Origin of the sequence: Hallella seregens ATCC 51272 (assembly GCF_000518545.1) — a bacterium.
Classification (GTDB): domain Bacteria; phylum Bacteroidota; class Bacteroidia; order Bacteroidales; family Bacteroidaceae; genus Prevotella; species Prevotella seregens.
Genome location: NZ_JADU01000009.1, coordinates 1 through 115,343 on the forward strand (window position 1 = coordinate 1; position 115,343 = coordinate 115,343).

Consider the following 115,343-nt stretch of genomic DNA (forward strand, 5'->3'; position numbering starts at 1 on the left):
CATACCATAGAATTATATGGCGAAAGCATGCGTAAGTTAAGGGCTAAGAAAAGCCAGAGTATCTAAAAGGGTAAAATAAAATTGACCCCTGCACCAGAACTTTACAAGGGGCAATCATGTTGTGGCCAACAGGAGCAAATTCTACTTGGCCAAAAGGGGCAAAGTAGAGTGGCTTTTCCACAAATCATCTATTTTACGACTACCTTACATCCGTTCACGATGTAGTTGTTCTTGGGCTTGCCGTCATTTGTCGAGACATTTACCCAGGGTTGGGCAAGACTGCCGTCATTTGTCATTTTCACTTTGCTGATAAAGTCTTTTATTTTCGGGAGTGCATCTCCCCGTTGGTGGATGCACTCCCGATAAAAATGAGCGGAACTTGCTTTAATTGTCCCATATCGAAGATGAAGAACTTTCCTCTTCATCGAGGAAATCCTGCTGTTTGGAGCAGGCGGGTCCGGTAGCGGGGTCATCGTCAATCCCCACGCTGGTGGAACCGGCGAGGATATGGTTTTCCAATTCGATAATAGAGACTTTGATGGCTGGTTTTATATACTTTTTCATTATTCTTGTTTTTTATTTCTTATTTATTTCAGAATCACCTTGCGTCCGCCTACGATGTACACGCCTGCGGGCAGTCGGTGGCGTGCGGCGTCGTCGAGGCGGTCGGCCACGCGTCGGCCTTGCAGGTCATACACCGGACCGTCGGCTCTGCCCCTCGCGTCGTTCGTAGCGCCACCGATGCCGGTGGTCTCGCCGTCGATGACGATGGAGAGCTGCTTGGCGCCCGCGCCCTTCGGACAAGTGACATAAGCGCGATAAGCGGGAACCGTAGCGGCGGGGTTGTCGGTCGTTACCTTATGGAACTTGCCGTCATCCTGGAGGATGTAGGCGTTGGCGGCGGTTGCCGTAGCGTTGTCCACGCCGGCTACCGTGCCCACAAAGCTGAAACCTGCGGCGGTCTGCTTCAGGACGTCGGCCTTGTAGGCTTTCACCTGTATGTTCTCGCCGCCGAGCTGTGGCACACCGTCGACAGTAATCAGGTAAGGCTTGTAGGCTTCGAGCTTATCCTTCGCATCCGCGAAATGGACTGCGCTGTTGTCGCCGCCCGAGAGGGTGTAGGCCTTGAAGCCGTTGGCGGGCAGCTCGTAGGGCAGGCAGATGGTGGCCTTTCCGCTTGCGGCGAACGTGCGCTCGTAGGTGGCTCTGGCGGCGATGAAGTCGAGGCCGATGGGCAGCGGCTTGGCGTCGGTGAGGCGGAAGTCTTCACATGCCCAGCGACTGTTCGCCGTGTCGTAGTAAACGTAGTTGGTCTTGCTCTTGTCGGCCTCGCGGTAGAGGCCCGGCGTCTCGCCCAACGGCTGTGCCCAGTGGCATTGGTCGGTGCGGCCGGCTTGCAACATCTTCGCCACCTCGCCGCTCTTGAGTTGCTCGGCGGTTACCCTGTCGCCCTGTACCTTGCCGCAGGGGTTGAGGTAGTAGCAGTTGTTGATGCGCGTAAAGCCGGTGCCCTCGTTCAGCTCACTTTCCGAGCAGAAGGTGAAGCTAGTTTTGTCGTCGCTGAGGGCGTTGTTCGTGCCGAGGTAGAGGCAGTTGTTCAGCGTGCAGGTAGATTCTAGGGTCTTATTAGCTATAAATCCGGATATATATCTTGCTTTGCCGCCATTCAGGTCGGACGTGGCGTGGAAGTTTCCCTTGACTAAGCAGTCGTTAATGGTGATATGGGCAGTGTCATCCGCCCATTGAAGTATGCCCGCCAATGAGCTGCTCCCCTTGAGGTCCACCTCGCTGACACAGCCGGAAATGGTGGTTGTGCCCTCAGCGTTTTGAATCAATCCGGACAACTGGCTATCGTAACCGCTCGACGTAATCTTCCCTTGGGTGCGCAGGTTGCGGATGGTGGCGTCCTTCACATATTTGAAGGGGGCAATCTCTCTTCTGTTGCCGGCATCCCAGGAGAAAGAGAGCGTGTGTCCCTGTCCGTCGAATGTGCCGTAATAACGGTTGGGCCAAGTATCGGCCACCATCACGATTTCCGTGCCGAGATCGACGTCCTGCGTCAGCTTGACGTCGACGGCGGGCTGTCCGTTGTTCACGAGGTCGCGTAACGCCTTCCAGTCTTCCTTCGATGCGATTTCGTAGCAGTCTTTTTCGGTGATGCTGACAGCCACCTGCCTGTCGGCTGTTACGGTGGTGGAGGCGTTGAAGCCGTCGGCAAAGGTCAGTCCGGTGTAGTAATGGTGTGGGTTGTAGCTGTTGCCGAGGGCTTCCTGCAAGGTGGGCAGACTGACGGTGCCGCCCTTGTTGGCGTAGCGCGCGGCTACTTCCTTATCTTTGTAAGTGAAGCCCACTTTATAGACTTTCTTCGCCGCGTCGGCGGTGAACTGCGGCACGTTGTCGGTGCCGAGCGTCTGTCCCCAGAACTGCGTGTCTCTGCCGTTCTGCAACTTATAGGTCACCTCGCCGCTCTTCAGTTGCTCCTCCGTTACCTGCGTGCCCTGTGCTGTGCCGCAGGCGTTGAGGTAGTAGCAGTTGTTCAGGGTGGCGTTATCGGCGAAGGTATTGCTACCGGTGGTGGCGTTGTTCGTGCCGGCGTAGAGGCAGTTGGTCAGCGTGCAGGTGCCGCCCTGATAGTCTACAAATCCGCCGATACTCTTCTTCGCGGAGTTGAGCGCTCCCTTGACGACGCAGTCGGTGATAATAACCTCGGTATTGAGGTTTACCATATGAATCATGCCTGCTAAATAGCTGGAGCCCTTGAGGTCCACATCGATGACGCAGCCCGAGACGGAGATCTTGCCAGAGGCAGACAGAATCAATCCGGACAAAAGGCTGTTGCCTGTTGCTTCAATCTGCCCTTTTACATGCAGGTTCTTGATGGTGGCGCCTTCCACAGTCTTGAAGGGGGCTATATTGACGAAGCTTGTGTGATTCCAGTTGACGGTGAGCGCATGTCCCTGCCCATCGAACGTGCCGGAATAGTTTCTGGTCACGCCCACCATCACGATGTCCGAGCCGAGGTCGACGTCCGCTGTCATCTTGGCGTCGAGGCCGGCCTGTCCGTCGTTCACGAGGTCGCAGAACGTCTTCCAGTTGTCCTTCGAGGCTATCTCGTAGGCTTCCTTATGGTTGAAGAGCACTGCCACGGTCTGGTCGGAGCTGACGGTGGTGGAGCCGTTGAAGTCGCCGGCAAAGGCGAGGGTGTAATAATGGTGCTCGTTGTATTCGCTGCCCATGAGGCCCTGCGCGGTAAAGGTGGGCATGTCGCCGTAGATGGCGTTGTTGCGGGTGGCGTAGCGCGTGGCCTTCACCTCGTTGTTGTAGGCGAAGTCCACCTTATATATATGTTTCGCCTCGTCGGTGGTGGGCATCGGCTCGTTGTCGGTGCCGAGCTTCTGTCCCCAGAACTGCGTGTCCCTGCCGTTCTGCAGCAGATGCGCCACCTCGCCGTTTTTCAGTTGCTCTTCGGTAATCTGCGTGCCTTGCGCCGTGCCGCAAGGGTTCAGATAGTAGCAGTTATTGAGGTTGGCGTTATTGCAAAAGGTACGCGCCCATTGACTGTCGGCGTTGTTGGTGCCGATGTAGAGGCAGTTGTTGAGCGTGCATTTGTCATACTGTCTTTTTACAAACCCAACGATGTCTTTATTTCCTTCCCTATTCATGCTTTTCATGTCGCCCTTTACGATACAGTCGTTAATGGTAACGTTGGCAGGATCGAAGACTACGGAAATCAAGCCTGACATTCTGCCGTCTTTATATTTGTTCGTGATTTGCAGATTACTGACGCATCCCGAAATGGTGGAATTGCCCTTCGCCGAATAAATCAATCCGCCCACCTCGTCAGCATTCGCCGTAATCTTTCCCTCGAGGCGCAGATTTTTTATGGTGCAGTCTTTCACGTAATTAAAAACACCTACCTTTTGATCATTGCCGCTGTCCCAGTTCATCGTGAGCGTGTGCCCTTGCCCGTCGAACGTGCCGAAGTAAGGGTGGTAGTAATCGCCCACCATTTTGAAGTAGACGCCGAGGTCGATGTCGGCGGTCAGTTTGGCGTCAAGTCCGTTCTCGCCCTTGATCACGAGGTTGCTGAATGTATTCCATTCGTCTGCCGACCCGATTTCGTAAGCATCCTTTTCGGTGATGCTGACAGTCACCTGCTTGTCGCCCGTGACGGTGGTGTTTTCGTTGAAGTTGTCGGTAAAGGCGATGGTGTAATAATGGTGCTCGTTGTAGCTGCTGCCCACGATGTCTCTCGTGGTGGGCAGGCTGACGGTCTTGCCGCTGTTGGCATAGCGGGTGGCTTTCACCTGGTCCTTGTAGGTGAAGTTCACCTGATATACTTTCTTTGCCGAGTTGTCGAAGGCGATGAGCTGCGGCTCGTTGTTCGTGCCGATGGTTTGTCCCCACACCTGCTCGTTTCTGCTCTTTTGCAACTGATAAGCCACCTCGCCGTTCTTGAGCTGGTCTGTGGTTACCTTCGTGCCCTGTGCCTTGCCGCAGGGGTTGAGGTAGTGGCAGTTGTCCGTCGTGGCGTTATAAGCAAAGGTATTGGTTCTTTCTCCGTTGTTTTCCACATTGTTCGTGCCGGCGTAGAGGCAGTTGGTCAGCGTGCAGGTGCCGTTCTGGCTATATACGAATCCGCCCATGCCTCTTCTGCCTGCACCGCTGGCATTGATACTGCCCTTGACAAGGCAGTCGGTGATGGCAACGCGGGTGCTGCCATATATATAGGAAATCAAGCCTCCCGCTCCGCACCCCTCGCCGGTATAGGAACTTGTGATGTCCACATTGCTGACGCAGCCCGAGATGGTGTTGTTATCGCCGGATACCTCGTCAATCAACCCTGCCAGAAAGTAACTGCTCGATTTGATAGTCCCTGCGGTGCGCAGGTTCTTGATGGTTGCGCCGCCCACCCTGCGGAAGGGGGCGATGTCGTTTTTGTCGGTGTTCCAGTTGAGCGTGAGCGTATGGTTCTGTCCGTCGAACGTGCCGGTATAAGGGTGGTCGGTAGTCCCCACCATCGCGATGTCGCTCCCGAGGTTGACATCGGTTTCCAGCCGGGCGTTGAGTCCGGCCATGCCCTCGTCGTTGACGAGTTTGCAGAACAGCTTCCATTCGTTGAGGTCTTTGATGAGCATGGTCTTAGCCCCCTTGTCCGTGCGTATTACTGTGAATGTTTGCCTAAGAGAAGACTCCGCGTAAAGGTTGTTCTCATGCTGAGTCATGGTGACGGTTACAGTGCCTGCGGTACGTTCAAAGAAGCATCTTCCTATCGTTTTCTCAATCGACAGCACGTCGTCATTAGTGCATTCGACGTTAAACCCGTCATTACCCCTGTTGTAAGGTATACCACTTTCCGTCGTAAAGTCCGAATAATCATATAAGTTATAGATTGCGTTGGCGTATCCATCACCCTGGTAATACAACACCTTAGGCCGCGGTACCTGGTAGTTGAAGGTTACTCGGTCGCGCTTCACGTTGATCGTCGTGCCGCACTGCGCTTTGGCAAACTTTTCATTGCTGGGGAAAATGGCGGTGAGGCCTACCGTTCCGGGGCGCTTTAACTTTAGACTTCCGTTATTGTTGACATCCGCAATTTCATTGTTGTCCACATAGTACTCTATATTGCCGTCGTACTCACCCTTGTCGAGGTTGGCCATAAACGAATTCGATACGGTGTATACGTCATAGCTGTCTTTTTCGAATCTCACCTTGGGTACCTTGACGTAACCCACAATGATGTCGCGCACCTTGAACTGTCCCCAACGGGAATTGTTGTGGGTGTAGATGTTGACACTTCTTGCCGAGGCATCATAATTGTAGACGACGATATTGTTGTCGTCGTCGTTGAGATTATTCTGATTGGCTCCGCTTATCCCCGAGTTCGAGATGGCATTCCTCTCGAAGTAATAGTCGTAGCCCGATGTAACGCTGCTGATGCGCTTGATGCCATTGGGTTCGTCATAGTCTTCTCCACCCTCCGTATCGCGCAGGATGATCCAGCGGATGGCATAGCCGTCGTCAACCTCTACGTTGATGCGGGAACCCTTTGCCAGTTCATAGATGGCACGGTTGCCCGTTCCGCCGGTGGTATTGCAACGGCTGAACGTGATTTCCACGTTCCCTTTTCGGAGTGTTCTTACAGTCTGATGCGTGCCTAAGTCGCGTGATCGGAATGTCTCATAGCCCTCACGCCCGTAGCTGTCGCCCACGCCGGTGCTGCCAGCACGAGGACGAACAGGAAGAGGCAGAGCCTCTGAATGATGTTTGTTGTCTTTGTTTTCATTTTCATTTTACTGAATATCTAAAATTGAAATTAAAATATTTTTATCTTCTTGTTTTCTCACGTCACATTCCTGCCGACTGAATTTCGCATGCCGGATGGTTCTTTTCCGAGCAATTCCGCAAGAAACATTTGTGCGAAAACAGCAAAAGGCCATGCAAAAATAAGAAAAAGAGAATTGTGATTTTTAAAATTTATAAGAAAAAGACCATTTTAATTGTATCATTATACCTTAAAACCCTTAATATCCCCTTAAAAACACTTAATGAAAGCTTGGAAAAGAGAAAGTAAAAACGTATCTTTGCATCCGTCATAAAAAGTAAAAACGACAAACATGAGCACTCGTTATCTCACTGAAAAGGTTTCGGCATTTCTGCAGTCGCGCGCCGGAAACACCGTCGAGCAGCACCGCATCACCGTGTATTTGCTGCACTCGGTTCTCGTTGTGACCATCATATTGCTGCAGTTCATGGGCTTGGGCGGTTCGCACGACCGGCTTCCGCTTTCCATGAGCGCCATACACCTTGCGGTGTGCCTCCTTTCGCTGTCGCTCTATCTCACGCGGCGGCTGACGCTTTCCCAGGCTTTTTCACTCACGGCACTCGTGGCACAGTGTGCCATCGCCGTGCGCTTCTTTTATTTCTCCAGCGTCCGTCCCGACCATTTTCTGCAACTCATCCTCGTCAATCAGATAGCGTCATTGCTGGCTATCTTCTTCCTTGTGATGGGCTTTGTCCGGCTTACCCCCTTTATCGTCTCCACCATCAGTATGATCAGCTACGGTTGTGTGGCCATCTTTCTTCAAGAGCCTTCGCTTTGGCGGCTGTTCAGCTTCTTCCTCTTCGTGCAGTATTTCCTCTGTGTGCTGGGCGAACTGTTGCGGCGCAACGTGATGAGCGTGTCGAAAGAGAATGCCAGCCTGCAATACGGCAGGACAGCACTGTTGAGGGCCGTGAGGCTCAACGCGCAGGAGATAGAGGGTTATCTGCGGATGAGCAGCCACCGCAATCCGTCGGCTGACGACGTGGACCGTCTCTTCGCCATGCTCACGCCCGTTTCGCAGCGCAACCTCGTCAACGCCGTGCGCCTGCACCTGAAGAACCACTTGGCGGACGACTGCGACCTCGCCCAGCTCTTCCCTTGTCTCACTAAATCAGAAACGGACGTGTGCCGTCTTATCCTTGAGGGCAAGAAAGGCCGGGAAATCTGCCTGCTGCTCAACAAAACGGAAAACAACATCAACGTGACGCGCAACCATATCCGCAAGAAGCTCAATGTGCCCACTGACCAGGACTTGCGAAAGTTTCTCGTAAATTTATTGATCGAAAAAGGATATTTGAACAAGGGGGAAAGGAAAAGATAAGTTCCTCCGCCGGAAACGTTCATATATATGCCATTATCCGCTTTCCATAACAAATCGGGTAATAGATTGTGAAGGGCAAGAAGATTGCCAATGCCGAAATGACCGGTGCATGGGAACTTGCCCTTGCTACCATCAAGGCAGGGCAGATGTCTGCGGATAAGTTTTCACAGAGCATCAACTCATACGTGGCAACATTTGTGATCTTTCAACTGAAGAAAGTCCAGGTAAGTTCTTATATTCTTATAGTCATCCATTTTCATCTTTTTTCATATTTACTAAATGGACAATTAAAATACGAATTTGTAGACACAGAGATTGGGAGAAATCTTGTTTATAACACATCTTAACACTTTATCCTCTTGGTAAGAATGCTTCCATAGAACCTTCAGAGGTAGAAAAGAAAGAGGTGCCTATATTGCTCACCCAGCCAGAATTAGAATTGGAAAGATCATTTGATATAAACAGGGAAGAACCGATGTAATAGATAACTCCCAGGTAAGTCCAAAATTTTAGAAGCATTCATATTATAACAATTTTCATTGGAAAGTTCACCAAAAGCTCACCGATAGAAATAAAAAAGGAGTTGCATTGCTGCAACTCCTTAACTCTCAATGTAGCGGGGGTGGGACCCGAACCCACGACCTCCGGATTATGAATCCGACGCTCTAACCAGCTGAGCTATCCCGCCATATCGTAAACTTGCCTATTGGAAAGTGGTTGCAAAGGTAAGCATATTATTTGGAACCACCAAACTTTTAGGCTTTTTTGTTTTGCCAAGAATGGAAGGCGGACTCCACAAGCAAGTGCAAGGCTGTGCTGTCCTGCCCCACATCATGGCAGCAGACTTTGCCAATCCATTCCTTTCCCACGTTCCGTCGCTCTCCTTGTCACCCAAATTTTGCATGGAACCAAGGGAGCGCACTGCCTTTCTCGCGCGCGAACAATAATACATTAACTGGGAACACAAGAAGTAAATAGTTGGAAGTTGCACGAAAGGCTCCGTTCACTCTTTTTAACCTTGCCCGCTGTTACAAACCCGACGGCCGGGTTCGTTTGTTGAGACGAAATGCGTAACTTTGTGCAGATTCAGACCTATCGTCCATCCCGCATCCAGCCATGACAGACTTTGCAGCCATAGATTTTGAGACGGCCAACTTCGAGCGCAGCAGCGTGTGCTCGGTGGGCGTCGTGATTGTGCGCCACGGCGAAGTGGCCGACTCGTTCTACTCGCTCATCCAGCCCGAGCCCAACTATTACACCTGGCGATGCACACAGGTGCACGGCCTGACGCAACGCGACACCGACGACGCTCCCGTGTTCAGCGAAGTGTGGGCCCAAATCCGGCCGCTCATCGCCAATCTGCCCCTCGTGGCCCACAACAGTCCCTTCGACGAGGGCTGCCTGCGGGCTGTTTTCCGCACCTACCAGATGGACTATCCCGACTATTCTTTCCACGACACGCTGCGGGCCGCCCGCCGTGCCCTGCCCCATTTGCCCAACCACCAGCTCCATACCGTGGCGGCGGCCTGTGGCTACCGGCTGGATCGCCACCACCACGCTCTGGCCGACGCTGAAGCCTGCGCCGCCATTGCCCTAAGACTGCTCTGAGACGGCGGGGGCTCCGGCCCTGCGGGTGTTTCTTTTCAGCAAGCTTATTTCGGGCGGCGACTGTTCCCTTATTTCCTCAACACGGGCACGCCGTCCTCAAACGTGACGGGTATCCACAGATGGCGGCTCTCGGAGAGGTGCTCCGGATTCCATATATCGGCCATGAAAACATGGCCGGCGCCCTTGAAGAGCTTGCGCTCCCTGCCTGTCGTCAGCTCGAAGATATAGGTTCCCTGCGCCCCGAAAGTCTTGTCGGCCCCCTCGCCACGGCATGGGTTGGGCAACTGTTTCCACGGGCCGAAGATGTTTTTTGCACAGAACATCCGCGCCGCGTTCGGCGCCCACCCGGTGCATCCGCTTGTTATCATCCAGTAGACGCCGTCTTTCTTGAAGACGGTCGGGGCCTCGTTCTGCCCCCCGGCAGCCACGCGCACGAAAGATCCGTTGTGCGACATGTAGTCGTCGGCCAGCTGGGCTATCTGCAAGGTGAGGTTGTCCTCGGAGGAATAGACATGGTAAGCCTTGCCGTCGTCGTCGACAAAGATGGTCATGTCGCGTGCCATCTGGCCGCCTTCGAGGTCGCGCACGAAGAACATGCCACGCTCTATCTGCGTGCGCCACTCGGGCGTCCACCACGCTTTCAGCTCGGGAAAGAGAAGCTGGTGGCGCAGGTCGGTGGTGTCGGGCAGGGAGAAGCCGATGGGCCAGCCGCCGGGATTGACTCTGCCCGAGCGCACAAACCGGAACGGCCCCGCCGGCGTGTCGCTTGTGGCGATGCCATAGCGCGCCGCGTCGTAGCCCTGCCCCTTGAGTTCCAGATGGAACCACATGACGTATTTGCGGGTTCGGGCATTGTAGACCACTTTCGGACGCTCCATGATGCACCCGCCCTCGATGTCGCTTCCGGCCTCCCGGCTCACCGGCAGCACAAGGCCGCGGCTGGTCCAGTGCAGCAAATCCTTTGACGTATAGAGGCCCACGCCCAAGGAAGAATAGGGCTTGCCGTCGTGCGAGCGGGCCTCGCCATACCAGTAGTAGGTGCCGCCCAGGGCGAGGATGTTGCCGCCATGGACGTTGACATGCTTGCCGTCGCTGGCTTTCCACTCCCCGCCCTGCATGGGCGGTTGGGCAAACGACGGCATCACTGCCAGAAGCAGCAAAAGGAAAAGAGCGTGCGTTTTGTTCATGCTGATGGTTTTAAACATGCCCAAAATTACGGCTTTAATTTTGTTCCGGCAAGCAAAGCCGCTGAAATTCTTCTGCCCTCCGGCCGCCTCCCGCCGAAAGACTCGCCGCCACGCCCAAAGGCTTCCGCCTCCGGGGCTGCCAAGATGCGAACTGTCTCTAAAAAGGCGGGAAAAGTTTGGTGGTGTCGCGGAAATGTGATACCTTTGCACCTGCAATTCGCGGGCGGGCTCGCCACCGCATGGCCGACCGCTGCGAATTGCCCCGCGGGGTGTAGCGCAGTCCGGTAGCGCTCCTGGTTTGGGACCAGGTGGTCGCAGGTTCGAATCCTGTCGCCCCGACCAATGGCAAAGGCAAGTGTCTGAAAACAAGACGCTTGCCTTTGCCGTTTATCCTCGTCCACCCACTGCCGGCCTCGCTGCAACGCCGCAAACGCACCGCCGCTGCGGTGCAATCGCCGTGCGTCCACGCCGTAAACGCAACGCGAAAAACCCGTCACCGCAACGCGAAAAACCCGTCATCAAAACACAACAAAGCCGCCGTCGCCACGCCTCCACCGCCCGGCTGCAGGGCCGCCGGCAGGTCACGCGCCCACCCCACCGCCGTCACGGATACAGCACGACGGTTCTTAACAAACCTTTTATTACGAACAATAAACGTTAAATAGCGTTCCATATCGAAAGGATTAGAAATAGAACGCTTGCAGCAAACGGGCCGGCGGCCTATCTTTGCCCGTGTAAACCCATACACCGGAGCCATGAAACAGAAAGAGAAGACCCTGACCAAAGCCGAGTTCGACCTGATGTCCATCCTGTGGGACATCAATCATTCGGCATGCGTGCACGACATTCTTCAGCGGTGCCCGGAGCCCCGTCCGGCCTACACCACGCTGGCCACCTACATGAAAATACTGGTAGAGAAAGGCTTTGTGGACTATTATAAGGTGAAAGGACAGGGCAAGACACAGCTGTACGTCCCCTTGGTGACGCGCGCCGAATACACCCGCCGCGCAATGAACGGCATCAAGAAAGACCTCTTCGGCAACAGCTTGAAGTCGATGTTCAGCTTCTTTGTCAGGGAGGAGAACCTCTCGCCCGACGAGCTCCGGGAACTCATGGCAACCCTTTACAGCGAAACCCCGGCTTATGAATGACCTGCTCTCCTACTCGCTCCGCTCGGCCGCCGTGCTGGCCCTGCTGCTCATTCCCTACCTGTTGCTGCTCAGGCACGAGCGGCTCTTCAGGCTCAATCGTGCGGTGCTGCTGGGCATTCTGCTGCTGTCACTGTCGGTTCCGCTGTGCCATGTGCCCATGCCCGCCATGAAATGGCACACCACCCACCTGGACATACAGCCGCCCGCGGCCCCCGCTCCCGCCCCGACCGAGGGGTCGGAACCCACGGTGCAGCCGGCATCTCAGCCCGATCCCGACATGGCCGCCCCCGCAGCTGCAGGGCTGCCGTGGACCGTCGTCCTGGGTTGGGCCTGTCTGGCCGGCATGGCGGCCACGGGCGCCGTGCGCCTGATGCAGGTGGCCCGCATGCGGGGAGCCATCCGCTGCGGATGCCTGTGGACCCTGCGGGAGAACGGCTGCACCGTCTACTGCCATGCCGAAGACGTGGCACCATTCAGCTGGATGCGGAGCATCGTCATCGGCGAGGCCGACTACCGCATGCACGGCCGCCCCATCATCCTGCACGAACAGGGGCACATTCTGCACTGCCACTCGCTCGACGTGCTGCTGCTGGCCGCCGTGGAGACCCTGCAATGGTGGAACCCGCTGGTCTATGTGCTGGGCAACTGTCTGCGCGACGTGCACGAATACCAGGCCGACGACCATGCCCTGCGCCGGGGCGTCGGCCTCCGAGAATATCAAATGCTGCTGGTCCGCAAGGTCGCGGGGTCCGGAACCTGCGCCCTTGCCAACAGTTTCAATCACAGTTTAACCCAAAAAAGAATTTCCATGATGATGAAATCCAATCCCCGCAAGCGGGCCCGCGCCAAGGCGCTGTACCTCGTCCCGCTCGTTGCGCTGGCGCTCAGCGCTTTCGCAACACCCGAAACCGCAGGGCAAACTTCCGGAAGCGCGGCCCTCGCCACCGCTCCGGCCGACTCCGTGCCCATGGTCACCTTCAAGCCCCGGGAGCGGATGGGCCGCAAGGTGGCAGACGCCTACGTGGTGCATTTCCCGCTCAACACCTGGATAGAAAACGTGGGGCAAGGCTCGTATCTGTCAGACTGCGCCACACACATGGCCTTCGAGGCCACACAAACCAGTCTGCAACTCGACGGCGCAACGTTCGGCAGATCGAGCCTGCCCCGCCTCCCGGCGGCGGCCGTAAGGAAAGTCGAGATTCGCCGCAACGCCCGCAAGAACCACATGTGGGTGAACATCATCACCCGGGAAGTCAAGGTTCCCGCCAGTGTGCAACCCACCACACTGCCCGTCGTCACCGTGATGCTGCCCGGCCGGAACGAGATTGGCTTCGCCCAAGGAACGGCAGCAGCCCAGAAAAGCAACTGGATGAACGTCAGCGCGACGGCGTGGGACACCGACCGTTTCGGCAACAAAGGCATACGCAAAGAACTGGAAACGCGCCGCGGCCACCCCGACTTCAAGGTCTATATCTACGCCAGCACCGAGGCCACGCAGCAGGAAATCGGCCGCATGGAGGGCATACTGAAAGCGCAGGGAATCAGCAATTACACCGTCGTCAGAGACCTCACGATTGTTCATCCCTCGGCCGACGAGTTCCGCCAATGGGCCCTGGCCGAGAAGCAGAAAGGCACCCGCTACGACCAACTGTACAACCTGATGGCCCAGAAACACGCCGGCTGCGACGACATCCGCAAGCACTGGCACGTGGTCAAGGCCGTCTACGGCAGGAAATAAGCGCCGCCCGGGAGGCTCCGTCCCGGCCTCCCGGCACGCTCCCGCCAAGCAGCCAGCCCCGCGGCCGCACTGTCCTGGCGGCGGTGCCGGCACCATTTTTCCGGGGCCCGATAGTGCGGTTTCCGCAAAATCATGCTATCTTTGCGGCAGCAATCCAACCTACCGTCATATTCAGAAACCTGCTCTTCCTTTTCATCGCACTGGCCGCCGCCGGCCGAACCGCCGCCCAGGAGTTTACGAATTGCCCCGCCTCTACCCGCCAACTGTTCGACATGGGGTGGCGGTTTGTCGAGGCCGACGTGCCCGAGGCCGTCTCGCCCGCCTACGACGACCGCCGCTGGCAGCCCGTGGACCTGCCCCACGACTGGGACATCGGCCACGCCCCGCGGGCCGACGCCGCCACAACCAACGGCGGAGGCTACTATCCCGGCGGCAAGGGCACCTACCGCAAGCGGTTCGCCATGCCCCGGGGCAAGCGTGTGCGCCTCTGCTTCGACGGCGTCTACCAGCGTTGCCGCGTCTACGTGAACGGCCACGAGGCGGGCACCCATGCCTATGGCTACACGCCGTTCAGCCTGGACGTCACCTGCCACCTCCGCCCCAAGGGCGACAATGTGGTGACCACCGCCCGCAATATGAGGCGCGAGGTGCTGCGGCACGACGACACACGCCCGGTGACCGAGGCCTTGTGCACCTGGAACAACGACTGGGAAATCTACGACCTGCACGCCGAAGCGCTCGACGTCGTGGGCTACAACTATATGATGCACAGGCATGCCGCCGACCATGTGCGGGCTCCGCAGCGCATCCTCTGGCAGACGGAGAGCTACCCGCGCGACGCGTTCCGCAACTGGCAGCGCACCCGCGACTTCGCCTATATCATCGGCGACATCGTGTGGACAGGCCTCGACTATCTGGGCGAATCGGGCATCGGGCGGTGGCATTACGGCCGGCGAGAGCTCGGGCGAACACTATCAACGCGACCAGTTCCCCTACCACGGGGCCTACTGCGGCGATGTGGACCTCACGGGATGGCGCAAGCCCGTCTCGCACTATCGCGACATGTTGTGGAACCGCGACGCCGCGCCCACGCTCTACATGGCCGTGAAAGAGCCCAACGGCTACGGCGGAAAGGGCGACATCAAGGAGACGCAGTGGTCCGTATGGCCCACTTGGGAGAGCTGGAACTGGCCAGGCTGGGAGGGCCGCACCATCGACATGGAGGTCTGCAGCAAGGCTCCGGCCGTGCGGCTCTACCTCAATGGGCGGCTCGTGGGCGAGAAGCCCACCACGCTTGCCACGGAGTTCAAGGCCGTGTTCCCCGTGGCCTATGCCGCCGGGCAGCTGCGCGCCGTGGCCGTGGATGCCGCCGGACGCGAGACCGACAGCGTGCTGCTCGCCACCGCCGGAGCCCCGGCCGCCGTGCGGCTCACGGCCGACCGCACGGCGATGCCGGCCGATGGGCAGTCGCTGGCCTATGTCACCGCGGAGGTAATCGATGCCGAAGGCCGCGTGGTGCCCAATGCCTCGCTTCCCCTCACGGTGCGCGTCGACGGCCCCGCACGCCTCCTGGCTGCCGGCAGCGCCGACCTCGAAGACCTCGAACCCCTCACTTCCAACCGCGCAACCACCTGGAAAGGGCTCGCCTCCATCGTCGTGCGCAGCCGCCAGAGACGGGGCTCCGCCACCATTTTCGTGGCTTCTTCCCTCGGCACCCACGCCATCACCCTCCCCGTGCGGTAGGTGCACGCGGGGGCGGGCTCAGGGCGAGACGGGGCATAACGTGCTCCATCCAACACGAAGTTCTGCCCATCAGAGTGTTAAACTCCCCGACAACCTCGCTTTTCTACCTAAGAATCGCTAAATTTGCAACGAGATTTGAACATTTCGTAAACCGAACTTGAACATTCTGCAAACGAAATTTGAACATTCCGTAAACTGAATTTGAACATTCCGCGAAAACTTGACGAGGAGTTGAAGACATGTACAGAAGAGCGCAATTTGATACTTTACTGAGTCGGATGGATGAGCCGAGGCAGTTCATCCAGGTGGTTGTGGGCCCAAGACAAGTAGGAAAATCCACGATGGTGACGCAGGTGCTGGAAGCCGTCAGCACGCCTCATTTGTCGTTCAATGCCGACCACATCGACGAGAACGATACCGACTGGGTGAGACGTTGCTGGGAAGGAGCACGCGCCCTTATGCAGTTGCAGGGATACGACCAGCTGATTCTCGTCATAGATGAAATCCAGAAAATCAGCAACTGGAGCGAAGCCGTCAAGCGCGAGTGGGACAGCGACACCATGGCTGGAGTGGGCATTAAGCTGATTTTGCTGGGCTCCTCGCGCCTTATGATTCGCAAGGGACTGACCGAATCGCTGGCCGGACGCTTCGAATTGATCCGCATGGGGCACTGGGGACTCAAAGAGATGGGCGATGCTTTCGGGCTGAGCATGAACCAGTGGATCTACTTCGGCGGCTACCCAGGCACGGCTTCTATGATGGGAACAGAGCATAGATGGAGGCGGTATGTCAAGGATGCGCTGGTTGCGCCAGCCATAGAAAAAGACGTGATGATGACCTCGCGCATCTACAAACCGGCCCTCATGGTTCAGCTATTCGAGATGGGTTGCTCCTACTCTGCCGAGTTGTTGTCGCTCACCAAGATGCTGGGACAGCTGCAAGATGCAGGCAATGTCACCACCCTCCAGTCCTATCTCAACGTGCTTCGAGAGTGCCATCTCATCACCGGTCTGCAAAAATATGCCCACGACAAGTCCCGCTGGTACCAGTCTGTTCCTAAATTCCAAGTCTACAACAACGCCCTGCTCACGGCTTTTCACCGCACGTCATACGGCAAAGTACGCACGGATCCCATGATGTGGGGGCGGTGGGTCGAGTCGGCCGTAGGCGTGCACCTCATGTCCAAAGCCGAAGAAGAGGGCTACGGCGTGTACTATTGGCGCGAGCGAAACGACGAAGTGGACTACATTGTCGACCTCGATGGAGAGCTGACGGCCATAGAAGTAAAGAGCGGGAAGCGAGGAACCAACAAGGGGCTGCCGCTTTTTGCCGGCAAGTTTCATCCCTGCAGGGCCTTGGTGGTAGGCACCGACGGGCTGCCATTGGAAGAGTTTTTTCGCGCCGACATGATGGACATTCTGTCCCTGCCCGCCTCCACGCCCAAATAATAATAAGGTGTAGAAGGTCCGGGGGCCTCAACTTTGCAACTCGGTTGCAAAACATTTGCCGTAACTTTGCCCACAGAAAACGATAACAAGGCAAAGTTATGAACCGCAAATTACTGAGAATTATTGCTACCGCCGTGCTGCTGCTGGCCGCATGGCTCGTTACTCACGACAGCGGCTTGCCCGTGTGGCAGCAGCTCGTTGTCTACCTGGTGCCCTACCTGCTCATCGGTTACGACGTGCTGGGCGAGGCGGCAGAGGGAGTCATGGAGGGCGACCCCTTCGACGAAGACTTCCTTATGGCCATCGCCACCATCGGGGCGTTGTTCATCGGTTTCCTGCCGGGGGCCGAGCCGCAATTCCCCGAAGCCGTGTTCGTGATGCTGTTTTTCCAGGTGGGCGAGCTGTTCGAGGACTATGCCGAAGACCGCAGCCGCGAGTCCATTGCCAAGCTGATGGACATCCGTCCCGACACGGCCCACGTGGAACGGGGTGGCCAACTGGAGACGGTGGCCCCGGAGACGGTACAGCCGGGCGACGTCATCGTGGTGAAGCCGGGCGAGAAAGTACCCCTCGACGGCACCGTCGTCGAGGGCTCCACAAGCCTCGACACTGTGGCTCTGACGGGCGAGAGCCTGCCCCGCGACGCGGCCAAGGGCACCGAGGTGGCCTCGGGTTGCGTGAGCCTCACGGGGGTCATCAAGCTGCGGGTGACCCACTCTTTCGGCGAGTCCACGGCCTCGCGCATTCTCCAGTTGGTGGAGGATGCCGGCGAAAACAAGTCGCACAGCGAGACCTTCATCCGTCGCTTTGCCCGCGTCTACACGCCCGTGGTGGTGTTCCTGGCCTTGGCCATCGCCCTCATCCCACCTTTCTTCTACACCGGCTACGCCGCCGCCCTGCCCTCTTGGCTCTACCGGGCACTGACCTTTCTGGTGGTGAGCTGTCCGTGTGCACTGGTCATCAGCGTGCCGCTCACGTTCTTTGCCGGCATCGGTGCCGCCTCAACCAAGGGTATTCTTATCAAGGGCGGCAACTTCATGGAGGCCCTGTCGCGCATGGGCATCGTGGTGTTCGACAAGACCGGAACGCTCACCCGCGGCGTGTTTGCCGTGGAGGCCGTGCACCCCGACATGCCCGACGAGCGCGAACTGCTGCATCTGGCGGCCCATGTGGAGCACCTCTCCAACCACCCCATCGCCGCCGCCCTGCGCGCTGCCTACCCTCTCGAACATGACAACTGCCGCACGGAGCAGGTGGAAGAACTGCCCGGCCTGGGTATTCGAGCCGTGATAGACGGGCGGACGGTGTGTGTGGGCAACGAGAAAATGATGGCTGCCGTGGGAGCCGCCGTGGTGCCTTGCGACAAGTGCAAGGCTCATACGGGCACCGTGGTTCATGTGGCGGTGGAGGGTGTCTATGCCGGACACGTGGTCATTGCCGACCAGCTGAAGTCCGACGCCGCCGATGCCGTCGCCACGCTGAAGCGTCTGGGCGTGAGCAAGACGGTGATGCTCACCGGCGACCGCGAGGAAGTGGGGCGCACGGTGGCCAGCCAACTGGGCCTCGATGCCTACTACGCCGGACTGCTGCCGGCCGACAAGGTGACCCATGTGGAGCGGTTGCTCAAGGAGAATGCCGCCGGACGGAGCCTGGCTTTCGTGGGCGACGGCATCAACGACGCCCCTGTGCTGGCCCGCGCCGACGTGGGCGTGGCCATGGGTGCGCTGGGCAGCGACGCGGCCATCGAGGCTGCCGACGTGGTGCTCATGGACGACAAGCCCTCCAAACTGGGCCTCGCCATCCGCATTTCGCGCCGCACCATCCGCATCGCCCGGCAGAATGCTGTCTTCGCCATCGCCGTCAAGGTGGGCATCCTGCTCGCCGTTGCCTCTGGTTTCATGGGTTCGTGGGCCATGCCTGTGGCCGTGTTCGGCGACGTGGGAGTGATGGTTCTCGCCGTGCTCAACGCCATGCGCGCCATGCGCATCGGCGGGAAATAAAAATGCTCCCATGCAGATTTGCCATTGTTTCCACGTTGGCAGCTCTGCATGGGAGCTCTTCTTACAGCCTGTCGAGAGCCTGGCGGATGTCGTCGAGCAGGTCGTCGGCATCTTCAATGCCCACCGAAAGGCGGATGAGGTCGGGGGCGATGCCGGCCGCGCGCAGCTGCTCGTCGGAGAGCTGGCGGTGGGTGTGGCTGGCCGGATGGAGCACGCAAGAGCGGCTGTCGGCCACATGCGTGGCGATGTTGATGAGCTCGAGCGAGTCCATCCACCGGATGGCCGTCTCGCGGGTGCCTTTCAGTCCGAAAGCGATGACGCCGCACGAGCCACCGGGCAAATACTTCCGGGCCAGGTCATGACACGGGTCGTCGTCGAGTCCGCAGTAGCGCACCCAGGCCACGCGAGGGTCTCCGTGCAGGAACTCGGCTATGCGCTGGGCGTTGGCGCAGTGCTGGCGCATGCGCAGGTGCAGGGTCTCCAGCCCCAGGTTGAGCAGGAAAGCGTTTTGCGGCGACGGGATGCTGCCCAAGTCGCGCATGAGTTGAGCCACGAGTTTGGTGGTGTAGCCCAGCTTGCCGAAGGCCGTGGTGTAGACGAGACCATGGTAGGAATCGTCGGGCGTGGTGAGGCCCGGGAAGCGGTCGGCATGGGCTGCCCAGTCGAAGTTGCCGCTGTCCACGACCACACCGCCCACCTGCGTGGCATGGCCGTCCATGTACTTTGTGGTGGAGTGGGTCACGATGTCGCAGCCCCATTCAAACGGACGGCAGTTGACGGGCGTGGCAAAAGTGTTGTCGACGATGAGGGGCACGCCATGGCGATGGGCGATGCGCGCAAACTTTTCAATGTCGAGCACGCGGCAGCCGGGGTTGGAAATGGTCTCGCCGAAGAGGGCCTTGGTGTTGGGACGAAAGGCTTTTCCGATCTCCTCCTCGGGCAGTTCGGGGTTCACAAACGTACAGTCGATGCCCATTTTCTTCATCGTCACGCCGAAGAGATTGAACGTGCCACCGTAGATTTCGTTGGAGGCCACGATGTGGTCACCGGCCGAATAGATGTTGAGCACGGCGTAGAAGTTGGCCGCCTGCCCCGACGAAGTGAGCATGGCACCCACGCCGCCCTCGAGCGCGGCTATCTTGGCGGCCACAGCATCGAGCGTCGGATTTTGCAGCCGGGTATAGAAATATCCCTCCTTTTTCAGGTCGAAGAGCATGGCCATCTCCTCGGAATTGTCATACTTGAACGTGGTGCTCTGCACGATGGGCGGCTCCACGGGCTCGCCGTTCTTGGGTTTCCACCCGCCCCGCACGCAGAGCGTGGAGGGTTTCAGCTTCTTTGTCATGGTTGTTTTTGTCGTTTATGTTGGATGTTGTCTCCTGTTCTATGGGGCAAAGGTAACGTTTCTTTTCCGATTCATCAAGGTTTTACGCGTGATTTTACTTACCTTTGCACACATCAATTGATGCCCAACGCACGGCAAAACATACACACAACGCTTAACACAAAAGCAGCAATGAGAGCAAATATACACAAGGGCGGGCACCGCCGCGTGGTCATTGTGGGCGGCGGCATCGCCGGCCTGCAGCTGGCCCGGAGCCTGTGCCGCACCCCTTTCCAGGTGGTGCTGGTCGACAAGAACAACTACAACCAGTTTCCGCCACTCATCTATCAGGTGGCCTCGGCCGGCTTGGAGCCGAGCAGCATCTCGTTTCCTTTCCGCCGTCTGTTCCAAGGCCGCACCAACTTCTACTTCCGCATGGGCGAGGTGCAGGCCGTGAACCCGGAGGAGCAGTCGCTGCAAACCTCCTTCGGCACGCTGTACTACGACTTCCTGGTGCTGGCCGCCGGAGCCACGACCAACTTCTTCGGCAATGCCGACATCGAGCGCAACGCCCTGCCCATGAAGACCGTTGCCGAGGCCATGCGCCTGCGCAACACCATCCTGCAGAACCTGGAGCGCGCCGAGACCGAGGACAATGAGGAGGCCCGGCAGCGGCTGATGAACGTGGTCATCGTGGGCGGCGGGCCCTCGGGCGTGGAGATTGCCGGCGCGCTGGCCGAGATGAAGCGCACCATCGTGCCGCGCGACTACCCCGACCTGGACGCCAGCCGCATGCACATCTGCCTGCTCGACTCGGGCGACCGTCTGCTCAAGGGCATGGATGCCGGCCTCTCGGCCCGCGCCGAACGCGACCTGACGGAACTGGGCATCAAGGTGATGAAGGGCTGCCGCGTGGTCGACTGCAACGACCGCGGCGTGGTGTTGCAGGGCGGCGACACGCTGGAGGCCGGACTGACGGTGTGGGTGAGCGGCGTCAGGGCCAGTGCCATCGGCGGCCTGCCCACCGCAAGTATCGGCCATGCCGGGCGCATCCTCACCGACCGCTACTGCCGCGTGAAGGGCGTGCCCAACGTCTACGCCGTCGGCGACCAGAGTCTTGTCGAGGGCGACGAGGCCTACCCGCTGGGCCATCCGCAGCTGGCCCAGGTGGCCATGCAGCAAGCAGCCACCGTGGCCCACAACCTCTCGCGCCGCCTCGAGGGCAGAGCCGAGCAGCCATTCAGCTACCGCAATCTGGGCGCCATGGCCACCATCGGCCGCAAGAAGGCCGTGGCCGAGATTGGGCGTTTCCGTTTCGGCGGGTTCCCGGCCTGGCTGTTGTGGCTGGTAGTGCACCTGCGTTCCATCCTTGGCGTGCGCAACAAGACGGTGGTGTTCCTCAACTGGGTGTGGAACTACCTGAACTACAAGCAGAGTCTGCGCCTCATCCTGCGTGCCCAGCCCTCGTCCCATCCACAGGCCGACCCCTCCGCCGACGCATGCCGGCGCGTCCATGGCCCCGCCGCCGCGGTGCAAGGGCGCGGCATGGCCGGGAGGACACATGGAAAAACAGGGATGGTTTGCCACGAATGCCACAGATGAAATGCAGATGGTTTTACCATCAACATCTGCACAACAACAGATAAACACATTGCCGGCACCGCCTGTTTCTCTCACAGATTCCACCGATTTCACAGATGCTGCGCGGGGATGGGCATCTGTGCACAGCCCATAATCTCCCATCATGTCCTGTACCATCGTATAAAATTCACCCTAACCATCCAAACGTTCCACGGGCCATGGCCGCACGATGACGGTGCAATCGCATGGCGATTACGCCGCAACGGCCATGCGTTTACGCCGTCATCACGCGGCCGTTGCGCCGTAAACCTTTGGCCGCCACACCGCACCGGCGCCGGCACGCGGGAGGGTTCGTGCAGTCTGGATACGATTTTTGGCACGCAAACGTGCAAGTTTTCCTTGCAAATGGCATTATAAAGACAGGAAAAGGGACGGTTCTAGGCTGCAAACACCCCCTAAAAACCCTAAAAAAACGACGTATGAAGAAGCTCTTGTTCCTCCTCACAAGTATCCTTCTGGCCGCATCCTGCACGACAGACGGCAACTGCGGCTATCCCTCCAAGCTCTCTTTCCCGAAAGAGGGAGGCACCGTCATGGTGTCGGGTTCATACGCTCCATACAATATTGAGGTATTAAATTACAACGGGGACGGAAAAAGCGAAAGGACAGTTTTGGAAGACCCCGACACCATCTCCGTGCAATACAGCTGGCTCACGGTAAGGAGGAAGCGGGGAACACCCACCTTGGTGATTACCGCCGAGCCCAACACGACAGGCAGGAAACGCAAGCTCTACATCAATGTTTCCGTTGATGACAGGAACGCAGAGATAAAAGTCACGCAATAAGACGGCCCAATGCTTGCGGCTCCTCTCTGAAAACAAAGCGAGACACTCCTGAAAACCGGAAGAGGCTCTTCCGAAAACAAAAGGAGACCATTCTATATACTAATGAAAAGCACTTCTAACAACAGAGGGAAACGCCTCTGAAAACCGGGAGAGGCACCGCCAAGACAGTAGCGGAACGCCCTCAACCCACAAGGGGAACGCAGCCACGACGGGCCGCGTTCCCCTTGCCTTTGTGGGGCCATGCGGGCAGCTACTCCCACTCAATGGTCGAAGGCGGTTTGGAGGAGATGTCGTAGCACACGCGGTTCACACCCTTCACCTTGCGGATGATTTCGTTGGACACGTCGGCCATAAAGTCGTAGGGCAGGTGGGCCCAGTCGGCCGTCATGGCATCTGTCGAGGTCACGGCGCGCAGGGCCACCGGGTGCTCGTAGGTGCGCTCGTCGCCCATCACGCCCACAGAACGGATGGTGGAGAGCAGCACCGTGCCGGCCTGCCACACGTGATCGTAGAGACTTGTGCCGTCGGGCATGGTGTACTGGTGCATCTTACCGATATAGATGTCGTCGGCATCCTGCAGGATACGCACCTTCTCGCGCGTGATGTCGCCCAGGATGCGCACGGCCAAGCCGGGCCCGGGGAACGGGTGGCGCTTGATGAGCCGCTCGGGCATGTGCAGCTCGAAGCCCACGCGGCGCACCTCATCCTTGAACAGCCACTTCAGCGGCTCGCAGAGTTGCAGGTGCATTTCCTTGGGCAGGCCGCCCACGTTGTGGTGGCTTTTGATGACCATACCCGTGATGCTGAGGCTCTCGATACGGTCGGGATAGATGGTGCCTTGGGCCAGCCACTTGGCGTCGGTGATTTTCCGAGCCTCCGCATTGAACACTTCCACGAAGTCGCGGCCTATAATTTTGCGCTTCTGCTCGGGGTCGGTCACGCCCTCCAAGTCCTTGAAGAACTTCTCTGAAGCGTCCACGCCCACCACGTTGAGCCCCAGGCCCTGGTAGGCCTCCATCACTTTCTGGAACTCGTTCTTGCGCAGCATGCCGTGGTCCACGAAGATGCACGTGAGGTTGCGGCCGATGGCGCGGTTGAGAAGCGTGGCGCAAACCGACGAGTCCACGCCGCCCGAGAGGCCCAGAATGACGCGGTCGCCGCCCAGCTGCTGCCGCAGTTCGGCCACCGTCGACTCCACAAACGAGGCGGCGCTCCACTCCTGACGGCTGCCGCAGATGTCGACCACGAAGTTGCGCAACAGCTGCATGCCCTGCGTGGTATGGTACACTTCGGGGTGAAACTGCACGCACCACACGGGCTGCGAGCCGCTGGCAAAGGCCGCATATTCCACGTCAGGCGTGGAGCCGATGACCCGATAGCCGGCGGGGATGGCCGTGATGGTGTCGCCATGGCTCATCCACACCTGCGAGTTGGGGTCGAAGCCCTTGAACAAGGGATTGGTGGAGTCAAGCCATTGCAGGTTGGCCCGGCCGTACTCGCGCGTGCCGGTCTGCTCCACCCGGCCGCCTCCGGCATGGCTGATAAACTGGGCGCCGTAGCAGATGCCCAGCACAGGATAGCGGCCGATGAGCCGGCTCAGGTCCACGCGAAAGGCTTCCTTGTCGTGCACGGAGTAGGGGCTGCCGCTCAAAATCACGCCAATGACGGAGGGATCGTCGTGCGGAAACTTGTTGTAGGGCAGGATCTCGCAGAAGGTGTCCAGCTCGCGCACGCGGCGGCCAATGAGCTGCGTGGTCTGCGAACCGAAATCGAGGATGATGATCTTCTGTTGCATAGTCGAAAAGCCCCGCCCCTCTCCCGTTGCGGGGAGACGGCCGAGGCATGCGTTTAAGTGTTATGATGAATTTGATGTTGATGGTCGAGCTGCTGCGCAAAGGCCTCGGCGGCGTCCAGTGTGCCGAGCTTGCCCACGTCCATGAGCTGCAGGTCGGGCTCGACATGGCCCTTAACGGGCACCTCGCGGCAGTGGCGCAGGTAGAAGTCCATGATGGCAAACCGCTCGGGCCACGCCACCATGTAGGGGAAAAAGAGCGGCGAAAAGCTGTGTATGCCGCTGAAAGCATACATGCGGTAAAGCCCTGCCAGCCGCATGGGCGCGTCGCCGACGGCCAGCGGCCAACGCACCGAGGCGGCCGCACGGGCCACTTCGGGATAGGGCGATTTCACCTCGCCCGTCTCCACATTGACCCACCCCACGAGCAGCATCCGGTCGTCGAAGAGCAGGTAGCGGCGCGTCCTGCGCCAGCTCACGAGCAGTTGCGCGCCGGCCATGCGGTGGGGCACGCCGCAGTCGGGGCACGCCACGCGGGGGTCGAGGGCGTAGAACCGGGCCAAGTCCACGTTGCTTAGGATGTCCACGTTGTGGATGAGGATGGGGCGGTGCGCGTCGAACAGCGGCGCGGCCTTGCGCAGACCGCCGCCCGTGTCAAGCAAGGCGGCAGTCTCGTCGCTCACCCGAATGTCGAGGCCAAAGCTGTCGTTGGCCTGCAGATAGTCCTTGATTTGCTGGGAAAAGTGATGCACGTTGACCACCAAACGGGTGAATCCGGCATCGCGCAACCTGAAAACCACGTGCTGCAACAGCGGCTGTCCGCCCACGCTTACCAGTGCCTTGGGCATCGTGTCGGTAAGCGGTTTCAGGCGTGTGCCCAAGCCTGCAGCGAAAATCATGGCTTGCTTCATGGCGCAAAATTAGTATTTATTTCCCGAACGGCAAAGGAAAGGCCTCCTTTTTTCGCGCCCGCCGCCGTGCGTTTGCGCCGTGTTCTACGTTAAATTTTGCTTATAAACCACCCGCTTCCCGCGCGTGTCCAACTCTTTTTGTTACCTTTGCACATCCATAGAGAAAGAGAAAGCGACAAGCCATGAGCCAAACCGAAAAACGTGTCAACCCTTTCATGGAGCCCTACGGGACGCCACACGACACCATCCCCTTCCACAAAATCAAGTTCGAGGACTACGAGGAGGCCTTCATGGAAGGCATCCGACGCGACGACGAGGAGATTGCCAAGATTGTCGGCAACCCCGAGGAACCCACGTTCGACAATACCATTGCCGCCGAGGATCTGTCGCACGGGCGGCACTATTACGACCTGCTCGACCGCGTGTCGACCATCTTCTCCTGCCTGATGAGTGCGGAGACCACGCCCCAGATGGAGGCCCTGGCCCAGAAGCTGAGCCCCATTCTCACCAAGCACAGCAACGACGTCATCCTCAATCCACGGCTCTTTGAGCGCGTGAAATACGTATATGAGCACCACCGCGAGCTCACGCCCGAGGAGCAAACACTGCTCGACAAGGAGTACGATGCCTTTGTACGCAGCGGCGCCCTGCTCGACGAGGAGGGCAAGCAACGGCTGCGCCGGCTCACCGAGGAGGCCGACATGCTCACCCTGCAGTTCTCACAGAACCTGCTCAAGGAGAACAAAGCCTACACCCTGCACCTCTCCGACCGCGCCCAACTCGACGGACTGCCCGACACAGCAGTGGATGCCGCCGCACAGACGGCCCGCGAACGGGGCCTCGAGGGATGGGTCTTCACACTCGACTATCCCAGCTATTCGCCCTTCCTCACCTACTCCACACAGCGCGAGCTGCGCCGCCAAATGTACATGGCGCGCAACACCGAGTGCACCCACGACAACGCAGAGAACAACCTCCGGATATGCCAACGCCTCGTCAACCTGAGGCGCGAGCTGGCCCAGCTGCTGGGCTACGACTGCTTTGCAGACTATATACTCAAGCACCGCATGGCCGGCGACACGGCCCATGTGTACAAGTTGCTCAACGATTTGCTGGCCGCCTACAAGCCCACCGCCGTGCAGGAGGTGGAGGAAATCACGGCCATGGCCCGCAAGATGGAGGGCGACGACTTTGAGTTGCAGCCCTGGGACTTCTCGTTCTACGCCCACAAGCTGCAAATGGAGAAGTACGATCTCGACGCCGAAATGCTGCGCCCCTACTTCCAACTCGACAAGGTGACGGAGGGAGTGTTCGGTCTGGCCGGCCGTCTCTACGGCCTGACGTTCCGCGAAAACCCCGACATACCGGTGTATCACCCCGATGTCAAGGCCTACGAAGTGTTCGACAACGACGGCTCATTCCTCGCTGTTTTCTATGCCGACTTCCATCCGCGGGCCGGCAAGCAGGGCGGCGCCTGGATGACAGAGTTCCAGGGACAGCACATCACCAACCAGGGAGAGAACGTGCGTCCCCACGTGAGCGTGGTGATGAATCTCACCAAACCCACCGACACCAAGCCGGCATTGCTCACGCTGAGCGAGGTGGAGACCTTCCTGCACGAGTTCGGACACTCGCTCCACGGCATGTTGGCCAACACCCGTTTCGGCTCGCTCTCGGGCACAAACGTGTGGTGGGACTTCGTGGAGATGCCCTCGCAGTTCATGGAGAACTATGCCGTCGAGAAAGAATTCCTGCGCACTTTCGCCTTCCACTACGAGTCGGGCGAGCCCATTCCCGACGAGCTCGTCGACCGTATCGTGCGCAGCCGCAACTTCAACGTGGCCTACAGCTGTCTGCGTCAGGTGGGCTTCGGCCTACTCGACATGGCCTATTACACCCAGCGCGAGCCGTTCACCGAGGACATCATGACCTTTGAAAAGCAAGCGTGGGCCCCGGCCATCATCACCCCACAGCTGCCCGACACGTGCATGACGGTGCAGTTTTCCCACATCATGGCCGGTGGCTATGCAGCCGGCTACTACAGCTACAAGTGGGCCGAAGTGCTCGATGCCGACGCGTTCAGCGTGTTCAAGCAGCACGGCATCTTCGACCGCGCCACGGCCCAACGGCTGCGCGACTGCGTGCTCTCGCGCGGCGGCACCGAGAATCCCATGACGCTCTACAAGCGGTTCCGCGGCCAGGAGCCCACCATCGACGCCCTGCTCCGGCGCAACGGCATTGACCCGGCCCACCCTTGACCGCCCCAACGACATAACAACCCACACTCATGGAAGACGAGAGAAAGCAGGAAGACAAGCGCCGCCGCCTTGACGGGCGCTATCTGCGCATGGCCCACATCTGGGCCGAAAACTCCTATTGCCGACGCCGCAAGGTGGGCGCGCTGGTGGTGAAGGACAAGATGATTATCAGCGACGGCTACAACGGCACGCCGAGCGGCTTCGAGAACCGGTGCGAGGACACGTCCAACGTCACCTTTTCCTACGTGCTCCACGCCGAGGCCAACGCCATCACGAAGCTGGCCCGCTCGCACAACAACAGCGAGGGAGCCACGCTCTACGTCACGGCGTCGCCCTGCATCGAGTGTGCCAAACTCATCATCCAGGCCGGCATACGCCGCGTGGTCTACGGCGAAACCTACCGACTCGACGACGGCATCCAGCTGCTCCAGCGCGCAGGAGTGGAAGTTGTGTTCATGGACATGCAACAAATCAAAGACAAGCAAGATGAAGAACGAGAACAAGAATAGGTTTATGCCGCTGCTCATGGCCCTTTGCGTGGTCATCGGCATCATCATCGGCTCTTTCTATGCCAACCATTTCTCGGGCAATCGGCTCACTGTCATCAACAGCGGGAGCAACCGATTGAACAACCTGCTACGCATCATCGACGACCAATATGTGGACAAGGTGGACATCGACTCCCTTGTGGAGAAGGCCATTCCGCAGATTCTCGCCGAGCTTGACCCCCATTCTGTCTACATCAGCGCAAGCGACGTGCAGGCCGCCAACGACGATCTGAAGGGCTCGTTCTCGGGTGTGGGCATCGAGTTTACCATCCGCGAGGACACCATCCACGTGCAAAACGTCATCCGAAACGGGCCCGCCGAGAAGGCCGGCCTCATTGCGGGCGACAAGATTGTGACCGTGGACGGCAAGCCGTTCGTGGGCAAGAGCGTCACCAACGAGGAGGCACAGCGTCGCCTCAAGGGCCCGCAGGGCTCCAAAGTAAAGATAGGAGTGCTGCGCTACGGCCATGCCAAGCCCATCGTCTACGAGGTGACACGCGGCGAAATTCCCACCAAAACCGTCACCGCCGCCTTCATGCTCGACGACAGTACAGGCTATATCAAGGTGAAAAACTTCGGAGAAAAGACCTATCCCGAACTGCTCATCGCACTGGCCAATTTGCAGCAACAGGGCTTCAGCAACCTCGTAATCGACCTGCGAGACAATACCGGAGGCTACCTGCAAAGCGCGGTGCAGATGGCCAATGAGTTCCTCCCCGCCAAGAAGCTCATCGTCTATACCCAGGGCCGCAAGTCGCCGCGCGAGGAGTATCGCTCCGACGGACACGGCGCCTATCAGACCATGCCGCTCGTGGTGCTCATCAACGAGGGGTCGGCATCGGCCGCCGAAATCTTTGCCGGGGCCATGCAGGACAACGACCGCGCCACCATCATCGGCCGCCGTTCGTTCGGCAAGGGACTCGTGCAGCAGCAGATTCCGTTCCCCGACGGCAGCATGATACGCCTCACCATCGCCCGCTACTACACCCCCTCGGGCCGCTGCATCCAGAAACCCTACACCGACGGCGGCGACCCAAGCTACGCCTCCGACCTCATCACGCGCTACCAGCACGGCGAGTTTTTCTCGCAGGACAGCATCAAACACACCGGCCCTGCCTACCACACGGCCAACGGACGGACGGTGTATGGCGGCGGCGGCGTCACACCCGACATCTTTGTTCCCGAAGACACGACGGGCGTCACCTCTTATTATAAACAGGCAGCCATGAGCGGACTCATCCTGCAATTTGCTTTCACCTACACCGACAACAACCGCCAAAAGATGAAGCAATTCCAGGAAATGCTCAAGCTCGCGGCCTACTTGAAGAAGCAGAACACGGTGGACCAGTTCGTCAACTATGCCGACAAGAGGGGCTTGCAGCGCCGCAATCTGCTCATCCGACAGAGCCATTCGCTGCTCGAACGCTACATCAACGGCCGCATCATCTACAACATGCTTGACGAGCAGGCGCTCAACCAATACCTCAATCAGGACGACCCGGTCGTTGCCACGGCCCTGCGCGTGTTCCGAAACAACGCCTCTTTTCCCAAAGCCCCGGAGAAGGCAAAAGGGAAAAAGGTGAAAAAGTAAAAGGGTAAAAGAGTAAAAAGAGCAAGGGCAGAAGCGATGAAGAACGAGACCCAGGCCGCCAAGCAGGCGTTGCGCGAACTCATCCGCCGGCGCAAGCGGGAGCACACGGCCGAGGAGCTGGCCGCGCTGTCGGCCGAGGTCATCGGCCGGCTGACGGCCCACCCGCGCATGCAGGCGGCCCGCACCATCCTACTCTACTGCTCGCTACCCGACGAAGTGGACACCCACGGCTGCATCGCCCGGCTGCACGCCGAGGGCAAGACCGTGCTGCTGCCCAAGGTCGCAGACGGCGAACGGCTGGAGCTGCGCCGCTACACCGGGCACGAGAGCATGCAGCCCGGTGCTTTCGGCATCATGGAACCCACGGGGCCGGCCTATCCGCGGCCCCTCGACATCGACGTGGCCGTGGTGCCGGGCATGAGTTTCGACGCCCACGGCAACAGGCTGGGGCGCGGCAAGGGCTACTACGACCGCTTGCTGGCACGGCTCGCCCACACATACAAGATAGGCATTTGCTTCGACTTTCAGAAGACGGACTGCGTGCCCTGCGAAGCTACGGACCAGCCCATGGACGAGGTGCTCTGACACCCCGCTCGCCCGGCGGTGCCATGCCGACGGCGCCTAATACACCCTTACATCCACGATTACCGAGCTGCCCACGGCGGCATTGAGCCGCCGCACCAGCTGCGACCGCATCATGCTCAAGTCCTGACGCAACGCGGGATTCTGAATCTTGACGAAAAGCACTTGGTTTTTCACAAACTTTTCTGCCGTGTAGCGGGCCACCATGGGGCCGGCCACGCGATCCCAGGCCTCGACCACACGCAGCTGCAACAGCGGTGTCTCGAGCCCGCCGTCGCGCAGAAACTTGCGCAGCACCTCGCCCAGCGGCTTCACCTCGCGCTTAAACATGGCCGCGTTCCCTTTCCTCGATTTCGCCCCCCTGCACGTCGAACAGCTTGTAGTCCTGCCGGCTGTGCCGCAGAATCTTGTCCAGATGGTCGCGGTTGGTGTCGGTAATGAAGATCTGTCCGTACTTGTCGCCCGACACCAAGTCCACGATCTGCTCCACGCGCTGGGCGTCGAGCTTGTCGAAAATATCGTCAAGCAACAACAGCGGCGCAGTGTTCGATGCCGTGCGCCGCAGGAAATCGAACTGCGCCAGCTTCAGTGCCAGCACGTAAGTCTTGGTCTGTCCCTGGCTGCCCTCGCGCTTCATGGGATAGTCACCGATGAGCATTTCCAGGTCGTCGCGGTGTATGCCGTGCAGACTGTAGCCCACGGCGCGGTCGCGATGGGCGTCGCGCCGTATCACGTCGAGCAGGGGCCCGCGCTGCGCATGCGACACATAGCGCAGCGACACCGTCTCCCGCTCGCCCGAGACGTGCCGGTAAATCTCCTGGAACACCGGCACCAGCTCGCGCACGAAAGCGTCACGCCGGGCATACACCGCCTCGCCCTGCGCAGCCATCTCCTCCTCCCACAGCTGCATGAGCATGGCGTCGGGCTCCTGCTCCTGCCTGAGCAAGGCGTTGCGTTGCTGCAGGGCTTTGTTGTAGCGGTTCAGGGCATCGATGTACCGATGGTCGTACTGCGCAATCACCACATCCATGAGCCGCCGCCGCTCCTCGCCGCCGCCGTCCACGAGAATGGTGTCAGAGGGCGACACGAAGATGAGCGGCACGCGCCCGATGTGCTCCGAAAACTTCTTGTAATCTTTCTTGTTGCGGCGGAAGTGCTTGTGCCGTCCGCGCTTCATGCCGGCGTAGATGTTCTCCTCGGAGCCGTCGTCGGTCTCGTAATCACCCTCAAGCACGAAGAAGTCCTCCCCGTGGGTCATCACCTGGCTGTCCATATTGGTGAAGCTGCTGTGGCAGAACGACAGGTAGTAGACCGCGTCGAGCAGGTTGGTCTTGCCCTCGCCGTTGCTGCCGATGAAGCAGTTTACCTTGGGCGAGAACGCCAGATTGGCCGCACGAATATTCTTGTAATTGATGATGGAAATCTTGTTTAATCTCATTTTACGCTGCGTGTGCTGGCGTGCAAAGTTAGCTGTTTTAGGCTGTAAAAACGAAAAAAGGGCATGATAAATTTCACTATCTGAGAGAAAAACCGTAATTTTGTCGCAATGAATGAAATCATAAAAATAAGCAAAAAATAATGGCAAACAAAAACGAACAGGCTACCTATGAGGTTGCCAGCAAAGAGCAAGCATTCTTCCAGAAGAACGTCAAGGCAATTCTCATCGCCGCAGCTGCCGTCATCATCATCGTGGCCGGCTATTTCTGCTACACCACCTTTATTGGCCATCCGCGCCAGGAAAAGGCCAGCACGGCCATCGCACGCGGCCAGGAATACTTCAACGCCGAGCAGTTCGACAAGGCTCTCAACGGCGACGGCGCCGGCTACGAGGGCTTCGTCAAGATAGCCAGCGACTACAGCAGCACCGACGCCGGCAACCTGGCCAACCTCTATGCGGGCCTGTGTTACGCCAATCTCGGCAAGTGGCAGGAGGCTGTAAAGTACCTCGAAAGCTACTCGCCCGCGGGCGATGCCATGGTTGGTCCCGCCGCCATCGAGGCCTTGGGCAACGCCTACGCCCACGTGGGACAACTCGACAAAGCCGTGAGCAAGCTCAAGGAAGCCGCCGACAAGGCCGACCGTGAAGCCAAGAACGGCGTCAACAACAGCCTCTCGCCCGCTTTCCTGCTCCAGGCCGGACAGCTGCTCGAGTCGCAGAATAAGCAGGACGAGGCCTTGAAGATTTATCAGCAAATCCAAGCCAAATACTTGAACTCCCCACTCGTACAGAGCCACGAGATCGACAAGTACATCGAACGCGCTACGAAGTAACCCATGGCCACCGCACTCCACAACCTCTCCGATTACGACTTCGCCCAGGTGCCCGATGCCAGCAACATGTGCTTCGGCATCGTGGTGGCCGAGTGGAATCCGGAGATTACCGGCGCCCTGCTCGAGGGTGCCGTGAAGACCCTCGAGAAGCACGGCACGCTGCCTGAGAACATCCATGTGAAGACCGTGCCGGGCAGCTTCGAGCTGGTCTACGGCGCACAGCAGCTGAGCAAGAACGACGGTTTCGACGCCATCATCATCCTGGGCAGCGTCATTCGCGGCGAGACACCCCACTTCGACTATATCTGCCAGGGCGTGACCTACGGCATCGCACACCTCAATGCCTCGCAAAACATACCCGTCATCTACGGTCTGCTCACCACCAACGACCTGCAGCAGGCCCGCGACCGCAGCGGCGGACGGCTGGGCAACAAGGGCGACGAGTGTGCCATAGACGCCATCAAGATGGCCAAATTCTAAGTTTATGATTGTTTACGAACTCCTCCAAGCCTACGATTTCGACGAGATCATGTCGACCATTGCCGACATGTTCCCCGGCACGGCCAAGTATCGCGAGCCCCTCCACGAGGCCTACAACATCCTGCTCGGCCTGAAGCCCGTGCCGTCGAAAAAGGACATCCGCTACAAGATTATGCCGGCCCCGCGCGGCGAAGAAAAGTACATGGGGGCCGAAGACCGCGACTTCGACACCACCTGGGAGGTGTGTCTGGGCAAGAACCTAAGCCGCGAGAAGGGCGTAGACCTCTCTGATGTCGAGATGTTGGCCAACGCTTTTGTCAACATCTGCTTCCTGGCCCGCCACCCCAAGGCTTTCGATGCCGCCTACGCCGAGCTGACCCGGCCCTCGCGCTGACCGCCGCCGCTGTTGCCCCGCCCCCGTCTTCCGTGGGCCGGCAACCGGCCCGCGCACAGCCCGCAACCGCTGCACATCCCTATGATATGGTTTGCCCCACCCATGCTTGCGGCTTATCAAATCCTATCATACGCCTATCTTCTCCTATAAGCGCCCCTATCCCCTCCTACAAACACACCTATCCCCTCATACAATTGCGGCTTATCAAATCCTATCATACGCCTATCTTCTCCTATAAGCGCGCCTATCCCCTCCTACAAACACGCCGTTCTCACCCCATGAAAACACCGCAAACGCGGGGCGACTACGGCGCAAACGCAACGCAAATACGGCGTTATCACTTCGTGATAACGCCGTATTCATTTTGACAGTGGGCCGTGCCGGCCAACACTTCCGCCCCAACTTGCAGGGCCTCGCCCCACACATACCCGTCACTTTCGGCCACCCTTGCAGGGCCCCACACCGTGCGTGCCACTCGCTACAGCCAGCCCCACAGCCACGCGCAGGGCGCATTCGCACCGGCCGGCGGACCTAATACTCGCCCCAAGCCTTGATGTCGATGTCAGCAGGGCCAAGCGTACAGAACGCCGTGATGAAAGCACTGGCCAGCCGCGTGTTGGTGATGAGCGGCACGTTGAGGTCTATGGCTGCGCGCCGAATCTTGTAGCCGTTGGTGAGTTCGTGAGTGGTGAGGTCCTTGGGAATGTTCACCACCATATCGATCTTCTTCTCGTGCAGCAGCGTGAGGGCCTGCGGCTCCTTGCCCTGGTCGGAGGGCCAGTACACCAGCGTGTTGTCAATGCCGTTGTCTTTCAAGTATTTCGACGTGCCGCCCGTGGCATAAAGCTCGTAGCCGTGGTCGATAAGCATCTTCGCTGCGTCGAGCATCTCGGCCTTTTGCTTGGCTCCACCCGTGGAGAGCAGCACCGAGTGGCGCGGAATGCGGTGGCCCACGGAGAGCATGCTCTTGAGCAGAGCCTGGTTGGTGTCGTCGCCCAGGCAGCCCACCTCGCCCGTGGAACTCATGTCGACACCCAGCACGGGGTCGGCCTTCTGCAGACGGTTGAAGGAGAACTGGCTGGCCTTGATACCCACATACTCCAGGTCGAAGAGGTTCTTCGAGGGCCTCTCCACGGGCACGCCGAGCATCACTTTGGTGGCCAAGTCGATGAGATTGAGCTTGAGCACCTTGCTCACGAAGGGGAACGAACGGCTGGCACGCAGGTTGCACTCGATGACGAGGATGTCGTTCTCGCGGGCCATGTACTGTATGTTGAACGGGCCGGAGATGTGGAGTTCGCGGGCAATCTGGCGGCTCACGCGCTTGATGCGGCGCACGGTCTCCACGTAGAGCTTCTGCGGCGGGAACTCAATGGTGGCGTCGCCGGAGTGCACACCGGCAAACTCGATGTGCTCGGAGATGGCGTAGGCCAGTATCTCGCCGTCGCGTGCCACGGCATCCATCTCGATTTCCTTGGCGTGCTCGATGAACTTCGACACCACCACGGGGTGGTCTTCACTCACGTTGGCGGCCAGTCGCAGGAAGCGTTCGAGCTCCTCGCGGTTGGAACACACGTTCATGGCCGCGCCCGAAAGCACGTAGCTGGGGCGCACGAGCACGGGGAAGCCCACGCGCTCGACGAAGCGGTCGATGTCATCCATCGAGGTAAGCGCGCTCCATTCTGGCTGGTTGATGTTGTTGCGGGTGAGCATCGACGAGAACTTGGCGCGGTCTTCGGCGTTGTCGATGTCGCGGGCCGACGTGCCGAGGATGGGCACGTGCTGCTCGTCGAGGTGCATGGCAAGGTTGTTGGGTATCTGGCCGCCGGTGGAAACAATGACGCCGTGCGGGTTCTCAAGCTCGATAATGTCCATCACGCGCTCAAAGGTGAGCTCGTCGAAGTAGAGCCGGTCGCACATGTCGTAGTCGGTCGACACGGTTTCAGGGTTGTAGTTAATCATGATGCTGCGGTAGCCCTGCCGGCGAATCGTCTGCAGAGCCTGCACGCCACACCAGTCGAATTCCACGGAGCTGCCGATGCGGTAAGCCCCCGAACCGAGCACCACCACCGAGTGGCGGTCGGACGGGAAAGCCACGTCGCTGGCCACTCCGGCGTAGGTCACGTAGAGGTAATTGGTCTGGGCGGGGTACTCGGCGGCCAGCGTGTCGATCTGTTTCACCACGGGAACGATGCCGTAGCCCTTGCGCAGACGGCGGATGAGGAGCATGGCCTTGTGCATGTTGCCCAGCTCGCGCTCCAGCCCCACGGCGCGGGCCACCTGGAAATCGGTGAAGCCGTAGACTTTGGCCTCGCGCAGCAGCGTGCGGTCGAGGGTGTTCACGTTGCAGCGTTTCAGCCGCTCATCGATGTCGATGATGTGTTTCAGCTTGTGGAGGAACCAGCGGTCTATCTTCGTCAGTTCGTGTATCTGGTCGATGGTATAGCCGCGGTGCATGGCCTTGGAAATGACAAACACGCGCTTGTCGGTGGGTTCTTGCAGGGCCTCGTCCAGGTTGGGAATCTCCAATTCCTTGTTCTCCACGAAGCCGTGCATGCCCTGCCCTATCATGCGCAGGCCTTTCTGGATGGCCTCTTCAAAGTTGCGGCCGATGGCCATTACCTCGCCCACGCTCTTCATGCTCGACCCCAACTCGCGGTCTACGCCGTGGAATTTGGAGAGGTCCCAGCGCGGAATCTTGCACACCACATAGTCCAGCGCGGGCTCGAAAAAGGCGCTTGTGGTCTTGGTCACCGAGTTCTTCAGCTCGAACAGGCCGTAGCCCATGCCCAGCTTGGCGGCCACAAAGGCCAGCGGGTAGCCCGTGGCCTTGGAGGCAAGTGCCGACGAACGGCTTAGGCGAGCGTTCACTTCGATGACGCGGTAGTCCTCGCTGGCGGGGTCGAAAGCGTACTGCACGTTGCACTCGCCCACGATGCCGATGTGCCTTACTATCTTGATGCTCAGCGCGCGCAGCTTGTGATACTCGGCGTTGGTGAGGGTCTGCGAGGGCGCAATGACAATGGACTCGCCGGTGTGGATGCCCAGCGGGTCGAAGTTCTCCATGTTGCACACGGTGATACAGTTGTCGTAACAGTCGCGCACCACCTCGTATTCTATCTCCTTCCATCCCTTGAGACTTTTCTCCACCAGCACCTGGGGCGAGAATGAGAACGCCTTTTCGCAGAGCGTGCGCAGCTCGTCGTCGTTGTTGGCAAAGCCCGAACCGAGGCCGCCGAGGGCGTAGGCCGCCCGCACGATGACCGGATAGCCCAGATGGTTGGCGGCCTGCAGCGACTGTTCCATCGTCTCACAGGCCTCGCTCTTGATGGTCTTCACGTCGATTTCGTCGAGCTTGCGCACGAAGAGTTCGCGGTCTTCGGTGTCCATGATGGCCTGCACGGGGGTGCCGAGCACCTTGACCCCGTACTTCTCCAGCACGCCGCTCTCGTAGAGCTCCACGCCGCAGTTCAGGGCGGTCTGGCCTCCAAAGCTCAGCAGGATGCCGTCGGGGCGCTCCTTTTCGATGACGCGCTCCACGAAATAGGGCTGCACCGGGAGGAAGTATATCTGGTCGGCCACACCCTCCGACGTCTGCACGGTGGCGATGTTGGGGTTGATAAGCACCGTCCTGACCCCCTCTTCGCGCAGGGCTTTCAGGGCCTGCGAACCCGAATAGTCGAACTCTCCGGCCTCGCCTATCTTCAAAGCGCCGGAGCCCAACAGCAAAACCTTCTTGATATTTGTATCTTTCATGACCTTTCTTATTGACCTTAATGAATGAGCTTACCTTACTTTAGCGTTTCGACGAACCTATCGAACATGAACATTGTGTCCACCGGACCCGAGCAAGCCTCGGGGTGAAACTGGCTGGTGAACCAGGGATTGGTCTTGTGGCGTATGCCCTCGTTGGAGCCGTCGTTCATGTTAACGAAGAGTTCCTCCCAGTCCTGGCCCAGCGTGTGGGCGTCCACCGCATAGCCGTGGTTCTGCGAAGTGATGTAGCATTTCTCGCTGCCCACGAGGCGCACGGGCTGATTGTGCGAGCGGTGCCCGTACTTCAGCTTGTAGATTGAAGCCCCGGCGGCCTTGCCCAGCAACTGGTTGCCCATGCAGATGCCGCAGATGGGCTTGCGGCTCTGGCTCATTTGCTTGCGGATGATGTCCACCGCGTCCTGACAAGTGTCGGGATCACCGGGCCCGTTGGCCAGGAAGAGGCCGTCGAAATCCATGTCCGTGTAGTCGTAGTTCCAGGGCACGCGCACCACCTCCACGCCGCGCTCGATGAGGCAACGTATGATGTTGGCCTTCACTCCACAGTCGACAAGCACCACCCGTTTGCCGGCCCCCTCGTTGTAACGAACCACTTCTTTGCACGACACTTGGTCGACAAAGTTGACGCCTTCGTAGTTGGCCGAGGGTATGTTGTCGGGGTCGTCGTCGAAGATAATCTTGCCCATCATCACGCCGTGCTCGCGCAACACCTTGGTGAGCTGGCGGGTGTCGATACCCGTGATGCCGGGCACGTGCTCGCGCTTGAGCCAGTCGGCCAGGCTCTCGACGGCGTTCCAATGGCTGAACTGCTCGCTGTAGTCGGCCACGATGATGGCCGAAGCGTAGATCTTGTCGCTCTCCATGAAGGTGGGGAGACCGTTGGGCTCCACCGAGAAAGGCGGCACACCATAGTTACCCACCAAGGGATAGGTGAGCGTCATCAGCTGCCCCGCATACGAAGGATCGGTAAGAGACTCGGGGTAGCCCGTCATGGCCGTGTTGAAAACCACCTCTCCGGCCACGGGTGCATCGTAGCCAAAGGACTGCCCATGAAACTTAGTCCCGTCGGATAAAACCAAGGTTACATTCTTCATTTGTATAGCTTGTTTTAAGATTCTGTTCGTTTATTGGTCGCCATCATGCCGGAAAACGGTCTCCACATAGTTCACAAAGGCCTGGTTGCACAGCTTGGTGCCGCCGGGTGTGGGGTAATGACCGGTGAAGTACCACGTGCCGCGGTGGTCGGGAATGGCGCTGCGCAGGCCCTCAATGCTCTGGAACACCAGTTCAATGGGCGTGGCCATGCCTGCCGGGCGCAGCATTTCGACAATCTTTCGGTTGATTTCTTCCACGGTGAAAGGCTCGTAGAGCTCGCGCACGCAGTTGTCCATCTCGGTCTTGGGCTTCTTCAATTCGACCTTGCAGTCGGCGTAAACCTTCTGGATGCGGTCGGCCATGCCGCGCTCCTTGAGCAGTTCGATGGTGGCGCGGAACACGCAGAACTCCTCCAGTCGCGGCATGTCGATGCCGTAGTAGTCGGGATAACGGATTTGCGGTGCCGAGCTCACGATGACGATTTTCTTGGGATGCAGCCGGTCGAGAATGTGCAGAATGCTCTCCTTGAGCGTGGTGCCGCGCACGATGCTGTCGTCGATGATGACCAAATTATCCTCGGGATTGACGCTGCCATAGGTAATATCATACACGTGCGAGGCCAGGTCGTTGCGCGCATTGCCCTCGGTGATGAACGTGCGCAGCTTTATATCTTTCCAGGCCACCTTTTCAGAGCGCACGTATTCGTGGAGAATCTCTTCCAGTTCGGCCCGCGTGGGGATGTGTCCGAGCGACTCGATGCGCTGGATTTTCTGCTCGTTCACATAGCGTTTGAAGCCGTCGAGCAGTCCGTAAAAGGCCACCTCGGCTGTGTTTGGAATAAAGGAGAAGACGGTATGACGGGTGTCATGGCCCACGGCCCGGAGCACTTGGGGGGTGAGTTGCTCGCCTAATTTCTTGCGTTCCTGATAGATGTCGCGATCGGATCCGCGGGAGAAATAGATGCGTTCGAACGAGCAAGCCGCGTCGGCGCCGGGCTCCAAGATGGGCTTGATGAGGGCTTCACCGCTGCTGCGCACGATAAGCGCCGAGCCGGCGGGCAGCTCTTTCACGTCGTCGTACTCCAGATCGAAAGTGGTTTGCAGCACCGGACGCTCGGAGGCCAGCACCACCACCTCGTCGTTCCGATAGTAGAACCCAGGGCGGATGCCGTGGGGGTCACGCATGGCAAACATCTCGCCGCTGCCCGTGATGCCGCACACCACGTAGCCGCCGTCGAAGCCTGTCATCGTGGTCTTGAGCACATTCTCCACCTGCACGTGGCTGTCGATGTAGTCGGTGATGGCTCCGTCTTCGAGTCCGAGCCGCTGGGCCTCGACAAAATTGCGCTCCACCTCACGGTCGAGACGGTGCCCCATGAGCTCGAGCATGATGTAACTGTCGCTGTAGACACGGGGACACTGGCCCTGATGGAGCAGCCGCTCGAACACCTCGTCCACGTTGGTCATGTTGTAATTGCCGCACAGGCAGAGGTTCTTGGCCCGCCAATTGTTGCGCCGCAAAAAGGGATGCACGTACTTCAGACCGCTCTTTCCCGTGGTGGAATAGCGCAGATGGCCCATGTAAAGCTCGCCGGCAAAGGGCAGTTCAGCATAGTCGTTGGGATCAAGTTCGCCGTTCTCGGCCAGCACCTGACGTATCTGCCGATGGGCCGAACCGAAGATTTTCGTGATGGCATTGGAGCCTTCGGCGCGCTCGCGGAACATATATTCGTTGCCGGGCTGGGTGTGCAGCTTCACCGAAGCAATGCCGGCGCCCTCTTGTCCACGGTTGTGCTCTTTCTCCATCATCAGGTAGAGCTTGTTCAAGCCGTACTTCCACGTGCCGTATTTCTGCTGGTAATAGCTCAGGGGCTTGAGCAGACGCACCATGGCCACGCCGCAATCCTCGTGTATTCCCTTTTCCATGAAATCTCTTCTTGTTGTGCTTCTGGACTGTATATTCAAAAAAAGATTGAAATATTACCGGCAGCCCGAAGAGCTTCGACTAATATTTCAATCTTTCTTTTTATCTTGTTTGTATCACCTCTGGCGCGCTCACTTATTTTCTCAAGATGTTGACAAGCAATGAAGCGACGGATGTCACGATGCCGATGAACGAGAACCAGATGGTGGTGCTGCTGCCTATCGCGGAGTTCTTGGCCTTGACCGAGTTGGGCTCCACATAGATAATGTCGTTCTGCTGCAAGTAATAATAAGGTGAGTTGAAGAGGTTGCCATCGTTTAGATTCAGGCGGTGGGCTTTCTTTTCACCGTTTGCATCCTCGCGGATGAGCAGTACATTGCCGCGCTTGCCATAGATGGTCAGGTCGCCGGAATAGGCCAAAGCCTCGATGATGCTCATCTTCTCGGTGGTGACTGGAACCACTTTCGGCGCTCCCACCTCACCGATGACGGTCACCCGATAGCTCGACATGCGCACCGTCACGATGGGGTTTTCCTTGGCGTTCAGGTAGGGGCGCACCTTGCTGAGAATCATGTCTTCGGTCTGTGTCTTCGTGAGCCCGCCCACGTGCAGCTTGCCCAGCACCGGGAAATTAATGTCTCCATTGTTGTCGACCAGGTAGCCTTGCAGCGAGCCTACGCTCGTGGAGAGCTGGCCGGAAGTGCCCACCGTGTTACTCACTGTCAGGTTGAAAGGGGCCGATGCCTCGGGATTGGTGGTCAGTACAGTGATGGTAAGCTCGTCCTTCGGCATAATCTTGGCATCGTAGAGACCACGGGAAGCGGCCAGGCTGATGGAATCAATGTTCTGGAAATAAGCTACTTTTTTACTCCCCGAACAACTGCCCATGGCCATAATCACTGCCAAGAGGACAAAGGGAATCAATAATTTCTTCATGCGTAAGCGACTGTTATAACTTAAATTTCTGCAAAATTAATACTTATTTTCGGAAGCAACAAATAAATGAAACGAAAAGTGCTACCCACTTTTATAAAAGGAACGCGTGCGGGGATAGGCCGGCCCGTGCCGGCACTCCCCGCACGCGGAGGGTGGATTAGTAGAACTTGAAGTAGCGGCGGGCGTTGTTGTAGGAGATGTCCTCCACCATGCGGGCCAGGGTTTCACGGTCGTCGGGCAGCAGTCCGTTCTCCACATCGTTGCCCAGCAGGTTGCAGAGCAGCCGCCGGAAATACTCATGACGCGGATAGCTCAGGAACGAACGGCTGTCGGTGAGCATGCCCACGAAACGCGAGAGCAAGCCGAGCACCGAGAGGGCGTTGAGCTGACGGGTCATGCCGTCCAGCTGGTCGTTGAACCACCAGCCGGAGCCGAACTGAATCTTGCCGGGCTCCGATCCGTCCTGGAAGTTGCCGAGCATGGTGGCTATCACCTCGTTGGCACAGGGATTGAGCGTATATAATATGGTACGCGTGAGCTTCTTCTCCATGTTCAGCTCGTTCAGGAAGTGGCTCATGGCGCGTGCCGTGCTGAACTCGCCGATGGAATCGAAGCCCGTGTCGGGGCCGAGCTGGTTGTACATCAGCGTATTATTGTCGCGGATGGCTCCGTAATGGTACTGCTGTGTCCAGCCGGCGGCATGGTCCATCTCGGCACTGTCTTTCAGGAAAGCGTGCTTGTACTGCCGCACTTCCTCGGCCGACAGCTGCAGTCCGCGCAGGGCTTTGGAGAAGATGGTCTCGATTTGCGAGTCGGTGTAAGTGTCGTCGTAGAACTCCTCCACGCCGTGGTCGGACAGGCGGCAGCCGTTCTCGGCAAAGAAGTCGTGGCGTTTTTGGAGCGCGTCCACCATGTGCTTGTAGCTGTCCACCTCTACCCCACTCACCTCGGAGAGCTGCTTCACGTAGTCGGCAAAATCAGGCTTTTCGATGTTCATGGCCTTGTCGGGGCGCCACGCGGGAATCATCTTGATCTCGAATCCGCTCTCCCGCGTGGCCTTGTGCCAGCGCAGGTCGTCCACGGGATCGTCGGTGGTGCACACGCATTCCACGTGGTAACGGCGCATCAGCCCACGGGCCGAATACTCGGGCTGCGTAAGTTTCTCGTTGCACTCGTCGTAGATTTCGCGCGCCGTTGCAAGCGAGAGCTGGCGGGTGATGCCGAAGGCCGTCTTCAGTTCCAGGTGTGTCCAGTGGTAGAGCGGGTTGCGAAACGTGTAGGGCACGGTCTCGGCCCACTTCTCAAACTTCTCCCAATCGGTGGCGTCGCCGGTGCAAAAGCGCTCGTCCACGCCGTTGGTGCGCATGGCCCGCCACTTGTAATGGTCGCCGCCAAGCCACAATTCGGTGATGCTTCTGAATTGATGGTCCTCGGCCACCATCTGCGGCACGAGATGACAATGGTAATCAATGATAGGCATCCGGGCCGCATGCTTGTGATAAAGGTCCTGCGCCGTAGCTGTGTCGAGCAGGAAGTTCTCATCCATAAACTGTTTCATCTTCTGCGTTTGTTTTAATATTGAAGTGTGTTGTTTCTGCAAAAATAAGACAAAATATTTGAATTCTCAAGGTTTTTAACTATATTTGCACAAAATATCGAGTACCAATGAACAAGGTCTTACTCATCTATACCGGAGGCACCATCGGCATGGGGCAGAACGCTGTCACGGGGGCGCTGGAGCCCCTCGACTTCAATCACTTGGTGGAGTCGATGCCCGAGTTCAGGCTTATCAAGACCGAAATCGACGTTTACCAGTTCACTCCCCCCATCGACTCCAGCGACATGGCCCCCGACAAGTGGGCCAAGCTCGTGCGTATCATTGCGCGCCGCTACGACGCCTACGACGGATTCGTCATCCTCCACGGCACCGACACCATGGCCTACACGGCTTCTGCCCTCTCGTTCATGCTCGAAAACCTTACCAAACCCGTCATTCTCACCGGCTCTCAACTGCCTATGGGGCAGCTGCGCACCGACGGCAAGGAGAACCTGGTGACGAGCATTGAACTGGCCGCGCTGAAAGATTCGCAGGGCCATGCCCGCGTGCCCGAGGTGTGCATCTACTTCAGCGGGCGCCTCATGCGCGGCAACCGGTCGACCAAAATCAATGCCGACGGCTTCCATGCCTTCGAGTCTTTCAACTACCCCCACCTGTGCGACGCGGGCGTGGACTTCGTCTTTCACGACCACCACATCCTCAAACCCGACTTCGGCAAGCCCATGACGCCCCATCTCACGCTGGATCCCAACGTCGTGGTGTTCAGTCTTTTTCCCGGCGTGCAGGAGCACATCGTGCGCAATGTGCTCCAGGCCAAGGAGGTGCGCGGCATCGTGATGCGCACCTTCGGCAGCGGCAACGCCCCGCAGACGCCCTGGCTCATGCATGCCCTGCGCGAGGCGGCGCGGCGCGGCATCGTGGTGGTGAACATCAGTCAGTGCGTGTCGGGCAGCGTGGAGATGGGGCGCTACGACACGGGCTACCAGCTCAAGGCGGCCGGAATTGTCTCGGGTTACGACTCCACGGTGGAGTCGGCCGTCACCAAACTCATGTTCCTGCTGGCGCGTCACAGCACACCCGCCACCATCCGCAACCTCATGGACCGGTCGCTGGCCGGAGAGATCAGCCGCTGAAATCCCGTGGGCCAGAGCATCGATACGCCCCGGCCCAAACGCAAACGGGTCGTGTGCCTCAGCCCACGACCCGTTTGTCTGTCTACAAAAAACTTATTTCTTGAAATAGTCCTTCACTGCTTCGTTGAGAACCATCTGCTCGGCGAAAGTATAAGCACCCGTCTTGGGGCTCTTCACCATCTTGATAACTTTTGAATATGCGCGACCATCCAACGAACCTTCGTGGAGAGAGGCGACCGCTTTCTTTGCCATAGTCTATGAATGTCTATAATCTAACGTTAGCGAATAAACCCCGATTACTTAATCTCCTTGTGGAGCGTCATCTTCTTCATGATGGGGTTATACTTCATGAGCTCAAGGCGCTCAGGACTGTTCTTGCGGTTCTTGGTGGTTACATAGCGGCTTGTGCCAGGCAGGCCGGAGTTCTTCATCTCCGTGCATTCCAGCACAACCTGCACTCTATTACCCTTAGCTTTCTTTGCCATGACAATTATTCTCCTATAACTTTAATGTCTTTCCAATCGCAATAGCCCTTGGCAACGGCCTGCTTGAGAGCTGCGTCAAGGCCTTTTTTATTGATAGTACGAAGACCGGCTGCGCTGACCTTGAGCGAAATCCAGCAGCCCTCCTCAACGTAGTAGAACTTCTTATGGAAAAGGTTGACGTCAAAGCTTCTCTTCGTGCGGTGCTTTGAGTGAGACACATTACAACCTATCTGTGCCTTCTTTCCTGTGATCTGACAAATCTTAGACATTGCTATCTTTGTTTTTGTTTTCGATTGTGATACTTATTCCAAACAGGATGCAAAATTACAATTAATTTTCAAATCAGCAAAATATTCCCCTGAAGAAATGCCGTTTTTAAGTTATTTTACAGTTTATGAACGGCTGCGTGGAGTCCATCAGCAAGTGCAAGGTTAGGCCCTTTTAGCCCTTTACCGTTTATGAGCAGCGTGTGGAGCCTCCCTTTCTCCGCGTCTCCGCGTGCAAAAAAACAGCCAGAACCACCAAGAAGCACGCAGAGCCGCAGAGACAAGGAGACGAAACATATACGCGGCGACCTGCCCGCGCCCTCCTTTTCTCCGCGCCACTGCGTGCAAAAAAACAGCCATGCTCCACCCGCGAAACCGCAAAAGCGGAAGCCTTGTTCCACAGCGGGAGCAACCGATAGCCAGCCATCGGCCCGACTCTACGCCGCAAACGCGGGCCCTCCACACCGTAAACGCGAGGCGATAACGCCGTAAAGAAAACGCGGCAAAACCATCGTCGTGGGAGCATCCCCGCCCAACGCCCCACCTGTGCCCAGCGTTTCCACCGCAGGGGCCGGCCTCCGCGCCGGGCCGACAGCTACTGCTGCACGCCCGCCTGGCTCATCAGCGCATCCACTTCGCGCAGCCAGAGGGCCGAGACGGCATCGGAGGGCATGCGCCAGTCGCCGCGGGGACTCAGGCTCACCGACCCCACCTTGGGCCCGTCGGGCAGGCACGAACGCTTGAACTGCTGGTTGAAGAACCGGCGGCAGAACGTCTGGAGCCAGTGCAGGATGGTTGCCTCGTCGTAGATGCCGGCCCCGCCGTCGGCCCGACTGGCCGGCGAGGACGAGGCGGTGCCGGCAGCAGCGGCCGCCGAAGCCCCGCCGCCGAAGGCCTTCCGGGCCAGCAGGAAGATCTTGCGCGGACTGAAACCGTGGCGCAGGAAGTAGTAGAGGAAGAAGTCGTGCAGCTCGTAGGGCCCCACGAGATCCTCGGTTTTCTGCCGGATGTTGCCCTCGTCGTCGGCCGGGATGAGCTCGGGCGAGATGGGAGTATCGACAATATCGAGCAGCGTGGCCGCCGAATCGGTGTCCATCTGCCCTGCCACATGGCGCACCAGATGCTGTACAAGCGTCTTGGGCACGGAGGCATTGACACCGTACATCGACATGTGGTCGCCGTTGTAGGTGGCCCATCCCAACGCCAGCTCCGAGAGGTCGCCCGTGCCCACGACCATGCCGCCCAGCTCGTTGGCCAGGTCCATCAGTATCTGCGTGCGCTCGCGGGCTTGCGCATTCTCGTAGGTCACGTCGCGCACGGCGGCGTCGTGGCCGATGTCCTCGAAGTGCTGCGTCACGCTCCGCGCGATGTTCACCTCGCGGATGGTGACACCCAAGCTCTGCATCAGGCCGACGGCGTTGCGGTAGGTGCGGTCGGTGGTGCCGAATCCCGGCATGGTGACGCCGACGATGCCGCGGCGGTCGAGCTGCAGCCGGTCGAAGGTCTTCGCGCAGACCAGCAGCGCCAGCGTGGAGTCCAGGCCGCCGCTGATGCCGATGACCACCGTGCGGGCACGGGTGTGAACCATGCGTTTGGCCAGTCCCATCACCTGAATGCTGAATATTTCGTCGCACGAGGTCTCCATGTCGGCGGCCCCGGGGATGAACGGCAGTGGCTCGACGGCCCGCTCCAGCACGAAGTCCCTGGGTTGTGTGGCCTCAGCCTCGACGGTTGTCACCTCCTCGTTGCGCATGCGCCGCTGGGCATTGGCAAAGGTGGTGTTGTTGCGTCGCTCGGAGCGCAACCGCTCCACATCGACCTGTGCCGTCTGCATCTGGCTCTTCAGGGCGAAGCGCTCGCCCTCGGCCAGCAGTCGGCCGTTCTCGTAGATGAGGGCGTTGCCGCCGTAGACCACGTCCTGCGTGCTCTCGCCGAAACCCGCGCTGCTGTACACGTAGGCCGTGACCGTGCGCGCGCTCTGCTGTGCCAGCAGGCTTTTCAGATAGGCGTGCTTGCCCGTGAGCTCGTCGCTGGCCGAGAGGTTGAAGACGATGTCGGCCCCGGCCAGGGCCAGATGGTTGCTCGGCGGCGTGGGGGCCCACACGTCTTCGCAGATTTCCACGCCGAAGACGGCCCCGTCGCAGGTGCGGAAGAGCTGGGGCGAGGCCGTGACGTGCACGCTGTGCCCGGCCAGCCGGATGGTGGCGGGGCGCAGGTCCTGCGAGGAGGCGAACCAGCGTTTCTCGTAGAACTCACCGTAGTTGGGTAGGTAGGTCTTGGGCACCAGGCCCAGTATCTTGCCGCGCTGCACCACGGCGGCGCAGTTGAGCAGCAGGTCGCCCACGGGCACGGGCAGGCCCACGATGGCGATGATGTCGAGATGACGGGTGAAGTCGAGCAGCTGCAACAGGGCGTTCTCGGCCGCATCGAGCAACAGCTGCTGGCGGAAGAGGTCCTGACAGGAGTAGCCCGTGAGGCTCAGCTCGGGGAAGGCGATGACCTCCACGCCCTGCCCCTCAGCCTGAACGATGAGCGACTCAATCTCTTTGAGGTTCTGTACGCAGTCGGCCACCTGCACGGTGGGCACGGCACTGGCCACTTTGATGAATCCGTATTTCATGTGATGGGTATTTTTCTTTGGAGTTAAGGAGTGATGGAATGATGGAGTTATGGTGTCCAAGGAGTTAGGGAGTTAAGACGTGATGGAGTTAGGGAGTTAAGGAGTGATGGAGTTAAGACATTACAATAAGGCCGTGACTGCTGCTGAATCCACCGCAGTTGCATGACCATTTGTCTTGACTCCATCACTCCTTAACTCCCTAACTCCTTGAAAACCACACTCCATGGGCCCTTGAACTTCTCTCTATTTAATCGTCACCTGCGTGGCCCCGTAGCCATATTCCTGGAACGAGGCGTCCTGATAGGTGTAGCCTTTGTACTTGTAGGTGAGTGCATTGATGAGCGCGCGGCGCAACACGCCCTCGCCCTTGCCGTGGATGAAGATGAGCTTCTGCCCGTGGCGGGAGGCATACTGGGCCATCGTGTCGTGGAAAATCTTGAGCTGATACTCCAGTATCTCGCCGGGCTGCATGCCCTGCGTGGTGTCGAGCACCTCGCCGGCATGCAAGTCTACGACGATGGCATCGTCGAGACCGCGGTGCCGCATGTAGGGCGAATGCCGCTTGTCGCCCCTGCGCTGGTCGTCGGCATAGCGTCCCGGCAGCGGCCCGCGCTGCCCGGACGCGAGGGGTGCGGCCGACTGCGCGGGCTCGTCCTCACGTGCACTGCGGTACATCTCGCGCTTGAGCTGGCGTGCGTCTACCACGAGCGGGCGGGCCGGACTGTCGTTCTCGACCACGGCATAGAGCAGGGCCGGGGTCTCGAAGAACGCACTGTCCTCAAAGGTGTGCGCCTTGTAGAAGCGCAGCGGGTCGATGCGCAGTGTCACGTCGACGGCCGGCTTGCGCACGAAAGGCTTGTCGCGCTTGTAGGCCACAAGCTGTACAGCCACCTGCGAAAGGTGGTTGATCTCTTCGCGGCCAATCTCTTCCACGAAGAGCTTTGTGTTGGGTTCCACCTCGGCCTGGGCCCTGAGCGTCCAGCTGTTGCCCTCGGCAGCGAGGTAGGCGAACTGCATGTGGTAGTTGCTGTCGTTCACAAAATAGACCTCGAAACGGGGGTTGGCCAGCTGCTTGGCATCGAGCGGCACAAAGGCCAGCCAGGCCGAGAGCCGGTTGCCGCCCTGCCGTTCCTCGGCCTTGGGGCGGAAGGTCACCTCGCGGGAGTCGTCCACGGTATCCTCCACGGTCATGTCCACCTCCTCGTCCTGGCCCTCGCGCATCATGGCCTTCACCGAGCGGCCGCCCCGGCTGAGCGGTGTCTCCTCGGCGTGCCGCTCCTGGGCCTCGGCCCTGCGGTTGATGAGCGTGGCCGTGCTGTAGTCGTCGGCGCTCACCACCACCACCTCGTTGAGGGGCGTAGGAATCTGGAAGCCGTCTTCGTCTTCCACCAACACGAGGTTCTTGCCCTTGAAACCGGCGACCTTGCCGCCGCCCGTCTCACTGAGAAATCTCACTTTGTCTCCTATCTTCATAGACTTTGAATGTTGAACTTTGTGGTTTGAACTTTGAGGTTGCCGGCCTCAGGGGATGAGCAGACTGGAGTCGCCGTAGCTCAGGAAGCGGAAGTCGTGGGCCAGGGCGTAGTCGTACACGCGCCGCCAGTCGCCGCCGAGGAAGGCGCTCACCAGTAGGAGCAGCGTGCTTTGGGGCTGGTGAAAGTTGGTGACGAGCATCTGCACCATCTTGTAGGCATAGCCCGGCGCAATGATAATCTGGGTGCTGGAGTGCAGGGCTTCGAGGCCGTCGCGGTCGAGATAGTCCAGGATGGCCTGGATGGCACGCCGCGGCGACACGGGCTCGTCGCCGGCCATCACCAGGCCGTCGGCATTGTGGGGCAGGTCGTAGGGCTCCCACTGGCCCACGTGCAGGTCGGCCTCCGCGGCTCCGGGACGGAGCAGCAGCTTCACGCCCATGTAGTAAAGGCTCTCCAACGTGCGCACGCTCGTGGTGCCCACGGCGATGGCGCGGCAGCCGTGGGCAAGCAGCCGCTCGAAGGTGTGGCGGTGCACCACGATGTATTCGGTGTGCATGCTGTGGCTTTCAATCTCCTCGCTCTTCACCGGTTTGAAGGTGCCGGCACCCACATGGAGCGTCACCTCGTCGCGCACGATGCCGTGGGCGTCGAGCGCCGCCAGCACGTCGTCGGTGAAGTGCAGCCCGGCCGTGGGGGCGGCCACACTGCCCTTGATCTTGGAGTAGACGGTCTGGTACGTGGTTTTGTCGCTCTCCTCGGTGGCGCGGTTCAGGTAAGGGGGGATGGGCAACTCGCCCACCGTCTCGAGAATCTCGGCAAAGCTCACCTGAGCATTGTCCCAACCGAAGTCCACCCAGTAGTTGGTGCCTCCGCTCGTCTGGGCGGCGCGGTCGCGGTCGATGGTAGCCGTGAGCGTGAGGTGCCGGCCCTTGACGTCGAAGTCGCGGCGCAACGGGCCCTCTTTCCACTTTTTCAGGTTGCCCACCATGCAGAGCCAGCTGCACCGCCCCGTGGTCTGGAACATCTGTTCGTAGTCTGCGGGCTGGGCGGGCTCCATGAGAAACACCTCGATGAGTGCGCCCGTCTCCTTGCGAAAGTGCATGCGGGCCTGGATAACGCGCGTGTTGTTGAACACCATCAACGCCCCTTGGGGCAGATAATGGGGCAGTTGGCAAAACACGTCGTCGGTCAGCTCGCCGTGGCGGTAGACCAGCAACTTGCTGTGGTCGCGCCGGGCCAGGGGAAACTTGGCTATGCGCTCGTCGGGAAGATTGTACTGATAATCGGTAATGTGAATGTGTTTTGTATCCATGTGTCAGGTGTGCACCCTAATAAGGCAGCGTGGCCAGGGCCGCAAGCTGCACGGCAGCCAGCGTACCTACGACGACCATCATCACCACGTCGATGTCGGCCATGCTGTAGCCCGTGCGGGTGTACTGCGAAGAAATGTAGTTGATTTTAGGGGTGAGGCGGAAGTAGACGTGCGTGAACACCGCGTAGCTGGCCACGCCGCTGAGCACGCCCCAAAGCAGTCCGCAGAGGATGTCGCTGGGATAGTGCACGCCGAGATAGAGGCGTGTCCAGCAGTTCACCAGCGACCAGAGCATCATGACGGCGATGAACAGCCGGTCGCGCACCAGCAGACTGAAGAACACAGCCAGCGACATGGTGTTGGCCGCGTGGGCCGAGAAGAAGCTGAAGCCCGAGGCACGATAGCCGTCGACAATGCGGACGGAGTATTTCATCACGGGGTCGAGAGCCGGTCGCGGCCGCGCCACGAGGGGCTTCACGATGCCCCCGTCTATGCCGCCGGCCAGCAGCAGACAGAGTCCGGCACAGCACACCACGAGCAAAATCTGGGCCATCGTCTCGTTGTTCTTGATGACCAGATAGAGCAGAGCCAGGTACAACGGTATCCACGTGAGGCCCGAAGTGAGCAGCATGGCCAGCCGATCGACGAGCACGGAGTCGCTGCCGTTGAGGCCCTCCAGTATCAATCGGTCGAGGGCGGCGAGGTCTTCCCATATCATGGCGGTAGGCTTTGGGTGTAGAATCAGTTAAATGGCCTCCAGCTGGCGGGCCGGAATCCAGCCCTCACGACCGTCGGCCAGACGGATGCCGCGCCAGGCGGGAAGACTGGCGTCGGTCACGTCAACGCGGGTTCCCTCGTGGAGCACAAAGGCCTCCTGCGCATTCTTCACGGGCGTCTTCCTGACGCTTACGCAGGGAGTCACGATGATGGCGCCGGTGCGGCTCTCGAGCGCGCGCTTCTGGCTCCAGCCAAAGAGGGTGGAACAGAGGAACGTCAGCACAAACAGCACACCGCCGAAGAAGCCCACCTTGCGCAAGGCAAGCCGCGGAGCGAAGAGGTAGGCCAGCATGAGCAGCAACGCCAGCACGACGGACGACACGCTGACCGTGGCCCAACGATCCACGCTGGTGAAGTTGACCAGGCTTCGGTACCAGGTCGCGAAGACGGTCTCGCCCTCGGGCGTAATCTTGTCGATGGTCTTGGAGCGGGCAAACTGCAGGTTGAAGCGGATGTCGTCGTCGCCCGGCGAAAGCAGCGAGGCCCGCTCATAGGCCAGGATGGCCTGTGTAAGATTGTCGGAACGATAGTAGGCATTGCCCAGATTATAGTAGAGTTCGGCCGACACGCCGCGGTGCAGCAGCTCCCTGTAGTCGTCGATGGCCTGCTGAAAATTGCCCTTGCGGTATGCCTCGTCGGCGTCGCGCTTGGTAATGGCCGAAGCCGGCAACGTCAGAACGGCCAGCAACAGCCACAGCAGCGTGGCCCGGACAAGGGCTCCCACACGATGATGGATGTGCAGATTTGTCATGACTTGTGTTTCTTTTGGGTCTTCTTCATCACGTCTTCGGTCTCGCTAATGGCCGTCATGGCCGTGGCAAAGGTCTTCCCCATGTTGCCCGACGGGTCGCCGGGAGCATAGCGTTCGTACTCGCACTCGTCCAGTGCGGAGAGGAATTTGCCGATGGTGGCCTCGTCCACGTCGCGTGCCGCCAGGTTCTCGGCGATGTTGTCGCGCGAGAGTTGCTCCACCGGCATGTTGAGTTTGTAGCCGGCATAGTCCCAGAGGGCCCGCAGCACCTCGTCGTAAAACTCGCCGCTGCGCCCACGAAGCATGAGCTGCCGCGCCTTCTTCAGCCGGCGGCGGGCAATCTTGTCGGCTTTCTTGAGCCGCATTTTAACGATGTCGGCATTGTCGATGGCCCGCTTGCGGAAGACCACAAGCAGTGCCACAAAGGCGGCAAGGGGCAGGAGCAGGCAGAGCCAATAGGTGGTGCTGGCAAAGAAAAAGTCGTTCACCGGGTGCAGTTTCACGTCGCCAACCTTGATGGGGCGGATGTCATTGTCCTCGGGTGCAGCGTAGCTGGCTTTGGTGGTGGAGCCGTCGCCCTTGCCGACTGTCAGCTGGAAAGACTGCGTGCGAAGCGTGCGATAGGCGTTGGTCTGCGTGTCGTAGTAGCAGAATTCCACGCTGGGGATGGTGTAGCGGCCTTGGTTTCGGGGCACGGCAAGGATGTCGTAGATCATGTTTCCCTCCACGCCGTTGGCCGTGAGCTTGGTTTTGTCGGTGACCTTGGGGTCGTATTTGTCGAAGCCCTTGGGGAAGTTCGCCTCGGGCTGACGGATGAGTTTGAGGTTGCCCGTGCCGCCCACGACCACGCGCAACGTCACGGGGTCGCCGGCTTTTACCTCGGTCTTGCTCAGCTGGGCCGAGATATTGAACCGCCCTACGCCGCCCGAGAAGTTGGCCGGACGCTGGGGCAGCGGGTCCACTTGGATGGTAAGACCCGGCGCCTCGATGTTGCGCTTCACCTCCACATAGCCCGAACCGCCGTTGAAGAAGGCCTCGAAAGGATCGACGGAGCGGTTCTGCTGCACCACGATGCCCTTGAAAACGATGCTCGGAATCTGGAGACGGCCCGTCATCTGGGGGTACATCACGTACTGGCTCCACGTCACAGCCTTGTAGTTGCGGCCGTTGACGTTCTCCATGTGAAAGCTCTTCTGCTGGGGCAGCGGCACTTCCTGGGTGTGGAATCCCGTGAGGTCGGGCATCTTTCCCTCAAGTTGCGTCAGGTCGACGAGGGTGTAAACCTTGTAGGTCAACAGCACGGGCTCCTGCTCATGCACGCGTCGTTTGTTGGCCGATACCTTGATGAACAGGTCGTTTCCCGAGATGCGCGAACCCGCGCTGCGCAACTGAGCCTCGTCGTCATTGTCCTGGTGCATCTGCGGTGCACCGTTGCTGTTGGGACGGGCATGGCCCGACACCGTAATCTTGACCGCCCGCGAGGCCACCGTGCGGCCGTTGATGCGGGCGTGGGCGGCGGGAATGGTGTAGGTGCCGGTCTTGTCGGCGTAGAGCGTATAGGTGAACGTGATCGACGAGGAACTGCTCGTATGTCCGTTCACCATCTGGTAACTTGACTGCTGCGAGGTGTAGGGGCCCGCAATGACTTCGAGTCCACTGGGGATGTTGCCGGCGCGGAAGTCCTCCACGTCCTGCGTGTTGATGGTGTAGGCCAGCCGGAAATTCTCACCCGCCGACACGCGCGCAGGGGCCGACACCGTGATTTGCGCCCGCAGCGGAAGCGTGCCCCACGCCATGGCAACCGTGGCAAGGAGCATATATAATATAAGGTGGGGGATGGGCTGTAAGCGATTTTTTACCATATTCATCGGTTTACCAGTTCTTCTGCAACCGGCGACGCTGCGGTTGCTGCTGCTGTTGCTTCATGCGTTGCTGGGTGGCACGCTCCGCCTGGACGGCGTAGTTGAGCAGCTGTTCGGCGTTGTCCTTGCTCATCTGCTCCTCGGGACGGGGCTGCTGTTGCTGCTTGTCCTGCTTGGAATCCTGCTTGTTCTGCTTGTCTTGCTTCTGTTTGTCCTTGTCGTTCTTGTTGTCTTTCTGCTTGTCGTTCTTGTTGTCCTTGCCACCGTTCTGCTTCTGTTTCTTGGCCAACCGCTTGCAGAGGGCCAGGTTGTAGCGCGTCTCGTTGTTGTCGGGACGGTTGCGAAGGCTCTCCTTGTAGGCCTCGATGGCCTCGCCATACAACTGGTGTTTCTGGCAGATGACCCCGATATTGTGGTACGCCATAGCCTTTCGCACACGGGCGGTTTCGGCCTTGCCGGCGTTCTGCAACTGCACGATGGCGGCCGAATCTTTCTGTTGCTGCATGAGCGCACAGCCCAGATTGTACATCGCTTGCGTGTTGCGACCATTCTTGCCCAGGGCCTTTCGGTATTCTATCTCGGCTTTGGCATAGTTCTGCTGCCGGTAGAGCCGGTTGCCGTTGCGGATGAATTGGCGGTCACTCTGGGCCGACACGGCCAGCGCTTGCACCGTGCACAGCAGGAGCAACAGCAGGTATCTCAGCTTTTTCATGACGTTTCCCCCTTTCGTTTAAACAGGCGCACACCCTTGAACATGGGGTTCTTGGCCTCGAGCACACACACTTCGGCCAGCAAAAGCAGGATGGCCAGCAGTCCGAAAGCCTGGAACTGTTCGTCGTATTCACTGTAAATCACGGAGCTGGTCTCGCCTTTTTGCAGTTTGGTGAGCTCGTCGTTGAGGTCCTCCTGCGCGTCGGACGTGTTGTCCACATGGATATATACGCCGCTGCCCGCCTGGGCCACCTGCCGGCACATCTGCTCGTTGAGGGCCGACATGACGGTCTGTCCCGCCGCGTCTTTCATGTAGCCGCCCCGCCCGTCGGGGATGGGAGCACCCTTGGGATCGCCCACGCCGAGCACAAAAACATTGATGCCCGCCTTGCGTGCAGCCCTTGCAGCTTCCAGCGCGCCCCCCTCATGGTCCTCACCATCAGTAATAATAATGATGGCGCGCCCCACGCCATCCTGCTGCGTGAAGCTGTGCATACCCACATTGATGGCCCGTGCAATGTCGGTGCCCTGCGTGGCAATGAGCGAGGGATCGATGTTTTGCAGGAACATCTTGGCCGACACATAGTCGCTCGTAATAGGCAGCTGCACGAAGGCATCACCGGCAAAAACCACGAGCCCTATCTTGTCGTTGGTGAAGTGATCGGTCATGCTTTCCACGAGCATTTTACTCTTGTCGAGCCGACTCGGCGCCACATCCTCGGCACGCATAGAGTTGGAAATGTCCATGCAGATGATGGCTTCGATGCCGTTGCGCTTCTCATGCGAGATGCGTGTACCCATCTGCGGGCGGGCCAGCATGAGCACCAGCACGGCCAATGCCGCCTGCAACAGCCAGAACTTGAGCAGTGGCCGCCAGCGCGACACGTCGGGCATGAGCCCGCGCAACAGCCTCAAGTCGCCGAACTGCCGGAGTCGCCGCTTCTGCCGCCGGCTCATCAACCAGCGCAGCAGAGCCATTGCCGGAATGAGCAACAGCAGCCACAGGTATGTCGTATCTTCAAATCTTAGCATATCGATTCTTGTTTAACACGATGCGCCGACTCAAGGCAACCGCCGCAATACGGTGTTGCGCAGCAGCAGTTCGAGCAGCAGACACACCACGGCGGCCAAGGCAAAGGGCTGGTAAGCCTCGTAGCGTTTGGAGAAATGCGTGACGTTCATCTTCGTTTTTTCCAGCTGATCGATGTCGCGGTATATCTGCTTGAGTTCGCGGTTGTTGGTGGCGCGGTAGAAGTTGCCCTCGGTCATGGCCGAGATTTGCGTCAGCGTTCGGGTGTCTATCTCTACGGGCATGTTCACATATTGCACCGTACCGCCCACAGGCATAGGGTATGGAGCCACCTTGTTGGTGCCCACACCGATGGTATATACACGGATGCCCAGCGAGCGGGCAATCTGTGCAGCGGTGAGGGGAGATATGTCGCCCATGTTGTTGCTGCCGTCGGTAAGCAGGATGACGACCTTGCTCTTGGCTTTCGAGCCCTTGAGGCGCGACACGGCATTGGCCAGTCCCATGCCCACGGCCGTGCCGTCCTGGATGAGTCCGCGAGCGGCAATGTCGGTGCGCACGTTGTGCAGCAGACTGAGCAGCGAGCCGTGGTCAGTAGTGAGCGGACACTGCGTGAACGCCTCTCCGGCAAAAATCGTGAGGCCGATGTTGTCGTCGAGGCGGCCCGAAATGAACTCGGCGGCCACGTCCTTGGCGGCTTCGATGCGATTGGGCTTCAGGTCTTCGGCCAACATAGAGGTCGAAACGTCCATGGCCAGCATGATGTCGATGCCCTCGACAGTCCTGTGACCCCAGGAGTTGCGGGTCTGGGGGCGCGCCAGTGCCAGCACCACCAGCACGAAAACGAGGCAGCGCAGCACCATGGGCAGCCCCACAATGCGCATGCGCCAGCTACGCGGGGCATCCATGTAGACGTGAGTATCGCTCATGCGCATCGCGGGCTCGCTGCGGCGGCGGTAGAGGAAGTACCACAGCACGTAGGGGAGTAGCAACAGCAGCAGTAAGAAATATTCCTTGTTTGCAAATTCCATTTCCACGAGTTACTTAGGATGAGGTCACACCATCAACTGCCACAGCTGCCAGAGCACATAGCCCACCAAGCCCACAACAGCCACCCCCACAACCCAGAGCAGCCCCTTGATGGTGATGCGGCTCTGCTGTTTCTGCCGGTCGCTCTCGGAGAGTTGGGGCACGATGCGCTCCTCCGTGGGCTGCCCCTCCTGCTTAGTCACGTCGATATAGTTCACGGCATTCACCAGGTTGAGGTCGTTTTCATTGATGAGCGTCGAGTATTTGGCAAACTTCACCAGGTCGGCCGTGGTGAAGAGCTCGGTCAGTTCGGCCAGCATGCGGCGGTCGCCGGCCGCCTGCAGGTGGTCGATGATTTCGCCGGAGGTCATTTCCATGGCATTGAAGCCGAAGCGTTCCTGGATGTATTGGCGCAGGGTGTTGGTGAGTTGCGTGTAATAAGTCTTCTGGTCCTCACTGGCCTGCATGTGCTCGGCCTTGATTTTGTCGATGGCCGTCAGGGCCCGTTGATGGGCGGGGATGTGCTTCACGATGCGGATTCGGGTGATGATGGGCTTGTGGGCACGCAGCCGCACCACGAGGTAGAACGCGCCCAGCCCCAACAGCACCACCAGCACGGAGAGCCAGAACCCGGGCATCCACTCGGACATGAGGAAAGGATTGTCCTGCACATCGTTGGGCGGGAAGAACTGATTGGGGTGCAGCGTGTCCACGTCCATGGTGATGACCTTCAGCGCGGCCGTGCCGCCGCGGTAGGTCTTGCCGTCCACCCGCACCGGCAGAGCGGGGATGGCATAGAGCCGCTCGTCGAACGAGGTGATGGTATAGACGCGTGTCAGCTGCACCTGCCCGTTGCCCACGCTCACGCTGTCGCCGTCGGCCACGCCCACCACTTCCACTCCAGGCACCACGTATTGCGCGGCCTTGAGTGCGGGCCACTGCACGCGCGACCTCTCGGGCAGGGTGACGCCGAGCGACAAATGGGCCTGCTGGCCGATGAGGATGCCCACGGAATCGACCGTTTGCTCCACCACCACCTGCGCCCTGCCCGGCAGGAAGCCGAGCAGAAGAACGAATGTCAATATGCCGTGTGTCAATCTGTTCATCGTGTCTTTGCTTGTTTACGCCCGCTGTTTGAAGAGCAGCATCAGCGCGCGGGTGAAGTCTTCGTCGGTGGCCACGGCCGTCCAGTCCACGCGGCTGCGCGAAAAAGTCTGGCGCAGAACCGCCTCGCGCTCCATCCAGTAGCGGGTGTGGGCACGGCGCAGACTGGCGCTGGAGGTGTCGATGAGCATTTCGTGGCCGGTCTCGGCGTCGCGCACGCGGATGAGTCCCACGTCGGGCAGCATCCGAGCACGCGGGTCATACACCTGAATGGCTATCACGTCGTGCTTGCGGTTGGCTATCTCCATCTCGCGCGAGAAGTCGCCGCGGTCGTAGAAGTCGCTGATGACAAACGAGGTGCACCGCCGCTTCATCACGCGTGTAAGGAATGCAGTGGCCATGGCCACGTCGGTTTTGCGGCTCTGTGGCTCGAAGTTGAGCATCTCGCGGATGATATAAAGGATGTGGCGGCGCCCTTTCTTCGGAGGGATGTATTTCTCTATTCGGTCCGAGAAGAAGACCACGCCAATCTTGTCGTTGTTCTGAATGGCCGAGAAAGCAATGGTCGCGGCAATCTCCGTGGCCATGTCGCGCTTCATCTGCCGCGACGTGCCGAAGTCGAGCGAACCCGACACATCGACGAGCAACATGACGGTGAGCTCGCGCTCCTCCTCGAACACCTTGACATAAGGATGATGGAAACGGGCCGTCACGTTCCAGTCGATGTCGCGCACGTCGTCGCCGAACTGGTACTCCCTGACCTCCGAAAAGGCCATGCCCCGGCCCTTGAAGGCCGAGTGGTACTGTCCGGCGAAGATGTTCTGACTCAACCCGCGGGTCTTAATCTCTATCTTCCTTACCTTTTTTAATATGTCGCTCGTGTCCATCCTGACGCTTGCCTGCCGGCTCAAGGCACCTCTATCTTGTTCACTATCTTGCTCACAATCTCCTCGGCCGACACGTTGCCGGCCTCGGCCTCATAGCTCAGGCCGATGCGGTGGCGCATCACATCGTGCACCACGGCCCGCACATCCTCGGGCACCACGTAGCCGCGATGCTTGATGAAAGCATAGGCGCGCGAGGCCTTGGCCAGGTTGATGCTGGCGCGCGGACTGCCGCCAAAGGTGATGAGGTCTTTCAGTTCGGCCAGCCCGTAGCGGTCGGGATAGCGCGAGGCAAAGACTATATCGGCGATGTACTGCTCGATTTTCTCGTCGATGTAGACCTGCCCCACCACGTCACGGGCGCGCAAAATCTCGTCAGCGGTGGTCACGGGGCTGACCGTTGGCAGGCTGCCCCGGATGTTTTCGCGGATGATTAGCTTCTCCTCCTCCAGCGTGGGATAGTCGATGACAACCTTGAGCATGAAGCGGTCCACCTGGGCCTCGGGCAACGGATAGGTGCCCTCCTGCTCGATGGGGTTCTGCGTGGCCATCACGAGGAAAGGCACGGGCAGCTTGAACGTGCTCTCGCCGATAGTCACTTGGTGCTCCTGCATGGCTTCGAGCAGGGCGCTCTGCACCTTGGCCGGGGCCCGGTTGATCTCGTCGGCCAGCACGAAGTTGGCAAACACGGGGCCGCGCTTCACCTGGAAGCGCTCGTCTTTCTGCGAGTAAATCATCGTGCCCACCACGTCGGCCGGGAGCAAATCGGGCGTGAACTGTATGCGGCTGAAGCCGGCATCGACCAGTTGTGCCAGCGTCTTGATGGCCAAAGTCTTGGCTAGTCCCGGCACGCCCTCGAGCAGGATATGGCCGTCACTGAGCAGCGAAATGAGGAGCATGTCGACCAAATGACGCTGCCCCACGATGACACGGTTCATTCCCGACACCAGGTTGGTGACGAAACCGCTCTGCTGCTCTATTCTGACGTTGAGTTCTCTAATGTCTACGGATTCTGCCATAATCTCTTGTATTAACCTTGATTTCTATTTTGGCGCAAAAGTACAACATTATCCTTAGAGCGGCGAAACATCGCATCTAAATAATATTAAAATCGGGACGCAGGGCCGATTGGGCCATGCGCTCGTAGAGCAGACCCAGTCCTGCAAAGCGCGTCACGGCGTTCATGGCGGCATGCCTGACGCCCGCCGAACCGGAGTGGAGGGCTGCCACAGCCTGGTCGAGGAACTCGTGGATGCCCCGTTCGTTGGGTTCCTGCCCGCGCATGAAGAGCCTCGCCAGGATGCCGTAGGCGCAAATCTGGCACACGTCGCGGTCGCTGGCCATCCAGCGGTAGGCCAGCGCGGGGGCGTAGGGCACGTGCTGGTAGAGGTTGAAGGCCTGCATCTCGGCCATTTCCTGCGAGCGTGTCTGCTCCATCCATATCTCGGCCACCTCCTCGGGCATGGCCGAGGCGGGCATGACAAGCGTTGCCAGTATCTTGCACTCGCGTATGTCTTCCTTCCACAAGGCGATGGCCAGGTCGTAGTCCTGGCCTGTTTCCTGCGCCAACTCGCGCAGCTGCACGAAGGGCACGCCCCAGTTGAGGTGGTAGTCGAGGCCTTTGTCGCGCATGGACTGGGCCACGGGGCCGTTCATCATGCCGTGGAAGCTCCGCTTGATTTGGCGCAGCCGTTCCTGTACGTCTTCTTTCTTCATGGTGTATGGACAGGCGATTAAAGCGTGGCATACTCGCGCGAGTAGCGCAACATCTGGTGTTCGAAGCTCTCGCTGTAGTCCAGCGCAATGTCGGTGATGTGGCCGTCGGCGTCGGTCACGGGCCGCATCCGGGGGTTGATGAAGCCTTTGTAGGGGGCGATGTGTAGGTGTTCGTAGCGCGCGAGCACCTCGCTGTGGAGCCCGGCATCCACCCGCACGCCATACTGCTCCACCAGCCGGCGGGCGGCTTCGTGGTCGCCCTCGCTCTTGATGCGCTGCACCTCGGCCAGCAGCCGGGCGAAGAGCCCGCGCAACCGGGGGTAGTCGTCGATGCGGACATAGGTCTTGCCCGCGCGCTTCACCAGTTGCACCGTGCCGTCGCCCTGGGCCAGGCACCAGCGGGCAATGAGCGCACGGTTGCGCATGTGGGCCTCCTCAATCTGGTGGCCGGGCTTGATGCGCACCAGCTGGGTGAGCAGTCCGTTCATCATGTAGTGGTAGTACTGGCTCTTGTAGGCCTCGTCGTCGGGCACGAGGCCCAGCTCCCGCAGCTTGGGGTCGGCCAGATAGTAGAGCCCGAAGAGGTCGGCCCGCGCCTCTTCCACGGTGCTGGCATAGGCCTTCAGGGCGTCGGGGTCGGTGCCGGGCAGCAGACGGCCGCTGCCGTGGCCCAGACATTCGTGCAGGTCGGTGTGCAGGTCGTCGCACAGGTCGCCGTAGGCGGCCGTGAGGCGACGCGTCTCCTCGTCGATGACAAACTCCTCGTCGAAGCCGTTGCCGCGGGCGGCCTGCCGGTAGGCTTCGGTCAGATTGCCGATGGTGACACTCTTCGAGCCGTGGCGTGCCCGTATCCAGTCGGCATTGGGCAGGTTGATGCCGATGGCCGACGCCGGGTATTCGTCGCCGCCGAGCATGGCTGCACACACCACGTTGGCCGTGACGCCGGTCACCTTTTCCTTGCGGAAGCGGGGGTCCACGGGCGAGTGGTCCTCGAACCACTGGGCGTTCCGCGCGATGGTCTGCGTGCGCCGCGTGGCCTCCATGTCCTTGTATTCCACGATGCCCTCCCACGAGCCTTTCAGCCCGAGGGGGTCGCCGTAGACCTCGATGAAGCCGTTCACGAAGTCCACCTGCCCCTGCTGTTCGCCCAGCCAGGCGATGGAATAGTCGTCGAAGCGGCGCAGGTCGCCCGTGCGATAATAGTCTGTGAGCAGGGCGATGACCTGCCGCTGCCGCTCGTTCTCGGCCACCGTGGCGGCGCGTTCCAGCCATTCCGTGATTTGCCTGATGGCGGGCCCGTAGAGCCCGTCGATAGTATAGACATGCTCCTCGATGCGGCCGTCGGCCGTCTTCACCAGCCGGGAGTTGAGCCCATAGGAGGACGGGCAGTCGGCGTCGCCCCCGGCCTTGAGGCGCGCGTAGTAGGCCTCCACCTCGGCTTGGGTCAGGTTTTCGTAGTAGTTGCAGGCCGAGGTCTGCACCAAGTCCTCGCCGTCGGCCTGGTTCACACGCTTGGGCAGCAGCGCGGGGTCGAAGACGACGGGGGCCACCGCCGCCGCCACGTCGGCCCAGGAAGCGTAGCCCCGGGGCACGCCCGCCGCGGGCAGCCGCTCCGCCGCGGCGTGCAGCCAGGCCTCGCCGAAGCCCGGCACGAACTTCTCGCAGCCGTAGTGGTGGTAGATGCCGTTGGAGAACCAGAGGCGTTTCAGGTAGAGCGTCAGGGCCGCGAAATCGGGCTCCGTGCGGTCGCCGCCGTAGTTGGTGTAGACGGCTTCCAGCAGTTTGCGGATGTCGAGGTTCCAGCGGCCTCCCTGGTCGGTGGTGATGTCGCGGCCAAAGAGCGTGGCCTGGGCCAGGAAGTACACGTATTTCTTCTGTTGCAGCGTCAGCTGCTCGAAGCCGGCGAGGCGGTAGCGCAACAGCTGGAGGTCGGCAAACCGCTCGTCGGCATAGGCAAAGTCTTGTTCTTTCATCTTGTCAGTGGGTGGAAACTCCCGGCCCGCACAGGGGCCTAAGAGCGGAAACGAGACCGGGGCAGCCCGCCATAGCACAGGGCGGCCCCGATGGCCGTGCAGAATTCGGAGTATTTGGGGATGATGAAGTGCACCTTGTAGAGCTTCTCCATGGCGGGAAAGATGACCTTGCACTGGGGCAGCAGCGTCAGGTTGCCGATGAGCACGTACTCCCTGATGCCCGAGTTGAGCGAAGCCAGAATGCAGCTCGACCCGATGCTTTGCAGCACCATGGTGATGATGCCCAGGGCAATGTCCTCGCGCGAGGCATTGCTCCGTGCGTTGCCGAAGAGCGAGGCGGTGGCCGTCTTGGGCAGGTTGGGCAGGGGATTGGGGCTGATGTCGCCGATGAGCACGTCCACGTTGGCGGGGTCGCCCTCCATGGCCAGGGCCACAATCTGCTTCACCTCGTCGGTCTTGAGCATGATGCGGCTCAGCCCCATCAGCGTGCCGCCGCCCAAACCGATGCCTCCGATGTGGCGGATGTCGTCGCCGTCGCACTGCACCAGACTGGTTCCCGTGCCCATCGAAACCACGAGCATGCGGTCCAAGTCGGTCTCGTAGCGCGCCCCCAGACCGTCGGCCAGGAACTCCTCGGCCTTGTCGGTGGGCAGCCCGTAGATGGGCGTGTCGATGTAAGCAGCCCCTACACCGGTTATCATCACGTGCTCAATGTCGTCGAGTCGCAGCCTGTTGTCGTAGAGATACTTGCCGAAAGCCCCGTAGAGCGAGGTCACGGGGTCGGTGGCTTTGATGCGGACGGGCGACACCACGGCGCCCTCGCCGTCGATGCCTACTATCTTGGTGGTACTGATACCTACGTCTATGCCGATTACCATAATTGGGTGAAAGATATGATGGGTGATGAGGATTGAACGTGTTGCCCTGCCTCCCGGGCCTCAGCGCACGATGCGGGCCATCTGCGGGTCCAGGTCGTCGAACTCGTCGCCCTCGCGGTATTTCTGCGTGGCGGCCTCGTGGGCCGCGAGCTGGTAGAGGCACTGGGCGGCAATCTCGGCCTGTGGGGCCGTCACGTCGGCGGCCACGCGGAGGCGGTGGCTCAGCAGGTCGGTGGGCGAACCGAGGTGCATGTTGCTCACACTGAGGCGGCCGCCCGCCATCTTCACCTCGATGGGCGTGTCGATGAAACCAAAGGTTGGCCGCGCCGCCAGCAGTTCGTCGTAGGCCCGCCGCACCTCCGCCGTCTTCACGTGCTGCGGTCGCAGGTCTTCGGCGTTCTGCCTTGCGGCCTCGTCGATATAGGGAGCCATGTCGGCGTATGCCACCTGGCCCAGGAGTTGTTTGAATGTCATGTCGGTGTCTTTTGGGTGCAAACTTACGCAAAATTATCGGATTACGCCCCCTCTTTGCCGAAAAATTGAGGCTGCCGGGAGGGCTGCCCGCCCTGCCCCGCCGCCTTTCCGGGCCCGGGGATGCGGGGGCGCGGGGGCAAGGTGAGGGTGGCGCGGGGCAGACGGCCCACCTGAAAATGAGGGGCCCAAGGCCGTTGTGGCTGCACGCCCACGCCCGCACCGTGGGGCGATTGCGCCGCAACGGCCGTGCGATTACGGCCTTTTCGCGCGACGTTTGCACCGTTTTCGCAACGCGTTTGCGGCGTGTTCGCGCGGCGATTGCGCCGCCCCATGCCCGCCGCCACCGCCCCATACATCCCCGGCAGACACACAAAGGCTGTGCCCCTACATGGCGGAAGGGCGACACGCCAGCCTGAAAATAATGGGAAAAAGGCGGGGGCGGTATCTGATTTTTTGCGTATCTTTGCATGAATCAACAACAAAACCACACCCTAAAACAACCGAAACATGAGCACCCAAGAGGACATCATCGACGTGGTGGCGGCCGTTGTCAGAGACGACGACCGCTACCTCTGCGTGCAACGCCGCCGTTCGCACCGCGCCTACAACTCCGAGCACTGGGAGTTTCCCGGGGGCAAGGTGAAGGCGGGAGAGAGCCGGCACGAGGCCCTGCTGCGCGAAATCCGCGAAGAAATGGACTGGGACGTCTACGTAGGACGGCCGCTGGGTTGCGTGGTTCACGCCTACCCCGACTTCACCATACGCCTCTGGCCCTACCTGTGCAAGCCGGGCGACGGCCCCTTCACGCTGCTGGAACACCTCGACGCCCGCTGGCTCACGCGCGAGGAAGCCGAGGGCCTCAACTGGACCGCGGCCGACCGCCAGGTGCTGGCCCTGCTGCCGTGAGGGGCAAGGGGCCGGGTTGCGCACGGCTTGGGGCGCATGTACCCGCATGAACCGGCGGCGCCATGGGCCGCAAGCGTAGGGGCACTCCGAAAATATTGCGGCGCGCCCGCGGGCCTTTCCCGCCTTTTTTGCTAACTTTGCAGGGAAAGACAAGACACGCATGGACAAGACCCAACAGATGCAGGAGCTGATACGGCAGCTCAACGAGGCCTCGGAGGCCTACTACAACGGGCGTGGGGAGCGCATGACCGACTATGAATGGGACGCAAAGTTCGACGAGCTGCGACGGCTGGAACAGGAGACGGGCACCGTGATGCCCGGCTCGCCCACCCACCGGGTGTCGGAAGACAGCATCGCCGGACAGAAAGAAGCCCACGAGTTCGCCGCCCTCTCGCTGGCCAAGACCAAGCGCACGGAAGACCTGGCAAAGTGGGCCGAGGGGCGGCCCGTGTGGCTCTCGTGGAAGCTCGACGGGCTGACGCTCGTGGTGACCTACGACGGCGGCCGGCTCGCCAAGGTGGTGACGCGCGGCAACGGACACACCGGCACCAACATTACACACCTGGCACGGGCCATCGCGGGCATACCGCCCACCATCAAGGACCGGGGGCACGTGGTGGTGCGGGGCGAGGCTGTCATCGCCTACGACGACTTCGAGCAGTTCAACATGGAGAGCGAGGAGGAGTATGCCAACCCCCGCAACCTGGCCTCGGGCTCTCTCACGCTGAAAGACCCGGCCGAGGTGGCGCAGCGGCACATCCGCTGGATTCCCTTCACCTTGGTGCACACCGACGACGAGCTCCACTCCTGGGGCGCGCGCATGGACTATCTGCGCGACAACGGCATGGGCTGCGTGGAGCACGAACGCATAGACCATCCCACGCCGGAAAACGTGCAGACGGCCATCGACCGCTGGACCGAACGCGTGACCCACCGCCGGAATCCCTACCCCGTGGACGGCTTGGTGATGGTCTACGACGACACGGACTATGCCCGTACAGGCTCCGTCACGGGCCATCATGCCACGAGGGCGGGCCTCGCCTTCAAGTGGCAGGACGAGCGCGCGGCCACCGAACTCGAACGGGTGGAGTGGAGTTGTGCGGCCTCGACCATATCGCCCGTGGCCGTCTTCACCCCCGTGGAGCTGGAAGGAACCACCGTGAAGCGTGCCTCGCTGTGCAACATCAGCGAGTGCGAACGGCTGGGCATCGGCGGACGGGGCACGCGGATCGAGGTGATCAAGGCCAACAAGATCATCCCCAAGGTGGTAAGTGTGAGCGCGCGGGTGGGCAGCCTCGTTGTCCCGGAGGCGTGCCCCGTGTGCGGCAAGCCCACCGAGGTGACGGTGAGCCCGGCCAGCGGCACCAAGACGCTGCACTGCACCAATGCGGCCTGCCCGGCCAAACAGCTCAGGAAATTCGCCCGCTTCGTCTCCAAGGAGGGCGTCAACGTGGATGGCATTTCCGAGCAGACGCTCGCCAAATTCATCAATCTGGGCTGGGTGTGCGAGTATGCCGACATCTTCAAGTTGCCCGCACACATCCACGAGATAGCCGCGCTCGAGGGCTTCGGAGAGAAGTCTGCCGCCAACCTCATGCGCTCCATCGAGAAGGCGCGCACCGTGGAGGCCCGGCGGCTGCTCTATGCACTCACCATCCCGATGGTTGGGCAGGACGTGTGCGCACGGCTGCTCGCCGCCTATCCGCTGGCCGAACTCATCGACATCGCCTCGGGGCGCGACTGCGACGGGACCACGCTCTTCGGCCCCACGGGACAGGAACGGCTGGCCCTCATCCCGGGCATTGGGCCCGAGAAGTCGGCCTCACTGGTGGGATGGTTCAGTCAACCGGCCAACCTGGCTATGGTGGAGCGGCTGCTCAAGGAGGTCAGCGTCAGCCAGACGGCCGTCACCACCGCCGGCGACCGCTGCCGGGGGCTCACGTTTGTGGTGACCGGCGACGTGCACCGCTACAAGAACCGCAACGAGCTCAAGGCCTACATCGAGAGCCAGGGGGGGAAGGTGACGGGCTCGGTGAGCAAGGCTACGTCCTACCTTATTAATAATGACACGGCCTCGGCCAGCGGAAAGAACCAGAAAGCACGGCAGCTGGGCATCGCCGTTATCTCGGAAGACGAGTTCGTGAGCCGCTTCGCCGACTGACGCGGAACGGCCCGCCGCCGCTCTGGCAGCCCGCCGTGCATGCGCCGCGGGCAATAAACGGGGAAAACATTTGGCCGTTACGGGATTTTCCCTTACATTTGCACAAAATTTAACAGAAGATGAAACGTATCCTTGCTACGGCCGCTTTCGTGGCCTGCACTGCCGCCCTGGCTGCGCAAAACGTGCAGCTGCACTACGACTTGGGCCACTCGCTCTACAACGACCTGACCACCAGGCCCAGTATGACAACCACTGTAGAGATGTTCAAACCCGACCGTTGGGGCAGCACCTACCTATTTACCGACCTCGATTACCAGCGCGACGGCGTGGCCGGCGCCTACTGGGAAATAGCCCGCGAGTTCAGCGTCACGAAGAACAAACAGTGGGCAGCCCACGTGGAATACAACGGAGGGCTGAGCAGCGACGAGTCCACCTGGAACGCCACACGCTTCCAACACGCCGCGCTGGCCGGCGGCGCGTGGAACTGGCACAGCGCAGACTTCAGCCGAACGTTCAGCATTCAGGCCCTGTACAAGTATTATTTCAAGAACCGCCACTATGGCGCGCACCCCTTCAGCTCGTTCCAACTCACCGAGGTGTGGGGCCTGAACTTCGCCCGCAACCTGTGCACCTTCAGCGGTTTCTGCGACGCTTGGTACGATCCCAACGTGAAAGGCAAGTGGATTGTGGTGAGCGAACCGCAGTTTTGGTTCAATCTAAACACCATCAAAGGCTGGGACAAGGTGAACCTGAGCCTCGGCACCGAGGTGGAGTTGAGCAACAACTTCGTGTGGAATGAGAACGGCAAGAACAACCGGTTCTACGCCATTCCCACCATCGCCGCCAAGTGGACATTCGACTAAGCCGCCCATGAGAATAGACATCATCACGGTGCTGCCCGAGATGCTCGACGGATTTGTACACGAGTCTATCCTGGCACGCGCCCAGAAAAAAGGGCTGGCAGAGATCCGGCTGCACAACCTGCGCGACTACACCAACGACAAATGGCGCCGCGTGGACGACTATCCCTACGGTGGATTTGCCGGCATGGTGATGCAGATTGAACCCATAGACCGCTGTATCTCGGCCCTGAAAGCCGAACGCGAATACGACGATGTGATCTATGTGACGCCCGACGGAGAGAGGTTCGACCAGCGCATCGCCAACGGCATGAGCCTGCAACAGAACCTCATCATCCTTTGCGGCCACTACAAAGGCATAGACCAGCGCGTGCGCGACCACCTCATTACACGCGAGATCAGCATGGGCGACTTCGTGCTTACCGGCGGCGAGCTGGCCGCTGCAGCCATTGCCGACGCCGTGGTGAGGCTGGTGCCGGGTGTCATCAGCGACGACCAAAGCGCCCTCTCCGACTGTTTTCAAGACAACCTGCTGGCCGCTCCCATCTACACCCGACCGGCTGAATACAAGGGTTGGAAAGTGCCCGACATCCTGCTTAGCGGCAACGAGGCCAAGGTGAAACAGTGGGAAATGGACCAAGCCATGGAGCGCACGCGCCGCCTACGCCCCGACTTGCTCAAATAAAAAGCTTTCGCCACGTGGCGAAAGCTTTCTTGTTTTTACTGGGAAGACTGCCCGTTGCTTGCATATTCGACCGCCATTTCGGCACACCGCTCGCCGTCCACGCCGGCCGAGACGATGCCGCCGGCATAGCCCGCACCCTCTCCGCAGGGGAAGAGACCGCGCAGACGGACGTGCTGCAGCGTCGTGTGGTCGCGCAGAATGCGCACCGGACTCGACGTGCGCGTCTCGACGCTGATGAGCGTGGCCTCGTTGGTGAGGAAGCCGTGGCTGCGCTTGCCAAAGGCCTTGAACCCCTCCTGCAGGCGCGAGGTGATGAACTTGGGCATCCAGAAGTGCAGCGGACTGCTGATGAGCCCCGGCGCATAGCTGCTCTTCGGCAGGTCGAAACTGAGGTGGCCGTTCACAAAATCGGCCATGCGCTGCGCCGGAGCAGTCTGCCTTCGGTTGCCCTGCTGCCAGCAGTCACGCTCCAGTCGCTCCTGGAATCGCATCACACGGAGGTTGTCCGGCCCGTCCGCACGACTCTCGTCCTCCGTTCCGGGCTGGGCCGCATCGGGCGCAAAGAGCGTAGGGTCGGCCATGTCCTCGGGACGAATCTCGACCACCATGCCGCTGTTCGACCACTGCGTGCCGCGGTTGGCCGGCGACATGCCGTTCACAACAATCTGTTCCGGCCCCGTGGCGGCGGGGATGACAAAGCCGCCCGGACACATGCAGAACGAGTAAACGCCCCGTCCCGCCACCTGCGCCACATAGGCATACTCGGCCGTCGGCAGGTATTGGCCACGGCCTTCGCGGTTGTGATACTGTATGCGGTCGATGAGTTCGGAGGGATGTTCCAGCCTCACACCCACGGCAATACCCTTGGGCTCTATCTCAATGCGGGCGGCATCCAGATAGCGGTACACGTCGCGCGCGCTGTGGCCGGTGGCCAGAATCACCGGCCCGCGGTAGGTCTCGCCGGCCCCCGTGGCCAGATTCACGGCCTCAACGCCCACTACCGTGTCGCCGTCGAGTAGCAGCCGGGTCATCTTTGTCTGGAAGTGCACCTCGCCGCCACTCTGCAAAATCTGCATCCGCATGTTCTCAATGACGCGCGGCAGCTTGTCGGTGCCGATGTGTGGATGGGCGTCGGCCAGGATGTTGGTCGAGGCCCCGTGCTGGCAGAACACGTTGAGGATCTTCTCTGTGTTGCCCCGTTTCTTGCTGCGCGTATAGAGTTTGCCGTCGCTGTAGGCGCCCGCCCCACCCTCGCCGAAGCAGTAATTGCTCTCGGGGTCCACCTGTTGGGTGCGCGTGATGAGGGCCAAGTCCTTCTTTCGCTCGCGTACATCCTTGCCGCGCTCCAGTACTACGGGGCGCAGTCCCAGCTCGATGAGGCGCAGGGCAGCGAAGAGACCGCCCGGCCCCGCGCCCACCACGACCACCTGCGGCCGGCCCTCCACGTTGGGATAAGCCGTGGGTGTGTAGGCCTCGTCCTGCGGAAACTCGTTGATGTAGACCCTCACCGTGAGGTTTACATAGATGGTTCGCTGGCGCGCGTCGATGCTGCGCCTGAGCACGCGCACCTGATTGATGCTCCGTGCATCCAGTCCTTTCTCCCGGGCAATGTGCCCGGCAATGCGCTCCGAGCTGCCCGCCACCTGCGGCAAAACCCGTATCTGGTATTCCTGTATCATGTCATGCAAATCTTAAAAACGGTGCAAAATTACGCAATTTATCAAAGACAGACCTGCCAAAAAGTATAATTCTTCATACGAAAAGCCCATTCTGCCCACACGCTAAACACGCCAAACAGGTATCAAATTCCAATTTTCCCTCCACGTTAAACGGTAAATTGTTACCGAAAACGTTGGTCGGGAGGATAATTCTTAGTATTTTTGCAGCCAAGTTTTGCCGTGGCCCCGTTTGTTCCGGGGGCGGCATGACATGATTAAAACGTCATTCACAATGAAAGTATTAAAGTTTGGCGGAACATCAGTAGGTTCCGTAAAGAGCATTCTGAGTCTGAAACGCATCGTGGAAAATGAGGCCCGCCGACAGCCGATTGTCGTTGTCGTGAGCGCCTTGGGCGGCATCACCGACCAGCTTATCTCCACTTCACAACTGGCCCTGACGGGCAACGAGGGCTGGAAGAGCGCCTACGAGGAGATGGTGGACCGCCACCACAAGATGATAGACACCATCATTACCGACCCCGCCAGCCGCGAAACGCTGTTCAATCAAGTGGACGCCCTCTTCGAGCAACTCCATTCCATATACTTCGGTGTGTACCTCATCCGCGACCTGAGCAAGAAGACTCAGGACGCCATCATGAGCTACGGCGAGCGCCTGAGCTCGATCATCGTGTCGACACTCGTCCGCGGTTCGCGCTGGATGGACGCGCGCGAGTTCATCAAAACCGAGGTGGTGAACGGCAGAAACGCCCTCGACAGCGACCTCACCAACAAGCTCGTGCGCGACGCTTTCGACGACATGCCCCGCGTGTCGCTCGTTCCGGGCTTCATCTCGACCGACCGCACCACGGGCGAAATCACCAATCTGGGCCGAGGCGGATCGGATTACACGGCAGCCATCATCGCCGCCGCGCTCGACGCCGACTCGCTGGAAATATGGACCGATGTGGACGGATTCATGACCGCCGACCCCAAAGTCATCCGCTCGGCCTACACCATTGACGAGCTAAGCTACGTCGAGGCGATGGAGCTCTGCAACTTCGGCGCCAAGGTAATCTACCCTCCTACGATCTATCCCGTGTGTATCAAGAGCATCCCCATACGGGTGAAGAATACGTTTAATCCCGAGAGCCCCGGCACCATCATCAAGGACAAGATAGAGAACGACCGCAAGGCCATCAAGGGAATATCCAGTATCAAGGGCACCACGCTCATCACCGTGTCGGGCCTTTCGATGGTGGGCGTCATCGGTGTGAACCGCCGTATCTTCACCGCCCTGGCCGAAAACGGCATCAGTGTGTTCCTCGTGTCGCAGGCCTCATCGGAAAATTCCACCTCCATCGGCGTGCGCGACGAGGACGCCCAGGCCGCCGTCGATGTGCTCAACCGCGAGTTCGGGGCCGAGATCGAGGACGGTTCCATGTTCCCCATGCACGCCGAGAGCCACCTGGCCACCATTGCCATCGTGGGCGAAAACATGAAGCACACGCCCGGCATTGCGGGCAAGCTCTTCGGAACACTGGGCCGCAGCGGCATCTCGGTCATTGCCTGCGCCCAGGGCGCCTCGGAGACCAACATCTCATTCGTCATTGATTCGCAGTATTTGCGCAAGGCACTCAACGTGCTCCACGACTCCTTCTTCCTCTCGGAATACAATGTTCTCAACCTCTTCATCTGCGGCGTGGGCACCGTGGGCGGGAAGCTCATTGAGCAGATACGCGCCCAATACGACGAGCTCAAGGAGCACTCGCGCCTCAAGCTCAACGTGGTGGGCATCGCCACCTCGCGCAACGCCGTCTTCTCGCGCGACGGAATCGACCTCGACAACTACCGCGAACAGCTGAAAAACTCGGAGCCCTGCACCCCCGAGAAGCTGCGCAACGCCATCCTCGGCATGAACATCTTCAACTCGGTGTTCGTGGACTGCACGGCCTCCAAGGACATTTCGGCCCTCTACCAGACCTTGCTCACCCACAATATCAGCGTGGTGGCGGCCAACAAGATAGCTGCCAGCTCGCGCTACGAGGACTACGCGCAACTCAAGGAGACGGCGCTGCGCCGCGGTGTGAAGTTTCTTTTCGAGACCAACGTGGGCGCGGGGCTGCCCATCATCGGCACCATCAACGACCTGCGCAACTCCGGCGACCGCATCCTCAAGATAGAAGCCGTGCTCAGCGGCACGCTCAACTTCATCTTCAACGAGCTTGCAGCCGACGTGCCTTTCTCCGAAACCGTGCGCCGCGCCAGGCAGCAGGGCTACGCCGAGCCCGACCCCCGCATCGACCTGAGCGGCACCGACGTCATCCGCAAGCTGGTCATCCTGACGCGCGAGGCCGGCTACCGGGTGGAGCAGGCCGACGTGGAGCGGCGCCTCTTCGTGCCCGACGACTTCTTCCAAGGCAGCGCCGACGACTTCTGGAGGCGGCTGCCCGAACTCGACGACAGCTTCGAGCAGCGGCGACGGCAGCTCGAAGCCGAGGGCAAGCGGTGGCGGTTCGTGGCCACGATGGAGGGCGGAAAGACCAGCGTGGCCCTACAGGCCGTGAACCGCAGCCACCCTTTCTACGGACTCGAGGGCAGCAACAACATCGTGATGCTCACCACAGAGCGGTACAAGGAGTACCCCATGCTCATCCAAGGCTACGGCGCAGGGGCCAGCGTCACGGCCGCAGGCGTGTTTGCCAATATCATGAGCATTGCCAATATCTGACCCCATCACATTCACCCCACAAGCGCAAATCCCCATGAAACACATCATTATTTTGGGCGACGGCATGGCCGACCATGCCGTCGGACGGCTGGGCGGCCGCACCCTGCTGCAGCACGCCGACACCCCCTACATGGACCTGCTGGCCCGCCGAGGCCGCACGGGCCGGCTGATGACCATCCCCCAAGGCTTCCACCCGGGCTCCGAGGTGGCCAATACGGCTATCCTGGGCTACGACCTGAACCGCGTCTACGAGGGCCGCGGACCGTTGGAGGCGGCCAGCATAGGCTACGACATGCAGCCCGAGGACACGGCTTTCCGCTGCAATGTCATCACGCTGCACGACGATCGAATCCTCACCCACAACGGCGGCAACCTCTCCACCGAGCACGGCGACGAGCTCATGCGCTACCTTGACGAGCGTCTGGGCAACGACAGCGTGCGCTTCATCACCGGCATACAGTACCGGCACCTGCTCGTGGTGAAGCGTGCCAGCAAGCACGTGGTGTGCGCACCGCCCCACGACCACCCCGGCGAACCCTGGCGGCCCCTGCTGGTACAGAGCGAGCCGGGCTGGGAAGACAGGCGCGAGGACGTGCTCGGCCACGACGGACGGCCCACGGGAGAGCACCGCCTCACGGGCCGGGAGACGGCCGAATTGCTCAACCGGCTCATCATCGACTCCCAGCAAATCCTGGCCGACCACCCCTACAACCGCGACCGCACGGCCCGCGGCGAGCGGCCCGCCAACAGCATCTGGCCCTGGGGCGGAGGCTACAGGCCCAGCATGCAGACGCTGATGCAGCTCTATCCGCAGGTCAGGACGGGCTCGGTCATCTCGGCCGTCGACCTCATTCGGGGCATCGGACGCTACGCCGGACTCGACGTGGTGAAGGTGCCGGGAGCCACCGGACTGGCCGACACCAACTACGAAGGTAAGGCTGCGGCCGCCATCGATGCCCTGCGCCGGCAGGACTTCGTCTACCTGCACCTCGAAGCCAGCGACGAGGCCGGCCACGACGGCGACCTCGAACTCAAGCTGCGCACCATTGAATATCTGGACCGTCGCATCGTGGAGCCCGTCTACAACGAGGTGAAGCACTGGGCCGAGCCGGTGTGCATCGCCGTGCTGCCCGACCACCCCACGCCGGTGGAGCTGCGCACCCACGTGGCCGAACCCGTGCCCTTCCTCGTCTGGCACCCGGGCATCGAGCCCGACGCCGTGCAGCAATACGACGAAGTGGCGTGTGCCTCCGGGGCCTACGGCCTGCTCCACCTCGAACAATTCATGAAAACCCTGATGCAAATACACTGACGCATGAAATACTATTCCACCAACCACCAGGCCCCCGAGGCCACGCTGCGCGAGGCCGTGGAGCGCGGCCTCGCCCCCGACCGGGGCCTCTACATGCCCGAGCGCATCGAGCGGCTGCCAGCCTCGTTCTTCGACCGCATCGCCTCCATGTCGTTCCCCGACATGGCTTTCGAGGTGAGCCGCGCCTTCTTCGGCGAAGACGTGGACGAGGCCTCGCTGCGCCACATCGTGGCCGACACGCTGACATTCGACACGCCCGTGGCCCCCGTCGACGGCAACATCTTCAGCCTCGAACTCTTCCACGGCCCCACGCTGGCCTTCAAGGACGTGGGTGCCCGCTTTATGGCGCGGCTGCTACAACACTTCATCCGCCGCGACGCAGCCGACGGCCGTCCCGTGAACGTGCTCGTGGCCACCTCGGGCGACACCGGATCGGCCGTGGCCAACGGCTTTCTCGGCGTCGACGGCATCCACGTCTACGTGCTCTATCCCAAGGGCAAGGTGAGCCGCATCCAGGAAAGCCAGTTCACCACGCTGGGCCGCAACATCACCGCCCTCGAGGTGGACGGCGTGTTCGACGACTGCCAGGCCCTGGTGAAGAGCGCCTTCATGGACCCCGAACTCAACGCCCACATGAAGCTCACCTCGGCCAATTCCATCAACGTGGCCCGCTTCCTGCCCCAGGCGTTCTACTATTTCAACGCCTACGCCCAGCTTCTTCGCGACGGCCGGCTGCGTCGCGAGGGCGGCCGCAGCAACCTCGTGGTGTGCGTGCCGAGCGGCAATTTCGGCAACATCACGGCCGGCCTCTTCGGCGTGCGCATGGGACTGCCCGTGAAGCGGTTCATCGCAGCCAACAACGCCAACGACGTCTTCTACAACTATCTGCAGTCGGGCCAGTACCGTCCGCAGCCCAGCAAGCAGACGCTGGCCAACGCCATGGACGTGGGCGACCCGAGCAACTTCGCCCGCATACTCGACCTTTACGGTTCCAGCTGGCCGGCCATCAGGGCCGACATCAGCGGGGCCACCTACACCGACGACCGCATCCGCCAGACCATGCGCCAGTGCCACGAGCGCACCGGCTACGTGCTCGACCCCCACGGAGCCTGCGGCTACCAGGCCTTGCGCGAGCAGCTGCAGCCCGACGAGCTGGGCGTGTTCCTCGAAACAGCCCATCCGGCCAAGTTCAAGGAGCAGGTAGACCGCATCCTCGGCACCGACATCGCCATCCCCGAACGCCTCCAAGCCTTCATGCGCGGCACCCGCCACAGCGTGCCCCTGCCCGCCAGCTTCGCCGCCTTCAAGGAGTATCTGATGCAGCAGTAGGAGAAAACGGCATCGTTCCATCGGCCGTTCCATTTTGATGAAACACATATCCGGCATTGTTCCATCGGCCATGTGGTTTCGATGAAACGGGCAAATGGTATCATTTGAACAAACATGCGATATGACTTGAACGGGCGTAGGGGCCGGCGCAAAGGCCGGTTCCTACGCCCGTTCCGTTTGACCAATCCACCCATTCCCCGTTGCATGCCCGGCCGTCACGGCGTTGTCACGTTGTCATAACGCCGCAATCGCATCGCCATTCCACCGCAATCGCATCGCCTTCACGGCGCAATCGCCGCGCGTTTGCGCCGTCATCGTCCGCCCTCCACCGCGCAGCATCCGTGAAATCTGTGGAATCTGTGAGAAAAAGCACCGCGCAGTCACATGTCCAATATGTTGTTATGTCCAAATCCCCACCCAGCAGCCCACGCGCCATCCGCGGCTTCTGTCCCAACATCCACGCCCCCGTCCTTTCCGCCCTTTCCTGTCAAGCGCACAAATCCCAGTGGTGTCTGGAGCCATGGAAACTGTCCAAACAGGCACCCTGACAAAAACAATTCGGCGAAAATTCTTTTTTTTCCCGATATATCATTACCTTTGCAACAGGTTATTCGAGCGATGCAAGGCGTTGCGTGCCATCGAAGAAGACAGGCCGCCCAATCCGTCGCCCCACTCATTTGGCAGCCCGCATTCTTCCCAATAGCCAAGTGGTTTGAGACTTTTCTGTGATTTATAATTAAAAACTAATGTATGTCTGGTAATTTGAACTCTATCAGAATGGCGCTCATCGGCCTGCTGCTGTTGGTGGCAGGAAGCCTGTCGGCGCAGACAATCAAAGGTACGGTGAAGGACAACACGGGCGAGCCCGTGCTCGGAGCCACCATCCAGGAAGACGGCGCACGGGCCAACGGCACCGTGACCGACCTGGACGGCAACTTCACCATCACGCTCAAAGGCAAGAGCCGGAGGCTCAGCGTGTCCTACGTGGGCATGAAGACGCAGCTGGTCAACGTGGACGGCAAGACCTCGGTCAGCGTCACCCTCGAGGACGAGGCCACCAGTTTGAACGACGTGGTGGTCATCGGCTACGGCACGGTGAAGAAGAAAGACCTCACCGGCTCGGTGTCGTCCATCTCGGCCAAGGACATTGCCGGCGTGCCGGTGGCCAATGTGGGCGAGGCCATGACCGGCAAGCTGGCCGGCGTGAGCATCACCACCACCGAGGGTTCGCCCGACGCCGACGTGAAGATCCGCGTGCGCGGCGGCGGCTCGCTCTCGCAGGACAACTCGCCGCTCTACATTGTCGACGGCTTCCCCGTGAGCGGCATCGGCGACATTGCACCGTCCGAAATCGAGAGCATCGACGTGCTGAAAGACGCCTCCTCCACTGCCATCTACGGTGCACGGGGCGCCAACGGCGTCATCATCATCACCACCAAGAGCGGCAAGGAGGGCAAGACGCAGGTCAGCTTCAACGCTTCGCTGGGCTGGAAGAAGCTCTCCAAGGAGGTCAAAGTCATGAGTCCTTACGACTATGTGGCCTATCAGCACGAGCTCGGTTCCACCGACTACGGCAACTACGAAGACCTTGACATCTGGAAGAGCAACGCCGGCAACAACTGGCAGGACGAGCTCTTCGGCCGCACGGGAACGCAGCGGCAGTACAACGCCAACGTGAGCGGAGGCACCAAGGACCTGAAATACAATGTGAGCTACGCCCACAACGGCGAGAACAGCATCATGCTCAACTCCGGATACCGCAAGGACAACATCAACGCAAAAATCAACGCCAACCTGAGCAAATGGCTGTCGCTCGACTTCAACGCCCGGCTGGCCAATGCCAAAATCAACGGTCTGAGCGGCGGCGCGGAGACCAACCAGAGCAACGCCGCCAACTCCATCGTGGCCAACAGCATCCGTTTCCGCCCCGTCGATCCGCTGGCCTCCAACGACGACGACGAGTCGACCAACTCCTCTTCGCTCAAGGATCCGCTGCTCCGCATCAAGGCCACCGACCGCATACAGCGGCGTTTCCGTCAGGACTATAACGCCGGACTGAACTGGAAGCCTTGGAAGAACATCACGTTCCGCTCGGAGTTTGGCTACGGCTGGAGATACGAAGACGACAACTATGTGTGGGCCGCCGATGCCGTGCAAAGCTCCAAATTTGCCTTCAACGGCCAGCCGCAGCTCGACTATGTGCACCAGGAATACAAGTCGTGGCGCAATGCAAACACCGCCACCTACGACAACAGGAAGCTCTTCGACGGCCGCGACCACCTCACGCTGCTCGTCGGACAGGAGTGGAGTTCCACCCGGCACACCACGCGGGAAAACACTGTTGTGGCCTTCCCCTCGACCATGACCATCGGCGAAGTCAAGGCCAACACGGGCGCGGGAACGCCGCTTCCCGTGGTGACCACCATTGCCGCCGACGACAATATGCTCTCCTACTTCGGGCGTGTGAACTACACGCTCAACGAGAAATACCTCGCCACGCTGGCCCTGCGCGCCGACGGCTCCTCCAAATTCGGCAAGAACCACCGCTGGGGCGTCTTCCCGTCGCTGGCCCTCGCTTGGCGCATCAGCGACGAAGCGTTCCTCAAAGGCAGCAAGGTTTTGTCCAATCTCAAGGCGCGGCTGAGCTTCGGAACCGCCGGCAACAACCGCATCCCGGCCGGCCAGCTCTACCCCGTCTACAGCATGGCGGGCAACGATGGCAAGGCCCCTTACTTCAATGAGGAGCGCGGCGCACAGCTCGAACGCGGCACCTACCTGTCCAATCCCGACCTGAAATGGGAGACCACCATCACCCGCAACTTCGGCATCGACTACGGATTCTTCGACGGACGCATCAACGGTACGCTGGATTTCTACTGGAACACCACCAAGGACCTGCTCATGCGAACGGAGATTCCGGCCAACACGGGCTACAATTTTCAGTACCAAAACATCGGCCAAACCTCCAACAAGGGCGTGGAACTCGCCCTCAATGCCGCCATCGTCGAGCACAAAAACTTCGCGCTCAACGCCACGTTGAACGTGGCTTGGAACAAGAGCAACATCGACAAACTGAACTACAATTCGCCCTGGCAGAGCAGCAATTTCGCCGGAAGCAACATTGCAAAATACGAAGATTTCTACGTGACCGAGGGCGGACGGCTGGGCGAAGTCTGGGGCTACCGCACCAATGGCTTCTTTACTGCCTACGACCCTGTGCACAATCCGAACGGCGAACTGGTGCTCAACGGCACCACATGGAAGCTGCGCGACGGCATCAAGGACAACAGCAACACGCTCACCGGCGGCCAGTACTATCCCGGAGGACTGAAATATCAGGTCGACGGGAACGGCGACCCCGTGAAGCAGAAGCTGGGCAACACCATTGCTCCGGTCACCGGCGGCTTCGGCCTCAACGGCAACTGGCGCAACCTCGACTTCTCCATCTTCCTCGACTATTCGGTGGGCAACAAGATCGTCAACGGCACCAAACTGGTCAATGCGTTCTATGCCGGCTCGGCCAGGGGCTACAATCTCGTGGACGATTTCAGGCTCGGCAACCGCTATACATGGATTGATCCTGCCACGGGCATGAACCTGGCGCGTCCCTCGGCCGACATTCTGGCCCACTATGGAAGCGGCGACGCCATTGCCACGCGCCTGTACGAGCTCAACGCCGGCGCGGCCATCTACAACCCGGCAGCCGTGAGCAACATGTACATCAACGACTACGCCGTGGAAGACGCCTCGTTCCTGCGCCTCAATACACTGACCGTAGGCTACACGCTGCCCGCCAAATGGATGAAGAATATCTTCATCAGCAGCATCCGTCTCTACTTCACGGCCCACAACCTCTACTGCTTCACCAGCTACAGCGGCTACGATCCCGAGGTGGATACAAGCAGCAAAAGGAACGCCATGTGCCCCGGCATCGACTATGCCGCCTACCCCAAGAGCCGCACGTTCGTGGGTGGCGTGAACATTACTTTCTAATCATCAGACAGCATTCCCATGAAAAAGATAATCACAGTTTGCACCATTGCAGCCGCCCTGGCCGGGACAACGTCGTGCTCCGACTTCCTCGACCAGAACTCGCCATCCGAGCAAAACGCCGAAAACACCTACAATTCGGCATACTATACCAGCCTCCGCGTCAACAAAATCTACGGCGGACTGACCCAGGACCAGACCTATTCGCAGTACATGAACATCGTTTGGGGCCTGAACAGCGACATAGAATTGGTGGACGGCCTCGGCAGCGACGCAGCCAATACAGGCAGCGAACGCGGCAACATGAACTACAACGCCTCGCCGGGCTGGAGCAGAATCTCGTCGCTTTGGGACAAGGCCTACGGTGTGATCGAGGACTGCAACACCACCATCGAGGGCATCGAGGGCAGCCGTCTCCTCGCTGCCGGCAGCAGCGAGCGGGCCGTCATGCGCCGCTATGAGGGCGAGGCCCTCACGCTGCGAGCCATGCTTTACCTGGACATGATTCGCTTCTTCGGCGACATTCCCATGAAGATGGAGCCGTCGCGAAGCGACCTGGGCAACGCCTATCTGGACAAAACCGACCGCGACGTCATCATGGACTCGCTCATGAACCAGCTGGACCGCGCCATCGACTACCTGCCCTGGGCCGGCCAGAACGGCTACACCACCGAGCATGCAACCAAGGGTTACGCCCACGCCCTGCTGGCACAGATCGCCCTTACCCGTGCCGGCTACGCCATTCGGGAGCAGGGAAAGGACGGTTACGAGACGGCAAGCTACAGCGACGCCACCTATCCCACGCAGCGGCCGGCCGCCGAAACGCGCAAGACGCTCTACGAGCGGGCCCTCGCCCACCTTGCGGCCGTCATCAAAAGCGGCGTGCACGCCCTTAACCCCTCGTTCCGAAACGAGTGGGAACTCCTGAACCAACTCAAGCTCGACCAGAGCTATCGCGAGAACTTGTTCGAGGTTCCGATGGGTCTCAACGTGAGCAGCGAGCTGGGTTACACCGTCGGCGTGCGCATGAACGGCGTGACCTCGCGCTTCGGCTACGGCAATTCATCGGGCAAGATGAAGCTCACGGCGCCCTTCTTCTACTCGTTCGACAAGAACGACACACGCCGCGACGTGACCTGCTCCAACATACAATACAAGGAGGACAAGGACGCCAGCGGCAACAAAGCCACCGTTTGCCAGATGCTGGGCAACACGCCTTTCGGCATCTATGTGGGCAAGTGGGACCCACGGATGGAGGGCGAAGCCTGGCTCTCGCAGAACAAGCAGGTGTCGCAGAAGCACCTCACGGGCATCAACTGCGTGAAGATGCGCTACGCCCAAGTGCTGCTGATGTATGCCGAAGTGATGAACGAACTGGCCGGCCCCGACGGCCACTACACGGGCGACGCCGGCCTCACCGCCCGCGAAGCGCTGGGCCAAGTGCACGAGCGTGCCTTTGACAGCCAGCACAAGGCACAGGCACAGGCCTACACCGCCACGCTTCCTGCCGGCAAGGAAGCCTTCTTCAGGGCCATCGTCGATGAGAACGCCTGGGAGCTTGCAGGCGAGGGAGTGCGCAAGTTCGACCTGATTCGGTGGAACCTCCTCACGCAAAAGACACTCGAGATGAAGGCTCAGTACCTGGCCGACGTGGCGGCCGCCGAGGCCGATCCAGACAACAGCGGCCGCTACCAGAAGACGGTTTACTTCAACTATACCGACGCCACGAAGACCGACATAGACGAGAGCAGCATCACCTGGTACGGGCTGCCCGAGGGCAAGACGACGGCCGACTACACAGGAAGCGCCAGCTCTTTCGGCGCGGCCAAGACGGCAGACAAGACCGACAAGAACGTCTACACCAACCTGCCATCCATTTCCAGCGGCCTCGTGGGCTCGGCACTCGCCGTCGGCGACACGCCCGACGTGACGGTGAAGAACCGTTACCTCGTGCCCATCGCCTCGACAACCATCTCCACCTCCAACGGCCACCTGCACAATTCCTATGGCTACGGGGACTAAACATCACGCACTTCATCAACGCATCATCATGAAAAATATCAAGCATAGCATCTGCACGGCCGCCGTGGCGACGCTGGGAGCGCTCTCCCTCGCGTCGTGCACCGACGGCAACGACTGGGACGTGGACAACACGCTGAACCGTCTTTTCGGCACCACCGACATCTCGCTCGACATCCATGACACCAAAGTTGGCGTGGCCTTCACCGAGATCAAGGGGGCCGAGGGCTACCAGGTGGAGCTGAGCACAGACTCTCTTTATGCCGACGAGGTGGCCCCGGGCTCCATCGTCGACACGCTGCGCGGCACGCCCGACACCCTGCGCAACCTCACGGGCGAGACCAAATACTACCTGCGCATGCGCTCCATCGCCCAGGGCAAGGCGGCTTCGCGCTGGGTGTACTACAAGAACAGCCGCGGCCATCGCTACTTCGTCACCAAGTCGGAACAGCTCTTCCGCGACCTCACCCCGGCCGACGTGGACGAGAGCACGGCCCACGTGAGCTGGCGGGCGGGCCAGCAGGTGACCCACCTCGTGGTGCTCAAAGGCGGCGAAACGATGAAGAGCATCGAGCTCGGAGCCGACCCAATAGCTGCCGGCGACTACACCATCACCGGACTGCAACCCACCACCACCTACACCGTGAACCTGATGAACGGCACCGCCAAGCGCGGCACACTGACCCTGACCACCACCGCAGCCATGCCGGCGGCCAGCTACAAGTACTACCTGCCGGCCGGCACCAAGGAGCTTACACAGGACATGCTCGACCAGATTGCGGCCACGGCACAGCAGAAAGCGGGCAGCAACACCAACTACAGCGTCACCATCGGCATCGCCGCCGGCCAGCAACTGACCCTCTATGGCAGCAACGCCGAGGAGGGCAAGACCTCGCTGACCATCCCCGACGGCATGGCCGTCACCTTCTTCGGACTGGCCGGCGACGCCCCCACGCTCAAGCTGCAGAAGGCGCTCAACCTTGAGGGCAGCCACGCTTACGTGCGCTTCCAGCACCTGAACATCACCGACGACGGCGCGGGCTACTTCGTCAACCAGTCGAAAACAGCCACCGTAGACGAGTTCGGCGTGGACAATTGCGAGGTGAGCGACTTCGCCACGGCCTTCTTCCGGCTCCAGGGAACGAGCGGCATCACCGTGAACACGCTCAGCCTGAACAACAGCATCTTCCACGACATGTGCAGCGGATACTCCTTCATCCACGTGGACGCGGGCAGCGGCAAGGGCAAGGTGAACCGCATACGCATGGCCAACTGCACGCTCTACAACATTGCCACGAGCGGCAAGATGTTCATCTTCAGCAAGAAAACCAACATGGAATCCATCGCCATAGACCGTCTGACGATGTACAACTGCATAGGCAACGGCAACTTCCTCATCGACTTCGGCGACAAGACTTTCGGCGCAAACAGCATCACCATCAGCAATTCGCTGTTTGCAAAAACGCCCGACGACGTGACCAACAAGAACCTGCGCTGCCTGCATGCACCCGTCGTGACCAACACCTACACCACCTCCGACTTCTTCAAGAAGATAGACGGGGCCACGGCGCTCGACGCTGCAGCCGGCGACGTGTTTGCCGACCCGGCCGCCGGCAACTTCACCCTGAAGCCCGCATACACCCGCCTCGGCGCGGGCGACAGCAGGTGGGACACGATTGATTAGCCGGCCGTCCACCCGTCTTTCTCCGTCCGTCCGCCCACCGCAGGGCGGGCGCGGGCACACACAAAAGGCCCCACCGCCATGCGGTGGGGCCTTTCCGTCAAATTCTTCGCGCCGTTGTCGCCATGCGTCTGCGCCGTCATCGCAGGGCGTCCGCGCCGTTTTCGCGATGCGATTGCGCCGTCGCCGCCGCGCGATTACACCGCCATCGCGGCACCGTCTCCAGCCCTGCGCCGCGCCGCCACCAAGGGGCCGGCGCACTGCGGGGCCGCCGCGCCTACTTCTTGTCGGGCAGGTGGAACTGGTAATCGTTGTCGAACACCTTGCCCACGTTGTTGATTTCGAGAAACGTGGTGCCGCCGCCCTCACCGAACGAACCGGAAAGGTAGGCTATCTTGTCGTCGGGTTGGATGTAGCCTTTCTGCCTCAACATGCGCAGGGCAGCCGAGAACATGTACTCGGACGAGACGTGGTCTTTCTGGTAAATGGGGATGACGCCGTAGGAAAGGTTGAGCCATCGCTGCGTCTTCTCCTTGTAGCAGATGGCCAGGATGGGCTTGGGGCCGCGGAAAGCAGCCAGGTCGCGGGCCGTCTCGCCCGTCTCGGAGTCGGTGATGATGCCGGCCACGCCCAGATGGCGCGACGACTCGATGGCGGCGTGGGCCAGGAACTCCTTCTGCGTGCAGTTGTCGTTCAGGGGCACTTCGTAGTGCTCGCCGAAGTTCTGCCGGTCTTTCTCGGCCTGCTCTGCAATGGCCGACATGGTCTCGACAGCCTCCACCGGATAGCGTCCCGAGGCGGTCTCGCCGCTGAGCATCAGGGCGTCGGTGTTGGAATAGATGGCGTTGGCAATGTCGGTCACCTCGGCGCGCGTGGGCCTCGGATTGCCAATCATGGTGTGGAGCATCTGTGTGGCCACGATGACGGGCTTCTTCTTCTGCACGCACTTGCGGATAATCATGCGCTGGATGCCGGGTATCTGCTTCACGGGCACCTCGATGCCCAGGTCGCCGCGGGCAATCATGATGCCGTAGCTGGCGTCGATAATCTCGTCGATGTTGTCCACGCCCTCCTGGTTTTCTATCTTGGAGATGACCTTGATGTCGGAGTGATGCTCGTCGAGAATGTCCTGCACGGCCTTCACGTCGGCGGCCGAACGCACGAAGCTGTGGGCTATGAAGTCGATGTCCTCCTCGATGGCGAGCAGGATGTTGCGGCGGTCTTTCTCGGTGAGTGCAGGCAGATTGATGTGCTCGCCGGGCACGTTCACGCTCTTGTGGGCGCCCAGCACGCCGTCGTTGGTGACGCGGGTGAAGACCGTCGGGCCCACAATGTCGGTCACTTTCATGTCGATGGCGCCGTCGTCGAAGAGGATGTCGTCGCCCACTTTCACGTCGCTGGCAATGTCGGGGAACGAGAGATTCACGATGTCGTGGCTGCTGTCCATGCCGGGACGACCGAAGATTTTCACCACGTCGCCCGTCTTGTACTCGATGGGTGCCTCCACGCCGGTGGTGCGCACCTCGGGGCCTTTGGTGTCGATGAGGATGCCGATGTGGGGCGACACGGCCCGCACGTTGCGGATAATGGTGCGGATACCGTCGGGTGTGGCGTGGGCGGTGTTCATCCGAACCACGTTCATGCCTGCAAAAAACAACTTGCGCAGGAAGTCCACGTCGCAGCGGCGGTCGCTGATGGAGCAAACTATCTTTGTCTGTTTCATAATTCCAAGGGGATTATTTGGGGAGATAACGATTGATGTCTGAATACTCTTGCAAAGGTACTTAAAATTTCGCAGAACGGCCTTTACGGCGCAAAATAAAATCGGGCACGCAAAGGTTTACGTACAATTAATGTGCGGCGGCGTGCCGACCTGCGGTTTATTTGCTTAACTTTGCAGCGACTTTGAAAGCGCAGCATCGACAATTCCATTCAGAAACAACATCATATTCAAGACAAATCATGAAAGCATTGCAAGCACTCAACAAGCGCACGGCACCGAAAAGCGCCATGCCCGAGCGTATCATTCAGTTTGGCGAGGGCAACTTCCTGCGCGCCTTCGTAGACTGGATTGTCTACAACATGGACCAGAAGACCGACTTCAACGCGTCGGTGGTGGTGGTGCAGCCCATCGAACGGGGCATGGCCGACTGGCTCAACGGCCAGGACTGCCTGTACCATGTGAACCTGCAGGGCAAGGAGAACGGCCGGCCCGTGGACACGCTCACCCGCATCGACGTCATCAGTCGGGCCCTCAATCCCTACACGCAGAACCAGGCCTTCATGGCCCTGGCCGAGCAGCCCGAGATGCGGTTTATCATTTCCAACACCACCGAGGCCGGCATTGCCTTCGACGAGAGCTGCAAGTTCAGCGACGCTCCGGCCGCCAGCTATCCCGGCAAACTGGTGCAGCTGCTGTTCCACCGCTACAAATTCTTCGGCGGAGACCCCGCCAAAGGCATGATTCTGATGCCCTGCGAGCTCATCTTCCTCAACGGCCACCACCTCAAGGAGTGCATCTATCAGTACATCGAACTCTGGAAAAACGACCTGGGCGACGACTACGAGGGCTTCAAAACGTGGTTCACCCGCCACTGCTACGTGTGCGCCACGCTCGTGGACCGCATCGTGCCGGGCTTCCCGCGCGACACCATTCACGACATCCAGCAGAAGATTTGCTACCGCGACAACCTCGTGGTCAAGGCCGAGAGCTTCCACCTTTGGGTCATCGAGAAGGCCGAGAACATGACCGTGGAACAGCTCAAGGCCGAGTTCCCTGCCGAAAAAGCCGGGTTGCATGTGCTCATCACCGACAACGAAAAGCCCTACCATGCCCGCAAGGTGACCCTGCTCAACGGCCCTCATACCGTGCTCTCGCCGGTGACATTCCTTAGCGGAGTGGACATCGTGCGCGACGCATGCGAGCACCCCGTACTGGGCAAGTACATCCACAAAGTGCAGTTCGACGAGCTCATGCAGACGCTCGACCTGCCCATGGAAGAGCTCAGACAGTTTGCCGCCGACGTGCTCGAACGCTTCGAGAACCCGTTTGTGGACCATCAGGTGACGAGCATCATGCTCAACAGCTTCCCCAAATACGAAACGCGCGACCTGCCCGGCGTGAAGATTTACCTGGAGCGCAAGGGCGAGCTGCCCAAGGGGCTGGTGTTCGGACTGGCCGCCATCATCACCTATTATAAAGGTGGACAGCGCGCCGACGGCACAGCCATCGTGCCCAACGACGACCCGAAAATCATGGCCCGGCTGGCCGAACTCTGGGCCACGGGCGACACGCGGCAGGTGGCCGAGGGCGTATTGGCCTTCGACTACGTGTGGAAAGAGAACCTCAACCAGACTGTTCCCGGCCTCGCCGCACTGGTCAAGGAGTACCTCGACCTCATTCAGGCCAAGGGAATGCTCGAGGCCGTGAAGACCATTCTGTAGGAAACGGATAACACAAAACCCACCCATCAAAAACCATCATCCCGTCCGGACGCAACGATCCGGACGGGATGATGGTTGAAACGGGGCCTTGTTGTGGCACCCCTTATGGTTTTTGCCCGCAGGAACACGCCCCGCGCGGGCCGCCAATCAACGTATGCGGTCCATCGACCGCACCAGCTTCTCGTCGGCTTTCACCCCGGCACGCGCCAGCACCAGCAGCACCACGGCCACCAAGGGCAGGCAGAAAGCAAAGTGAACGCGCAGCGACGTGGAGGCCGAATCCACCGACCCCAGGAACCAGTAGCCGGCAAAGGCGGCATACCAGGCCAGGCAGAGCACGATGTTGGCCGTGCACAACGCCATCTGAACAGGGCGCCGACGATAGAGGAAAATGCTGATAAGCGTCAGCGAGCCCACCACCACCAGGTCGACAAAAGGCAGCGGATGGGGGTCGAAGCCCCTGCCCGAATACAGCCCCAGGCTATACCAACGCACGCCCTCGCCCATGGCTTTGGGCTCCAGCGTGGCCACCGGCAGACACAGGCAAACGATGACGCATGCCAGGGCCAGCAGCAGAAAGAGGGTCTGTTTGCGCTGAATCATCAGGCCTGCTCCGTCTGGTTATCCTGCGAGGGGTCGCGCCAATACACGTTGCCCTCGATAAATTCCTGCGTGGCCAGCAGCGTGGCCTTGGGCAGTTTCTCGTAGTAACGGCTGATTTCTATCTGCTCACGGTTCTCGAACACCTCTTCGAGCGAGTCGTTGTAGGAGGCGAACTCGGCCAGTTTCTTGTTCAGATCCTGCTTGATCTCTGTAGAAATCTGGTTGGCGCGCTTGCCAATGATGGCCACACTCTCGTAAATGTTGTTCGTCTCGTCACAGAGATCCATGATGTTTCGGGTGACGGTGTTGACCGGAGCTTTTGACTTTTTGTAATCCATGTCTATTGTTGGGTTTTAAATTTTGGCGTTGCCGGCAGGCCGTAGAGGCGGCCTCGGGAAAGGCAGGAGCCTATTCCTGCACCGTGGAAGTGACCTTCTTGCACTTCTCGATGTACTCTTCGGCGTGCTTTCTTTCCTTGGAATCAGGATATTCGTTGATGAAACCGTAGCACTCGTCCTCGGCATCCTGGAAGCGTTCCAGCTTTCGGGCCTCGATGCTTTGCTGGGCCAACTCGTACTTGCTCTTCATGATGAGCACGGCAAAGTCCTCGCGCTTGGAGGTGTAGGGATAGTCTTTCAGGGCGTTCTGGGCCGTCACGATGCAGGCTTCATAGTTGTTTCCGCCGCTGAAACAGTTGCCGAAGTAGGACCCGAGGTCGTAGTAGAGCCGGGCAGAGAGCAGTTCTTTCTCCACCAACTTGTCCTGCAGGGCGAAGAGTCGCTGCTGCGCCAGCTCCTTCATACGGGCGTCCGGATAGATGTCCAGATACTCCTGAAAGGCCGAGATGGCCCTCACCGTCTCACTTTGGTCGAGCCGGGGCTCGGGCGTGCTCATGTAGAGGCTCTGCCCCACGTAGTAGGAGGCCTGCTCGGCATAGACGCCACGCGGATAGGTCTTCACGTAACGCTTGAAAGCCTCGGCCGCCGTCTCGTAGTCGCGACTGCAATATTCGGCCATGGCCAGCATGTAGAGGCTCTCCTCTGCATCGGGCGTTCCTTTCTCCTGAACGATGAGTTCCTGAAGCAAAGTGGTGGCGCGGGTGTACTTGCCCTGGGCAAAACACTCCTTGGCATACTCGTATTTGTAACGCCAGTCCTGGGATTTGTACACCTGGTTGAACTCCTTGGCACAACTGGTGCAAAGGAGAAGGGCGGATAAAGCAACGGTTACGGTTTTCTTCATATCCTGTCTTTTGACGTGCAAAATTACGCATATTTCTTCGATTTGCAAAGGTGGCATCGTTATTTTTAGTGAAAAAAGGGACGCGAAAACAGTTTTTTCGTAATTTTGCATTCCCATGGATTTCAAGCTGACTTCTAAATACAAGCCCACCGGCGACCAGCCCCAGGCCATCGCCCAACTGGCCGAAGGCGTGCGCCGCGGCGACCCGGCGCAGGTGCTGCTCGGCGTGACGGGCTCGGGCAAGACGTTCACCGTGGCCAACGTAATAGCCCAGGCGGGCATGCCCACACTGGTGCTGAGCCACAACAAAACGCTCGCCGCCCAGCTCTACGAGGAGATGAAAGGCTTCTTTCCCGACAATGCGGTGGACTATTATGTGTCTTATTACGACTATTATCAGCCGGAGGCCTACCTGCCCACCACCGATACCTACATAGAAAAAGACCTTGCCATCAACGAGGAAATCGACAAACTGCGGCTCGCCGCCGTGAGCGACCTGCTGTCGGGACGCAGGGATGTGATCGTGGTCTCGTCGGTATCGTGCATCTATGGCATGGGCGGGCCGGTGGCCATGCAGGAGAGTATCATCCCCATCAGGCGCGGACAGCGGCTCGACCGCAACGATTTCCTGCGACGGCTGGTTAATGCTTTGTACGTGCGCAACGACATAGAGCTGCAGCGCGGCAACTTCTCGGTGAAGGGAGATACGGTCAATATCGCCATGGCCTACAGCGACTACGTGCTGCGGGTGACGTGGTGGGACGACGAGATAGACAGCATCGAGGAGGTGGATGCCCTCTCGATGCACACGCTGCAACGCTTTGACGAGTATCAGATTTACCCCGCCAACCTCTTCGTCACCAGCAAGGAACAGACCGAAAGTGCCATCCGCCACATCCAGGACGACCTGGTGACGCAGGTCGATCACTTCGTCGAGTTGGGCGATAACATCAGGGCACAGCGCATCAAGGAGCGCGTGGAGTACGACATGGAGATGATAAAGGAGCTGGGACACTGCTCGGGCATCGAGAACTACTCGCGCTATTTCGACGGCCGCGAGCCCGGCCAACGGCCCTATTGTCTGCTCGACTTCTTCCCGAAAGACTATCTCATGGTCATCGACGAGAGCCACGTGAGCGTGCCGCAAATCGGTGCCATGTACGGCGGCGACCGGGCACGCAAGCAGAATCTCGTGGAGTATGGCTTCCGGCTACCCGCCGCTTTTGACAACAGGCCGCTGCGCTTCGAGGAGTTCCACGACCTGCTTCACCAGGTGATCTACGTCTCGGCCACGCCGGCCAACTACGAATTGCAGGAGTCTGAGGGCGTGGTGGTGGAACAACTCATCCGTCCTACAGGGCTGCTCGACCCGGAGATCGAGATACGTCCGTCCGAAAATCAGATAGACGATTTGCTCGACGAGATCGTGACACGAAGCCGTAAAGGCGAGCGTGTGCTCGTCACCACGCTCACCAAGCGCATGGCCGAGGAGCTCACGGAATACCTGCTCAACCACGACGTGAGGGCCAACTACATCCACAGCGACATCGCCACGCTGGACCGTGTAAAGATTATGAACGACCTGCGCGCCGGTCTCTACGACGTGCTCGTGGGCGTGAACCTGCTGCGCGAGGGCCTCGATCTGCCCGAGGTGTCGCTCGTAGCCATCCTCGATGCCGACAAGGAGGGGTTCCTGCGCAGCCACCGCAGTCTGACGCAGACGGCCGGACGGGCCGCCCGCAACGTGAACGGCAAGGTCATTATGTACGCCGACACCGTCACCGAGAGCATGCAGCGCACCATTGATGAGACGGCCCGACGGCGCAGCATCCAGCTGAAATACAACGAAGAGCACGGCATCACGCCCCGCCAGATCGTGAAGGACATCAAGGGAATGCTGCCCACCAGCCAGGGCGCGGACTACGAACGGCCCGAACGCCGACAGGCCCAGCAGGTGTATCTGGAGCCCGACAGCGCCGCCTTTGCCGCCGACCCGATTGTGAAACGCATGACGCGGCCCGAACTGGAAAAGAGCATTGCCGACACGAAGGCCCTCATGGAGCAGGCCGCCCGCGACCTCGACTTCATCCAGGCCGCCCAGTACCGCGACGAGATTCTGCGCTTGCAGGCCCAGCTGGAACTCAAGTAACCCGCGCCCTTAACGGCCGAACCCACGACCGACAAGCCGCAGCGGCACAGCCAATAACAAAAGTTAAAATGCGGGCCAACCGTCGTTTATACCACGGAAATTCGTAATTTTGCTAACCGTTAAACCAGAAATACAGGCAATGAAAAGGATCATTATCGCCCTCCTGGCATGCCTCCCGATGACAGGCATGGCACAGAATACGTGGGAAGTTCCACAAGAAGATACCCGGCAGACGCAATCCCAGCAGAAGAAAAAGGCCCTCTTCGAGACCCACAAGAAGGCCGAAGACCCGAAATATCTGGCCGGAGCCGTGCCCGAAGTGGACGGACGCATCGTCTTTACCCTCGACAAAGACGTGCCGGGCATGGGTGCAGACGAGATTTATCAGAAGACTTTCGACGCCCTCCAGGCCCTTGTCAAGGAGCCCGACCAGTTTCCCACGAGCAAGATTGCCGCGGTGAACAAGGACGAACACACCATTGCCGCCCGCTTCAAAGAGTGGCTGGTGTTCCAGAATACCTTTCTCTCGCTCGACCGTACCATCTTTCTTTACACCCTGATTGTCAAGGCAACCGACGGCCATCTCAAGGTGACCATGGAGCGTCTGGGCTACCAATACGAGAAAGAGCGCGAGGACACCAACGGCGGTCTCGACACCAAGGCCGAGGAATGGATCAGCGATCAGGTGGCGTTGAACAAGAAAAAGGACAAGCTCAACAAGTTCTGCGCCAAGTTCAGACGCAAGACAATAGACCGCAAGGACCATCTTTTCGACTACCTCTGCAAGGCCGTCGGCGTGGCTTACTGACATGGAAAACGAAAATTCCTACCTCCAACGTCGCCACCGCAACGCGGACGACGCCCCGCGCGACCCCTTTATCCGACTGCGCAACTGGCTCAACCTCGTCTTCATGCTGGGGGCCGTCGTGGGCGTGGTGCTCTATTTTTTCAGCGACCACACAGTCGGCACGATTGTCATTCTGGCGGCCATGGTCTTCAAGATTGTGGAGTGCGCCCTACGCTTTTTGCACTAAATGAAGAAAATCCTCCTTTTGTTCCTCCTCCTCCCGACCGTGTTTCCTGCCCTGGCGCAGCTGGAAACCCAAGACGGGGGGTATAACCAGATAGACGAAAACGGGACGCTCACCACCCCGAATCAGCGGCGCAACAACGCCGACTCACTGGGCTCGGACAAAGAGATTCCCAAGGGACTGCACATGTGGACCGTGGACAGGCGCTTCGGCGACCGGCAAGCGGCACCCCTCGACACGCTGTCGCACATGTTCATGAACACCATCTTCACCTCCGGGCTACGCGGTGAATACAACACCACGGGCAACCTCGGCGCACCCCGCCAGGCCCGCATCCTCATAGACCGACGGGAGAACGACCGCCAGTTTATCTTCACCAACCCCTACGATTTCTTCATCGTCGCACCCGATTCGTTCCGCTTCACCAATACGTTGTCGCCTTTCACCAACATCAGTTACAACACTTGCGGCGACCGCACCAACGGCGAAGACCACTTCACGGCCAAGTTCGGCGTGAACGCGGGAAGGCGCATCGGGGCGGGCTTCAAGTTCGATTATCTCTACGGCCGCGGCTATTACAGCAACCAATCCACGTCTCATTTCAACTACACCATGTACGGATCGTACATCGGCGACCGGTATCAGGCACACCTGTTGCTCTCGACCAACCACCAGAAAGTGACGGAGAACGGCGGCATTTCCGACGACAACTACATCACCCACCCCGAGTCGTTCAACGAAAATTTCCAGACCTCGGAGATCCCAACCATGCTCTCTTCCAACTGGAACCGCAACGACAACCAGCACGTCTTCCTCACGCAACGCTACAGTCTGGGCTTCACCCGCAAGGTGCGCATGACGCAGGAGGAGATCGACGCCCGCAAGTTCGCCATGGCCTCACAGCAGGAGTCGGCCGACCGCCAGGCCCGCGACGAGGCCGCCAAGACCGCCCGCAAGCAGGGCCGCAAGCCGAGCATGCAGGAGCTCAAGGCCCCCGCCACCTTTGCCGGACGGCCCGACGGGGCACGCATTGCCGAGGGCCCTGCCCACCCCGACTCGGCCACCGTCGGCCCGACAGCCGGCCAACGCATCGCCGTTGACAGCAAAGCCACGGCCGACAGCCTGCTTTCCGCCGCGAAAAAAGCGGCAGAAGACACCGCCTGGCTCAAGACGGAATACGTGCCGGTAACGAGCTTTATCCACACCGCCGAACTCAACAGCTACCGCCGTATCTACGAGGCTTATGCCACCCCCGCCAACTATTATCTGGACAAATTCACCGTGCAGGAGAAGCTGCCGGGCGATTCCATCTACGACCAGACGCGCCACTGGAGCCTGCGCAACACCTTTGCCGTGTCACTGCTCGAGGGCTTCAACAAGTGGGCCAAGGCCGGACTCAAGGGCTTCCTCACCCACGAGCTGCGCCATTTCACGCTGCCCGACGCCACCGGCGACCGCTCGTGGAATGAGAATGCCGTCAGTGTGGGCGGACAATTGGGCAAGACAGCGGGCCGCACCGTACACTACCACGCCCTCGCCGAGTTCGGCATTGCCGGCATCAACGCCGGCGAGCTGCACCTCGACGGCGGGGCCGACCTGAACTTCCCGCTGCTCGGCGACACCATGACGCTGGCCGCCACGGGATTCTACCACCGCGAGAAGCCCGGCTTCTACTACCGCCACTACCAGAGCCGCCACTACTGGTGGGACAACGACGGCCTCTCCATGACCGACCACCTGCGCCTACAGGGCATCCTGCGCTACCGCAAGACGCGTACCACGCTGCGCGTGGCCGTCGACGAACTGCGGAACCATGCCTACTTCGCCGCCACCTATACCACGAGCAGCAGTGGCCGGCTCTACAATGCGCTCGCCGTGAAACAGAAGAGCGGCGCCATCAGTCTGCTCACCGCCGAGCTGGCGCAGGACCTCACTTTCGGCCCGCTCAACTGGGAGAGCGTGGTGACTTTCCAGAAGTCGACCGACGACGACGTGCTGCCCGCACCCACCATCAACGTCTACACCAACCTTTATTTGCGCTTCAAGATAGCCCGCGTGCTGAAGTGTGACTTCGGTGGCGACGCCCGCTACTTCACGTCGTACACCGCCCCCGAGTATGTGCCCGGCATCGGTCAGTACGCCCTACAAGGCAACGAGAGCAAGGTCAAGGTGGGCAATTATCCCATCGTGAACGTCTATGCCAACTTCCACTTGCAGCACACGCGCTTCTTCGTCATGATGAGTCATGCCAATGCGGGCAGCGGCAAGAAGAACTATTTCCTGGCTCCCCACTACCCGCTCAACGGCAGCACCATCCGCTTCGGCCTGAGCTGGAACTTCTACAACTGATACGAAAAAGCCCCCCGGCCATAATGGCCAAGGGGCGCAAGCCGGCACTCCCACAGGGAGCCGCCGGCCATCATGCGCCGTGGCGTGGGGGCATCGGGCCGTCCCACGCCACAGTTTGTTCAATGCTGGCGGCGCGCCATGCGGCGGAAAGCCTGCCGATGGAACTTTTCCTCAGCCTTGATGATGCGCAGCACGGTGCCCGCCGGCAGCACCTTGCAGAACCGGGCATGGTATTGTTGCTGCAACTTCTTGATTTGCAGGTCTATCTCGTCGCACGCGCGGATGGCCTCAAGACTGGCTTTGTCGTCGCGTGTGTCGGTATGCCGGTACTGCCGCATCTTGCCAAACAGCACGCGTTGCTTCTGCTGCATCTCCTTGTAGACCGGAAAAAACACGGCCGCCTCCTGCGGCGACAGCCCGGCCTCGGTGGTGACAAACTGTTCAAGGTCGGCCTCAAACTGCCGCGGGTCAAACTTCGGGCCCTCCTGGGCAACCGCCGGAAGCATGACCGCCACGACGGCCCAGACCATCAATATTCTCTTCCAAATCATAGACTACACGGGGTTTAGGGGTTTCAATCAGTATCGACCATATACTTGTACAGGTCTTCGGTGTCGAGCATGGCATAGTCGGCCATGGCGTCCATAGCCGAATACGAGACCTGTGCCGGGGCCTCGGGCGCGGCGCTGCCTTGGGCGGAGGGCTTGCCCCCGCCGCCATGCAGGTAGACTTCGAGGCTGAACACGGCCACGCACACGCTGGCCGCAGCCACCACGGCCGGGTGCAGCCGCCGCCACAGGGTGGGTCGCAGGGCCGCCGTGCGGGCCCGCCGCCCGCCGCCCACAACGGTTTCGGGAGTCGCGGCGGCCTGTTCCGGCGCGGTGTCGGCCCCCTCGGGCAGCTGCCGCATCACCCGCGAGGGCAGGTCGTCGAAATAGCCCTCGGGCACCCGGAAAGGCGTCTGCCGGCCCAGCATTTCGGTCAAGCGTTTTTCTTCTCTGTCCATATTGGCTTGTCTCCTTTTGTCCTTTTGACGTTCGGCGCTTGGGAAAGTTTAATCCCGCGCGCCCGAATTTTCCGATCGCCACCCCGCGGGCGTCAGCCGTGGCCCTCGAGATAGGCCGTGATTTTCTTCACGGCCAGGTGGTAGCTGGCCTTGAGCGCCCCCTCGCTGGTGCCGAGCAGACGGCTCATCTCCGCATATTTCATCTCGTCGAAATAGCGCAGGTTGAACACCGTGCGCTGCACGTCGGGCAGCGTGGCCACGGCCTCCTGGAGGCGTGCCTGGGTCTCGTCGCCGTCGAACCACTCGTCGGCCAGCAGCTGTGCGGCCACCGTCTCGTCGGCATCGGCGCTCACCTGCTGCACCACGCGCCGGTGGCGCAGGAAGTCGAGCGACTCGTTCACGGCGATGCGGTAGAGCCAAGTGGAGAGCCGCGAGCGGTTCTCGAAGGTGTCGAGCCGGCTCCACGCCTTGAGCAGCGTGTTCTGCAGCACGTCGTCGGCATCGTCGTGCGAGAGCACCATGCGGCGAATCTTCCAGTAGAGCGGCTCGCCATAGCGGGCCACGAGGGCCTCGAAGCCCTGTCGCCGCCGGCCGGGGTCGGCCAGCATCCGGATGATTTGCTGTTCGTCGGTCTCGCTCACGTTGCGGGTCGGGGTGGGATTAGAGATAGTTTTTCAGAATGTCGTAGATCACGCGGTCGTAGCCATACACGTCGGCAAAGGCCTCGATGCGGCCGTCGGGGTCGGGGTAGAGCGTGAAGTAATAGAGGAATATCGGCACGGCGGGCTCCACTTTGACCGTGCCCACCAGCCTGCGGCGGTCGAGTGTGTCGCTCACGGCCAGCATCTCGGGCGTGAGCTCGCTGCGTCGCTTGCCCAGCGGCGACACGTCGGCCGCCATCGAATAGCGTATGCGGTCGATGAGTTGCTCGTCCTTGCGGGCCAGCATGAACACGGCCAGGTCCAGCGGTCGCTCCACGCGCACGCAGCCATGGCTCACGCCGCGGTCGGTCTGCGCAAACACATTGCGCGACGAAGTGTCGTGCAGGAAGATGGAAAGGCCGTTGTCGAAACGGAAGATGATGCGGCCCAGGGCGTTGCCCTCGCCGCCCTCCTGTATCACCAAGTAGTCGGCGTCGAGCAGCATTCCGCGGGTGACGAGCCCCGGCTCGACCACGCGCCCCGTGCTGCGCTGGCGCACAAAGTAGCGGTGGCGGCGGAAGTAGCCCGTGTCGCCGGCATGCGGCAGGATGCTCTTGCGCACGATGCTGCGCGGCATCACCCACTGGGGATTGATGTCCATGCGCTGCACGCGGCTGGCCATGACCGGCGTTTTGGTGGCCATGGTGCCCGAGGCCACGCGCATGGTCATCGTCTCGTCGCCGTCTACGGCAAGCAGATGGTACGAGGGAATGTTCACCAGCACGTATTTGCGGTGGGCCTGGGGCCGGTCGGCCAGCCGCCATCGGCACCGCTCCATGTTCACCAGCAGCCGCACGCGGTCGGGCGCCGGGGCGGGGCCGCTGTCCAGCCGGGCCCGCAGCCGGTGGTAGAATGCGTCCTGCGGCTCCGCCTCCGCAAGGAAAGGGCCCACGCTGTCAGTCCCTGCCTTGCGCAGGGCCTCGCGGAAGAAGGCACGCGTGGCGTGGCGCATCTTCAGATCGAAGAGCGTGCGGTAGGTCGGGTGCACGGAGTCGCTGTCGTGCACGTCGAGCCGGTTGAAGACGTAGGTAGGGTTTACAAAGCCGAACTGCTGTCCGGCGGCATAGCGCAGGTAGGCTTTCGTGAGGTTGTATTCCAGCCGGGCCATCACCCGGTTGATGCGGTTGTCGCCGTCGTCGAAGCGCAGCTCGCGGGCCCGTTTCAGGTCGGCCTCGATCTGGGGCAGGCGGAAGCGGCGGCGGCTGAACCCCATGCGCGCCACGCCCTGCAGGTGGGCCACCGCGCTGTCGGCCCTGCTGTCGAGCCCCTTACGGTCTATCCACACCAAGGGACTGCGGCCGGCATAGTAGGCACGCGTGCGCTGGTCGGCTGCCATCGAGTCGCGGTCGGCGGCAGCCAGACGGTCTATTTCTTCACGGATGCGGTGGGAGTTGAGCCGGTAGGCCGGGGCCGACAGCGTGGCAAAGTCGGCCAGCGACAGGTTGCGGTTGGGGTTGGGCTCCTTGTCATGGCACGACTGCAACAGCCCCACCACGAGCAACAGGAGCACCCACGAGCATGGGTACTTCAAAGCGGCAACGCCAATCGGCTCATCGAATGGAAATCTTTCTCACCACCTTGCCCACCTTGACGATGTAGCAGCCCTTGGGCAGGTTGAGCGGATAGCTCTTTTCCGAGCTGTCCACCTTGACGTTCATCACGCACAATCCCGTCACATTGTAGATGGAAAGCGTCTGTCCTGCAGCTCCCGACACGTGGAGCACCGACTCGCTCGACACCGAAATGACCACTGAAGGCAGGTCGTTCTCGATGATTTCCACGGCGGGGGCGGCCGTCGTCCGCAGCGGCACGGCGGCGGCGAGCAGGGTTAGCAAGAGGGTGAAAAATATCTTTTTGCACATACGCGTTTGCTTTTGGATCCACTTGCAAAGATAGCAGATTGCGGTGAAAATCTCCCGATTGCCCCCTCCTTTCTTCGCTCGGTTAAGAATATTTAACGTGCGCTACACAATACTTTCAGCCCCCGCCCTGTCGGGTGTCGGTTGTCAACTCGGCGGCATGGCCCGGTGCGATTCCCGCCGCGGCGCGCTTGCCGCCCGCGAAGTGCGTGGGCGTGCAGATTCGTCCATGCCGCAGCGGCGTTGCGAACACGCCGCCGGCACCCCGCGAACACGCCGCAAACGCCCCGCGAACACGCCGCAAACGCCCCGCGAACACGCCGCAAACGCGATGCGAAAACGCCGTCATCGCAGGGCGAAGACGGCGTAAAGAAAATGCGGGCGGCCGAAAGACGGAACAAAAGGCCGGCCCTACACGCTGACCACCAGCCCCTCATTGGCCAGCAACGTGTTGGGGAAGACGGCCTGGGCCTCGCGCAGCAGCAGCGTCTCGTCGTCGTAGCGTGCGCTGAAATGGCCCAAGAGGAGCCGCCCCACGTGGGCGTCGCGGGCCACGGTGGCCGCCTGAACCGACGTGGAATGGTGGTAGAGGCGGGCGCGGTCGGCGTGGGCCGCGTCGTAGGTGGACTCGTGATAGAGCAGATTCACGCCCTCGACGGCCTCGTGCAACGTGGGCATGTAGCGCGTGTCGCTGCAATAGGCATAGGCCCGGGGCGGGGCGGCGGGCAGCGTGAGCCGGTCGTGGGGGATGAAAAGACCGTCGGGTGTGGTCCAGCCGGCCCCGTTCTTGATGTTGTTGATTTGGCTCAGGGGAATCTCGAAGCAGTCGATCATGTCGCGGCGGATGTGGGGCAGCGTGGGCTTCTCGCGGAAGAGGTAGCCGCAACAGGCGATGCGGTGGCGCAGGGGAACGGACTCCACGGTAAGGCTGCGGTCGTCGTAGACCACCTGCTGCCGCGTGGTGGCGACGGCATGGAACTCCACCGTGAACTCGAGCCCCGTGCAGAACTGCCTCAACACCGCGTCGAGCATGGGCCCCAAGGCGGCCGGGCCGTAGACGTGGAGCGGGGCCGTGCGCCCCAGCATGCCGAAGGTGGAGATGAGGCCGGGCAGCCCGAAGCAGTGGTCGCCGTGCAGATGGGAAATGAAGATGGCCTGTATTTTGGTGAAGCCCACGTGCGACCGCCGCAGCTGCATCTGCGTGCCCTCACCGCAATCGACCATGAAGAACTTGCCGCGCAGCTCCACCACCTGGGCGGAGGCGTAGTGCTTCAGCGTGGGCAGCGCACTGCCGCAGCCCAGAATATGTATTTTGAATGGTTCCATAAGCCGTGAAGCGCGCCCCGACGACGGGGCCGCCGCTTATTTCTGACGCTTGTAGACGAAGATGCCTTCGCGGTTTTCCAGATAGAGCGAGTCGCTGCCCAGGTTGTCGATGCTGAACGTGTCGCGGTTGAGCAGCAGCTGGCCGTTGAGGATTTTCCAGCTGGTCCAGGGGTTGCGCTCGGCCTTGACGCTCGACTTGACCACGCCGCCCTCGAGGATTTCAAAGTTCTTGTCCAGGCTGGTCCACTTGCCCAGCAGCGTGGTGAGGTTGATGACGCGGCGCGCCGTGGGGTCGCCGTCGACGGCTTGGCCCTCGATAACGGCCAGCCTGTCGCCCACGAGCAGCCCGCCCTGCACGTCCTGCCGCCCGTCTTCGTCCTCGCCCAGCACGTAGCGGAGCGTGTCGCCGGCGTCGGTAATGAGCTCGAGCGTGTGCATGGCCGTGCCCTCGCCACACACGCCATAGACGGTGGAGTCGGCCGCGGTGTCGGCCAGGAGGGTGCTGTCGGCCCCGCCGCGGTCGCCGCGCGACGGCGTGTTGCGGCAGCCGGCCACCACAAAAGCCAGGGCCAGCAGGGCCAAGGCGCAGAGAGTTACCTGTTTCATCGTTGCATGTATTTAGGGGTTTGTCTTCATTTTTCCTGCGCCTTGGCTTCGTTCCAGAGCGCGTCCATCTCGCCGAGCGTCAGTTCGCTAAGGGCCTTGCCCGCAGCCTTGGCCTGGCGTTCGATGTAGCCAAAGCGCGAGATGAACTTGCGGTTGGTCGACTCCAGCGCGTTGTCGGGGTTCAGCCGGTAGAGGCGCGCGGCATTGATGACGCTGAAGAGGAAGTCGCCCAGCTCGTGGGTGGAACGCTCGCGGTCGCCGCGCCGCAGCTCGGCCTCGAGCTCTCCCAGCTCCTCGCGCACCTTGTCCCACACGTCTTCTTTCTGTTGCCAGTCGAATCCCACGTTGCGGGCCTTGTCCTGTATGCGGTAGGCCTTGATGAGAGCGGGCAGTGCAGCGGGCACGCCGCTGAGCACACTCTTGTTGCCGTCGCGCTCGCGCTGCTTGATTTGTTCCCACGTTTGCTCCACCTCGCCGGCCGTGCCGGGCTTGTCGCCAAGGGTTTCGCCGTCGGCCTTGTAGACCACCTGGCCCTGCGCGTTCATCGTCATGGCGGGGTTGTCCACGGCGAACGGGGCGTTGTCGATGCCCCAGTCGCCCTCGCTGCGGCTCCAGTCGATGAAAGGATGGCGGAACATCAGCTTGTCGGCCTCCCGGTTGCACACGTCGGCCATGTCGTAGGCCCCGGCCTCGGCACCTATCATGGCGTAGAACACCACGTGCTCCATCACGTCGCCCAGCTCTTTCATCACCTCGCGGAGGTCGCCGTGCTGCAGGGCGTCGGCCAGCTCGAACACCTCCTCGATGGTGTTGGGGCGCAGGCTCGCCATGGTTTGTTTGCGGTCCCAGGGGCACTCGCGGCGCAGACGGTACTGCACGTCGAGCAGCCGGCCAAAGGCGGCCAGCATCTCGGCCCGGCTGTGCCGGGCCTGGGGTTTGCCGGATTGTTGCATCATCTTTTTGATGCAAAGTTACGGGTTTTCGGGGATAAATTCGTAATTTTGCGGTGTTTTTGTGGGCCGACAAGGCCGTTTTCGCCCGCATGCGAAAGCGCCGATGCGGCCCCGGCAAGGATAAATATACGAAAAGACAACCAACATACATGGAATTAGCAAGCAAGTACGACCCCAAAGAGGTGGAGTCGAAATGGTACGAGTATTGGCTCGACAACAAGCTCTTCAGTTCTAAACCCGACGGGCGCGAGCCCTACACGGTGGTGATTCCACCACCCAACGTGACCGGTGTGCTCCACATGGGCCACATGCTGAACAACACCATTCAGGACATTCTGGTGCGCCACGCCCGCATGGAGGGCAAGAATGCGTGCTGGGTTCCCGGCACCGACCACGCCTCGATAGCCACCGAAGCTAAGGTGGTGGCCCGTCTGGCCGAGCAGGGCATCAAGAAAACCGACCTGACACGAGAGCAGTTTCTCGAGCATGCCTGGGACTGGACGCGCGAGCACGGAGGCATCATCCTGAAGCAGCTGCGCAGGCTGGGCTGCTCGTGCGACTGGGACCGCACGGCCTTCACCATGGACGAGACCCGCTCGGAGGGCGTCATCAAGGTGTTCGTGGACCTGTACAACAAGGGCTATATCTACCGCGGCGTGCGCATGGTGAACTGGGATCCGCAGGCACAGACGGCGCTCTCGGACGAGGAGGTGGTGTACAAGGACGAGCATTCCAAGCTGTACTACCTGAAATACTACGTGGCACCCGAGGACCAGGCCTCGGTGGAGCGCAGGGATGAGGGCAACGTGATGCACCGCGACGGCCGCGGATACTATGCCGTGGTGGCCACCACACGCCCCGAAACCATCATGGGCGACACGGCGATGTGCATCAATCCCGACGACGTGAAGAACACCTGGCTGCGCGGCAAGCACGTGGTGGTGCCCCGCGTGGGCCGCGTGATTCCCGTCATCGAGGACTCGTATGTGGACGTGGAGTTCGGCACGGGTTGCCTGAAAGTGACTCCCGCGCACGACGTGAACGACCACGCGCTGGGCCTCAAGCACGGCTTGCAGACCATAGACATCTTCAACGACAACGGCACGATGGCCGAGGCCGCGGGCATGTACGTGGGTCAAGACCGCATGGACGTGCGTCGGCAGATCGCCCTCGACCTGGAGGCCGAGGGACTGATGGAGCGTGTTGAGGACTACGACAACAAGGTGGGCTTCTCCGAGCGCACCAACGTGCCCATCGAACCGAAGCTCTCCACGCAGTGGTTTCTCAAGATGCGGCACTTCGCCGACATTGCGCTGGCCCCTGTTATGGACGACGACATCGAGTTCTATCCCAAGAAATACAAGAACACCTACCGCCACTGGCTGGAGAATATCAAGGACTGGTGCATCTCGCGCCAGCTGTGGTGGGGACACCGCATCCCGGCCTACTACTTCAAAGATGCCGAGGGAAAGAACGCCTGCGTGGTGGCCGAGACGGCCGACAAGGCCCTGGCCGAGGCACGCCGGCAGAATCCGGCCCTCACGGCCGACGGCCTGGAGCAGGAGAGCGACTGCCTGGACACGTGGTTCTCGTCGTGGCTTTGGCCCATCTCCGTCTTCGACGGCGTGAACCATCCCGACAATGAGGAGATACGGTATTACTATCCCACGTCGGACCTGGTGACGGGCCCGGACATCATTTTCTTCTGGGTGGCCCGCATGATTATGGCCGGATACGAGTACCGCGGCACGTTCCCCTTCAAGCATGTGTACTTTACGGGCATCGTGCGCGACAAGCTGGGACGCAAGATGAGCAAGAGTCTGGGCAACTCGCCAGACCCTCTTCAGCTCATCGAGAAGTTCGGCGCCGACGGCGTGCGCATGGGCATGATGCTCTCGGCACCGGCCGGCAACGACATTCTCTTCGATGAGAACCTGTGCGAGCAGGGCCGCAACTTCAACAACAAGATATGGAATGCTTTCCGCCTGGTGCAGGGATGGCAGACGGCCGATGCCGCGCAGCCCGAGGAAAACCGCCTGGCCGTGGCCTGGTTCGAGGCCAAGCTCAAGGAGGTGAATGCCCAGATGGACGAGCAGTTCAAGGGCTACCGCATCTCCGAGGCCCTGATGACGGTGTACCGATTGTTCTGGGACGAGTTCTCAAGCTGGTATCTGGAGATAGTGAAGCCCGAGTACGGCAAGCCCATCGACCGCCTGACCTACGACGCTACGCTGCGTTTCTTCGACGACTTGCTCAAGATGCTGCATCCGTTCATGCCGTTCATCACCGAGGAACTGTGGCAGCACATCCTCGACCGCAAGCCGGGCGAGAGCATCATGAAGGCCACGCTGCAGATGGCCGCACCCACCGAAGCCGAGCTGAAACTCCTGGCCGACGTGGAGCAGGTGAAGCAGGTGGTGTCGGGGGTGCGCATGGTTCGCAACCAGAAGAACATCGCCCCGAAAGAGCAGCTCGACCTGCTGGCCATCGGCAGCAACCGCTTCGGGGCCTACGACAGCGTGATGACGAAGATGGCCAACCTGAAGACCGTCGAGACCGTGGCCGAGAAACCGGCCGACGCCAGCGCCTTCATGGTGGGCACCGACGAGTTTGCCGTGCCCGTGGGCGACCTCATCGACGTGGCCGCCGAGATAGAGAAGCAAGAGAAAGAACTGCAGCACCTCGAGGGATTCCTGGCCGGCATCCGCAAGAAACTGGCCAACGAGAACTTCGTGGCCCACGCCCCCGAGGCCGTGGTGGCCCGCGAACGCAAGAAGCAAAGCGACTCCGAGGAGAAGATTGCCGCACTGAAAGAGTCGCTGGCTGCGCTGAAAAACAAGTAAACCATGAAAAAATCGTTCCTGGGCCTCGTCGTGTTGGTGCTCTCTCTGGTCGGCGCACAGCTGTTCTCGGCGTGCGACAACAAGGAGGCACCCTCCGTGAACGACATCAACAAACAGACCATTCTGGTCTTCATGCCCTGGTCAGGCACGGCGGCCAGCAGCGGCCTCTATCCGGTTTTCCGGCAAAACCTCGACAGCATCGAGGGGGCCATCCTGAAGGCCAAGCGGCTGCAGGGACGGCTGATGGTGTTTATCAGCACGGCGGCCAGGCAGTCGGAGCTCTACGAGGTGGGCTACACGGGCGGCAAAATCGTGCACACACCCATCAAGACCTACGCGGGCAACGACTACACCACGGCGGCCGGCATCACGCAAATACTCAACGACGTGAAGGCCAACGCCCCCGCACTGAACTACGCCATGATGGTGGGCTGCCACGGATGCGGCTGGACCTACAAGGCCGATTGGGAGAACTATCCCTTCCAGGCCAAGCGCAACGTGCTGGTTCCCGGGCAGAAACAGGAGGCCGCCGCCGGGGCCAAGGGCATGGGCGGGGGCGCGGCCTGGCCCACAACCCGGTTTTTCGGCAGCGTGGGCGACAAGGCCTACGGCATCGACGTGCCGACGCTGGCCGACGGCATCCGGGGAGCCGGACTGAAGATGCAGTACATTCTCTTCGACGACTGCTACATGGCCAACGTCGAGACAGCCTACGAACTGCGCCAGGCCACCAACTATCTCATCGCCTCCACCTCGGAGGTGCTGGCCCTGGGCGTGCCTTATCAGACCATGTGGAGCGCACTGGCCTCGGCCACGCCCAACTATAAGACGGCCGTTTCGGCGTTCCACACGTTCTACTCGACCTACGCCTATCCCTACGGCGCCCTGTCGGCCATCGACTGCCGCAAGGTGGACGGCCTGGCCGCCATGATGCGGCAGATCAACCAACGCTATGTGCTGGCCGACTCGCTGGTGGACAGTCTGCAGGTGCTCGACGGCTTCAATACACCCCTGTTCTACGACTTGGGCGACTATGCAGACCATCTTTGCCCGAACACCACCCTGCTGAGCGACTTCCATTCGCGGCTCGACGAGGTGGTGAAAGCCAAGGCTGCCACAGATACGCTCTACTCGTACCTCTATGCAGCCCCCTTATATATAAAGGTGAAAAGCTACTCGGGGCTCACCGTCTCCGACCCCAGCCGCCATCCGGTGGCCCTGAAAGGCAGGGAGAAAACCGGGTGGTGGAAAGCCACGCACTAAGGCAAGGGGCATAAAAACAAGGCCGGGCGGCCATGCTTGCGGCCGCCCGGTTGAAAAGAAAGTGGGCGGCAAGTGTTGTGAACACTTGCCGCCCGCCGTTGTTTATTCGTAGTCATCAATGACGTTGTTGGTGAAATCTATCATCGGCTTGCCTGTCTTGAGTATCTTTACCATCTCTTTCGGCCATGCCTCGCCGTCGAAAAAGTCGTCGGGCACCACGTGCCACGCACAGTAATCTTTCATTTTCAGATAGCGCAGATGCTCGTAATCACTGGGGAAATCCTTGGGGGCCTTCTTTAGTCGGGCTATGCCAAAGCCCTTGGGGGCGGCGTGGTCGTCGCTCCATTCGGAGTCGTTGGCATAGCCGAAAGCCTTGATGAACTGGCCGTTCTCCACGCACTTGAGCCACTCGCCAATGTTTCCCATGATCTCATTGCGCATGGCAGTGAGGATGTTGGTAGGCAGCCAGTAGGCGCCAACAGCCAGCAAACACTGGCCCGGCTGCACGTGAAGGTAGTAGCCTGCGTGCAGACTCTTCTTGCCTTTGGCCGAGATATAGGCGCCGAAGTGGCGCTTGTAGGGCGACTTGTCGGGCGAGAAGCGGGTGTCACGATAGAAGCGATAGGTGCAGTCCTTGGCCGTGAGGTGCCCCACGGAGGGGTCGAAGGCGGCAATGGCAGCGATGGCTTTGTCCACGCCGGCGTCGAACGAGTCGCGGGCCGCCTGGTATTCGGACTTGTGTTCCTGGAACCAAGGGCGGTTGTTGTTGGCCGCCACGTCCTGCAGGAACTTCATGATGCGTTGGGTTTCCATGGGTCTATTCGAGTTTACTCCCCTCCAGCCGCTTGGGGCACACGGTGTCGAACGGGCACTCCCCGCACTTGGGCCGCGCACTCTGGCACACATATCGGCCGTGGAGCAGCAGCCAGTGGTGGGCCGATGGAATGTCGGCGGCCGGAATGTCGCGCATGAGATGCTGCTCCACTTTGAGCGGCGTGTTGGCCGTGCGAGGCACCAGACCGAGTCGGTGCGACACGCGATAGACGTGCGTGTCTACGGCCATCGTGGCCTTTCCAAACCATACAGCCTGCAGCACGTTGGCCGTCTTGCGTCCCACGCCCGGCAGTTTCACCAGTTCCTTGGGGTCGCTGGGCACCTCGCCGCCATAGTTGTTGACGAGCATGCGCGCCATCTCGACAAGGTGGCGAGACTTGGCATTGGGATAGCTCACGGAGTGAACGTACTCCAACACGTCCTCGGGCTCGGCCTGGGCCATGGCCCGCGCCGTGGGGTAGCGAGCGAAAAGGGCCGGCGTCACCTCGTTGATGCGCTTGTCGGTGCACTGTGCCGAGAGCAGCGTGGCACACAGCAACTGGAACGCCGAGCCGAACTGCAGCTCTGTGCCTACGTCGGGCGCGTTCCTGCGGAAGTAGTCGAGGATGTACTGATACCTTTCTTTGCGGGTCATGACAGGCAGGCTTTCCGCTTCGCCGGGGTGTTGCGGAGCGGTGGAGTTACGGAGTTAAGACATTACTTGATGAGTTCGATGCTGCGCTTGAGGAACTTGTCGAGTGCCTCTCCCTTGAGCATTCCATTCTGGAGCAGGGCCAGATCGATGAGCTGGTGCACGACGCGGTTGCCGGCAGCACAGTCGGAAAGTATCTGTTTCCGCTTGTCGCGCTGCTCGCTCACCGCCTTTTCGGTGTTCTGCACATCGTCCTTTTCTTCCTGCGTCAGCTCCTCGGGCTTCTTGCCGTCCTGGCTCTGATGCAGGGCAGCCAGGCGTGCCTGCAATCCCTTGAGCTCGCTGTCGACCGGCTTCAGAGCCTCTGCCGTGCCGGCGTTCACCTCGTCGAGCACCTGCTTGACCAGCGCATGATCGGCATTGAGCACCACGGTATAGCTGTCGGGCATCTGGCCATAGAAGCTCATTCCCGGCTGGAAATGGCTCATTTCCTTCATACGGCGCATGTACTCGCTCTGGGTAATGACAACGGGCATGCCCATCTCTCCCAGCGACTCCACATCGACATTGAACATCGCCTTGTCCATTTTGGGCATCTGAGAGCTGAATACGGCTGACAGATTGTCACGGTCGGCCTCGGCCACGGCACCCTTTTTGGCATCGTCTTTCACGATGAGCCGGTCGATGATGTCGGCGTCCACGCGGGTGAACCGACTCTTCTCGAGCTTCTGTTCGAGCATGCTCACCATCGGCACATCGAGCTGGCCATCGAGCCAGAGCACGCTGTAGCCCTTGCTCTGGGCACTGGCCACGTAGGCGTACTGCTCTTCCTTGTTGGTGGCGTAGAGGTAAACGAGGTTGCCGTCCTTGTCGGTTTGCGCGTCCTTGATGAGGGTTTTGTACTCCTCGAAAGTGAAATGCTTGCCGTCCACGTCCTTGAACAGGGCGAAGTCCTTGGCGCGCTCGTAGAAGTCTTCCTGCGAGAGCATGCCGTAATTGATGAACAGACGCAGGTCGTCCCACTTCTTCTCGTAGTCCTGTCGGTCGGTTTTGAAGATCTGTTGCAGCCGGTCGGCCACCTTCTTGGTGATGTAGGTCGAGATCTTTTTCACGTTGGCATCGCTCTGCAGATAGCTGCGACTCACGTTCAACGGGATGTCGGGCGAGTCGATGACACCGTGGAGCAGCGTCAGGAAATCGGGCACGATGCCCTCCACCTGGTCGGTGACGAACACCTGATTGCAGTAGAGCTGAATCTTGTTGCGCTGCAATTCGAGATTGTTCTGCACGCGCGGGAAATAGAGAATGCCCGTGAGATGGAACGGGAAGTCCACGTTGAGGTGAATCCAGAACAGCGGTTCGTCCTGCATGGGATAGAGCGTGCGGTAGAAGTTCTTGTAGTCCTCATCCTTCAGTGAAGCGGGTGCCTTGGTCCAGAGCGGCTCCACATGGTTGATGATGTTGTCCTCGTCGGTGTCCACTTGCTTGCCGTCTTTCCACTCGGTCTTCTTGCCGAAGGCCACGGGCACGGCCATGAACTTGCAGTATTTGTTGAGCAATGCCTCGATGCGGGCCTTGTCGAGGAACTCCTTGCAGTCGTCGGCGATGTGGAGCACGATGTCTGTACCGCGGTCGGTCTTGTCGGCATCCTCGATCGTGAACGAGGGCGAGCCGTCGCAACTCCAGCGCACGGGCTGTGCGTCCTCCCGGTAAGAGCGGGTGACAATGTCCACCCGGTCGGCCACCATGAAGCTGGAATAGAAACCCAATCCGAAGTGACCGATGATGGCATTGGCCTCGTCCTTGTACTTGTCGAGGAAGTCGGTGACGCCCGAGAAGGCTATCTGATTGATGTATTTGTCGATTTCTTCGGCCGTCATGCCCAGTCCGTGGTCGCTGATGGTGAGCGTCTTGGCCTCCGGATCGAGGGCGATGCGGATGGTCTCGTCGCCCACTTCGCCCTTGAAGTCGCCCTTTTGGGCCAGGGTGCGCAGCTTCTGTGTGGCATCGACGGCATTGGAAACCATCTCGCGAAGAAAGATTTCATGGTCTGAGTAGAGGAACTTTTTGATGACGGGGAAGATGTTCTCCGTGGTAACCCCGATATTTCCTTTTTTCATCGTTAATGATTTATTGTATTCAGTTACATGGGCTGACTTTGCAAAAAATGTGCCAAGCCGCGGTCGCGTGCACGGCCGCCCCGCCCGCATTCAAAGTTTTTTTGAAGATTTACCGAATTCTTGACACGGCGCGTTGAAATAATCTTTATATTTGCAACATAGATTCATTTCAATAGGTTAAGGTTAGTTTTTTAAAAGGTTAAAAGGCCCCAATCCGAGTAGTGATACCGTGGATTGGGGTATTTGTTTGCCCCTTGCGGGCCGTGCAAACGGCCCTTCGGCCCGACATGACCGAAGAGCCATCCACACCGGAAAACTTAATCGTTCTTGAATCCCACGACACCCGTGAGCCCTGCGTCGAGGTAGAAGGTCTGGCGCAGGGTGTCGCCACCCGCCACATAGCGCACGTGGATGAAGTGGAGTTTGGGCGTGGGCGCCACGTAGGCCGCATGGCCGTGGGCACGCAACTGCCCGGCGGCGGCGGCGCGGACGCGCATGACCTGCACCACGGAGTCGGTGACGAAGAACGTGGAGTCCATCTTCGACCACTCCAGCACCTCGGCGTCGGCCAGTCCCATGTCGCGCCCCATGAAGTCGCGAACCAGCCCACGCGCCTGGCGCGACTCGCCGCACCCCACGAGGAGCAGTGCGGCCAGGGCTGCTGCTGCAAACCATCGCATCATGGGCCTACTGTTTTGCAGGAATGTTCTTCAGAATCTCGAGCAGGTGATCCCACACCATCTGCACCGTGGGGATACTGAGACGCTCGTCGGGCGTATGGACGCAGCGCAGCGTGGGCCCGAAGCTCACCATGTCGAGGTGCGGATACTTCTCGGAGAACAAGCCGCACTCCAGTCCGGCATGGATGCCTTTCACCTGCGGCTCCTTGCCGAAGAGCTTGCGGTAGGCGTCCACCGTCACCTTGACGAGCTTGGAGTCGGGGTTCATCTTCCAGGCGGGATAGCCGTCGTTCTGCACCACATCGGCGCCGGCCAACTGGAACACGGCCTTCACGCTGTCGGCCATGTTGCGCAGATTGCTCATCACATTGGAACGCTGACTGGTCACCACGACCACCTCGCCCTCGCTGCTTTGCACGCTGGCCACGTTGCTCGACGTCTCGACCATCGAGGCCAGGGCCTCGTCCTGGCACATGGCCAGCACGCCGTTGTCCATGGCCTGCACGGCGCGGATGAGGCCGACACTCACCGTCTTGGGCATCACGGTCTGGGCTTCGGCGCTTTCCATGTTCCACACCATGTTCTTGTCGGTCACGTGGAACTCGTCTTCCACCTCGCTTGTAAACACGTTCCAGTCGGCCCGCACCTGCTCCTTCCGGTCGGCCGGCACGGCAAACACAATCTTTCCGTCGCGCGGAATGGCGTTGTGCATTTTGCCCGAATTCCACTGTGCCAGGCGCAGGTCGAGCTTCTCCTGCTGCATATAGAGGAAGCGGGCCATGAGCTTGATGGCGTTGGCACGCTTCTTCTCGATGTCGTCGCCCGAGTGGCCGCCGTTGAGTCCCTTGAGCGAGGCCTCGATGAAGAAGTGTCTTTCAGGAGCCTTCTCGCGCTCGAAGCGGAACGTTGCCGTGGTGTTGATGCCGCCGGCACACGACACGAAGATCTGTCCCTCGTCCTCAGAGTCGAGGTTGATGAGGTAGTCGCCCGTCATGAAGCCCGCCTTCATGCCGAAGGCGCCCGTGAGGCCGGTCTCCTCGTCGCGTGTGAACACGCACTCGATGGGGCCGTGCTCCAGGTCGTCGGAGTCGAGCAGGGCCAGCTCGATGGCCACGCCGATACCGTCGTCGGCCCCCAGCGTGGTGCCCTTGGCGTGCAGCCAGTCGCCCTCCACATAGGTCTGGATGGCGTCTTTATGGAAGTCAAAGTCCACGTCGACCAGCTTGTCGCACACCATGTCCATGTGGCTTTGCAGCACGGTGACGGCCCGCTGCTCATAGCCTTTCGAGGCGGGCTTGCGGATGATGACATTGCCCGTCTCGTCGACCAGCGTCTCGAGGCCGCGCTTGCGGCCGAACTCCTTGAGGTATGCTATCATCTGTTCCTCGTGCTTCGAGGGGCGGGGAATCTGGTTGATCCTTGCGAATTGCTCGAAAACACGAGCCGGTTTCAATTCTGCCATAACTTGATGTTTTTAAATTTTATTTTTAAAGGTTTGTCCGTTTTTTCTTTGCACTTTGCGCTTTTTGCACTAACTTTGCAGCGTTCGTGTGTCAGGACGCATGCCCCGACGGCGCGCCCACGACACTGCAAAGTTAATAAAAATGACAGAATCTCTGCTCTGCAGCGTGTTAATAATTGCTATTGCCGTGGCCCTGCTGGCCGTCAAGCTGGTGTTTCGGCGCAACGGCCGCTTCAGCTCCCAACACATCCACGACAGCAAGGCCATGCGCGACCGAGGCATCCACTGCGTGCTCGACCAGGATCGCGAGGCACGCCGCGCCGGCAAGGCCTGCTGAACGCCGCCCCACAGCATGAGAACAAAAGGACAAAACAGATATTGAAATGAACAAGAACCGCATTTTCCGCACAATGGCCGTGGCCGCACTGGCCACCGTGTGCCTGGCATCCTGTGACAAGAGCAAGCCCCAAATGGACGAGAAAGCCGCGCCCGCCGCTGCCGCCACGGCCGCCGGCACCAAGATGGCCTACGTTGAGGTGGACTCCATCATGGTGCAGTACAACTTCTGCAAGGAGTACAGCAAGATACTCCAACAGAAAGGAAACAACATCCAGAAGACCTTGGCCAACAAGCAGCAGCAGCTCCAGGCCGCCGCTGCCAACTTCCAACAGAAGGTGCAGGCCAACGCTTACACCCGCGAGCAGGCCGAGGCCGTGCAGGCCGGACTGCAGAAACAGAACAACGACCTCCAGGCATTGAACCAGCGGCTCAGCTCGGAGTTCCAGGCCGAGACCGACCAATTCAACAAGGCGCTCCACGACTCGCTGCAGCACTACCTGGCCATCTACAACAAGAACAAGAAATATGGTATGATCTTCGCCAAGCAGGGCGACAACGTGCTCTATGCCGACAAGGCCTACGACATCACCAACGAGGTGGTGGCCGGGCTGAACAAGGCCTACAAGGGCAAGGCCGCCGCCGACAAGTCGAAGAAATAAAAAAAGGCGAGTACGGCAAAAAAGACCGGCAAATGTTTGGTTGTTCGGGAAAAACGCCGTACCTTTGCACTCGCTTACAAGGCAGCATGGCTTCGTAGCTCAACTGAATAGAGCATCTGACTACGGATCAGAAGGTTCCGGGTTTGAATCCCAGCGAAGTCACTCCTCCCCCTGCAAGCATCACCAACGGCTTGGCTCCGTAGCTCAACTGAATAGAGCATCTGACTACGGATCAGAAGGTTACAGGTTTGAATCCTGTCGGAGTCACCACAGATAAAGGATGTACAGCGCACGCTATACGTCCTTTTTGTTTTGCCCCCACCCGGTGCAATGACCTCCGTCACCCATTGGAACAATCTCCGCCAACCCTTGGTACGCCCACCACCACTCGGCGCCGTCACCCACCCCACCCTTTCACCGCCGTCCGTTTGCGCCGTCATCGCGTGGCCGTTACGGCATAATCGCGCAGCGTTTGCACCGTCGTCGCGCGGCCATTACGGCGTAACGGCAACGCCGTTGCGCCGCCAAGAAAACACCGCGGCGGCGCAGTGGTGACACGACGAAAAAAGCCGCCGCCCGCCCCCACGCCCCGAGGCCCCGCCGAACACCCACCCGTGCCGCCCGAAGAAACGTGACAAATGGCCCCGCCGGCCAGTCCGCATGCATGCCCCACTCCCCCGGCGGCGGCGGCAAAGACTTGAATATTAGACACTTCGACCAAGAATTTTAACCCATCACACCGAAAAAAACCGAAATAAGTTTCCTTATCACGCGAAAAACCCGTATATTTGCAGACCGCAAAGAAAGCGTAAGTAAAATTAGATAACAATATAAGACACAAGATCAGCTATGACGAAAGCAGATATCATCAGTGAGATTACTGAGCAGACCGGCCTGCAAAAGAAAGAGGTGGCCATCGTAATAGAGAGCTTCATGGAAACCGTGAAGAAGTGCATGCTCGAAAAGAAGGAGAACGTGTACCTGCGTGGCTTCGGCAGCTTCATCATCAAACACCGCGCCGCCAAGACGGCCCGCGACATCGGTAAGAACACCACCATCACCATCGCCGCCCACGACCTGCCGAGCTTTAAGCCGGCCAAGGCTTTCGTGGACGAGATGAAAGGCGAATAATCCCGGCCGCAAACCTCCCGGAAAAAGAACAAACAAATATTATAACCACATTTTAAACATTCAAAGCTATGCCAAACGGAAAGAAGAAGAAGGGCCACAAGATGGCCACGCATAAGCGTAAAAAGAGATTACGTAAGAACCGTCACAAGAGCAAGTAAGCCCGAGAGACCGTTCTGAGGAGGGGGCCCGCCTTTGCGGCGCGCCCCTTTCTTCATTCAAACAAAAGTTTAGGAAATGACAAGCGAAGTAGTAATCGATGTAAAACCCAAGGAGATTTCCATTGCCCTCTTGGAAGACAAGCGGCTGGTGGAATACCAGAACGAGCCGCGATCGGCCAACTTCTCCGTGGGAAACATCTACATTGCCAAGGTGAAAAAGCTCATGCCGGGCCTGAACGCCTGCTTTGTAGACGTGGGTTATGAACGTGACGCTTTCTTGCATTACCTTGACTTGGGAAGTCAATTCAATTCTTACGCAAAGTATCTGAAGCAGGTACAGAGCGACCGCAAGAAGCTCTACCCCTTTGCCAAAGCCAGCCGACTGCCCGACCTGAAAAAGGACGGCAGCGTGCAAACCACCCTGACCGTGGGCCAGGAGGTGCTGGTGCAGGTGGTGAAGGAACCCATCTCCACCAAGGGGCCACGCCTCACGGGAGAGCTGAGCTTCGCCGGACGCTTCCTTGTCCTTATGCCCTTTGGCGATAAGGTATCGGTATCTACCAAGATCAAAAGCGGAGAAGAGAGAGCCCGCCTCAAGCAACTCATCCACAGCATCAAGCCCAAAAACTGCGGCGTCATCGTGCGCACCGTGGCCGAAGGCAAGCGTGTGGCTGAGCTCGATGCCGAGCTGAAGATACTCAACAAGCGGTGGGAAGACGCCATCGCCAAGGTTCAGAAGACACAGAGCCGCCCGCAACTCGTGTACGAAGAGACCGGCAGGGCAGTGGCCTTGCTGCGCGACCTCTTCAACCCCAGCTACGAAAACATCTTCGTGAACGACGAAGACGTGTTCAAGGAAGTAAAGGATTACGTGGGCCTCATCGCCCCAGAGAAGGTGCGAATCGTCAAGCCTTACACGGGAAAAGTGCCCATCTTCGACAACTTCAGCATCACCAAGCAGATTAAGTCGAGCTTCGGAAAGACGGTGAACTACGCCCACGGGGCCTACCTCATCATCGAGCACACCGAAGCCATGCACGTTGTGGATGTGAACAGCGGCAACCGCTCCAAAAACGAAAAGGGACAGGAGGGAACGGCACTCGACACCAATCTGGGTGCCGCCGACGAACTGGCCCGACAACTCAGACTGCGAGATATGGGAGGAATCATCGTAGTGGACTTCATTGACATGAACCTGGCAGAAGACCGCCAGATGCTCTACGAACGCATGTGCAAGGCCATGCAGAAAGACAGGGCACGGCACAACATCCTGCCTCTGAGCAAGTTCGGACTGATGCAGATTACCCGTCAACGCGTGCGCCCGGCCATGGACGTGAACGTGGAGGAGACCTGCCCCACCTGTAACGGCAGCGGAAAAATCAAATCGAGCATTCTCTTCACCGACCAACTGGAAGGAAAGATTGACCAACTTGTCAACAAGATTGGCGTCAGAAAGTTCTATCTGCACGTCCATCCCTATGTGGCCGCCTACATCAACCAGGGCTTTATCAGCCTGAAACGCAGGTGGCAGAAGAAATACGGACTGGGCGTGCACATCGTTCCGTCGCAGAAACTCGCTTTCTTGCAATACGAATTTTACGATTCCAAGGGCGAATTTCTGGACATGAAAGAAGAAATCGAAATCAAGTGAGGCTCCTCCGGGAGCCTCACTTTTTTGTTGCCCGTAGGGCCGCGGGCCTACGGGTGCACCTTGAAGCGCACGCGGAAGGTCATCGTCGGCTGGTCCCAGTTGGTGCCGAGCAGCTCGAAGCGGCCTATCTGGGCCGTGGAACGCACGTGCTTGCCGATGCAGGGGCACACGTCGAAGTCGCCGATGCGCACCAGCCGGATGGTGTCTGAGCTGTCCTTGGGCAGCCGGTCGAGGCTCACGCCCTCGGGCAGGTTGTGGCGGTCGACGTAGTCGAAAGTCACGGGCAGGTCGTCGTCGATGAGCGCATTCATCTGCTCCTCGATGGCTTTCTCCTCCTTGCGCGTGGGCTTGCGGTCGAGCACGAAGCTCATCTTGCTCTTCTTGCGCTCAATGTGGGCGTTGGCCGACCGGCCGCAACCGAACATGCGCATCATCACCTGGTTGAGCAGGTGCTCGGCCGTGTGGGCCGGCGGGAACTCGTCCTTGGCATGCACGTTGAGCACATAGGGATTTTCGTCCATACTGATACTGAATTTATAAATACGGCCGTCGTAGGGCCTGATGTCCATATCCACGGTGCCGTCGCGCTGCAGGGCGATGGGCATCTCCTGACCGGTCAGCAGGTCGATGGCCGTCACCCCGCGCTCGGGCATGTGCAGGAAGTCGAAGGCATGGCCGGGAATCACCACACCGGCGTGCACGCGCTCGCCGGAGAAGTTGACCACGATGAGCAACACCTCGTCGCCATGCTTGCGCAGGAAAGCAAACTGGTGGCGGGGGTTGAACTTCCACGTCTGCGGGTTGACATACATCAGGTCGAAAAACTTGCCCTCGCGCACGGCCGCCTCGCGGTTGGCCAGGTGCAATATCTGCTGGTAACGCAGCTGCAGGCACTTCTCTGCCGGGTCGAGGCGCTGCCGGTCGAAGTAGCCACGGTAGAGCTTTTCGAGCTGCCAGTAGTCGAAGATGGTGGTGCGGCCGTCGCGTCCGGAGAATCCTTCCTCGTCCATGCCGCGCTCGCCCAGCTCCTGACCGGCGTAGACCATGAAGGGATTCTGCTGCAACATGGCCAGCAGGATGACGCCGGGCAGGGCCCGGTTGGCGTCGCCGCAGAAAGCATCGCTGGCAATGCGCTGCTCGTCGTGGTTCTCGAGGAAGTAAAGCATGTGGTCCTTGATGTCGTCAACGCTCTGCCAGCAATAGGTGATGCTGCTGGCGGGACGGTGGCCGCAGATGACGTCGCGCACGCAGTCGTACATGCCCACCTTGTCGTAGAGGTAGTCGAACCCGGCCTGGATGTAGGTGCGGTACTGGGCCGTGTCGTACACCTCGCCGATGAAGTCGACGTGGGGATGACGCAGTTTCACAATGCGGGTGGCATAAGCCCAGAACTGCGAAGGCACCATCTCAGCCATGTCGCAGCGAAAAGCGTCGATGCCCTTCGACGCCCAGAAGAGCAAAATGTCGGTCATTTTGCTCCAAGTGCCGGGTACGGGGTCGTAGTGGAAGCTGCGACCGCCGGCATCGCAATAGTCCACGCCGTAGTTGAGCTTCACTGTCTCGTACCAGTCGTTCACACCGGGATGGTTGTCGAACCGGTCGTTGCCCGTGCAGCGGGCGGGCATCTCCACGTAGGGCTCCTCGCCCTCGGCCGGCCCCACGGGCAACACGAACGGCTGGCCGGGACAATAGTAGAAATTGTTCCGGGGCGAGAAGTGCATGTCGGTGCGGTCGTCCTGACCCAGGTCGCGCACGCCGGCAGGGCGTGCAATGGAGTGGTATTCGCGGGCCACGTGGTTGGGCACAAAGTCGATGATGACCTTCATGTCGGCCTCATGGGTGCGCTGCACCAGGGCCTCGAATTCGGCCATACGGCTGGGCACGTCGACGGCCAGGTCGGGGTCGATGTCGTAATAATCGGTGATGGCATAGGGCGAACCGGCCTTGCCTTTCGTCACCGAGGCGTGCTGCCGGGGAATGCCGTAGCAGGAATAGTCGGTGGTGGTGGCGTGACGGATGACGCCAGTGTACCAGACATGGGTGAATCCCATGCCCCGGATGCGGCGCAGACGCACCGCATCGAAATCGTTCATCTTGCCCACGCCGTTCT

Annotated in this window: 90 protein-coding genes, 4 tRNA genes and 1 pseudogene (1 of these 95 running past the window's edge); 42 read left to right on the forward strand and 53 right to left on the reverse strand. The window is 60.0% G+C overall.

Going from position 1 to position 115,343, the window contains the following annotated elements; translation table 11 throughout:
• Positions 1-384 precede the first annotated feature (384 nt).
• Together L888_RS0103680 and L888_RS13340 are read right to left on the reverse strand one after the other, a co-directional pair.
• A complete protein-coding gene (locus L888_RS0103680; RefSeq protein WP_005846692.1) occupies positions 385-564 on the reverse strand; it encodes a hypothetical protein in 180 nt (59 codons plus the stop codon).
• A 23-nt stretch (positions 565-587) separates the two neighbouring features.
• Positions 588-6,119: a filamentous hemagglutinin gene (locus L888_RS13340; protein ID WP_316929384.1), complete on the reverse strand. Its 5,532-nt coding sequence runs from the start codon at positions 6,117-6,119 to the stop codon at positions 588-590.
• 498 nt (positions 6,120-6,617) lie between these two features.
• On the opposite strand from L888_RS13340, the gene L888_RS0103690 reads away from it, so the two are divergent.
• Positions 6,618-7,646 (forward strand): helix-turn-helix transcriptional regulator, encoded by a 1,029-nt coding sequence (locus L888_RS0103690; protein WP_027951917.1) that lies wholly within the window; start codon positions 6,618-6,620, stop codon positions 7,644-7,646.
• Positions 7,647-8,260: 614 nt separating this feature from the next.
• Here L888_RS0103690 and L888_RS0103700 read toward each other — a convergent pair.
• Positions 8,261-8,334, reverse strand: a tRNA-Met gene (locus tag L888_RS0103700).
• Between the two features lie 428 nt (positions 8,335-8,762).
• Between L888_RS0103700 and L888_RS0103705 the strand changes: the two genes are divergently transcribed.
• On the forward strand, positions 8,763-9,254 hold the full coding sequence (locus L888_RS0103705) for a 3'-5' exonuclease (protein WP_005847529.1): 492 nt from the start codon (positions 8,763-8,765) through the stop codon (positions 9,252-9,254).
• 68 nt (positions 9,255-9,322) lie between these two features.
• Here the strand turns inward: L888_RS0103705 and L888_RS0103710 are convergent, their stop codons facing one another.
• Positions 9,323-10,441, reverse strand: a complete 1,119-nt coding sequence (locus L888_RS0103710) for a glycoside hydrolase family 43 protein (protein ID WP_168109911.1) — start codon at positions 10,439-10,441, stop codon at positions 9,323-9,325.
• Positions 10,442-10,706: 265 nt separating this feature from the next.
• Here L888_RS0103710 and L888_RS0103715 point away from each other — a divergent pair.
• A tRNA-Pro gene (locus L888_RS0103715) sits at positions 10,707-10,783 on the forward strand.
• A 151-nt stretch (positions 10,784-10,934) separates the two neighbouring features.
• On the opposite strand, the gene L888_RS14415 is transcribed toward L888_RS0103715, so the two are convergent.
• A complete protein-coding gene (locus L888_RS14415) occupies positions 10,935-11,114 on the reverse strand; it encodes a hypothetical protein (protein ID WP_156924978.1) in 180 nt (59 codons plus the stop codon).
• Positions 11,115-11,196: 82 nt separating this feature from the next.
• On the opposite strand from L888_RS14415, the gene L888_RS0103720 reads away from it, so the two are divergent.
• The 6 genes and pseudogenes from L888_RS0103720 to L888_RS0103740 all read left to right on the forward strand — a co-directional run bounded on the left by L888_RS0103720 (position 11,197) and on the right by L888_RS0103740 (position 18,521).
• Positions 11,197-11,592 (forward strand): BlaI/MecI/CopY family transcriptional regulator, encoded by a 396-nt coding sequence (locus L888_RS0103720; protein WP_235777536.1) that lies wholly within the window; start codon positions 11,197-11,199, stop codon positions 11,590-11,592.
• The gene (locus L888_RS0103725) at positions 11,585-13,330 is read left to right on the forward strand and encodes a M56 family metallopeptidase (protein WP_027951919.1); all 1,746 of its coding nucleotides are present in this window, start codon (positions 11,585-11,587) and stop codon (positions 13,328-13,330) included. Before L888_RS0103720 ends, L888_RS0103725 begins: the two co-directional genes overlap by 8 nt.
• Positions 13,331-13,602: 272 nt before the next feature.
• A pseudogene (locus L888_RS14820) lies at positions 13,603-13,896 on the forward strand (sugar-binding domain-containing protein); the annotation flags it as partial.
• Positions 13,897-14,104: 208 nt separating this feature from the next.
• Complete coding sequence (locus tag L888_RS14825) at positions 14,105-15,073, forward strand: DUF4982 domain-containing protein (protein ID WP_245594812.1); 969 nt, start codon at positions 14,105-14,107, stop codon at positions 15,071-15,073.
• 239 nt (positions 15,074-15,312) lie between these two features.
• Entirely contained in the window at positions 15,313-16,521 is a 1,209-nt protein-coding gene (locus tag L888_RS13350; protein WP_044248583.1) for an ATP-binding protein, read from the forward strand.
• 98 nt (positions 16,522-16,619) lie between these two features.
• Positions 16,620-18,521, forward strand: a complete 1,902-nt coding sequence (locus L888_RS0103740) for a heavy metal translocating P-type ATPase (protein WP_027951920.1) — start codon at positions 16,620-16,622, stop codon at positions 18,519-18,521.
• Between the two features lie 61 nt (positions 18,522-18,582).
• Here the strand turns inward: L888_RS0103740 and L888_RS0103745 are convergent, their stop codons facing one another.
• Entirely contained in the window at positions 18,583-19,866 is a 1,284-nt protein-coding gene (locus L888_RS0103745; RefSeq protein WP_027951921.1) for an O-acetylhomoserine aminocarboxypropyltransferase/cysteine synthase family protein, read from the reverse strand.
• Between the two features lie 171 nt (positions 19,867-20,037).
• Here L888_RS0103745 and L888_RS13355 point away from each other — a divergent pair, with 171 nt between their 5' ends.
• Both L888_RS13355 and L888_RS14420 read left to right on the forward strand, forming a co-directional pair.
• On the forward strand, positions 20,038-21,447 hold the full coding sequence (locus L888_RS13355; RefSeq protein ID WP_245594813.1) for an NAD(P)/FAD-dependent oxidoreductase: 1,410 nt from the start codon (positions 20,038-20,040) through the stop codon (positions 21,445-21,447).
• Positions 21,448-21,905: 458 nt separating this feature from the next.
• The gene (locus L888_RS14420; RefSeq protein WP_027951922.1) at positions 21,906-22,271 is read left to right on the forward strand and encodes a BACON domain-containing protein; all 366 of its coding nucleotides are present in this window, start codon (positions 21,906-21,908) and stop codon (positions 22,269-22,271) included.
• Between the two features lie 250 nt (positions 22,272-22,521).
• On the opposite strand, the gene guaA is transcribed toward L888_RS14420, so the two are convergent.
• Together guaA and L888_RS0103765 are read right to left on the reverse strand one after the other, a co-directional pair.
• The gene (gene guaA, locus L888_RS0103760) at positions 22,522-24,066 is read right to left on the reverse strand and encodes a glutamine-hydrolyzing GMP synthase (RefSeq protein ID WP_005847553.1); all 1,545 of its coding nucleotides are present in this window, start codon (positions 24,064-24,066) and stop codon (positions 22,522-22,524) included.
• Between the two features lie 53 nt (positions 24,067-24,119).
• Entirely contained in the window at positions 24,120-24,974 is an 855-nt protein-coding gene (locus tag L888_RS0103765; protein ID WP_027951923.1) for a sugar phosphate nucleotidyltransferase, read from the reverse strand.
• A gap of 182 nt (positions 24,975-25,156) precedes the next feature.
• Here L888_RS0103765 and L888_RS0103770 point away from each other — a divergent pair, with 182 nt between their 5' ends.
• The 4 genes from L888_RS0103770 to L888_RS0103785 are packed head-to-tail and all read left to right on the forward strand — an operon-like array spanning position 25,157 to position 29,956.
• On the forward strand, positions 25,157-27,232 hold the full coding sequence (locus L888_RS0103770; protein ID WP_027951924.1) for a M3 family metallopeptidase: 2,076 nt from the start codon (positions 25,157-25,159) through the stop codon (positions 27,230-27,232).
• 29 nt (positions 27,233-27,261) lie between these two features.
• Complete coding sequence (locus L888_RS0103775) at positions 27,262-27,741, forward strand: dCMP deaminase family protein (protein WP_027951925.1); 480 nt, start codon at positions 27,262-27,264, stop codon at positions 27,739-27,741.
• On the forward strand, positions 27,719-29,371 hold the full coding sequence (locus tag L888_RS0103780; RefSeq protein WP_027951926.1) for a S41 family peptidase: 1,653 nt from the start codon (positions 27,719-27,721) through the stop codon (positions 29,369-29,371). The genes L888_RS0103775 and L888_RS0103780 overlap by 23 nt, the downstream gene beginning before the upstream one ends.
• A 36-nt stretch (positions 29,372-29,407) precedes the next feature.
• Entirely contained in the window at positions 29,408-29,956 is a 549-nt protein-coding gene (locus L888_RS0103785; RefSeq protein WP_027951927.1) for a 5-formyltetrahydrofolate cyclo-ligase, read from the forward strand.
• A 36-nt stretch (positions 29,957-29,992) separates the two neighbouring features.
• On the opposite strand, the gene L888_RS0103790 is transcribed toward L888_RS0103785, so the two are convergent.
• Together L888_RS0103790 and recF are read right to left on the reverse strand one after the other, a co-directional pair.
• Positions 29,993-30,283 carry a DciA family protein gene (locus tag L888_RS0103790; protein WP_005847564.1) on the reverse strand — a complete coding sequence of 97 codons (291 nt, stop codon included), beginning with the start codon at positions 30,281-30,283 and terminating at the stop codon, positions 29,993-29,995.
• Positions 30,276-31,391: a DNA replication/repair protein RecF gene (recF, locus tag L888_RS0103795; RefSeq protein WP_027951928.1), complete on the reverse strand. Its 1,116-nt coding sequence runs from the start codon at positions 31,389-31,391 to the stop codon at positions 30,276-30,278. Before recF ends, L888_RS0103790 begins: the two co-directional genes overlap by 8 nt.
• A 140-nt stretch (positions 31,392-31,531) precedes the next feature.
• On the opposite strand from recF, the gene L888_RS0103800 reads away from it, so the two are divergent.
• From L888_RS0103800 to L888_RS0103810, 3 genes are read left to right on the forward strand one after another with little or no spacing between them, the layout of a single operon-like run.
• A complete protein-coding gene (locus tag L888_RS0103800; RefSeq protein WP_027951929.1) occupies positions 31,532-32,224 on the forward strand; it encodes a tetratricopeptide repeat protein in 693 nt (230 codons plus the stop codon).
• Between the two features lie 3 nt (positions 32,225-32,227).
• Positions 32,228-32,704 carry a 6,7-dimethyl-8-ribityllumazine synthase gene (gene ribH / locus L888_RS0103805; protein WP_005847570.1) on the forward strand — a complete coding sequence of 159 codons (477 nt, stop codon included), beginning with the start codon at positions 32,228-32,230 and terminating at the stop codon, positions 32,702-32,704.
• A gap of 4 nt (positions 32,705-32,708) precedes the next feature.
• Positions 32,709-33,098 (forward strand): hypothetical protein, encoded by a 390-nt coding sequence (locus tag L888_RS0103810; protein WP_005847572.1) that lies wholly within the window; start codon positions 32,709-32,711, stop codon positions 33,096-33,098.
• 531 nt (positions 33,099-33,629) lie between these two features.
• On the opposite strand, the gene carB is transcribed toward L888_RS0103810, so the two are convergent.
• The 5 genes from carB to uxaC all read right to left on the reverse strand — a co-directional run bounded on the left by carB (position 33,630) and on the right by uxaC (position 42,384).
• Entirely contained in the window at positions 33,630-36,854 is a 3,225-nt protein-coding gene (carB, locus tag L888_RS0103815) for a carbamoyl-phosphate synthase (glutamine-hydrolyzing) large subunit (RefSeq protein ID WP_027951930.1), read from the reverse strand.
• Positions 36,855-36,889: 35 nt separating this feature from the next.
• Positions 36,890-37,966: a glutamine-hydrolyzing carbamoyl-phosphate synthase small subunit gene (carA, locus tag L888_RS0103820; RefSeq protein WP_027951931.1), complete on the reverse strand. Its 1,077-nt coding sequence runs from the start codon at positions 37,964-37,966 to the stop codon at positions 36,890-36,892.
• A gap of 30 nt (positions 37,967-37,996) precedes the next feature.
• The gene (locus tag L888_RS0103825) at positions 37,997-39,892 is read right to left on the reverse strand and encodes an amidophosphoribosyltransferase (RefSeq protein WP_005847578.1); all 1,896 of its coding nucleotides are present in this window, start codon (positions 39,890-39,892) and stop codon (positions 37,997-37,999) included.
• 133 nt (positions 39,893-40,025) lie between these two features.
• Complete coding sequence (locus L888_RS0103830; protein ID WP_005847581.1) at positions 40,026-40,826, reverse strand: polysaccharide biosynthesis/export family protein; 801 nt, start codon at positions 40,824-40,826, stop codon at positions 40,026-40,028.
• A 157-nt stretch (positions 40,827-40,983) separates the two neighbouring features.
• Complete coding sequence (gene uxaC, locus L888_RS0103835; protein ID WP_027951932.1) at positions 40,984-42,384, reverse strand: glucuronate isomerase; 1,401 nt, start codon at positions 42,382-42,384, stop codon at positions 40,984-40,986.
• A gap of 107 nt (positions 42,385-42,491) precedes the next feature.
• On the opposite strand from uxaC, the gene L888_RS0103840 reads away from it, so the two are divergent.
• On the forward strand, positions 42,492-43,517 hold the full coding sequence (locus L888_RS0103840) for an asparaginase (protein WP_027951933.1): 1,026 nt from the start codon (positions 42,492-42,494) through the stop codon (positions 43,515-43,517).
• 93 nt (positions 43,518-43,610) lie between these two features.
• On the opposite strand, the gene L888_RS13955 is transcribed toward L888_RS0103840, so the two are convergent.
• The 19 genes from L888_RS13955 to L888_RS0103935 form a co-directional block, all read right to left on the reverse strand.
• On the reverse strand, positions 43,611-43,769 hold the full coding sequence (locus L888_RS13955) for a DUF4295 domain-containing protein (RefSeq protein ID WP_005847585.1): 159 nt from the start codon (positions 43,767-43,769) through the stop codon (positions 43,611-43,613).
• 44 nt (positions 43,770-43,813) lie between these two features.
• Complete coding sequence (gene rpmG / locus L888_RS0103850; RefSeq protein ID WP_005847586.1) at positions 43,814-44,002, reverse strand: 50S ribosomal protein L33; 189 nt, start codon at positions 44,000-44,002, stop codon at positions 43,814-43,816.
• A gap of 5 nt (positions 44,003-44,007) precedes the next feature.
• Positions 44,008-44,271 carry a 50S ribosomal protein L28 gene (gene rpmB / locus L888_RS0103855; protein ID WP_005847587.1) on the reverse strand — a complete coding sequence of 88 codons (264 nt, stop codon included), beginning with the start codon at positions 44,269-44,271 and terminating at the stop codon, positions 44,008-44,010.
• 592 nt (positions 44,272-44,863) lie between these two features.
• Entirely contained in the window at positions 44,864-46,888 is a 2,025-nt protein-coding gene (locus L888_RS0103860) for an NAD(+) synthase (protein ID WP_027951934.1), read from the reverse strand.
• Positions 46,889-47,131: 243 nt separating this feature from the next.
• Positions 47,132-48,361, reverse strand: coding sequence for a DUF2027 domain-containing protein (locus L888_RS0103865; protein WP_027951935.1), 1,230 nt, complete (start codon positions 48,359-48,361; stop codon positions 47,132-47,134).
• Between the two features lie 48 nt (positions 48,362-48,409).
• Positions 48,410-49,675: an S-adenosylmethionine:tRNA ribosyltransferase-isomerase gene (locus L888_RS0103870; protein ID WP_005847591.1), complete on the reverse strand. Its 1,266-nt coding sequence runs from the start codon at positions 49,673-49,675 to the stop codon at positions 48,410-48,412.
• Between the two features lie 16 nt (positions 49,676-49,691).
• Positions 49,692-50,393 (reverse strand): phosphatase PAP2 family protein, encoded by a 702-nt coding sequence (locus L888_RS0103875; protein WP_005847592.1) that lies wholly within the window; start codon positions 50,391-50,393, stop codon positions 49,692-49,694.
• Positions 50,394-50,420: 27 nt separating this feature from the next.
• A complete protein-coding gene (locus L888_RS0103880; RefSeq protein WP_005847593.1) occupies positions 50,421-51,203 on the reverse strand; it encodes a tetratricopeptide repeat protein in 783 nt (260 codons plus the stop codon).
• On the reverse strand, positions 51,200-53,071 hold the full coding sequence (locus L888_RS0103885; protein ID WP_027951937.1) for a BatD family protein: 1,872 nt from the start codon (positions 53,069-53,071) through the stop codon (positions 51,200-51,202). The genes L888_RS0103880 and L888_RS0103885 overlap by 4 nt, the downstream gene beginning before the upstream one ends.
• A 4-nt stretch (positions 53,072-53,075) precedes the next feature.
• Positions 53,076-53,777, reverse strand: a complete 702-nt coding sequence (locus L888_RS0103890; RefSeq protein WP_027951938.1) for a tetratricopeptide repeat protein — start codon at positions 53,775-53,777, stop codon at positions 53,076-53,078.
• Positions 53,774-54,808 (reverse strand): vWA domain-containing protein, encoded by a 1,035-nt coding sequence (locus L888_RS0103895; protein ID WP_027951939.1) that lies wholly within the window; start codon positions 54,806-54,808, stop codon positions 53,774-53,776. Before L888_RS0103895 ends, L888_RS0103890 begins: the two co-directional genes overlap by 4 nt.
• A 30-nt stretch (positions 54,809-54,838) precedes the next feature.
• The gene (locus L888_RS0103900; RefSeq protein WP_027951940.1) at positions 54,839-55,837 is read right to left on the reverse strand and encodes a vWA domain-containing protein; all 999 of its coding nucleotides are present in this window, start codon (positions 55,835-55,837) and stop codon (positions 54,839-54,841) included.
• A 24-nt stretch (positions 55,838-55,861) separates the two neighbouring features.
• Positions 55,862-56,941: a hypothetical protein gene (locus tag L888_RS0103905; RefSeq protein ID WP_027951941.1), complete on the reverse strand. Its 1,080-nt coding sequence runs from the start codon at positions 56,939-56,941 to the stop codon at positions 55,862-55,864.
• A gap of 15 nt (positions 56,942-56,956) precedes the next feature.
• A complete protein-coding gene (locus tag L888_RS0103910) occupies positions 56,957-57,826 on the reverse strand; it encodes a DUF58 domain-containing protein (protein WP_027951942.1) in 870 nt (289 codons plus the stop codon).
• Between the two features lie 20 nt (positions 57,827-57,846).
• Positions 57,847-58,842 (reverse strand): AAA family ATPase, encoded by a 996-nt coding sequence (locus L888_RS0103915; RefSeq protein WP_005847606.1) that lies wholly within the window; start codon positions 58,840-58,842, stop codon positions 57,847-57,849.
• Positions 58,843-58,918: 76 nt separating this feature from the next.
• Entirely contained in the window at positions 58,919-59,539 is a 621-nt protein-coding gene (locus L888_RS0103920) for a DNA alkylation repair protein (protein ID WP_027951943.1), read from the reverse strand.
• Between the two features lie 17 nt (positions 59,540-59,556).
• Positions 59,557-61,512, reverse strand: coding sequence for a dipeptidyl-peptidase 3 family protein (locus L888_RS0103925; protein WP_027951944.1), 1,956 nt, complete (start codon positions 61,510-61,512; stop codon positions 59,557-59,559).
• A gap of 38 nt (positions 61,513-61,550) precedes the next feature.
• Positions 61,551-62,390, reverse strand: coding sequence for a type II pantothenate kinase (gene coaW, locus L888_RS0103930; RefSeq protein WP_027951945.1), 840 nt, complete (start codon positions 62,388-62,390; stop codon positions 61,551-61,553).
• Between the two features lie 60 nt (positions 62,391-62,450).
• Positions 62,451-62,864 carry a hypothetical protein gene (locus tag L888_RS0103935; protein WP_027951946.1) on the reverse strand — a complete coding sequence of 138 codons (414 nt, stop codon included), beginning with the start codon at positions 62,862-62,864 and terminating at the stop codon, positions 62,451-62,453.
• Positions 62,865-63,371: 507 nt separating this feature from the next.
• On the opposite strand from L888_RS0103935, the gene L888_RS0103945 reads away from it, so the two are divergent.
• From L888_RS0103945 to trmD, 4 genes are all read left to right on the forward strand, one after another.
• Complete coding sequence (locus tag L888_RS0103945) at positions 63,372-63,770, forward strand: (deoxy)nucleoside triphosphate pyrophosphohydrolase (protein WP_005847618.1); 399 nt, start codon at positions 63,372-63,374, stop codon at positions 63,768-63,770.
• Positions 63,771-63,930: 160 nt separating this feature from the next.
• Positions 63,931-65,931 (forward strand): NAD-dependent DNA ligase LigA, encoded by a 2,001-nt coding sequence (ligA, locus tag L888_RS0103950; RefSeq protein WP_027951948.1) that lies wholly within the window; start codon positions 63,931-63,933, stop codon positions 65,929-65,931.
• Positions 65,932-66,050: 119 nt separating this feature from the next.
• Positions 66,051-66,794, forward strand: a complete 744-nt coding sequence (locus tag L888_RS0103955; RefSeq protein WP_005847621.1) for a nucleoside-specific channel-forming Tsx family protein — start codon at positions 66,051-66,053, stop codon at positions 66,792-66,794.
• A 7-nt stretch (positions 66,795-66,801) separates the two neighbouring features.
• Complete coding sequence (gene trmD / locus L888_RS0103960) at positions 66,802-67,476, forward strand: tRNA (guanosine(37)-N1)-methyltransferase TrmD (protein WP_005847623.1); 675 nt, start codon at positions 66,802-66,804, stop codon at positions 67,474-67,476.
• 35 nt (positions 67,477-67,511) lie between these two features.
• Here trmD and L888_RS0103965 read toward each other — a convergent pair whose 3' ends face one another.
• Complete coding sequence (locus L888_RS0103965) at positions 67,512-69,155, reverse strand: NAD(P)/FAD-dependent oxidoreductase (RefSeq protein WP_044248591.1); 1,644 nt, start codon at positions 69,153-69,155, stop codon at positions 67,512-67,514.
• 271 nt (positions 69,156-69,426) lie between these two features.
• On the opposite strand from L888_RS0103965, the gene thrA reads away from it, so the two are divergent.
• From thrA to L888_RS0104000, 6 genes are all read left to right on the forward strand, one after another.
• Positions 69,427-71,862, forward strand: a complete 2,436-nt coding sequence (gene thrA, locus L888_RS0103970) for a bifunctional aspartate kinase/homoserine dehydrogenase I (protein ID WP_027951950.1) — start codon at positions 69,427-69,429, stop codon at positions 71,860-71,862.
• Positions 71,863-71,896: 34 nt separating this feature from the next.
• Positions 71,897-73,174, forward strand: a complete 1,278-nt coding sequence (locus L888_RS0103975; RefSeq protein ID WP_027951951.1) for a cofactor-independent phosphoglycerate mutase — start codon at positions 71,897-71,899, stop codon at positions 73,172-73,174.
• A gap of 3 nt (positions 73,175-73,177) precedes the next feature.
• Entirely contained in the window at positions 73,178-74,503 is a 1,326-nt protein-coding gene (gene thrC / locus L888_RS0103980; protein ID WP_027951952.1) for a threonine synthase, read from the forward strand.
• 750 nt (positions 74,504-75,253) lie between these two features.
• Positions 75,254-78,496 carry a SusC/RagA family TonB-linked outer membrane protein gene (locus L888_RS0103990; RefSeq protein WP_027951954.1) on the forward strand — a complete coding sequence of 1,081 codons (3,243 nt, stop codon included), beginning with the start codon at positions 75,254-75,256 and terminating at the stop codon, positions 78,494-78,496.
• Between the two features lie 18 nt (positions 78,497-78,514).
• Positions 78,515-80,515, forward strand: coding sequence for a RagB/SusD family nutrient uptake outer membrane protein (locus L888_RS0103995; protein ID WP_027951955.1), 2,001 nt, complete (start codon positions 78,515-78,517; stop codon positions 80,513-80,515).
• Between the two features lie 28 nt (positions 80,516-80,543).
• On the forward strand, positions 80,544-82,196 hold the full coding sequence (locus tag L888_RS0104000) for a fibronectin type III domain-containing protein (RefSeq protein WP_245594814.1): 1,653 nt from the start codon (positions 80,544-80,546) through the stop codon (positions 82,194-82,196).
• A gap of 274 nt (positions 82,197-82,470) precedes the next feature.
• Here L888_RS0104000 and pyk read toward each other — a convergent pair whose 3' ends face one another.
• A complete protein-coding gene (gene pyk, locus L888_RS0104010; protein ID WP_005847640.1) occupies positions 82,471-83,916 on the reverse strand; it encodes a pyruvate kinase in 1,446 nt (481 codons plus the stop codon).
• 239 nt (positions 83,917-84,155) lie between these two features.
• On the opposite strand from pyk, the gene L888_RS0104015 reads away from it, so the two are divergent.
• The gene (locus L888_RS0104015) at positions 84,156-85,637 is read left to right on the forward strand and encodes a tagaturonate reductase (protein WP_027951957.1); all 1,482 of its coding nucleotides are present in this window, start codon (positions 84,156-84,158) and stop codon (positions 85,635-85,637) included.
• A gap of 147 nt (positions 85,638-85,784) precedes the next feature.
• Here the strand turns inward: L888_RS0104015 and L888_RS0104020 are convergent, their stop codons facing one another.
• The 3 genes from L888_RS0104020 to L888_RS0104030 all read right to left on the reverse strand — a co-directional run bounded on the left by L888_RS0104020 (position 85,785) and on the right by L888_RS0104030 (position 87,482).
• Entirely contained in the window at positions 85,785-86,240 is a 456-nt protein-coding gene (locus tag L888_RS0104020) for a DUF4293 domain-containing protein (RefSeq protein ID WP_005847644.1), read from the reverse strand.
• Positions 86,240-86,578: a DNA-directed RNA polymerase subunit omega gene (locus tag L888_RS0104025; RefSeq protein ID WP_005847646.1), complete on the reverse strand. Its 339-nt coding sequence runs from the start codon at positions 86,576-86,578 to the stop codon at positions 86,240-86,242. Before L888_RS0104025 ends, L888_RS0104020 begins: the two co-directional genes overlap by 1 nt.
• A gap of 70 nt (positions 86,579-86,648) precedes the next feature.
• The gene (locus tag L888_RS0104030) at positions 86,649-87,482 is read right to left on the reverse strand and encodes an outer membrane protein assembly factor BamD (RefSeq protein ID WP_027951958.1); all 834 of its coding nucleotides are present in this window, start codon (positions 87,480-87,482) and stop codon (positions 86,649-86,651) included.
• A gap of 115 nt (positions 87,483-87,597) precedes the next feature.
• On the opposite strand from L888_RS0104030, the gene uvrB reads away from it, so the two are divergent.
• The 4 genes from uvrB to L888_RS0104050 all read left to right on the forward strand — a co-directional run bounded on the left by uvrB (position 87,598) and on the right by L888_RS0104050 (position 93,011).
• A complete protein-coding gene (gene uvrB / locus L888_RS0104035; protein ID WP_027951959.1) occupies positions 87,598-89,631 on the forward strand; it encodes an excinuclease ABC subunit UvrB in 2,034 nt (677 codons plus the stop codon).
• Between the two features lie 139 nt (positions 89,632-89,770).
• A complete protein-coding gene (locus L888_RS0104040) occupies positions 89,771-90,439 on the forward strand; it encodes a DUF4468 domain-containing protein (RefSeq protein WP_027951960.1) in 669 nt (222 codons plus the stop codon).
• A 1-nt stretch (position 90,440) separates the two neighbouring features.
• Positions 90,441-90,665 carry a hypothetical protein gene (locus L888_RS0104045; protein ID WP_027951961.1) on the forward strand — a complete coding sequence of 75 codons (225 nt, stop codon included), beginning with the start codon at positions 90,441-90,443 and terminating at the stop codon, positions 90,663-90,665.
• Positions 90,666-93,011, forward strand: coding sequence for a putative porin (locus tag L888_RS0104050; RefSeq protein WP_027951962.1), 2,346 nt, complete (start codon positions 90,666-90,668; stop codon positions 93,009-93,011).
• A 119-nt stretch (positions 93,012-93,130) separates the two neighbouring features.
• Here the strand turns inward: L888_RS0104050 and L888_RS0104055 are convergent, their stop codons facing one another.
• From L888_RS0104055 to mazG, 8 genes are all read right to left on the reverse strand, one after another.
• Complete coding sequence (locus tag L888_RS0104055) at positions 93,131-93,562, reverse strand: hypothetical protein (protein ID WP_005847655.1); 432 nt, start codon at positions 93,560-93,562, stop codon at positions 93,131-93,133.
• 23 nt (positions 93,563-93,585) lie between these two features.
• Entirely contained in the window at positions 93,586-94,017 is a 432-nt protein-coding gene (locus tag L888_RS0104060) for a hypothetical protein (protein WP_027951963.1), read from the reverse strand.
• A 92-nt stretch (positions 94,018-94,109) separates the two neighbouring features.
• Positions 94,110-94,625, reverse strand: coding sequence for an RNA polymerase sigma factor (locus L888_RS0104065; protein WP_015310501.1), 516 nt, complete (start codon positions 94,623-94,625; stop codon positions 94,110-94,112).
• Positions 94,626-94,677: 52 nt separating this feature from the next.
• The gene (locus tag L888_RS0104070) at positions 94,678-96,249 is read right to left on the reverse strand and encodes a L,D-transpeptidase family protein (protein ID WP_027951964.1); all 1,572 of its coding nucleotides are present in this window, start codon (positions 96,247-96,249) and stop codon (positions 94,678-94,680) included.
• 19 nt (positions 96,250-96,268) lie between these two features.
• Positions 96,269-96,580, reverse strand: coding sequence for a T9SS type A sorting domain-containing protein (locus L888_RS0104075; RefSeq protein ID WP_005847662.1), 312 nt, complete (start codon positions 96,578-96,580; stop codon positions 96,269-96,271).
• Positions 96,581-96,988: 408 nt separating this feature from the next.
• Positions 96,989-97,903 carry a ribonuclease Z gene (locus tag L888_RS0104080; protein WP_005847663.1) on the reverse strand — a complete coding sequence of 305 codons (915 nt, stop codon included), beginning with the start codon at positions 97,901-97,903 and terminating at the stop codon, positions 96,989-96,991.
• Positions 97,904-97,939: 36 nt separating this feature from the next.
• Positions 97,940-98,509, reverse strand: coding sequence for a lipocalin-like domain-containing protein (locus L888_RS0104085; protein WP_027951965.1), 570 nt, complete (start codon positions 98,507-98,509; stop codon positions 97,940-97,942).
• A gap of 26 nt (positions 98,510-98,535) precedes the next feature.
• A complete protein-coding gene (gene mazG, locus L888_RS0104090) occupies positions 98,536-99,465 on the reverse strand; it encodes a nucleoside triphosphate pyrophosphohydrolase (RefSeq protein WP_005847666.1) in 930 nt (309 codons plus the stop codon).
• Between the two features lie 146 nt (positions 99,466-99,611).
• Between mazG and L888_RS0104095 the strand changes: the two genes are divergently transcribed.
• Together L888_RS0104095 and L888_RS0104100 are read left to right on the forward strand one after the other, a co-directional pair.
• The gene (locus L888_RS0104095; protein ID WP_027951966.1) at positions 99,612-102,305 is read left to right on the forward strand and encodes a valine--tRNA ligase; all 2,694 of its coding nucleotides are present in this window, start codon (positions 99,612-99,614) and stop codon (positions 102,303-102,305) included.
• 3 nt (positions 102,306-102,308) lie between these two features.
• A complete protein-coding gene (locus tag L888_RS0104100) occupies positions 102,309-103,568 on the forward strand; it encodes a clostripain-related cysteine peptidase (protein ID WP_027951967.1) in 1,260 nt (419 codons plus the stop codon).
• A gap of 102 nt (positions 103,569-103,670) precedes the next feature.
• Here L888_RS0104100 and L888_RS0104105 read toward each other — a convergent pair whose 3' ends face one another.
• The 5 genes from L888_RS0104105 to L888_RS0104130 form a co-directional block, all read right to left on the reverse strand.
• Entirely contained in the window at positions 103,671-104,381 is a 711-nt protein-coding gene (locus tag L888_RS0104105) for a DUF2461 domain-containing protein (protein ID WP_027951968.1), read from the reverse strand.
• A 4-nt stretch (positions 104,382-104,385) separates the two neighbouring features.
• Positions 104,386-105,036 carry an endonuclease III gene (gene nth, locus L888_RS0104110; RefSeq protein ID WP_005847672.1) on the reverse strand — a complete coding sequence of 217 codons (651 nt, stop codon included), beginning with the start codon at positions 105,034-105,036 and terminating at the stop codon, positions 104,386-104,388.
• 62 nt (positions 105,037-105,098) lie between these two features.
• Complete coding sequence (gene htpG, locus L888_RS0104115) at positions 105,099-107,153, reverse strand: molecular chaperone HtpG (RefSeq protein WP_027951969.1); 2,055 nt, start codon at positions 107,151-107,153, stop codon at positions 105,099-105,101.
• 317 nt (positions 107,154-107,470) lie between these two features.
• Positions 107,471-107,836 carry a hypothetical protein gene (locus L888_RS0104125; protein WP_005847675.1) on the reverse strand — a complete coding sequence of 122 codons (366 nt, stop codon included), beginning with the start codon at positions 107,834-107,836 and terminating at the stop codon, positions 107,471-107,473.
• A 4-nt stretch (positions 107,837-107,840) separates the two neighbouring features.
• Positions 107,841-109,295 (reverse strand): aminoacyl-histidine dipeptidase, encoded by a 1,455-nt coding sequence (locus tag L888_RS0104130; protein WP_027951970.1) that lies wholly within the window; start codon positions 109,293-109,295, stop codon positions 107,841-107,843.
• A 142-nt stretch (positions 109,296-109,437) separates the two neighbouring features.
• Here L888_RS0104130 and L888_RS0104135 point away from each other — a divergent pair, with 142 nt between their 5' ends.
• From L888_RS0104135 to L888_RS0104165, 6 genes are all read left to right on the forward strand, one after another.
• Positions 109,438-109,632, forward strand: coding sequence for a hypothetical protein (locus L888_RS0104135; RefSeq protein WP_015310497.1), 195 nt, complete (start codon positions 109,438-109,440; stop codon positions 109,630-109,632).
• A gap of 46 nt (positions 109,633-109,678) precedes the next feature.
• Positions 109,679-110,293 (forward strand): OmpH family outer membrane protein, encoded by a 615-nt coding sequence (locus L888_RS0104140; RefSeq protein ID WP_027951971.1) that lies wholly within the window; start codon positions 109,679-109,681, stop codon positions 110,291-110,293.
• 88 nt (positions 110,294-110,381) lie between these two features.
• A tRNA-Arg gene (locus L888_RS0104145) sits at positions 110,382-110,455 on the forward strand.
• 31 nt (positions 110,456-110,486) lie between these two features.
• Positions 110,487-110,563 (forward strand) — tRNA-Arg (locus L888_RS0104150).
• Between the two features lie 579 nt (positions 110,564-111,142).
• Positions 111,143-111,424, forward strand: coding sequence for an HU family DNA-binding protein (locus L888_RS0104155; protein ID WP_005847681.1), 282 nt, complete (start codon positions 111,143-111,145; stop codon positions 111,422-111,424).
• 234 nt (positions 111,425-111,658) lie between these two features.
• Positions 111,659-113,233: an Rne/Rng family ribonuclease gene (locus tag L888_RS0104165; protein ID WP_005847684.1), complete on the forward strand. Its 1,575-nt coding sequence runs from the start codon at positions 111,659-111,661 to the stop codon at positions 113,231-113,233.
• A 47-nt stretch (positions 113,234-113,280) separates the two neighbouring features.
• Here the strand turns inward: L888_RS0104165 and L888_RS13360 are convergent, their stop codons facing one another.
• Positions 113,281-115,343, reverse strand: partial view of an alpha-amylase family glycosyl hydrolase gene (locus tag L888_RS13360; RefSeq protein WP_075261836.1) — the 3' portion only. 88 nt of this gene lie beyond the right edge of the window; 2,063 of the gene's 2,151 nt are visible here — the last part of the coding sequence; its start codon lies beyond the right edge, outside the window; the stop codon is at positions 113,281-113,283.

Coding starts and splice junctions, on each gene's coding strand:
- L888_RS0103680 (WP_005846692.1), bottom strand. CDS start 564: ATGAAAAAGTATATAAAACCAGCCATCAAAGTCTCTATTATCGAATTG.
- L888_RS0103690 (WP_027951917.1), top strand. CDS start 6,618: ATGAGCACTCGTTATCTCACTGAAAAGGTTTCGGCATTTCTGCAGTCG.
- L888_RS0103705 (WP_005847529.1), top strand. CDS start 8,763: ATGACAGACTTTGCAGCCATAGATTTTGAGACGGCCAACTTCGAGCGC.
- L888_RS0103710 (WP_168109911.1), bottom strand. CDS start 10,441: ATGAACAAAACGCACGCTCTTTTCCTTTTGCTGCTTCTGGCAGTGATG.
- L888_RS14415 (WP_156924978.1), bottom strand. CDS start 11,114: ATGGAACGCTATTTAACGTTTATTGTTCGTAATAAAAGGTTTGTTAAG.
- L888_RS0103720 (WP_235777536.1), top strand. CDS start 11,197: ATGAAACAGAAAGAGAAGACCCTGACCAAAGCCGAGTTCGACCTGATG.
- L888_RS0103725 (WP_027951919.1), top strand. CDS start 11,585: ATGAATGACCTGCTCTCCTACTCGCTCCGCTCGGCCGCCGTGCTGGCC.
- L888_RS14825 (WP_245594812.1), top strand. CDS start 14,105: ATGCCGCCGACCATGTGCGGGCTCCGCAGCGCATCCTCTGGCAGACGG.
- L888_RS13350 (WP_044248583.1), top strand. CDS start 15,313: ATGTACAGAAGAGCGCAATTTGATACTTTACTGAGTCGGATGGATGAG.
- L888_RS0103740 (WP_027951920.1), top strand. CDS start 16,620: ATGAACCGCAAATTACTGAGAATTATTGCTACCGCCGTGCTGCTGCTG.
- L888_RS0103745 (WP_027951921.1), bottom strand. CDS start 19,866: ATGACAAAGAAGCTGAAACCCTCCACGCTCTGCGTGCGGGGCGGGTGG.
- L888_RS13355 (WP_245594813.1), top strand. CDS start 20,038: ATGAGAGCAAATATACACAAGGGCGGGCACCGCCGCGTGGTCATTGTG.
- L888_RS14420 (WP_027951922.1), top strand. CDS start 21,906: ATGAAGAAGCTCTTGTTCCTCCTCACAAGTATCCTTCTGGCCGCATCC.
- guaA (WP_005847553.1), bottom strand. CDS start 24,066: ATGCAACAGAAGATCATCATCCTCGATTTCGGTTCGCAGACCACGCAG.
- L888_RS0103765 (WP_027951923.1), bottom strand. CDS start 24,974: ATGAAGCAAGCCATGATTTTCGCTGCAGGCTTGGGCACACGCCTGAAA.
- L888_RS0103770 (WP_027951924.1), top strand. CDS start 25,157: ATGAGCCAAACCGAAAAACGTGTCAACCCTTTCATGGAGCCCTACGGG.
- L888_RS0103775 (WP_027951925.1), top strand. CDS start 27,262: ATGGAAGACGAGAGAAAGCAGGAAGACAAGCGCCGCCGCCTTGACGGG.
- L888_RS0103780 (WP_027951926.1), top strand. CDS start 27,719: ATGAAGAACGAGAACAAGAATAGGTTTATGCCGCTGCTCATGGCCCTT.
- L888_RS0103785 (WP_027951927.1), top strand. CDS start 29,408: ATGAAGAACGAGACCCAGGCCGCCAAGCAGGCGTTGCGCGAACTCATC.
- L888_RS0103790 (WP_005847564.1), bottom strand. CDS start 30,283: ATGTTTAAGCGCGAGGTGAAGCCGCTGGGCGAGGTGCTGCGCAAGTTT.
- recF (WP_027951928.1), bottom strand. CDS start 31,391: ATGAGATTAAACAAGATTTCCATCATCAATTACAAGAATATTCGTGCG.
- L888_RS0103800 (WP_027951929.1), top strand. CDS start 31,532: ATGGCAAACAAAAACGAACAGGCTACCTATGAGGTTGCCAGCAAAGAG.
- ribH (WP_005847570.1), top strand. CDS start 32,228: ATGGCCACCGCACTCCACAACCTCTCCGATTACGACTTCGCCCAGGTG.
- L888_RS0103810 (WP_005847572.1), top strand. CDS start 32,709: ATGATTGTTTACGAACTCCTCCAAGCCTACGATTTCGACGAGATCATG.
- carB (WP_027951930.1), bottom strand. CDS start 36,854: ATGAAAGATACAAATATCAAGAAGGTTTTGCTGTTGGGCTCCGGCGCT.
- carA (WP_027951931.1), bottom strand. CDS start 37,966: ATGAAGAATGTAACCTTGGTTTTATCCGACGGGACTAAGTTTCATGGG.
- L888_RS0103825 (WP_005847578.1), bottom strand. CDS start 39,892: ATGGAAAAGGGAATACACGAGGATTGCGGCGTGGCCATGGTGCGTCTG.
- L888_RS0103830 (WP_005847581.1), bottom strand. CDS start 40,826: ATGAAGAAATTATTGATTCCCTTTGTCCTCTTGGCAGTGATTATGGCC.
- uxaC (WP_027951932.1), bottom strand. CDS start 42,384: ATGAAACAGTTTATGGATGAGAACTTCCTGCTCGACACAGCTACGGCG.
- L888_RS0103840 (WP_027951933.1), top strand. CDS start 42,492: ATGAACAAGGTCTTACTCATCTATACCGGAGGCACCATCGGCATGGGG.
- L888_RS13955 (WP_005847585.1), bottom strand. CDS start 43,769: ATGGCAAAGAAAGCGGTCGCCTCTCTCCACGAAGGTTCGTTGGATGGT.
- rpmG (WP_005847586.1), bottom strand. CDS start 44,002: ATGGCAAAGAAAGCTAAGGGTAATAGAGTGCAGGTTGTGCTGGAATGC.
- rpmB (WP_005847587.1), bottom strand. CDS start 44,271: ATGTCTAAGATTTGTCAGATCACAGGAAAGAAGGCACAGATAGGTTGT.
- L888_RS0103860 (WP_027951934.1), bottom strand. CDS start 46,888: ATGAAATACGGATTCATCAAAGTGGCCAGTGCCGTGCCCACCGTGCAG.
- L888_RS0103865 (WP_027951935.1), bottom strand. CDS start 48,361: ATGAAGATAGGAGACAAAGTGAGATTTCTCAGTGAGACGGGCGGCGGC.
- L888_RS0103870 (WP_005847591.1), bottom strand. CDS start 49,675: ATGGATACAAAACACATTCACATTACCGATTATCAGTACAATCTTCCC.
- L888_RS0103875 (WP_005847592.1), bottom strand. CDS start 50,393: ATGATATGGGAAGACCTCGCCGCCCTCGACCGATTGATACTGGAGGGC.
- L888_RS0103880 (WP_005847593.1), bottom strand. CDS start 51,203: ATGACAAATCTGCACATCCATCATCGTGTGGGAGCCCTTGTCCGGGCC.
- L888_RS0103885 (WP_027951937.1), bottom strand. CDS start 53,071: ATGAATATGGTAAAAAATCGCTTACAGCCCATCCCCCACCTTATATTA.
- L888_RS0103890 (WP_027951938.1), bottom strand. CDS start 53,777: ATGAAAAAGCTGAGATACCTGCTGTTGCTCCTGCTGTGCACGGTGCAA.
- L888_RS0103895 (WP_027951939.1), bottom strand. CDS start 54,808: ATGCTAAGATTTGAAGATACGACATACCTGTGGCTGCTGTTGCTCATT.
- L888_RS0103900 (WP_027951940.1), bottom strand. CDS start 55,837: ATGGAATTTGCAAACAAGGAATATTTCTTACTGCTGCTGTTGCTACTC.
- L888_RS0103905 (WP_027951941.1), bottom strand. CDS start 56,941: ATGAACAGATTGACACACGGCATATTGACATTCGTTCTTCTGCTCGGC.
- L888_RS0103910 (WP_027951942.1), bottom strand. CDS start 57,826: ATGGACACGAGCGACATATTAAAAAAGGTAAGGAAGATAGAGATTAAG.
- L888_RS0103915 (WP_005847606.1), bottom strand. CDS start 58,842: ATGGCAGAATCCGTAGACATTAGAGAACTCAACGTCAGAATAGAGCAG.
- L888_RS0103920 (WP_027951943.1), bottom strand. CDS start 59,539: ATGAAGAAAGAAGACGTACAGGAACGGCTGCGCCAAATCAAGCGGAGC.
- L888_RS0103925 (WP_027951944.1), bottom strand. CDS start 61,512: ATGAAAGAACAAGACTTTGCCTATGCCGACGAGCGGTTTGCCGACCTC.
- coaW (WP_027951945.1), bottom strand. CDS start 62,390: ATGGTAATCGGCATAGACGTAGGTATCAGTACCACCAAGATAGTAGGC.
- L888_RS0103935 (WP_027951946.1), bottom strand. CDS start 62,864: ATGACATTCAAACAACTCCTGGGCCAGGTGGCATACGCCGACATGGCT.
- L888_RS0103945 (WP_005847618.1), top strand. CDS start 63,372: ATGAGCACCCAAGAGGACATCATCGACGTGGTGGCGGCCGTTGTCAGA.
- ligA (WP_027951948.1), top strand. CDS start 63,931: ATGGACAAGACCCAACAGATGCAGGAGCTGATACGGCAGCTCAACGAG.
- L888_RS0103955 (WP_005847621.1), top strand. CDS start 66,051: ATGAAACGTATCCTTGCTACGGCCGCTTTCGTGGCCTGCACTGCCGCC.
- trmD (WP_005847623.1), top strand. CDS start 66,802: ATGAGAATAGACATCATCACGGTGCTGCCCGAGATGCTCGACGGATTT.
- L888_RS0103965 (WP_044248591.1), bottom strand. CDS start 69,155: ATGATACAGGAATACCAGATACGGGTTTTGCCGCAGGTGGCGGGCAGC.
- thrA (WP_027951950.1), top strand. CDS start 69,427: ATGAAAGTATTAAAGTTTGGCGGAACATCAGTAGGTTCCGTAAAGAGC.
- L888_RS0103975 (WP_027951951.1), top strand. CDS start 71,897: ATGAAACACATCATTATTTTGGGCGACGGCATGGCCGACCATGCCGTC.
- thrC (WP_027951952.1), top strand. CDS start 73,178: ATGAAATACTATTCCACCAACCACCAGGCCCCCGAGGCCACGCTGCGC.
- L888_RS0103990 (WP_027951954.1), top strand. CDS start 75,254: ATGTCTGGTAATTTGAACTCTATCAGAATGGCGCTCATCGGCCTGCTG.
- L888_RS0103995 (WP_027951955.1), top strand. CDS start 78,515: ATGAAAAAGATAATCACAGTTTGCACCATTGCAGCCGCCCTGGCCGGG.
- L888_RS0104000 (WP_245594814.1), top strand. CDS start 80,544: ATGAAAAATATCAAGCATAGCATCTGCACGGCCGCCGTGGCGACGCTG.
- pyk (WP_005847640.1), bottom strand. CDS start 83,916: ATGAAACAGACAAAGATAGTTTGCTCCATCAGCGACCGCCGCTGCGAC.
- L888_RS0104015 (WP_027951957.1), top strand. CDS start 84,156: ATGAAAGCATTGCAAGCACTCAACAAGCGCACGGCACCGAAAAGCGCC.
- L888_RS0104020 (WP_005847644.1), bottom strand. CDS start 86,240: ATGATTCAGCGCAAACAGACCCTCTTTCTGCTGCTGGCCCTGGCATGC.
- L888_RS0104025 (WP_005847646.1), bottom strand. CDS start 86,578: ATGGATTACAAAAAGTCAAAAGCTCCGGTCAACACCGTCACCCGAAAC.
- L888_RS0104030 (WP_027951958.1), bottom strand. CDS start 87,482: ATGAAGAAAACCGTAACCGTTGCTTTATCCGCCCTTCTCCTTTGCACC.
- uvrB (WP_027951959.1), top strand. CDS start 87,598: ATGGATTTCAAGCTGACTTCTAAATACAAGCCCACCGGCGACCAGCCC.
- L888_RS0104040 (WP_027951960.1), top strand. CDS start 89,771: ATGAAAAGGATCATTATCGCCCTCCTGGCATGCCTCCCGATGACAGGC.
- L888_RS0104045 (WP_027951961.1), top strand. CDS start 90,441: ATGGAAAACGAAAATTCCTACCTCCAACGTCGCCACCGCAACGCGGAC.
- L888_RS0104050 (WP_027951962.1), top strand. CDS start 90,666: ATGAAGAAAATCCTCCTTTTGTTCCTCCTCCTCCCGACCGTGTTTCCT.
- L888_RS0104055 (WP_005847655.1), bottom strand. CDS start 93,562: ATGATTTGGAAGAGAATATTGATGGTCTGGGCCGTCGTGGCGGTCATG.
- L888_RS0104060 (WP_027951963.1), bottom strand. CDS start 94,017: ATGGACAGAGAAGAAAAACGCTTGACCGAAATGCTGGGCCGGCAGACG.
- L888_RS0104065 (WP_015310501.1), bottom strand. CDS start 94,625: ATGCTGGCCGACCCCGGCCGGCGGCGACAGGGCTTCGAGGCCCTCGTG.
- L888_RS0104075 (WP_005847662.1), bottom strand. CDS start 96,580: ATGTGCAAAAAGATATTTTTCACCCTCTTGCTAACCCTGCTCGCCGCC.
- L888_RS0104080 (WP_005847663.1), bottom strand. CDS start 97,903: ATGGAACCATTCAAAATACATATTCTGGGCTGCGGCAGTGCGCTGCCC.
- L888_RS0104085 (WP_027951965.1), bottom strand. CDS start 98,509: ATGAAACAGGTAACTCTCTGCGCCTTGGCCCTGCTGGCCCTGGCTTTT.
- mazG (WP_005847666.1), bottom strand. CDS start 99,465: ATGATGCAACAATCCGGCAAACCCCAGGCCCGGCACAGCCGGGCCGAG.
- L888_RS0104095 (WP_027951966.1), top strand. CDS start 99,612: ATGGAATTAGCAAGCAAGTACGACCCCAAAGAGGTGGAGTCGAAATGG.
- L888_RS0104100 (WP_027951967.1), top strand. CDS start 102,309: ATGAAAAAATCGTTCCTGGGCCTCGTCGTGTTGGTGCTCTCTCTGGTC.
- L888_RS0104105 (WP_027951968.1), bottom strand. CDS start 104,381: ATGGAAACCCAACGCATCATGAAGTTCCTGCAGGACGTGGCGGCCAAC.
- nth (WP_005847672.1), bottom strand. CDS start 105,036: ATGACCCGCAAAGAAAGGTATCAGTACATCCTCGACTACTTCCGCAGG.
- htpG (WP_027951969.1), bottom strand. CDS start 107,153: ATGAAAAAAGGAAATATCGGGGTTACCACGGAGAACATCTTCCCCGTC.
- L888_RS0104125 (WP_005847675.1), bottom strand. CDS start 107,836: ATGATGCGATGGTTTGCAGCAGCAGCCCTGGCCGCACTGCTCCTCGTG.
- L888_RS0104130 (WP_027951970.1), bottom strand. CDS start 109,295: ATGGCAGAATTGAAACCGGCTCGTGTTTTCGAGCAATTCGCAAGGATC.
- L888_RS0104135 (WP_015310497.1), top strand. CDS start 109,438: ATGACAGAATCTCTGCTCTGCAGCGTGTTAATAATTGCTATTGCCGTG.
- L888_RS0104140 (WP_027951971.1), top strand. CDS start 109,679: ATGAACAAGAACCGCATTTTCCGCACAATGGCCGTGGCCGCACTGGCC.
- L888_RS0104155 (WP_005847681.1), top strand. CDS start 111,143: ATGACGAAAGCAGATATCATCAGTGAGATTACTGAGCAGACCGGCCTG.
- L888_RS0104165 (WP_005847684.1), top strand. CDS start 111,659: ATGACAAGCGAAGTAGTAATCGATGTAAAACCCAAGGAGATTTCCATT.